Below are 110,672 nucleotides of genomic sequence, written 5' to 3' on the forward strand. Positions count from 1 at the left end.
AGGTCCAGGCCCGCGAAGCGGTCGGCACCGGGAGCAAAGGGCTGGAGGAACTGCTTCATCGGTCCGCTCTCACGGCCGGAGGCCAGCACGTTGAGGGCGAAGGAATCGCCGACGTGCAGCAGGGCTTCCACGGCCCGGTCCTTGGCGACGGCCACGGTCAGGCCCGGCGGGGTAAAGCTCGCCTGGCTGACCCAGCTGGCGACCATGGCGCCGCTGAGTTGGCTTTCGCCACTGCCCTTGCGGGTGGTGAGCACGCAGAGGGACCCGATGACCCGACCAAGGGCGAGGACGGCGGGGTTGCTGCGGCTTTCGCTGAGGCCGCCGCTACTGGCGCTGCGGCGTTGGGCCTTGCGTTGGGCCGTGATCAAGCTGCGGCCGAGGCCGGTTCCGGTTTCCTCGAGGGTTTTGATCGTGGAGGCATCGGGGCTGAACTTCACCCGGATTGGCTCAAAGGCGAACGTGAAGCCGCCGTCCCGCAGCTTGCTCTCCAACAGATCAATCGCCTCACCGCTCCAGCCGAAGCTGCCGAAGACGCCAACGGGTTTGGAGCGGTCCCCTTCGGCGAGCACCGTGCCCAGGGCCGAGACGATCGGCGTTGGGGCATGGCCCCCCAGGGTGGGGGAGCCGATGAGCAGCGCATCGCAACTGCGGATCGTCTCCAGCAGTTTTTCGGCGGGGGTGAATTCGCAGTTGACGCTCTCGACCCGCACGCCGGTGCGGGAGACCCCTTGGGCGAGGGCGTCGGCGATGGCGGCGGTGTTGCCGTAGGCGCTGGCGAAGAGCAGGGCCACCGAGAGGCTGGAGCGTTCCTGGGATTCACCCCAGCGGCGGTAGTCCACCAGCAGGCTGCGCCAGCTCTCGGCAATGGCCGGGCCATGGCCGGGGGCGATGCAGCGGATGGAGAGCTCATCGAGGCGGTTGAGTACTGCTTCCACCTGGCGGGCCATCGGCGCCATCAGGCAGTCATAGAAGTACCGCCGGTCTTCCTCGGTGCTGCTGCGGTTCGCTTCCGCCCAGTCCTGGCTGCAGAGGTGGGCCGAGAAGAACTTGCCGCTCATCAGCAGGCCGGTGGTCTCCTCGAAGGCCATCAGGGCACCGGGCCAGCGCGGGGTTGGCGCGGAGAGCAGGTTGATCGTGTAGCCGTCGGGGCGCTCGATGCTGTCTTCGCCCCGCACCACGGTCAGGGGCGGGAGCGGCGGTAGGGCCGGGGGTTCCGCTTCGCCGGCGGGTGTGGGTTTGCGCTGGGCCCAGAGGTCCTGGAGCAGCTTGGCGCCGGGGTTGGAGGCGATCAGCCTCAGCTTGTCCCAGCGCCGGGCCAGCTCATGCAGCAGGGCAATTCGGTTGGGGTTGACGTGGCTGACGACCACCTGCAGCTCGGTGCTGCTGGGCACGAGGGCCGCAAGCTGCTCGAGGTAGGGCTCCGCGAAGGAGGCGCCGGGGGGGTGGACCAAGAGCGCGGCGGCGCTGCCGATCTGCTCGCCCTCTCCATTCCTGGGCAGGAACAGAAAGCTGTTGGCCGTCGTGCCGCGCTCCAGGCCGTATTCGACCTCAAAGCGCAGGCGCTTGGGGCTGAGGCACCGCAGGCAGACCAGTCCCGGTTCAACCGGCAGCTGGATGACCTGCCGTTCTGCAGTGGCGCTGGCCATCAGTAATGGTTCCCCACTTTGCGGTGGTGGACGGCGGTGCGGGCCTCGGTGTCCGAGACATTCCCCTGCTCCACCTCGCCGTAGATGATCCAGTGGTCGGGGCCCTCCATCCGCTGGCTGACGCGGCAGCCGAGGAAGGCCAGGGCATCGCCGAGGACTGGGCCGCCATTGGCGACGCCCTCGAGGGTGCTGACGCCGGCGAAGCGATCCGCCCCCGGCGGGAAGCGCTTGAGGAAGTGCCGCATCAGGTCCTGGTAGTTGTCCTCCCGCAGGATGTTGAGCACGAAGCGATCGCCCACCTGCAGCAGGGCTTCGATGGCCCGGTCCTTGGCGACGGCCACGGTGATGCCGGGGGGATCAAAACTGGCCTGGCTGACCCAGCTGGCGACCATCGCGGAGGCGCGCTCCTCCTGACGGGCGGTCACCACGTAGAGGCCTCCGGAGAGACGACCGAGGGCTTTGTCGAGATCGCCATCGAGGGACTTCATGGCCGCGATGGTCTTGGCTCGGGTGAGGAGTTGACCGAGGTCGGTGCCGGCTTCTTCGCAGCGCTGGTAGTCGTTGCCATCGGGAACCTGGCGCACCCGCAGGGGCTCGAAGGCCTCCTTCTGGCCCATGCTGCGCAGCTGCGTGGCGACCGCGTCAATCGGCTCGTCGTTGCCGCCGTAGGCGTCGTAGCTGCCGATCCACTGTTTGGGTTTCAGGGCCGCCAGCAGGGTGCCGATGGAGGCCTGGAGTTCGGGGTCAGGATTGGCGGGCCAGGTTGGGACGACGACGGCGCTCGCTTCACCAATCAAGGCGCTGAGTTCCTGGGCGTCGGTGGCTCGCAGGTCCACGAGTTGCACCTGGGCTTCGGCTTTACCGATGCCCCTGGCAATGGCCTGGCTGAGGCGGTCGCAGAAGCCGTATTGGCTGAGGTAGCAAACGGCGGCATAGGCCTCCCCTTTGCTGCGGTCGCTGCTCCAGTCCTTGTAGTCCCCCATCCAGAGGTTGAGGTGGTGGCGTAGCAGCGGACCGTGGCCGGTGGCGATCGTGTTGATGGTGCCCTCGAGGCCATCCATGCGCTTCATCGCCTGGAGGACACTGCGGGCGTTGGGGCCCATCAGGCAGTCGTAATAGAAGCGGAAGTCCGGAGCCAGGGCGCCGGGGTCCAGATCGAAGGTGTCCTCGGAGCAGTAGTGCATCCCGAAGGCATCGCAGGTGTAGAGGATCCCGGTGCCGTGGTCGAAGGAAAAGATGGTGTCCGGCCAGTGCAGGTTGGGGGCACTGAGGAACTCAAAGTGGTGTTGGATCCCGCTCTCGGGGTTGGTGCCCAGGTCGAGTTCATCGCCGCTTTTGACCGCGCGGCTCTTGAAGGGTCGATGCACCTGGTTTTCCAGGAATTGAATCGCGACCTTGGAGCCCACGACTTCAATGTCGGGGTTGAGGTCGATGACGTGACCCACCAGGCCGGAGTGGTCCGGTTCGGTGTGGCTGACGATCAGGACGTCGATCGCTTTGGGATCGATCTGCTCCTTGAGCAGGTCCAGCCAGGTCCCTTCGAACTTGAGGTGGCTGGTGTCGATTAAGGCGGTGCGCTCGCCCCGCACCAGAAAGCTGTTGTAGGTCGTGCCGTTGCGCAGGCCGAACTCAATGTCGAAGCGGCTGCGGTCCCAGTCCAGGGAGCGGATCGTGGTGGTGTCGCTGGCGATGGCCTCGCACTGCAGGCTCAGCCGGGGCGTGCTGGCAACGACAGCCATGGGATCACCAGGGGGGTGGGTGAACTCTACGGAGCTTCTCCAGGGAGCTGGCTAATGACCTTTGGCATGGCCAGAAAAAAGCCCTGGCGTTTGGCCAGGGCTCGGTCCCGTCTCTCTCTGGTTGGTGTGATCGTTCTGGTCGCTTAGCCCTCCACCTTCACGGAAACGGTGGTCATGGTTTGGGCCTTGGGGGCGGTGACCAGCAGCAGCCCGTCGCGGTAGTGGGCCTCGAGGCCCTCCCGGTCGATGCCGGAGGGGAAGCGGAAGCTGCGGCTCCAGGTGCCGTAGCGGAATTCGCTCAGGAGCGGCGCTTGGGCGTCGGCGGCCTCCTCGGGGGCGAGGCGCTCGGCGCTGATGACGAGGGTGCGATCGGTGGCTTTGACATCGATCGAGTCACGCTTCACGCCCGGCAGTTCCAAGGTGATGGCGAAGCCAGCCTCGGTTTCACGCACTTCAGCGGCGGGGACGCGCTCAGCGGTGTGCAGCTGCTGCTCGAGTTGTTCGAACAGATCAAAGGGTGATTGGCGCAGGGTCAGCATGGCTGTTCCTCCAAGACTTGACTGGGCGGGGTGTTGCCCGCAACGCCAATGTGGCCCCGCTGAATGAGAACTAAGAGAGCGAGAACCGACCCTCTCAGTACGGCCCTCACCCCTCGGGTTCGGTTGCTACGCCTGGGTTGTCGTGGGAGCCGAACCGCTGTTCAGAGCCACCACCAATCGCTGAAGGCCGCCGCCTGGCCGCAGGGGCGTCCATCGGGGTCACTCAGGCACCAGAGCCGGGCGTTGTGGATTTGAAAGCGCCGGCCCGTGCTGCTGATGCGGATGCCGCTGTAGCCCTCGATCGCCTGTTGCTGCAACGCTTGCTGCAGCGCCAGGGAGCGGCTTTGGCGCTCTTGGGCTTCGGCGGTCAGGCGCGAGGGCATGCCGACCATGGCGCCCCAGGGGCGCTCCCAGAGTTGAAGGGCCGCGGCGTTGGCGTAGGTCAGGCAGGGGTCGCTGCTGCCGTCATGGGCCAGCACGACGAGATCCGCCGAGAAGAGTTCTTGGGCCGATGGGGCCAGGGTTCGGCCAAAGGCCTGGGTGTGGGAGCGGAGGATCCGCTCGGCCAAATGCCGCTTCCCGGGGGTGAGCCAAGGGGCGGGTGCTTGCTCGAGTTGTTGCCGCCTCAGGCGGTGGCGCCGATCCCTCAGAGGCACCTCAGTCGTCCTGGTTGCTGCCGGCGGCCATCGCGGTGGCCATCGCAGTGGAACCGAAGCTGGCCCCCTGGGCCTTCAGGTGTTCGACGAATTGCTTGCCGGCCTCGGGGAAGCGGCCGTCTTCTGCCAAGGGGATCGCGCCGGCTTCATCCAAACCGGTGTCCCCCTCCATGGCTGGGGTGATCACCACCAGGCCCGGATCCAGGGCTGCTCCGTAGCGCCACCAGCGTTTGGGCTCGCGGATCGAGATCGGTGCTGGGTTGGCTTGAGGGGTGACCGCCGGCTCTGCATCGGGGTTGGCCTTGGCCTCTTTGGCTTTCTTGGCGAGCAGGGCCCTGCGCTTCACGGCCAGGTCGCTGAGCAGCTGGGCGCGGGTGCGGCCCCGCAGCTGGAAGAGGACGAAGGGGTCTTCGCTGAAGCGCTCCCCCATCAAGTAGTAGACGGCGCTGACGTGCTTGCAGGGGTTGACCTTGTCCGGGCAGGTGCATTCGCTGCGCACCTCCTGCAACTTGAAGGGGAAGAGGCGCTTGCCACTGGCCGCGAAGGCGCGCTCGATGTCCTGCGGCATCACCCCCGCCAGGAGTTGGGCGGACCAACGGGCTTTTTGGCCGAGGGCCTCGAGGACGTAGTTCCAGTCCTCGTCGTTGAGGACATCCAGCCAGAGCTTCACCTTGTAAGGGTCTTCGCCGCTGCCCTGCACCCGGGCGTGAACGCGGCGGCCTTCAAAGCGGATCGAGAGGACATTGCCTTCGCGGGCGTAGGCCCAGGCCCGCTCCAAGCGCTTCTTGAAGCGATAGCCGTTGATCAGCTCCATCCACTGCTCAACCCACCAGGGCTGCTGGCTCAAGCCCTCATCGCCGAGCTGGGTGGTGATGCCGTTGGAGGAAAGGGTCATGGGATTAGTCCTCGCTGAGGGTGACGAGTTCTTTGAGTTGGCTCACATCCATGCCGCCGAGCCAATCCTCACCGGAGCCCACGATGTCTTCGGCGAGTTTCGACTTCTCTTTGATCATGCGGTCGATGCGCTCTTCGACGGAGCCGCTGGTGATGAACTTGTGGACCATCACCCGGTTCTGCTGGCCGATGCGGTAGGCCCGGTCGGTGGCCTGGTTTTCCACCGCGGGGTTCCACCAGCGGTCGATGTGGAAGACGTGACTGGCGCGGGTCAGGTTCAGGCCAACGCCGCCGGCCTTGAGGGACAGCAGGAAGAGTTGCGGGCCGCGGGGGTCGTCTTGGAAGCGGTCGACCATGGCCTGACGCTCGGTCTTGCTGGTGCTGCCGTAGAGGAAGGGCACCTCTTGGCGCCACTTGTGCTCGAGGTGGGCCTTGAGGAGGTGGCCCCATTCGGCGAACTGGGTGAAGAGCAGGGCCCGATCGCCGGCCTCCACCACTTCCTCGAGGATCTCCTCGAGCCGCTGCACCTTGGCGCTCCGGGCGGCGAACTCCTTGAAGAAGCTGGCATCCGCGTCCGCGGGGTCCTGCTTGAGGGCGAGGGCCGGGTGGTTGCAGATCTGCTTGAGCTTTGTGAGCAGGGCCAGCACCTGACCGTGTTTCTGGCCCAGGGACGCCCGGGCGATCGCATCGAGGCTCTCGTCTACGGTCTTGGAGTAAAGCTTTTTCTGCTCGGGGGCCAGACCCACCCATTCGCTCAGTTCCACCTTTTCGGGCAGGTCGGAAATGATCGACTTGTCGGTCTTCAGGCGGCGGAGGATGAAGGGGCCCACGCGGCCCTTCAGGTCCCGTAGGGATGACATGTCGCCGTAGCGCTCGATCGGCATCCGGTAGCGCTGGCGGAAGAACGGCTCATCGCCGAGCACCTTGGGATTGAGGAAATCCATCAGGGCCCAGAGCTCGCTCACCCGGTTCTCCACCGGGGTGCCGGTCAGGGCAATGCGGAAGCGGGGACCCTTGCCGGGGCGTCCCATGTCTCGGGCCGCCATGGACTGCTTGGCGGTGTGGTTTTTGATCGCCTGGGCTTCATCGATTACGACCCCCTGCCAGTCGACCTTGTCCAGCAGCTCGCTGTCCCGTTGCAGCAGGCCATAGGTGGTCAGGACCAGATCCACGCCCTTCAGTGCTTTTTTGAGGGCTTCCGCGCTGGAGGGGCGGCGGGGGCCGTAGTGCTCGTTGACCGTCAGGTCCGGGGTAAAGGCCGCGGCTTCCCGCTTCCAGTTCGTCAGCACCGAGGTGGGGGCCACGAGCAGCACGGGGCGCTTGAGCTCCTCTTCGGCCTTGAGGTGTTGGAGGAAGGCCAAGAGCTGAATCGTTTTGCCCAGACCCATGTCGTCGGCCAGGCAGGCGCCCTGATCGAAGCGGTGCAGGAAGGCCAGCCAGCCCAGGCCGCGCTCCTGGTAGGGCCTCAGTTGCCCGGCAAAGCCAGGGGGCGCCGGCAGGGGATCGGGGGCCTTCTGTTGGTGGTACTGCTCGAGGACCGCCTGCAGGCGGGGCCCGGCGGTGAAGGCGTGAACCGGCAGCCGCGCCAGGGTCTCGCCCTCGTTGCCCGTGATGCGCAGGGCGTCATCGAGGCTGAAGGGCGGCTCCGAGGAGCAGAACTTCTCGGCGTTCTTGAGGTCCAGCGGCCGCAATTCGATCCAGGCGCCTTTGTGTTGCACCAGGGGGCTGCGCTTGGCCGAGAGCTTCTCGAGGTCCTTCAGGTTCAGCGTGACCCCGCCGATCATGAATTCCCAGCGCCAATCCAGGCTTTCGCCGAGTGTGAAGCCGCGGGATTTCTCGGGCAGCTCGGCCGTGATCGCCAAGCCCAGGCGGCTGGCCAGGCCCCCGGAGAGGCTGGCCGGGAGGACCACACCGACACCCACATCCCGCAGACGGGCCGCGGCGGTGCGCACCAGAACAAAGGCCTCCGCGGGGGTGAGCTGCATCGCCTCGGGAGTCGCGGCATCGAGGCCCCGCTCCAGCGGCTCAAAGGCCAAGAGGGCCCGGCCTAGGCCCTCCAGCAGCAGCGCCCCGGGCTGCTCCAGTTGCAGTTCACCGAGGGCCAGGGTGCTGTCGCCCGCGGCCCAGACCAGGCCGGCCGGCAACCGCAGGGTCGGGTCAGCCTCCGCTTGAAGGCCGAATTTCAGCTCCCAGAGTTCCTCCCCTTCTGGCGGGGTGAAGAGCTCGAGGCAGGCCCGGGCAGGGGCGACCTTGCCGGCGACGGTCTCGCGCCAGTGGTTGCTGGCGCCGCAGAGACGCTCCTGTTCTTCCTCGTCGAGTTTGAGCTTGCCGTCGCGGCTGGCGAGGCCCTCTTCCCAGGCCGCCAGCAGGGGGTCTAGGCCTGCTGCGCCCGGCTGGAAGGCTTCCCGCAGCTGCCCGTCCACCAGCTTGTCGACGATGCTCGCCACCAGGAGCCGATTGGAGCGGGGACGGCCGCAGGCCAACTGGGGATCGGGGCTGGAGGCGGCCACCACCTGGGGCATCTGGGAGGCCAGCTCCTCCAGCCGGCGGCGGTCGTCTTCCCGGTTGAGTAGCGGGCGCCAGCTGGCTTTGCCGTCCGCGCTCTCCGGCAGCCAGCGGCCCCGGGCGATCAGGCTGAGGCACCAGCGCTGGACGTGGCACCACCAGAGCAGGTCATCCCCCAGGCCCGCCTCATAGGCGCCTGAGAGGGGCAATTGATTGAGCCATTCGGCAGCGGGGCCGGGTTTGAGGAACCAACCCTCCACCTGCCAGGGCCACCAGCTCAGGTCCTTGGGGAGGGGTTCCCCGGATTGCAGCGGTAGGCCACTCCAGCGGCTGCTGTCTGTGCTCTTGGTGCCGCGGCTTTGCTGCTGGCGGCTAGGCAGGGTCAGGGTGACGGTGGCCTGACGCAGGTCCTCGGACCAGAAGTTGTTGTCGTCGAGCCAGGTCGCCAGATCGTCCAGATCCAGGCTCAGGGGGTGGAAGGGGGCCTCTTCCTGTGGGCTGACGGGTTCAGCCACACGCCAGGTATCCGCCCAGATCAAGAGGCCGGCGGTGGGCGCCTTGCCTTTGGCGAAGCTCCCCGCCGGGACGACGGGCAGCCAGGTGGCATGCAGCAGGCTCATGGAGGCGGGGCCTGGGGTTCAGGGGCGCCGCTGGATCGGTTCAACCCGGGTCACGACAAGTCGCGATAGGGCCATCGATCCGTGCAACACCAGCGCGGCGCCGATCAGCGGCAACCAAGCACGAATGAACCCCATCATCACAGTTGGCGCGACCTCAGCCAAGGTCTGGGGCCAAGGTTCCTGGAGCGGCCAGGGCAAAAGCGCCGGTAGGCCGAGGCTGTGGATGCCGCAGACCGCTCCGACGAGGCCCGCCTGCAGGTGGCTGTCGTTGGGGTCCACCCGCTGCAGGTGGAAGGCCAGGAGGCCATAGAAAAAGCCGCAGCCGCCAGCCCTCAGGGCCGATTCCAAGCCGAGTGGCAGCCCCAAGATCAAGGCGCTGAAGCCAGCCCCCAGGGCCCAGGCGATCGAGCGCAGCCGCAGTTCGGCCCGGCTGGGCTCAGCGGTGGCGGGGGAGGCGGCGCTCATGCTGCGCGATCATGCCGGGTTCAGGCTCGTTTTGCTTCGCCATGGCCGCCGCTCCCCGCACTGGTGCTGAGATTCGTGCGGCCTTCCTCGACTTCTACGAGCAGCGGGGCCACAAGCCGATGGCCAGCGCCTCCCTGGTGCCGGAGGACCCGACGGTTCTGCTGACCATTGCCGGGATGCTGCCGTTTAAGCCGGTGTTTCTCGGTCAGCAGCCCCGGCCTTCGGCCCGCGCGACCAGCAGCCAGAAGTGCATTCGCACCAACGACATCGAAAACGTGGGGCGCACGGCGCGACACCACACGTTCTTCGAGATGCTCGGGAACTTCTCCTTTGGCGACTACTTCAAGGAGCAGGCCATCCAGTGGGCCTGGGAGCTGAGCACCACGGTGTTTGGTATTAGCCCCAAGAACTTGGTGGTCAGCGTCTTCCGCGAGGACGACGAAGCCGAGCAGATCTGGCGCGACGTGGTGGGGGTGAACCCCAAGCGGATCATCCGGATGGATGAGGCCGACAACTTCTGGGCCTCGGGTCCCACCGGCCCTTGCGGCCCATGCTCGGAGATCTATTACGACTTCGAGCCCGAACTGGGCGATGAGGGCATCGACCTCGAGGACGACAGCCGCTTCATCGAGTTTTACAACTTGGTGTTCATGCAGTACAACCGCGACGCTGAGGGCAGCCTCACGCCGCTGGAGAACCGCAACATCGACACCGGGATGGGCCTCGAGCGTATGGCCCAAATCCTGCAAAAGGTTCCGAACAACTACGAGACCGACCTCATTTATCCGCTGATCGAGACCGCAGCCGGTCTGGCCGGGGTCGACTACAAGCAGCTCGACGCCAAGGGCCAGACCTCGCTGAAGGTGATCGGGGACCACAGCCGCGCGGTGACCCAGTTGATCTGTGATGGCGTCACCGCCAGCAACCTCGGCCGCGGTTACATCTTGCGCCGCCTGCTCCGTCGCGTGGTCCGCCACGGACGTCTCCTGGGCATCGACAAGCCCTTCCTGACGGCGATGGGTGAGGCGTCGATTGCCCTGATGCAGGCGGCCTATCCCCAGCTGCTCGAGCGCCAGGAGGTGATCCTGAGCGAGCTGAAGCGCGAAGAGGCGCGCTTCCTGGAAACCCTGGAGCGGGGCGAGAAGCTGCTGGCGGATGTGCTCGCGGCCAAGCCCAAGCAGATCTCAGGCGAGCAGGCCTTTGAGCTCTACGACACCTACGGCTTCCCCCTGGAGTTGACCCAGGAGATCGCCGAGGAGCATGGCCTCGCGGTCGACCTGGATGGCTTTGAACAGGCCATGGAGGCCCAGCGCCAACGGGCGAAGGCCGCGGCGGTGAGCATCGATCTGACCCTGCAGGACGCCATCGATCAGATGGCGGCCGACCTGGAGGCCACCCGCTTCCAGGGCTATGAGCTGCTGGACCACAGCAGCAGCGTTCAGGCGCTGGTGGTCAATGGTGAACCGGCGGAACGGGCCGAGGCTGGTGACAATGTTCAGCTGGTCCTCGACACCACGCCCTTCTACGGCGAAGGCGGTGGTCAGGTCGGCGACCGCGGGGTGTTGAGCGGAGACGGCTTGATCGTCGCGATTGAGGCCGTGAGCCGGAACCGCAGCGTCTTTGTCCACAGCGGCCGGGTGGAGCGCGGCAGCGTGAGCGTCGGCGATGTCGTCCACGGCCAGGTGGATCGGGCCTGCCGCCGGCGTGCCCAGGCGAACCACACGGCAACCCACCTCTTGCAGTCGGCCCTCAAGCAGGTTGTCGACCCCGGGATCGGTCAGGCCGGCTCCCTGGTTGATTTCGATCGCCTGCGTTTTGACTTCCATTGCCCCCGGGCGATCACGGCCGAGGAGCTCGAGCAGATCGAGATCCTGATCAACGGTTGGATCGCCGAGGCCCACAGCCTCGAGGTGCAGGAGATGGCGATCGAGAAGGCCAAGGCCGCCGGCGCCGTGGCGATGTTCGGTGAGAAATACGCCGACGTGGTTCGGGTCGTCGATGTTCCAGGCGTGTCGATGGAGCTCTGTGGCGGCACCCACGTCAGCAACACCGCTGAGATCGGCCTGTTCAAGATCGTCAGCGAAAGCGGCGTGGCCGCGGGCATCCGCCGCATTGAGGCGGTGGCGGGTGCGGCGGTGCTCGCCTACCTGAATGAGCGCGACGCGGTGGTGAAGCAGCTCGGCGAGCGCTTCAAGGCCCAACCGGCAGAGATCGTTGAGCGGGTCGTCAGCCTGCAGAGCGAGCTGAAGGCGAGCCAGAAGGCGCTGGCCGCTGCGCGCGAGGAACTGGCCTTGGCGAAATCCGCGGCCCTGGCGAGCCAGGCCGAAGCGGTCGGCGAGTGCCAGGTGCTGATCAGCCGCCTGGATGGCGTGGAAGGTGGTGGCCTGCAGAGCGCCGCCCAGGGGCTTGTGGATCAACTCGGCGATGGAGCCGCCGTGGTCCTCGGTGGCCTGCCGGATCCATCGGATCTGGGCAAGGTGATCCTGGTGGCCGCCTTCGGCAAAGGTGTGATCGCCAAGGGCCAGCAGGCTGGCAAGTTCATTGGCGCCGTGGCCAAGGCCTGCGGTGGCGGTGGTGGCGGGCGGCCGAACCTGGCGCAGGCCGGTGGTCGCGATGGTGCAGCCCTGGATGCCGCGCTGGAGCAGGCCAAAGGTGAGCTGACCGCGGCCCTGGCCTGATCCAGACAGCTCCGGAACCGTTCTCCTGGCGTTGCCAGGGGAGCGGCAGCAGGGGAATCCTGCAGGCAAGACCTGCCGCAGGAGAGTCCCGATGGCGAGCTCCTTTGAAATTCATGCCCGGCACCACTGGAGCTTCCAGTTGGTGCTGATGGGCAGCCGACTGCAACTGGAGGGTTGCCGCGATGGGGAGGAGCCCCTGCGCTGTTCCACCTGGCTGGAGCCCCAAGACACCCCCCTGGATGTGGCCCATGAGCTGATGGCCCACCCCAGCTGCGCTGTCTGAGCGATTAGCTCTGCAGGTAAGTCGTTTGCCTGAGGCTGGTCTCCAGGTGATCCATTAGGCGCTGGGTTTCTTGGATCTTGAGGCTTCCTTTTTGGATGGCAGCCTCACTCGTCACCCGCAGTCGCTCCAGCAGGACCTCCGGGTCGTGTTCCATCGCTTCGAGGACTTCGGCGTTGGTGTCTCCCCGCACGACATGGTCCACCTGGTAGCCGCCGCCTGGTGAAAGGCGGATGTGGACCGCGTTGGTGGCGCCAAACAGGTTGTGGAGGTTGCCCATCACCTCCTGATAGGCCCCGCCCAGGAATAGGCCGATCAAGTAAGGCTCACCCGGCTTCAGGCCGTGGAGCTCCAGCAGCGGTTTGCTTTGGCCCTGGGCGATGAACCGCGCCAGCTTTCCATCGGAGTCGCAGGTCAGGTCCGCGAAGTGCCCGAGCTGCTCGGGCTGTTCGTTCAGCCGGTGAATCGGCAGCAGCGGGAAGAGTTGCTCAATCGCCCAGCTGTCGGGGGCGGAGCGAAAGACCGACAAATTGGCGTAGAACGTCGCGGCTAGTTCGGCCTTGAGGTTGCTCAGTTCCTCGGGGATCGCCTCATTGCTCGGCAGTTTTTGGGCAATGGCCTGGGCGCACGCCCAGGTGAGCTGTTCGGCCACGGAGCGTTCCGGAAGGCTGAGGTAGCCCAGGCGGAAGGTGTTCAGCGCGTCGTCTTTGAATTTGAGCGCGTCGTTCCAGGTCTCCTGCAGCTTCGAGAGGTCGCGATCGCCCTGCCCATCGACGGCTTCAATCTCCGCGAGGGTTTGGCGCAGGTTGCGGACTGTGAGTGCTTCCTCGCCATCGGCGGCGGGGTAGTCACTGGGCACGGTGCTTTGGCCAAGCACGTTGAACACCAGCACTGAAAAGTGGCTGGCGATGGCGCGGCCGCTTTCGCTGACCAGGGTGGGAACGGGAACAGCGTGGGGCTCGCAGCATTCCCGGACAGTCGCGACGACGTCGTTGGCGTAGTTCTGTAGCGAATAGTTCGTTGAGGCCGATGTGGCCGTTCGGCTGCCGTCGTAGTCGACCCCGAGCCCACCACCCACATCCAGGAATCCCATCGGGGCGCCGAGCTTGGTCAGTTCGACGTAGATCTGCCCGGCTTCCTGCAGGGCGTCCTTGAGAACGGCAATGTCATTGATCTGACTGCCCACATGGAAGTGGAGCAGCTTCAGGTCGTTGAGCAGGTTGGCCTTCTTCAGGGCCTCGACCGTGGCGAGGAGTTCGGGGATGGCCAACCCAAATTTCGCCTTGGCGCCGACGGAGCTGCCCCAGCGTCCGGTGCTGCGGCTGGAGAGCTTGGCTCGGATGCCAATAAAGGGTGCGGCGCCCAGATCTTGGCTCGCCTGGATGATCCGTTCGACTTCGTCGGCTTGCTCGATCACGACCACCGGTTGGCGGCCGAGGCGTCTGGCGAGGATGGCCGTCTCGATGTAGCGCTGATCCTTGTAGCCGTTGCAGATCAGCAGCGCCTCGGGGTCATCCACCAAGGAAAGGGCGATCAGCAGTTCTGCTTTGCTGCCGGCCTCTAGACCGAAGTGCCAGCGCTTGCCGCAGGCCACGAGCTCCTCGACGACATGGCGTTGCTGGTTGCACTTCACGGGGAAGACCCCCTGGTAGCGACCGGAGTAGCCGTATTGGGCGATGGCGCGCTCAAAGGCGGCGTGCAGTCGCTCGAGCCGGTCTTCGAGGATGTCGTCGAAGCGGATCAGCAGTGGGAGCCCGAGGCTGCGACCTTCCAGGCCCTGGACGAGATCCAGTAGATCCAGGCTGCCGCCCCGCTCCCCTTTGGGCTGCACGCTGATGTGGCCGCGGGCGTTGACCGAGAAATAAGGATCCCCCCAGCGGTCGATGCCGTAGAGGGCTGCGCTGTCGGCTGCGCTCCAGCTGGCGTTTTCAGCGGAGACCATCGAGCCGGCGGCGGGGCAATGCCGGAAATCTAAGGACTCGTGCCCGGGGCGCCACGTGTGCTTGCCAAGCGGTAGGGCGGCCACGGACGATGGGCCGGATCTGACGTTTTTTGTTATGGCTGCCGAGCGCACCTTTGTTGCCATCAAGCCCGATGGTGTTCAGCGCGGTTTGGTGGGCGAGATCCTCGGCCGCTTCGAGCGCAAGGGCTTCAAGCTCGTGGGCCTCAAGCAGCTCACCCCCAGCCGTGAACTGGCCGAGAGCCACTACGGCGTCCACCGCGAGCGCCCCTTCTTCGCTGGCCTGGTGGACTTCATCACCTCCGGTCCCGTCGTGGCCATGGTTTGGGAAGGCGACGGCGTGATCGCCAGCGCCCGCAAGCTGATCGGCGCCACCAAGCCCCTGGAAGCTGAGCCCGGCACCATCCGTGGCGACCTCGCCGTGAACATCGGCCGCAACGTCATTCACGGTTCCGACGCCCCCGAAACCGCTCAGTTCGAGATCGGCCTCTGGTTCCAGGCTTCTGAGCTCAGCGATTGGACCCCTTCGGATCAGGGCTGGCGCGTCGAGGGCTGATCCCTCCCCTTTCAACGAGACCGGGGAGCGCAAGCCCCCGGTTTTTTTATGCCGCGCGCTGGTCGCGTTCTGCAAAGCGTTTCCAGCTGAAAGCACCCAGCAGCTGCGCTTCATCCGGCGTTAGCTCTTCGCCAAGAAGACACTTGCGCAAGAGCTGGGCGGTGACCGCGGCTAGCAGAACCCCATTGCGGTGGTGCCCCGCCGCCAGCCAGAGGCCTGAGATCGCGCTGCCCCCCAGCAGGGGGCCTTCGTCGGGGGTGCAGGGCCTGAAGCCCCACCAGCGCTCCATCGGTGGCCAGTGTTGGGCCTCAGGGAGGAGAGCCGCGATGCCCGCCTGCAGTTGCCTTTGGCCAAAGGGGGTCAGCCCGGTGGTGAATCCGGCATCCCGTTCGCTGGTGGCTCCGACCACCAGCAGGCCGTCTTCCCGAGGGACCAGATAGGTGCCCGGGCCGAAGATCACGCGGGGTAGGGCCTCTTTGGGGCCCTGCAGCGAGAGCATCTGCCCTTTCACCGGATAGATCGGCAGCTCCGGCAGCAGCTCGGCACTCCAGGCTCCGCAGCAGAGCACGGCCTCACGGGCTTCGATGGTCTGGAGGTCGCCTTCGGCGTTGCGGACGCGGATCCCCTGGAGCATTTGGTCCTGCTGGAGCAGCTCGAGGACTTCAACGCCCTCCTGGAAGCGGACACCCAGGTCGACGCAGGAGCGCTCCAGGGCGCGCATCAGTTGGCGGCGGTTGTCGATTTGTCCGTCCTGCTGGAAGAGCAGTCCGGCCTGCCAGCCTGGTCCGATGCCTGGGATTTCACGCTCGAGGCCAGCGCGATCGAGGGCTTGCCCCCAGGGAGCCGTGGGATAGACGTCACGCTCCGTCTCCGAGGCGAAGGGCACCACGATCCCGCAGTCCCGCAGCCCGCAGGAGAGGCCGCTGTCGGCTTCGATCTGCTCGACCCAGCCGGGGATCCGCCGCAGGCTGTCCTGGCCGAGGCGCAGCAGATCACCGCTGAGCCCTTCGGCATGGGGCGCGAGCATCCCGGCGGCCACAAACCCAGCTGCTTCGCTGCGTTGGCGGCTGAGCACCTCAACGGAGCGTCCGGCCCGGGCAAGCTGATGGGCCAGGGCGAGACCCATGAGGCCGCCACCGAGGATCAGAACTCCGTTGCCCTGGGCGGCTGTCATGGCCGATCCAACCCGAACCGCCAGTGTTTCAGGTGATGCGCAGGGCTGACCAGCGGCCCTTCCATAGGATCAGGCGATTGACGGAGTTGGGACATGGCTGCTGAGGCCGCCTGGGAAGCAGTGATCGGCTTGGAGACCCATGTGCAACTGGGGACCAACAGCAAGATCTTCACCAGCGCCTCCACCACCTTTGGGGACGATCCCAACACCCATATCGATCCGGTGGTTTGCGGTCTGCCGGGCACCCTTCCGGTGCTGAATCAGAAGGTGCTGGAGTACGCCGTCAAGGCGTCCATGGCCCTCAATCTGAATGTTGCTGAGCACAGCAAATTCGATCGCAAGCAATATTTCTATCCGGACCTGCCCAAGAACTACCAAATTTCCCAGTACGACGAACCGATCGCCGAGGACGGTTGGATTGAGGTCGAAGTGGCTGAGAAAGGCAAAGAGACCTATCTCAAAAAGATTGGGATTGAGCGCCTCCACATGGAAGAGGACGCCGGCAAGTTGGTCCACGCCGGCAGTGACCGCCTCGCCGGCTCCACCCACTCCTTGGTGGACTACAACCGCGCTGGTGTAGCCCTCGCAGAGATTGTGAGCAAGCCCGATCTGCGCACCGGCCGGGAGGCGGCGGAGTACGCCTCAGAGATCCGCCGCATCATGCGCTATTTAGGCGTCAGCGACGGAAACATGCAGGAGGGTTCCCTGCGCTGTGACGTCAACATCTCCGTGCGCCGCGGGCCGGATGCGCCCTTTGGCACGAAGGTGGAGATCAAGAACATGAACTCCTTCTCGGCCATCCAGAAGGCCTGTGAGTACGAGATTCAGCGTCAGATCAAGGCCTACGAAACGGGCGAACCGATCGTTCAGGAGACCCGCCTCTGGGATGAGGGCAAGCAGCTCACCAAGAGCATGCGCAGCAAGGAGGGAGCCAGCGATTACCGCTACTTCCCCGATCCTGACCTGGGACCGATTGAAGTCAGCGCCGAGCTCCAGGAAGGTTGGCGCTCTGAGTTGCCCGAGCTGCCGGCGGCCAAGCGCCACCGCTACGCCGAAAACCTCGGCCTCTCGCAATACGACGCCCGCGTGCTGACGGACGAGCGTCCGATGGCGGAATTCTTCGAGGTGGCCGTGGCCACCGGAGCTGATCCCAAAGGTGTGTCGAACTGGATCACTGGTGACATTGCTGCCTACGTCAATGCCAACCGCCTGAGCTACTCGGAATTGGCTTTCCGCCCGGAACAGCTGGCGGAGATGGTGAAGCTGATCGATGGCGGCAAGATCAGCGGCAAAATCGCCAAGGAAATCCTTCCTGAGTTGCTGGAGAAGGGTGGTTCACCAGCCAAGATCGTCGATGAGCGGGGTCTGGGCATGATCAGCGACCCTGCCGCGATTACCGCAATTGTCGAAGAGCTTCTGGCCGCTCACCCCGCCGAAGTGGAAGCTTTCCGCGGCGGTAAGAACAAGCTTCAGGGCTTCTTTGTCGGCCAGCTCATGAAGAAGACCGGAGGCAAGGCTGATCCCAAACTCGCCAACCAGATCTTGAGTCAGAAGCTGAAGGGATAGTCCCTTCGTTTGTGGGGCATTCAGAGCATCATCTGAATGCCTTTCTTGAGATAGTGCTCCGAGCGGATTGACACCCTGTTGTCGATCAAGACATCGCTTAAAGGCCTTTTTTTGGCCAAGGGCCACTGAGCATTCATCCGTGCCTCGGCCTCGACGGCGCTCAGCCCATCGCGCTGCATGAGGCGCTCCAGTTGCTGCGCTTCGTCACAGTCCACGAGCCAGATCTCGCTGCAGAGTCCTTCGAGGCCGGCTTCGAAGAGCAGTGGAATCATCAGCACCACCGTTGGCTCCGCAACGAGCTCGGTGAGGGCTTGGTCAAAACGCCGGCGCACCAGCGGATGGACTAGCTCCTCTAGCCAGCGCTTTTCGGAGGGGTCAGAAAAGACGATCGAGCCGAGGGCCCCGCGATTGACCGTCGGCCACTCCGGCCCCGTGCCATCTGCTCGAACGGAGTCGCCGTAGCGCTGCAGCACGGCTGCGGCACCCGTGCTGCCAGGAGCGAGGACCTCGCGGGCGTAGTGGTCGGCATCCAGAACGGGGAGCCCTTCGGCTTCCAGCAGCCGGCCCACTGTGCTTTTGCCCGTGGCAATGCCGCCGGTCAGGCCGATCCGTCGTTGCGCTCCGCACCAACGTGGCGACCGGCTCATTGAGGCAGGGCTGACTGCATTTCAGAATCGCAGGAGTTCCTGTCGCCCACCAGTTGTGACGCAGTCCTGGCGATCGATTGCAGGTGGCGTGACGGCGCCTCGGGGTTTTCAAGCCGCCGGGATGACCGCCGGACTGAAGGCCTCGGGCAAGCCGGACCTCTCGCTCTTGCTGGCCCCTGAGGGTGCCGTCTGTGCGGGGACCTTCACGACCTCGCTGGTGCGGGCAGCCTGCGTGGACCTCTGCGCCGACCGACTCGAGGCCAGTGGGGGCGTCGCCCGGGCGGTGCTCACCAACTCCGGTCAGGCCAACGCCTGCACGGGTGATCGCGGCCTGATTGACAGCATCCGCGCCACCCAGGCCGTGGCTGATCGCCTTGGGCTTGCCGCTGAAGAGGTCTTGATCTGCTCCACCGGAGTCATTGGGGTGCCGATCCCGATGGAGACCTTGTTGCAGGCCATCGACCCGCTGGCGGAAGGCCTCTCGTCGGAGGGTGGCCCTGCGGCAGCTCAGGCGATCCTCACCACGGACCTGATCGACAAGCAGATCGCCCTGGAGGCTGACCTGGGTGGTCAGACCGTTCGCATCGGCGGTATGGCGAAAGGCTCGGGAATGATCCACCCGAACATGGCCACGATGCTCGGTTATCTGAGCTGTGATGCCGGTGTTCCCGCGGAGGTTTGGCAGGGGATGGTCGCCCGTGCCGTGCAGCGCTCCTTCAATGCGATCACGGTCGACGGCGACACCAGCACGAACGACACCTATCTGGCCTTTGCAGGCGGTTCCGCCCTCGACCCGGCTCACTACGCGGCCCTGGAAGAGGGGGTGACTGCCGTCTCGCAGCACCTGGCCAAGGCCATTGCCCGGGATGGCGAAGGGGCCACCTGTCTCCTGGAAGTGCAGGTCGAAGGCGCCGCCAGTGAGGCGGACGCCCTGGCCATCGCCCGCACCGTTTGTGGGTCCTCCTTGGTCAAGACCGCCGTCCACGGCCGCGATCCGAACTGGGGCCGGATCGTGGCAGCGGCAGGTCGAGCCGGTGTTCCGTTCCAGCCCGGGGCCGTCGCGCTTTGGTTGGGGGAGCATCAGCTCATGGAGGCCGGTCAACCCCTGGTCTTCGATCGTGCGGCGGCCTCGGCCTACATGCGCGATCGGGCGTCCGGCGCCTACCTCTTGGATGACCGCGTTCAGATCCGCCTTGTGGTGGGCGACGGCCCAGGTCACGGCTTTGCTTGGGGCTGTGATCTCTCGGATCAGTACGTCCGCATCAACGCCGACTACACTACGTAGCTCAGGATGCCTGTATTTGCAAGGAGTCTTAGCTGCTGCAGTCGTTGGGTAACGGTTGGGTAACAGCCTTGATTCACGTGTGGCAGAACCAAAAAAACGTCTACAGACCCGCAACTCACGCAAGCGTGAATCGTAGGTAGAAATACCTAAAAGCTGCTGGTGACGAGTTGTTGAGACTGTTCGGCGCTGTCCAGCGTGGTGCGCATCTGCAGCAATGTCAGGTACGCAGGAGAGAAAAACCCAGTTATGACGATGGGTTTCGGCTTCCGCTTTACCCAGGATTGTTTTGGACAGGCACCGTCCGTTGAAGTCTTCGTTCAGTAATTCAACTGAACCTCCTCCAGATGGGCCTGTAAGGCGCGCACGACTAGCTGTTGGGAGAGGTGGTATAGAAAGCGCGTATGCGTGCCTTCCTGGCTGCTAGAGACGGCGCAGAACGCACCGAATGCAATCAGGTTGAGCAGCACGGTGAGCCAGAAGAGTTCGACGAGGTTATGTAGGTCTTTGGAGAACTAAATCCAATCCAATCCTTAAGTAATAAATGACTCATTCAGGGGGGTACTGAAAACAGCACCCCGGCACGGGGGGGTACTGCGTACTGGTACCTATGTAATACCCCTTGAGAAAAATATTTTATTTTTTCTGGTATTTTACAGGGCTACCTTTACGTTCCTCCTTGTACTCATCCTGCCAAGTCCATGCCATCCATCCCATACGCCTAGCTTCTTCCATTCGGAACTTTTCCCCTGTCCTCTTCCACGACATAGGACCATAGACATAAGGGTTTTTATCGAGACCAAACTGTTTCCACCATGACTCTTTGTATGTCCTGGATGAAGGATTGCAAGTCCGACAACTCCGTTCTAGAGCTCGTTCTACCTTTTTATTGGTAAGCGTTCCATTCACCTTGGTTACTGCTCCACAGTTAGAACAGGTGATTAGGGTAAGTGCTTTGTTATCTACATAAATTTGATTAGCGGTTTTCATTTTTTAGATGGGTTATTCGTTAACCATCCGCACATGGCAGATGGCACGAACCCAAGACGAGTTAACGGAATCGAACCGCTATTGAGTCACCAGACACTCGTTACACATTAAGTAATGGATCACCAGACTTCACTGGTTTCCTGGAGAGTGACTTCTACAGGTAGTGGAACTAATGGAATCGAACCATTACATAGTCACCAGACATTCCATTCCTATCCACTAGGAATTTTCCGTACTTTGCCGCTCCCTGAAAGAGAGGACTTTTTTTATGCATGTGTCTCCGCTAGCAAGCGAAGACTTGATGGTTAACGATCAGTCACCCATCTGATCACCGCAGGTAACCACTCCTACGGCTAGACAACCAACTGGTAATGCTCCAGTTCTTAGATCACTTGATGGTTGTTGAATCAATACATGTATTTAATACATACATTAACCAGCTAAAGCTTGTTATGTAATTCATCAGTATCCAAGTCGTGGATCACGATGGTAGTTAATGCATGTCGAGTCATGACAATCTACTAATACCTGGTACTGATGTAATTTCATCATGTAGAGCCAGTGTCCTCGCCACAGTCAGTGTCGAGGCTGGGGTTAATTTCAGTCATACCGTCTTTCCGTCGAGTCAGCTAGAAAGACATAGCAGTATTCCAAGACGTTATGGAACTGCTCCCAAGGCTTAACCAAACCGAACCTTTCCTACTCCACACAAGTGGCATTCAGATCAGCTCATTTCTTTTTATGCTAGTTCGCCTCTAGCTCGGATTACGAATGTAGTCCTTTCATATACCGGGAGGTTCTATGCCAGAGAGCAGTTATACCAATGTAAGTCGCTAGTTAAACATGTATTTGGACTCGTAGACTGAATCAAGTGGTTGATCACCTTGCTTCAAGCGAGCGAGAGCCTCTGCATCTACTCCTAGATCATCTGCAAGTCTTGCTAGTGGATCACCATCAACGATAGAAACAAAACCCTCTCGGATTCTCTGCATTGCTCTATCCATGTCTTTGGGTAGGACAAGAACGCAGTCGTGAATGACGCTCAGTGGATGCTGCCAATCCGTGAAGGCCTCCTTCAGTAGTGCAGCGTCATAACTATGAACGACCGCAGGTATGAATGAAGAAACCTCCTTTGCCTTATTCACATCCTTGGAATTCCAGTCACCAATGACAATCTTTCCGTTGTAAGTCGTGTGCACTTCCTCCGTATGGTGGTTGTACTTCACCAAATGGATAGTGTCATTCGTTGGTGTCTTCCAAACAAGTGATTGTGAGCCTTGTTCATGTGCAGTCTTAGCCAGTTTTCGTAGCCATTCCAACGCTTGAAATGCTGCTGGGAATACCTGTTTGGTAGCACCGTGGATAAGTTCGGCAAGTTCCCACAACACAGCTTGTGTCGGCAACTCTTCCTCACGGAGATCATTTGCTTCCACTGCTTTCAGTAGTGCGTCTTCAATACTTTCCTTGAAGCGAAACTCCTTTGCTCCATAGATTGCAGTCATCACAACTGGCTTACCAACTGATCTGAACTTGAGGTACTTGATGAGGTACTGCTGACCTTTCTTGATAGCAAGAGCTTCCGCTTTCCTAAGAACCTCCATGTATGCATCTTCTGGTGGAGCGTCAGGAGTTGATGGAGCCAGAAGATTGGTGTTCTTCATCCCTACAGGATCTCGTCTCATCCCAGAGAGTATTTGCAATCCACTAGCAGTCGAATCAACCTGCAGTGGAACACGCCAGAACTTTTCTTTCCTGGTGGTGATTACGTCATACCATTCCAAGCACAGTTGCAAGAACGTCCAAGGCTCATCGGCTTTCTTCCATATCTCAACAGTATCCAGTGGCTTACTACCTACCTTCTCAATGAGTTCTTTGTTATCGATAGTCCAAAGAATCCGATCTCTCTTTGAGATCCTGGTGCCTTGGTATGCAGAACCAATCGCAGCATAGATCCAGTCCATGGCTTCCTGAGTGACATTGCAGCCATCACGGAACTTAAGTAGGGACTTTTCAAAGTCAGTAGCACCAACAGGCGCTAACCAAGACTGTTGAGAGTAGAAGCGTCCACGCCAGTCAACCCACCACGACAAATAGAAGGTCTTGTGTTTGTACTCTTCCGCCATGAGTAATGACTTTCTGGTACGTACACATTTCCGATTTTCTTCGCCGTATGCTCTATGAAGTGCTGCAGTGATAGATCTCCATTCCTTTAGTCGTTCTGGATTTTCAGTAATAAGAGGATCTTCAGTACCCTTTGCAGGTCTCTCGTATGGGTTAACCAGGAACTTGCCGATTGATTCATGTCCCTTACTTAGTTCCTGAGCAACTTCTAGAACCCTTGAATCAATCCTCCATGCAGTGTGCTGTAGCGTGTTCTGCAACCCTGCAGACTTAGCGCCAAACACTGAGTCGTGAATGCCTTTGCCACGACACATAGGCTGTCCACGGCGCAGGTGATCTAAGTGGTAACCGCCAGTTCTGTTGTATCTACCTGGCTGATCAGACTGTTCCCAATCAAGGGGAACGTCAATTAATGGGTGCGTTTCATAAGCAGTTTCAAATGCACGTTTCTCATAAGTAAGCAACATTGAGTGAAATCCCTCCGTTAGTTTGACAATCTTCTTTTCCTTCTTTCTATCTCTCACATTCTTTGTTTCGATTATTCCAGCGAAGTAAGCAACCTCAAGCAGATACTCTCCGACTCTGCACGTGAACATATGGTTCCATTCATCGAACTCCTTGCACTTGCGCTCCGATGCAAGTCGCTTGGCGGTTTGCTTCGTACGCTTACGCCTGTACTTAGGAGTCGAACCTGGCATAGAAGCACTCTTCCTAAGTCTCTCACCGATGAAGGCATCCTGTTTTGTGTACCAGGCAACCCTTACTTCCTCCTTGATAGTGACGCCTAGCGTGTGGGAAAGATCAGCCATCGTTGGGCGATTTCTATCCCTGCCATAGGAATCCTCAATCGCCTTGATAGTCAGTAGCGCAAGACTATTGGACGACAGAAGATTGATTATCTGCCTTATGTGATCACAGAGCATCCAGAGATTGGCTTTATGAGCATTAGAGTTGCGCGGTCTTGCTTCTGCTTCTGCTGTCTTGTTTTCTAGAGTTTTGCTTAGTAGCGATATGTATGTGTGAATCAGGTAGCGACCTGGCTCAGTACTGGAGAAGTAATTGAGACTTTCTGCTTTCCGCAACTCGTCAGCGAGATGCTTTTGACCCTTGGTAATTAAATGCTGTTCGTGTTCTATTTCGTTTGGGGTGACCATGATTAATGCGTATAAGTGACTCTGCAAGGCTCTGCAAGCCGCGCAAAAGGTGGCATATAGGGAAATCCAGCCGAGAGCATCCCAAAGGGTGCTTACAGGCGCTTATAGAGGCCTCTGAGAGTCTTTTAAGTCGAGTTGTTTACACGTGCTACTAGAACTTGGTGTTATCCGCGGTTCAAGTGAGCGTTTCTCTGTGTATAGGGAAGGGATTAAGGAGGTATGACGATATTTGAAGGTGTTTATCAGGCGGACTGGTAGTGCGGGTGCTTTGGGAGCACTGTCTAAGGTAAGCGAAAACACTGACAAGCTCATTCTGCTCCAGAGGGAGCACCTGCATGGGTGACGGCGGGTGACAAGAATCAGTTGCCTACGGACCACCGAATGCTCAAGATGGGTTCATGGTTCAGCGGCAAGCCCGTGCTCCAGTACATCTATAGCCGCGACCAAAACATAACGAGAGGTACTAACGAATGAAACGACTAGCCGCTGCCACCGCCTTTTGCGGACTCTCAACTCTGTCAACTCTTTTTATTCCTGCCAGCGCTCAAATCAACGACTACCAACTTCCACCAGCGAATGTATCTACATGCGTAAATCTACGCCGATATCGGAATGAAGCAGACCAATACTATGGCGTCAAAGCCTCCTGGAATGACTATAACCGCATGGTAAAGCAGCAAAAAAAGCTTGATGCAGTCTTCGAACCCTGGATTAAAAAGTGCCTAAAGTTATGCCGCTCAATCAGTCCAAGAAAGCCTGCTGGAAATTCCTGGCAGTTGTCTCCATACTCAGGAGGAAAAAATGGGTGCGGGCATAGATGGGTTCGACTTGACAGAAGACATGGAGACCGAATTTATGTAAGCTACACAAATACAGAGCAACTTGATCCAGAGTCAAGTCAATGGATAACCAAGTATGGCCCAACTGAATACATAATTAAATGCAGCACTCGCGATGTTTACCGAGCACGAAGCGGATGGGTGCCAATCCGTCCTTCATGGGCGCCAGATGGCGCAGTGCTACTTTTTTGCTAAGCAACGGCATTCAAGTACTCAGAGATACGGAACAGCAATCCTGCCAAAAGTCTCAGCATCTGGTGGACTCTTGCAGTCAGCACCAAAGTAAGGACTCAACTTCACAATTACCTCATTAGCGTTAGGCGTCATCAACCAGTCTTTGGTTGTGTTTAGTCCCTTTTTATTCAGCTCTCGCAAAACCAGCACCCGTGCTTGAGCCGATGTTAAGCGCCCTATGCGAACGAGGCAGCGCGCAGCCGCACCAATCCCCACAGCTTGAGCTCTTTGCCGCTGCAAGTTTGTAAGGGATTGCGAGAATGCCGGACCCGGCGCGATAACCGCGACTGCTAAGAGCGACGCAACAATCAGAAAATTCTTGCTCAATGAAGGACCCAATGACATCACTAGCGACGGATATATGCAGGTCGACCACCGTGTTCAGCTGGGTAGCCCCCTTGCAGCTTGAACGACGAGTCAACTGAGCCAATACTTGGGCAAAGATACTTAATTACTGGCGTGATGTTTGAAATCATAACCATCTTAAAGTTAGGCTCATAAGGGCTGGCAGAATCCACAAACCAACTCGATAACTTGGTGACCGCTTTGTAACTAGATTCTTCAGCCCCAGGAAGAGGATATTTATTCAGGTAACCGTTTCCAACATCATAAAAAGACTCTATGTCGTACGTCCCAGCAGTACAATTAGCCTGATGCCAATAAGCATAGTATTGTTGGACCACCGGATTATCAATGTACTCGAACAGAATTCGCTCTATCGTGAGAACTCTCTTGTTGCCTCCATAGGTAATTGCCGAGTCATTATCTAAGCATTGCAGTTCATGTATTCGAATTGTTTCTTTGCCTGCTCCATAGAATGGATATTCGGGGTGGTTAGCGGCGTATAACTTTGTGAACCCACGAGGGCATTCATCACCATGATTCCCCCATGCTGCGGAATGACGATCCAGGATTCCAGCCACAGCAGGAGAAGGAGAGCCTGAGGCTAATAAGGCTAGAAACAGTAATGCAGTTCTCATTTGCTTGAGATTAAAAGCGGAAGTGGCGCCAAACCTTTCCTTCGGTTCTAGGCGTGTAGTTTTTGATATCAGAGGGATAGACAAGGCTTTCGTAAGTAATCCCTAAGTATTGACTCGTGCTTTGTTCGAGAATGCAGCGGCTGACGAATTTCACCTTTGAAGGCTGCTTGAATTTACTGTCTGAAAGCCAGTTATAAGAAGGACTGCCATCCCCCATCCAGCGTTTACAGGCGCGTTGTGCTTCTAGCTGAGATCCGTATTTACTCCACGGCCACGCACCTGCTGGCAGTGGTGCAGCCGCCACAAAAACGAATGCCAGCAGTCTCAATCGCTTCATTTGCCAATAGTGGCTGCGCTGGTCGCTCAGGTCCACAGAAAAGGCGACCGGAAGGCCGCCTGATGCACTGAAAACCCAGTCCCAGCCTAGAAAGCCAGGCAATCGCGTCCTGCATCGCAGCAAAGCTTTCAGGGTGTCTGACGGCGATATCGATCGACTGCAGCGCTCGTATGCCAGTCGTGGACTCAATTCGTCCATGTGATCGCCAAGCCCAGTTGTGACAAGCGTTCTCGCTGAAGCCTGGATAAGGCGCTATCTAGTGCTGCTATCTAGCTTTTTAGGGCCACCCCTGACCACGAAAACCTCAAGCTCCCACCACAACCGGCTCGGCCGCTTATCCTTGGTACGTGCGTACTAGTAGTAGCGATGGGTGCTGAGGGTTTTATTCAGGATCCAGCTACCAAGCAGGCCAAGCGCTTCCACCGCGATGAGAAGAGCTGGTCACAAGACCCCATGGTCTTTGTGGACACAGGCGTTCCGATTCCGGGCGAGCCTCCACTCCTGAAGACCCGTGTGCATCTTCATAGGGACGTTGCGGTCACTCTCTGGAACGATCTACTCAAGGTCGGCTGGAAGCCCGTAGAGGCGCTTTGGGGAGCCGATCAGGAGGTGTAGCCGTCTGCTCAGCATCAGGTGTAAACACCCCCCCCTGGGGGCTGTGACGTCCATGTGCCTACGTAATACAGCTTAATTAAGTCAGGTTTATGGAACAGTGGAAGTGCAGTATCGATAGGCATTAAGATGCATGAATGCCGTAACTCACCAATAGATCTTTCATGCGTATAACTCTAAGACCTCTATCGATTCTCCTCCTGACTCCAATAATTGTATGCAGCGGAGGAGCTGCGGAAGCGTTTTGGGGTGCGGCAAAAGAGTGGCCGACCGATTGGAAACAATTTAAATACCCTCCTAGCGACAGAGCTAAACCTTATGCAACGATTAGGTTTACCAAAGACATTGATGAAGCTTGTCGAAGGTATGAGGTTGACAAAAGAGCCTCTGAGAGAGCATCTAAACGATATGCAGTCATTAATAGGATCGCCTTGCGAAAGGCCTTATCTGGGGAGTTTACAGAAGATGAGGCGAATGACTATAGCCATAATGAATACGAGCAGAAATGGAAGACACGCATGGTTGAAGTCGCATCAGGAGTTGAAGTCCTTCGCCAGTGGGGTGTTCCAGACTGGAAGGAGTACTCACTCCATCATTACTATGGTGTTGGCGAAAAGATGAGAGAGTATCACTATGCAGGCAAGTTTCTCAGCATGGTTGATGGCTACGGGGCATTGCCTGTAGAGAAGATTGAAGATATATGTTCGCTTTAAACAATGGCGAGTCAAAATAAAGAGAAACTCAGCCATCAGTTACTTCCTCATACTTGCATCTTTGCTGCCTATCCTCTCTCCACAAGCTCGCGCTATAGAGTGGACTCGATCTCAATGCGCAGGTCGAGTATCTTGTCTGCGATGAATCTAGATAATGATTGTGAATAGATTCATGACTGCTAGCATGGGATTGTATTAAGCGAGATGGACCTCTATGAGGCTGTCACTACTAGTACTCATGCTTTTGAGTTCAAGTGCAGCGCATGCTGGTCCTTGGACTTCAATTATTAGACGTGGCTTGATCGAAGTCCTCGGTGATAGTGACGCAAATGAAGTAATCAATGAGCAGTGTCAGCGTCAAACGATCCAGGCGAGAACGGAAAGTGCACGTAAGTTCTTGATGAAAGAGTGCAAGAAAAGCATCTCAAAGGAAGTCAAGGCGACCGCTAAAAAGAGAGATGACTATCAGAACCTTATTTACCGCCTCAAGAGAGAGAATTCTAAATCTGATTACTTGTTTGCCTTGGAGAAAACTAACTACAAACGAGCTGAAGTCTGTGCACCATTTCGAAGAAGATACCTTGCAAACCTAAGTACTTCCAATTTCCGCTATCTAGTCGGAAGTAAGTGCACCAGAACAGGCAAGACAATCTTCCTTAATGAGAGCAGCTATTCATACAAAAGCTACCTAGAATCATTCCCAGAAGCTCGATCGCATCCATTCCGCAGCGCACGCTACTCGAGCAGGTTTACAGTAAAGTACTAATCCTAGTTCACATGAAAACCGCCCTTTCGATATCATTCTTGGCTCTTTCAGCTCTTCTTCCTTTGAATGTATCTGCATCAGAAGCTAATAATTCTAAGGCTTTGAAGATTTTGAAACAGGAGGTTCCACGTCTCGGAGAACTCATTAAGCAAAATCCTGGATTCAGAATTGGTTATCTCTTTTACCCGGAATCAGGCGAGCCTTGCAAGATCACAGTAAAAGCCTTTGAGAATCACCACACCACTCATACCTCAACAATTGGCTGGTACAACGTCGATATTTGCCAAGGCACAGCGGTAGAGAAATCCCTACGAAGACCACGTATAGCCAGCTCAAATGAATCCAGCATGCCTTCAACAGCAAGTTCAAATACGTATAAGAGTCCTGTACAGCCTGACCCATCACCTCCAGTAAGAAAGACTCGATACCAATCGAAAGAAGCACTCAAGGAAAAAGGTGAGGCTCTCGTATTGGCAGCGGCTACACGATGTCTTATGTCTCAGGGACTTGCCTCACGTGAACTGGCATTAGCACATTTTCAGCGAACAATGCTAGAGAAGGACCTTATATATCTCCTGGACTGGACAAATGAACCCAAAGTGAGATCAGCCATAATTGAACTATCGCCTCACTTCGGAAGTAAATGCAGGACTGAACCCTCACGACAAGTTCTTGAGCAGATTGTGTATCCAGCCATCAAGAACTAACTTAACGCTAAGAATATGCTTCCGGCCAGCCATGAGTAGGTGTTTTCTTATTTGTGCTCTTTGATTACGTTGTCCATTTAAGGTGCTCATCTGCTTTCTTTAGTGACTTCCTTCCCTTTCCGAGAATCTCAGTTGCCTCATCAGCACGGTAATGGAAGTAATGATCTTCGATGTACTGCATGCTCGTGTCTGTATTTGCGGCGAGTACAGGTAGAGGTGTTCCTGCCTTTAAGCGCATCGTGATGTGAGTATGGCGGAACGAATACCACGTGATGTTCTTTCCAGACTTCATGTCTACCTTGCGGCAGCTGTTTGAATCGTTTTCGCTCCAGTCGGCAAGTCGTGCTTCGACGAGTGCTTCACAGAAACCATCTCTTTTGATCCGTTCACTAAACATTCTTCCATCACGTTGATTGCAAAAGATGTAATCGTCTTTTTTGCTGTGCTTGGTGACTTCTCGAATCTGCTCTAGATGAGCAGCAATAGGTGCCGAGATTCTGTAGTACCTGCCAGTCTTTGTGTTCTCAGGTGGTACTTCGATGATGATCCACGTCTTACGTTCTCCCTTCGGTATGGAAGTGTTTTCTGATATGTGTTTCCACTGCACCTTCCATAATGAACCGGGTCTTATACCCGTATCCATCATGATCCTCATTGCGTAGTAAAGAAGTTTCCGGTGGATAAGTTGGTTCGCTCCGCGTGCACCTTTGTCAGTCACTTTTTTCTTTGTGACATAGGAGGATCCTTTCTTTAAAGGCTCACCATCACTGTCTAACTTCCTCTCTAGCCCGTTGATCCAGTAGAGGCGTGAGGCTCGCTCTAGTTCTAGCCACTCACGTTCTGTAAGGTCATCTCTGCGGTGCTTCTTGTCCTTCGGCAGTTTGATGCTTGGTATCTGTGGGACGCTATCCCTAGATATATAGCCTTGAGACACGCCTACTTCCTCAAAGGCGCGCTTGAGGGTCGACATCTCTTGGAGAATGGTTGTTTGTACTGGAACCTTTTTCTTGAACTCCAGTGCTCTTTCTTTCCTCCACGTCTCGTAGTTCAAGAATGCAGTGCGTCTGAACTTATGGATGACTTTTTTGTCATCGCCGACATAATCTCGCACCCAGCGCAATTGAGTTTCAAGTAGGCGATACCTGGCGGGAGAGATGCCTTGGTGTGGAATAGAACTTATCTTTTTCTTTTCTTTGGATAGGAACTCTTTGCACATATTTCCGAATCCAAGTGAGCGTATTGCTTCACCCCTATCAGCCTTAGCCTTTAGTTCCATGTACATAGCTAACCCAAGCATCCAGGCTTGCTCTTGGGTTTCACTAATTGGCTCTGGTGCTACGCCGTTCTGATCCTTAAGCGCAAACCTATGCCTTGAACCGGCAAAACGATCGTAGAAATACAGATGCCACCTTCCACCCTTGTCTCCACGCCGATAGACGTAGGAATAGGGATCTGTAGGAATGTCCTTCCTGTCAAGGACGTTCGGCGTTTTCCGCAGTGCTGCGGCAGGCATTTGGGTAACGCTTCGGTAACGCCAGCACCATCACGACAGCGTTTTTACGCGATGACTGTTCTGGGTAACACCAGGGTAACACCAGTGCTCACTGAGTGCTAACCAGTCGTAGCAAGGGTTTTGATCATGCCACCCATCTACGTATCCATCAACGCCGATTACACGACCTAAGAGCAGGCCTACCATCAGCCACCAACGTCCCTGCTGAGATGGCCAAGGCCGGAGCACCCCAGAAGCCGGCTCCGAGTGGCCTCCCCCGGATCTGGATGGGCCCCTTGGTGGCTGGGGTCAGCTTCTCTCTGGCCTACGGGATCACCCAGCGCTTGAGCGCCATCAACCTGGGCGATGTCATTCGCCTGAGTCCTCGTTTTGAGCAGAAGCAGACCCCTGGGGTGAGCCTCAAGGACATGCGTCTGCGTTACGGCGAGCAGCCGTCGGAACTGCGGTCCGATCTCGATCCCCAGCAATTGGAGCTGTGGCGCAAGGCCCAGGAGCAAGCCGATGCGCTTGAGAAGGCCAAGGCGGAGGCCGAGGCCAAAGCCGAGCGTGAAGCCGCCGCCAAGGCCGCTCCAGCGAAGCCCGCTCAACCCGCCCAGCCAGCAACCAACCAAGCCGAAGAGCCACCGGTTGCGCCGAAGCCCCAACCCAAGCCAGCCCTCGAGGCGCCGAAGCCCCAAGTCCAGGCCCCTGCACCAAGGCCGCAGCCCGCACGACCGGCCCCGCAGCCCTCGGTTCCTCTCTTGGATTTGCCTCCCCTTCAGTAGCTCCGATCTGCCACGATTTGGGCGACTCTCGAGCGGCCGGCCATGCGTGAGCCTCAGACCCTGGTTCAGGCGGCCCTTAATCGTCTGAGCGCCCGCCTCGGCAGCGGTCTGGCGGATGCCGCCGCTGGCCTTGCGGTCTTGGCCCAAGACGCCCCCGACCGTTTGCGCCAGGAGTGGGACCTCTTTAAGGAAGAGGTGGAGCTCGAAGCCGAACGGCTCGAGCACGGCGAGCAGGAGGTGCCTGCGGCGGAGACCGGCATGGCCTCGTCTTCCCCACCGCTGGATCCCCAGCAACAGATCGATCAACTCCGCGCCCAGGTCACGCGCCTGGCCCGCCGTCTCGAGGAGCCGGCTTGATGCGCCGCCTTAGACCGGCACTGGCGAGCGCGCTTCGCTCCCTGCGGATCTGGTCTGCCGTACTTCAGCTCCTGCTCGTTCTTTGGTGGGACGCCCAGGCCTGGAGTTATCCCGGCGGTATCACCCAGGAGCGGCAAGAGCGGCGGCAGCGGCGGCGTGCCCGCTGGCTGACGGACCAGTTGCTCGCGTTGGGGTCGGCCTTCATCAAGCTGGGCCAGCTGCTTTCGGCCAGGCCGGATGTGTTGCCGGCCAGCTGGGTCGCGGAACTCTCCAGCCTTCAAGACAGCGTCCCGGCCTTCTCCTTTGACACGGCCCAGTCCCTGCTGGAGCAGGAGCTCGGTGAGCGTTGTGCCGAGATCATCGACATCGAAGAGCAGCCCCTCGGCGCCGCCAGCCTGGCCCAGGTGCATCGCGCGAGCCTCCGCAGTGGCCGGCAGGTGGTCTTCAAGATCCAACGGCCTGGCCTCGAGCGTCTCTTTCGCCTGGACCTCGAGGTCATGCAACAGGTGGCCGCGGTGCTGCAGCGCCATCCCCAGTGGGGTGTGGGACGCGATTGGGTCTCCATCGCTCAGGAATGTCGACGTGTGCTGCTGCGGGAGCTCGATTTCCGCCTGGAGGCCGAACATGCCGCACGTTTCCGTCAGCAATTTCTGGATGATCCCGGCATTCGAATCCCAGCGGTCGTCTGGGAACTCACCACCCGCCGGGTGCTCTGCCTCGACTACGTCCCCGGGATCAAGATCAACGACCGCCAGGCCCTGATTGAGGCCGGCATCGATCCCTCAGCGGTCGCCGAAAAAGGCGCAGCCAGCTACCTGCAGCAGCTGGTGCGCTTTGGCTTCTTCCATGCCGACCCCCACCCGGGAAACCTGGCCGTGGCCCGCGATGGCGCGCTCATTTACTACGACTTCGGCATGGTCGGTACCTTGTCTCAGCGGCTTCGGAGTCGTCTGGGTCGGATGGTGACCGCTGCCGCCGCTCGGGATGCGTCGAGCCTCGTGCGTGAACTCCAGGCCGCCGGCGTCATCGCCACCGACATTGATCCGGGCCCGGTGCGCCGCCTGGTGCGCGTGATGCTCGCTGAGGCTCTGACGCCGCCGTTTTCCCCCAACATCCTCGACAAACTCTCCGGCGATCTCTACGACTTGGTTTATGGGCAGTCTTTCCGTCTGCCTCCTGAGCTGATCTTCGTGATGCGGGCCCTCTCCACTTTCGAGGGGGTCGGCCGCAGCCTGGATCCCAGCTTTAGCCTCGTGGTCATCGCCCGTCCCTATCTGCTTCCGCTCATGACCGCCAGTGGCAACGGACCCAACGATCTCTTCAATCAGTTGGGGCGTCAGGCTGTCGAAGTCGGGAGCCGTGCTCTGGGATTGCCCCAGCGTCTGGAGGACAGCCTCAGCCGGATCGAGCAGGGTGACCTCCAGGTCCAGATTCGCGCCGGTGAGACCGATCGTTTGCTGCGCCGTCTGGCCCTGAGTCAGCAGAGCGCGGGGCAATCCGTGCTGCTGGGCGCCCTCACCATCGCGGCCGCGCTGCTCGCGGCCAGCGCTAAGCCGGCATTGACTGTCATCCCTGTTGTCGCCGGTGTTCCGGTGGGTCTGAGCTGGTTGAAGCTGCAGGCCCGCCTGAAGCGCGATGCCCGCATCGACAAGCTCGGCCATTCCTGAGCGATGCCCATAAAAAAATCCCGGGACCGTGGCCCCGGGATTGTTGTTGTTTCAGGGCTCAGGCTCAGGCCTTGCCGCGGGGGCCGCGGTCCTCGGCACCGGCGTAGATGGCCTGGCTGCCCAGTTCGTCTTCGATGCGCAGGAGTTGGTTGTACTTGGCGACCCGCTCGCTGCGGCTCAGGGAACCGGTCTTGATTTGGCCAGCGCGGGTGGCCACCGACAGGTCGGCAATGGTGGTGTCTTCGGTCTCACCAGAGCGGTGGGAGATCACGCTGGTGTATCCAGCGCGGCCGGCCAGGTCGATGGCCTGGAGGGTCTCGGTCAGGGTGCCGATCTGGTTGACCTTGATCAGGATCGAGTTGGCCACGCCCAGGTCGATGCCGCGCTGCAGACGGGCGCTGTTGGTCACGAACAGGTCGTCACCCACCAGCTGAACGGTCTTGCCGAGCTTCTCGGTCAGCAGGGCCCAGCCCTCCCAGTCGTCTTCCGCGACGCCGTCTTCGATCGAGGTGATCGGGAAGCGGTTCACCAGAGCGGCCAGCTGGTCGACCATCTCAGCGCTGGTGTAGTTGCCGCCATCGAAGGCATAGCGGCCGTCCTTGAAGAACTCGGTGCTGGCCACGTCCAGGGCCAGGGAGATCTGATCACCGGGGCGGTAGCCGGCTTTCTCGATCGCCTGCACCAGCAGATCGCCGGCTTCGATGTTGCCCAGGTCCGGGGCAAAGCCGCCTTCGTCACCCACGGCCGTGCTCAGACCTTTGTCCTTGAGCAGGCCCTTGAGGGTGTGGAACACCTCGGTGCCCATCCGCAGCGCTTCGCGGAAGGTGGGTGCGCCGTGGGGCACCAGCATGAATTCCTGGAAGTCCAGGCTGTTGGCTGCGTGGGCGCCGCCGTTGATCACGTTCATCAACGGCACCGGCAGCAGGTTGGCCATCGGGCCGCCCAAATAGCGGTAGAGGGGCAGGCCGACGCCGTTGGCGGCTGCGCGGGCGGTGGCCAGGCTCACGGCCAGGAGCGCGTTGGCGCCCAGGGCGCTCTTGTTGTCGCTGCCGTCGAGCTCGAGCATCGCGGCGTCAACGGTGCCCTGGTCCAGGGCACTCAGGCCGCAGAGGGCAGGGGCAATCTTTTCTTCGACGTTGCTGACGGCCTGCAGCACACCCTTGCCGCAGTAGCGGCTACCGCCGTCCCGCAGTTCGCAAGCTTCGTGGGCACCGGTGCTGGCGCCGCTGGGAACGATGGCGCGGCCACTGGCTCCGCCCTCCAGCATCACCTCGGCTTCCACGGTCGGTGTGCCACGGGAATCGAGAACCTCCCGGGCCACGATGGTGTCGATGACGAGGTCGAGGGTGTCGATCACAGCGGCCTAACGCACAACATGGGTCCTTGCAGGGATCTTATGGGTCGCCCTGCCGGGGGCCTTGGTGACCGTTGGCACCAATCCGCTGACTTTGGTCAGAATGCGGCCGTCAAGAACGGTCCAGATGCGCCTTCTCCACACCATGCTGCGGGTCGGCGACCTGGAGCGCTCGATCGCGTTCTACACCGAGATTCTTGGGATGCGGTTGCTGCGCCGCAAGGACTATCCCGGGGGGCGTTTCACCCTGGCTTTTGTGGGCTACGGGGAGGAGAGCGACAGCACCGTTCTCGAGCTCACCCACAACTGGGACACCAGCAGCTACGACATCGGTAGCGGCTATGGCCACATCGCCCTGGGGGTGGACGACATCGTGGGGGTCTGCGACCAGATCCGCGCCAAGGGGGGCAACGTGGTGCGCGAACCGGGCCCGATGAAGAACGGCACCACCGTGATTGCCTTCGTCGAGGACCCTGACGGTTACAAGGTTGAACTGATTGAGATGAGCTCACGCGCCCATGCGGCCTGATTCCTACGCCGCTGGCCCCGCCAGCCTCACGACGGTTCCTGATCGCTTCAGCGATGCCGCTTGGGACCTGCTGCTGGCCAGCCAGGAGCAGGCCAGGCGCTGGCGTCACGGCGAGATGAACGTGGAGCACCTCCTGCAGGTGCTGCTCAATGACGAGCGCTACGCCGCCTGGGTGGATCCCCTGCCGCTCGATGCCTCCCGCCTGCTCGACCAGCTGGACGATTTCTGTGCGGATCAACCCACCAGCAGCGCCAGGGATCTCTTCGTTGGCGAAGACCTGGAACTGCTCCTGGAGGAGGCCGACCGCCAGCGGGGCCAGTGGGGCTCACGCTTCATCGATGTTCCCCATCTCTTGGCGGCCCTGCTGGACGACCGCCGCATCACGGGCGCCCTCCTGCAACAGCAGGGGCTGACCCCTGAGGATCTGCGTCGCGCCGGCCCCCGGCCGGCTCTAGCCCCGAGCGCTCCACCGGCTCCGGTCGTGGAGCCCGCGGCTCCCCAGCGCCCCTCCGTCCGCAGCACCCCCCCGAGCGAACCCGCTGCCCCTGAGAACGGCCTCAAGCTGGAACAGGAGCCGACGGCCCTCGAGCAGTTCGGCCGAGATCTCACCGCGGCCGCCCGGGCGGGTGATCTCGATCCGGTGATTGGCCGCGACACCGAAATCCGGCGCCTGATGCAGGTGCTCTCCCGCCGGGGCAAGAACAACCCGGTCCTGATCGGTGAGCCCGGCGTGGGCAAGACCGCCATCGCCGAGCTGCTGGCCCAGCGGATCGTGGCCGGTGAAGTGCCGGATGCCCTCAAGGGGCAGCGTCTGGTCTCCCTGGATCTGGGGGCCCTGATCGCCGGTGCCAAGTTCCGCGGGCAATTTGAAGAGCGCCTGCGCAGCGTGCTCAAGGAGGTGCGCGAGGCCGAGGGCGCCGAAGCGGGCGGCGTGATCCTGTTCATCGATGAGCTCCACAACGTCGTGGGGCCCGAGCGCTCCAACAGCGACGCCGGCAGCATCCTCAAGCCGGCGCTGGCCAGGGGTGACCTGCGTTGCATCGGCGCCACGACCCCTGAGGAGTACAGCCGCACCGTTGAGAAGGACCCTGCGCTCAACCGGCGCTTCCAGCAGGTCCTGATCAAGGAGCCGAGCCTGGAGGAGAGCACCCTGATCCTGCGGGGGCTGAAGGAGCGCTACGAGCTCCACCACGGGGTGGCGATTACCGATGGTGCTGTCGTGGCCTCGGCCCGCCTCGCGGATCGCTACATCTCCGATCGCTGCCTGCCGGATTCCGCCATCGACCTCATCGATGAGGCCGCTGCCCAGTTGCGGATGGAGGTCACCTCCAAGCCGCGTCTGGTGGAGGAGGCCGAGAGTGACCTGCGCCGGGTGGAGTTGGCCCTGCTCTCCGCGGAGAGCGCCCCGGAAGCCGAGCGGGTGGTGTTGCAGCAACAGCGCCGCCAGGTGAGCGAGGGGCTGCAGTCCCTGCAGGAGCGCTGGTCCGCGGAGCGCGAGCAGTTGGCGGAGCTGCGTCAGCTCCTCGCCGATGACGAGGCCCTACGCCTGCAGATCGCCGAGGCCGAACGGGATGGCGATCTTGAGGAGGCGGCCCGTCTGCAATACGACCAACTTCATGGCGTGCAGCAGCGCCGCAACGAATTGGAGGAGCAACTGCAGGCGAGTCAGCAGAGCGGACAGTCCCTGCTGCGGGAACAGGTGGAAGAGGGGGATATTGCCGATGTGGTGGCCCGCTGGACCGGGATTCCGGTGCAGCGCCTGATGGCGGGTGAGCGCCAGAAGCTGCTGGAGCTCGAGCAGCGCCTGGCGGAGCGGGTGATCGGTCAAGGAGAGCCCGTGGGGGCGGTGGCCGCGGCGATCCGTCGCGCCCGCGCCGGCATGAAGGATCCCCGCCGTCCCGTGGGTTCCTTCCTCTTCCTCGGCCCCACCGGTGTGGGCAAGACCGAACTCGCGAAGGCCCTGGCGGCGTCCCTCTTCGATGAGGAAGAAGCCCTGGTGCGCCTGGACATGAGCGAGTTCATGGAGCGGAATGCCGTGGCCCGGCTGCTCGGAGCACCTCCGGGGTATGTCGGCTACGAGGAAGGTGGCCAGCTCACCGAGGCGGTGCGCCGGCGTCCCTACGCGGTTCTGCTGCTCGATGAGGTGGAGAAGGCGCACCCGGATGTCTTCAACGTTCTGCTGCAGGTGCTCGATGACGGCCGCCTGACCGATTCCCAGGGCCGCACGGTCGACTTCCGCCACACCGTGGTGGTGATGACCAGCAACCTGGCCAGCCGGGCGATCCTGGACGCCGCCCGCGGCCAGGCGGATGCGGCGGCCTTGGCAGAGCAGGTGGAGCGCGCCCTCGCCAGTCAGTTCCGGCCGGAATTCCTCAACCGGATTGATGAAGTCATCCGCTTCCAGCCCTTGGGTCCGGCCGACCTGCAGCGGATCGTGCGTCTGCAAGTGCTGGAGTTGGCCCAGTTGCTCCAGGAGCAGGGCCTGGCTCTGCAGGTGGACGAGCCGGTCGTGGCTTGGCTGGCGGAACAGGGCTACGAGCCGGAATACGGGGCCCGCCCCCTGCGCCGGCTGCTGCGGCGTCAGATCGAGAACCCCTTGGCGACGGAGTTGCTCGAGGAGCGCTTCCTGGGGGCGGCCGCCGTTCAGGTCAGCCTGGGCGAGGGCGGGCAATCGCTTTGCTTCAAACCGATCGCAGGCCCTGAGTAGGACATCCGTTAGTGTGTTTGTTTGCCGGCGCGTGGGCTCATCACGCCGCGCGGCCCGCTGAAGGCTCAGCAGGCTTCATGCTCTGCCCATGAGGCTTGGCCCTGATTTCCCCTGTGGAATCTTCATCCGTGGAATCCCAGACCGAACCACAAGTCAAGTCCGACGAGGCTGCCGCCACTGAACCGGTGAAGACCGGCTTTGTGGCGGACACCGTCGCTGAGTTGCGCAAGGTGGTTTGGCCGAGCCGTCAGCAGCTGTTTGGTGAATCAGTCGCGGTGATCTTGATGATCACCATCTCTGCCTTTGCGATCGCCGCCGTCGATCGCTTCTACGGCTGGGGAAGCTCCCAGGTGTTCCGCTGACCCGCTGAATCGTTCGCCCCTCTCTTTGCTTTGCTCGTGTCCGACGTCGAACTGACCACTGAAGAATTCGCCGCGGCGGATCTGGCTGCCGACGCTGAACCTGCGGCCGCTTCCGCTGAAGGCCGGGCTCCGATTGCCCGTTGGTACGCCGTTCAGGTGGCCTCCAGCTGCGAGAAAAAAGTCAAGGCCACCCTGGAGCAGCGGGCCGTCACCCTCGGCGTGGACAACCGCATCCTGGAGATCGAAATCCCCCAGACCCCCGCGGTCAAACTCAAGAAAGACGGCAGCCGGACGAGCACCGAAGAGAAGGTCTTCCCCGGCTACGTCCTGGTTCGGATGGTCCTCGATGAGGACACGATGATGGCGGTGCGGAGCACCCCCAACGTGATCAACTTCGTGGGTGCGGAAGATCGCCGTGCCACCGGCAAGGTGCGTGGTCACATCAAGCCCCGCCCCCTGAGCCGCCAGGAAGTCGATCGCATCTTCAAGCGGGCTGCCGAGAAGAAGCCTGTCGTGAAGGTCGATCTGACCGAGGGCGATCAGATTCTGGTGACCGCAGGCCCCTTCAAAGACTTCCAAGGCGAAGTCATCGAGGTCTCCGGCGATCGCAACAAGCTCAAAGCTCTGCTCTCGATCTTTGGTCGGGAAACACCGGTGGAACTCGAGTTCTCCCAAATCAGCAAACAAAGCTGATTCCCGTGCGGCCGTCTCCCTGCGGAGGGCGGCCTAAGGCGGTGCTTCGGTTTCCGGAGTCCGCCGCACACGCTGCCCTAGGGTCGCGGATCCGCAGATTGCTCAAGACGCCAGGACGATGGCAAAAAAAGTTGTAGCTGTGATCAAGCTGGCACTCGATGCCGGCAAAGCAAACCCCGCGCCACCGGTGGGCCCTGCCCTCGGTCAGCACGGCGTCAACATCATGGCGTTCTGCAAGGAGTACAACGCTCGGACGCAGGACAAAGCCGGATACGTGATTCCGGTGGAGATCTCGGTCTTTGAAGACCGCAGCTTCACCTTCATCACCAAGACCCCTCCCGCTTCCGTGCTGATTGTGAAGGCAGCCGGTATCGCCAAGGGTGCCGCCACCTCTTCCAAGGGTTCTGTCGGGGCCATCAGCCGCGCACAGCTCGAAGAGATCGCCAAGACCAAGCTGCCCGACCTCAACTGCACCAGCGTTGAGTCGGCCATGCGCATCATCGAAGGCACCGCCCGCAACATGGGCGTTGCTGTGAAGGACTGAGCCACGGGTTCATCCCGACGCATTCCTTCCTTTCTGTTCCTTAGCGGGGGAGAGCTCCTGAGCTCGTCTGCACCCCATTCCTGACATGCCCAAAATTTCCAAGCGCTACTCCGCCGCCTTCGGCAAGGTCGAAGAACGCGTCTACGCCCCGCAAGAGGCCGTTGAACTGGTGAAGGCCAACGCCACCGCCAAGTTCGACGAGACCGTCGAGGCCCACGCCCGTCTCGGCATCGACCCCAAGTACACCGACCAACAGCTGCGCACCACCGTGGCGCTGCCCCACGGCACCGGTCAGAGCATCCGGATCGCTGTGATTGCCCGCGGCGAAAAGGTTGCTGAAGCCAAGGCCGCCGGTGCGGACCTGGCGGGAGATGACGATCTCGTCGAAACCATCGCCAAGGGCGAGATGGAATTCGATCTGCTGATCGCCACCCCGGACATGATGCCCAAGGTGGCCAAGCTGGGTCGCGTCCTCGGTCCCCGTGGCTTGATGCCGAACCCCAAGGCCGGCACCGTCACCACCGACCTGGCCTCGGCCATCAACGAGTTCAAGGCCGGCAAACTGGAATTCCGCGCTGACCGCACCGGCATCGTCCACGTGCGTTTCGGCAAGGCCAGCTTTGACGCTGCCAAGCTGCTGGACAACCTGAAGGCCCTGCAGGAGACCATCGACCGCAACAAGCCCAGCGGTGCGAAGGGTCGCTACTGGAAGAGCCTGTACATCACCTCCACCATGGGCCCCTCCGTGGAAGTGGACGTGACCGCACTGCAGGACATCAAGCAAGAGGGCTGATCGTCCCCGTCCCTCTGCTCAAAGCCCCCGCCTCGGCGGGGGCTTTGTTGTATGTTCTTTCTCTGGCTAATGCCAGAAGGGTTACGCGCCCTACCCAAGACAGCAGGTCGAATTCCTGTTCTGCTCGCAGAACCTGAGTCCTTAAACCCTGCCGAGGTGTCCGCGACGGTTTTTCCCACCAGGGCTCCCACGGGAGTTCGGGTTGGGTGAGGCAAGCCGCAGCCCCTCGAGTGCCAATCGGTACTGGGGTTGCGTACCCGGCTTGTTCCCCTGATCCGATCCTTAACCATGGGCCGCACTCTGGAGAACAAGCAACAGATCGTCGAAGAGCTGAAGCAGCTCCTTGGCGAGGCCGAAATGGCGCTGGTCCTTGATTACAAGGGTCTGTCCATCAAGGAAATGTCTGATCTGCGGACTCGTCTGCAGGCCAGCAACGGTGTGTGCAAGGTGACCAAAAACACCTTGATGCGCCGTGCCATTGATGGCGATAGCGCTTGGTCGGAACTCGATTCCCTCCTCACCGGCACCAACGCCTTCGTGCTCGTTAAGGGTGACGTGGGCGGTGCCGTGAAGGCCGTTCAGACCTTCCAGAAGGAGACCAAGAAATCGGAGACGAAGGGAGGCCTTTTCGAAGGCAAGCTCCTGTCCCAATCCGAAATCAAGGCCATCGGGGATCTGCCCTCCAAGGAGGTGCTCATGGCGCAGATCGCAGGTGCGATCAACGCCGTGGCCACCAAGGTGGCTGTGGGCATCAACGAAGTTCCTTCCGGTCTTGCTCGGGCGCTCAAGCAGCACGCCGATGGCGAGGGCAAGGCCGACTGAGGCCTGCTCTGCTGAGCTCTCCGATCCGACTGTTTACACAGATCTGTTGCTGATTCCCAACCATGTCTGCTACTACCGACCAAATCCTCGAGCAGCTGAAGTCCCTCTCCCTGCTGGAAGCCTCTGAGCTTGTCAGCCAGATCGAAGAGGCCTTCGGTGTGTCCGCCGCCGCTTCCGCTGGCGTCGTGATGGCTGCCCCCGGCGCTGCTGCTGGCGACGGTGAAGCTGCTGAAGAGAAGACCGAGTTCGACGTCCACCTCGAGGGCTTCGACGCGGCTGCCAAGATCAAGGTCCTCAAGGCCGTCCGCGAGGCCACCGGCCTGGGTCTGGGCGAAGCCAAGGCTCTTGTCGAAGGCGCTCCCTGCAACGTCAAGGAAGGCGTGGCCAAGGCTGATGCCGAAGCCATGAAGAAGGCCATCGAAGAGGTCGGCGGCAAGGTCACCCTCAAGTGATCCCGCCGTGGGCGGCCTCGGCTGCCCACTCCTTTCTCCAGCCGGTCCCTGCGGGGGCCGGTTTTTTTATGGCAGCTGTTGGCTGGGCAATAAAAAAGCCCCGCCGAAGGCAGGGCTTTGAGCCGGAACGCTTCTGGGAGTCTGTCCTCGTTTCGACCCCGGAAGTGGTATTCCGTACTCCTCACACTCCAGAAACATACCGCCAGCGAAAAAAGTCGGCCTAGGTCAATGACCGCTGTCTCAACTGTCCCTGATCAGAATCGCTGTGCCCGTCCGTCGTAGGGGATGACCTGCAGGGCGATCGGACCGTTGCCGGGCCGGCTGCTGCCATAGGTCGCCACCGGGCGCGCCTGATTCCGCTCCGCCTGGGCGATCAGCCCATCCAGGGGCTGGGGGTTGGCGAAATAGACGTGGCTGAGGCTGCGCTCGCCGTACATCCGCCGCTCGAGTTGCCAGCCCGGCTCCAGCTTGAGGGCGACAAAGCCGCTCCGGTCCCGCAGGGGAATGGCCCCACGACCCACGACCAACTCCGTGGGGTGGCTGCCGGACATGGCGAGCAGCACCAGGGTGTTGCCTTGGCTCTCAAGCCGCAGGCGATAGCGGGGGGAGACATCGTTATCACCGACCCGCAGCGAATAGCCATTGCTGTCGAGGTAGCGGCTGCAGATCCCGCTGAAGTTGAAGCGGTTCAGGGCCGGATCGATCAAGCCATCCCGCCGCTCCTCCCAGCACTTCGGCGCGGGCTTGAGTTGCTCCAGCACGAGCAACTTCCAGCCCTGGCTGCCCACCGGTTGCCCCAGAACGGCCAGACGCTCTTGCTCGAGGGGTTGGCTTTGGAAGACCCCCGCGGCCGCTTGGCTGCTCACCAGGCCTGCGCTCAGCAGAGCGAGGCCCGCCCACGGGAGGTAGCTTCGCTGCATGGGATGTCTCCTGAGCTCCTGACGAGAGCTGTGTTGTACCGGATGTTGGGGGGCAAGCCCAGTGGTGAGTGATACGCCGAAGGTGGTGGCCGCCGCCTGCGACGGGGCCTGCAGTGGCAATCCAGGCCCCGGTGGCTGGGGCTGTCTGCTGCGTTTTGACGACGGCAGCGTCCGGGAATTCGGCGGGGCCGACGCCAACACGACGAACAACCGCATGGAGCTCCGGGCGGCCCTGACCCTGCTGGAACAGTTGGCGGTGCTGCCCCGTCACCCCGATCTGAGCATCCGCACGGACTCCAAGTACCTGATCGACGGCTTCAGCAAGTGGATCAACGGCTGGAAGCGCAAGGGTTGGAAGACAGCCTCGGGCAGTCCCGTCCTGAACCGCGATCTCTGGGAGGCCCTCGATGCCGCCCGGATTCAGGGCTTGCCCTTGACCTACGTGAAGGGCCACAGCGGTGATCCGGATAACGATCGCTGCGACGTGATCGCGGTGGCCTTCTCGAAAGGCCAGTCCATCAGCCTGGCCGCCGGTGAAGTCGTGGCCGCTCCCCCTGCGCCCGATCTGGCCCCCCCGGCCCTGCAGCAGTTGCTGACCCGCCTGGAACTGGCGGATCGCCTGGCTGCTGGCGCGTACGGCCTGAGCCTGATGGAGCTGGCCCAGTTGGTGGAGAAGCCCCTGAAGACCCTGGAGGGGCGTGAGGGGCCGTGGCGCTGGCGCGACTGGCAGGTCCTGCCGCTGGAGGACGGACGCTGGCGTCTGAGCCGTGACGCGTCAGGATCAGGGGAGCCCCATGGCGAGGAGCGAGGAGATGGCTGAGGTCGGCACTGGATCGCTCTATCAGCGTTTTGTGGGCCCCCTGCTCAGCCGTGATGACGGGGCGGATGCCGAGCAGCTGAGCCAGCTCACCCTGCAGGCCCTTGGTCAGGCGTCGCTGCGCCGCAACTGGCCCTTGGTGAGCAGCTCCCTGGCGGGACTCGGGGCGGAGCTGCAGCGCAAAGACTTGAGGCTCGAGCAGACCCTGTTCGGCTGCCGCTTCCTGAATCCCGTCGGCCTGGCGGCCGGCTTTGACAAGAACGCCGTCGCGGCGGGCATCTGGCACCTCTTTGGCTTTGGCTTTGCTGAGCTGGGGACGATCACCTGGCACGCTCAGCCCGGCAATCCCCGGCCCCGCTTGTTCCGCTTGGCCGACGAGCGGGCTGCCCTGAACCGGATGGGGTTCAACAACCAAGGTGCCCAGGCCGCCCGCCGCACCCTCGAACGCCAGGCCCTGCCCGCGGCTGGTCAGCGCCCCGCGGTCCTGGGGATCAACCTGGGTAAGTCCAAAGTTACCTCCCTGGACCTGGCTCCAGACGACTACGCCTCCTCCCTGGAGCTTCTGGCTCCCCTGGCGGATTACGCGGTCATCAATGTCAGCTCCCCCAATACCCCGGGTCTGCGGGAGCTCCAGGACGAAGTGCAGTTGCGGCGACTCGTGGAGCGGCTGCGGCGTCTGCCGGCCTGCCCGCCCTTGCTGGTGAAGATTGCGCCGGACCTGGAGGACGACGCGATCGATGCCATTGCCCGCCTGGCCTATGAGGAGGGCCTGGCCGGTGTCATCGCGGTCAACACCAGCCTGAATCGTCTCGGTCTGGAGGGGCGTCGCCTGGCCCCGACCGGGAAGACCCTGGCGGAGGAAGCGGGGGGCTTGAGTGGTGCGCCCCTGCGGCAGCGGGCCCTGGAGGTGATGCGTCGCCTGCGGGTGACCGCGGGGCCAAGCCTCCCCTTGATCGGGGTGGGTGGCATCGATTCCCCGGAGTCCGCCTGGGAGCGGATCACCGCGGGCGCCTCCCTGGTGCAGGTCTACACCGGCTGGATCTACGGCGGACCGGCCTTGGTCCCCGAGATCCTGGAGGGCCTGAGCGCGCAGCTCGATCGCCACGGCTTCCGCAACATCAGCGAAGCCGTCGGCTCTGGGGTGCCCTGGAGCTGAAAGCTCGATAGCTTGCGGCTAGAGCAAGCGGTAGGCGAGTGGTGCTCGCAGGAGTTCAAGAGCGCCTCGGTCCCTTGCAAGCGTGGCTGTTCCCCCAGCGCGTCTACCTCGAGCTGCAGGATCAGGCGATCACCGCGATGGTCCTCGATGGCCGGCGGCTGACCTGGCTGGATCAGTTGACCCTGCCGCCGGGGCTCTGCGTTGGCGGGCGTCCCCAGAACGGCTCGGCCCTGGCTGATCGGTTAGGCGATTGGCTGGTGAAGCAGGGCTATGCCGGAGCCCGCATCTGGGCGGTGCTGCCGGGGGCGGCCAGTGAACTGCGCCTGCTGAAGGGCAGTGCCCCTGGCCCGCTGATGCCCAAGGCGCTGGAAGCGCTGCGGTTGCCCTGGCCGGCGGAAACGGCCGTCGATCTGCTCCGCGTGCCACTGCCCACCTGCCCAGGCAGCAGCGTCTCGGTGGCGGTGGAGGCGGCCCTGCTGGAGGACTGGATCGACGTCTTTGCCGATGGGGGTTGGGGCTGGATGCCCTGGAGGCGGCTCCGGTGTGCGCCCTGCGTGGCGTCGGGCTGCAGAGCGGTTGGCTGTTGGGACTGGAGCCCGAGCAGAGCTGGTTGCTGCGGCTGGAGCAGGGGGCGCCGACCTGGCAGTGGCGCTTGCCGCCTCCGGCTGAGCCCGGCGCGTTGCAGGCCGAGCTCGATCAATGCCTGAGTTACTGGCACAGCCGTGCTCCGAGGCCGAGCTCGATCGCGGTGGTGGCTGCGGCCGCGCTGCCCGCCTCCTGCGTCGAGGCCCTGCGGGGTGAGCTCGAGTGGATGGATCCGTTGGCGGCCGGTGCCCTGGAGAACGGCCTGGCGGATCCACCGGCGTTGTCCTTGGGGCTGCTCTGGGGGCTGGCGGCGGCGGAGGTGCAGCCATGAGCGCACGCCTGGGGCCCCTTGATCTGCTGCAGGAGCGCCGGCGGGCCAGCGGTGCGCTGGAGCCCGGCGGGCCGCTGGTCCCGGCGCGGGGTTTGTTGGTGCGGGGCGCGGCCCTGGGCGCGGGCGTCTTCGCCTTGATGCTCCTCCTGCTCGCGGCGGTCAGCTGGCGGCAGCAGCAGGTGGGCGCCGCCTTGGCGCAACTTTCCGGTGTGAAAGTCCAGGTGCAGGCCCTGGAGACCCGGGTCGGTCGGGTGCGGCGGGCCAAGGCCCAGCTGCAACGCAGCAGCGAGGGGTTGGCGAAGGGCTTGGTGGGGGTGTCCTCGGGGTCGGCTCTGGTGACACAGCTGTCGGCGGTGACACCGGCGGGCGTGCAGCTCACGAAGGTCCGCTCCCAGGGCACCGGTTTGGTGCTGAAGGGGGTCGCGGTTGATCCCCAGGCCTTTCGACGGGTGAATGGGCTGAGCCTGCTGCTCTCAACACTGCTTCGATCGGTCGCCCTTACGCCAACGAATCGTTTGTGACCGTTGGTGCCCAGGAGATCGTCAGTTACACCGTCCAGGCCGGACAGAACGGCGCGCCGAACAGCTGTCAGCCCGAATTTGGAACCGCAGGTCTGACTTTTGGTGCGCGCGTGTCCCGCATCGACGACAACGGTTTCGTCACCTTCTCGATGTCACCGGAAATCTCAGCGGTGATCGCAACGGACCAGCTCATTGCAGGCTGCGGCACGGTGAACACCCTGACGACCCGTCGCCTTGATACCGGTGAGGTGCGGGTGCGCGATGGCCAGACTTTGATCCTGACGGGCGTGATTTCCGATTCCGACCAGGCCGTGGTGCGCAAGTGGCCCGTCCTTGGCGACATCCCGTTCGTCGGTCAGTTCTTCCGGAATTCCATCAACAAACGGGAGAAACGCGAGCTGGTGATCCTTGTTTCGCCGCGCATCATTCGCGACGACAACGGCGGCACCTTCGGCTACGGCTACCAAGCAGCGACGCCGGAAGCCCGTCAGTTGGTTTCGCCCTACTAAATCGAACCCGGCAGAGCAGCCTTGGCGGCGATCGGCGCCACCATCTTGAAGGCGGCCATCAGTCCACCGAGCAGGGCGCTGCCCATGCCGTTGCCGGACTTCGCTTTCTTGCTCGGTTTCAGCAGGGTGACGGCAGCCTCTTCCAGGGATTTGGCTTGTTGGAGCGCTCCAAGCTCGCTGTAGAGCCGGCCTGCGTAGCGCAGGTCCTGGGCCGCCAGGCTGAACTGCCCCTGTTCGGCGCGGCTGACCCCTCGGGCCATCCAGCTGACGGCGGCGTTGGGGAGCCGTTCAATCGCGCGGCTGAAGAACTGCTCGGCCTCCGGGAAGCGGCCGGCTTCCGCCGCCTGCACACCCGCGTTGTGGAGGGCGGCATAGCTGTGGACGGAGGCATTCACGCCGCGGGCGCCCTGCCAATGGCTGCCCTCGAGGGCGCCGGGGTCGAGTTGGGCGCCCGAGAGGTCGCTGTTGCGCAGATCGGTGCCCTCCAGTTGCGATCCCCGCAGATCGGCTCCCCGCAGGGAGGCGCCCGCCAGGCTGGTGAAGCGCAGGTTGCTCTCGCGTAGGTCGGCCCCATCGAGCCGCGCGCCGCTCAGGTTGGCCCGCTCCATTTGGGCTCCCTGCAGCTGGGCATCGCGCAGATCGGCATGGACCAGATCGGCGTCCTGCAGCATGCAGCGCTCACAGGCCCGCTGATCCAGGGTTCGCATCAGGGCTTGATCGTCGGCGGCCCATGCGGTACCAGTCTCCAGCAGCACAACCAAGCTCGCGAGTGAGGGGCGCAGGCGAGCCATGGGCTTATGCGGCCGAACTGGCGCCGTTCTAACGGTCTTGGCTCCCCCCGTCGATCAGGCTGGTGGCATGGAAGCCCACGGCGGCAATTTGGAGGCCACGGCTCGGCGCTTGGGGTGCCGGCCCGATCAGATCCTCGATGCCAGTGCCTCCCTGGCCCCCTTTGCCCTGCCGCGGGCAGCCCGCCGTGCCCTGCGTCAGGTGGACCTGCGGGCCTACCCCGACCGCAGCCAGTGGCGCCTTCGCCAGCAGATCGCCCTGCTGCATCAGCTCGCTCCCGAGGCGGTTCTCCCCGGCAATGGAGCGGCCGAACTCTTCACGTGGGCGGCCCGTGATGCGGCGAGCAGCGGTGTCTCCCTCCTGCCCCAGCCCGGTTTCGCCGACTACGGGCGCAGCCTCCAGTGCTGGGGCGGACAGCAGCGTTCTTGGTCTCTTCCTCTGGAGTGGGACCAGGCCTTTCCGCAGCCGTTCCCCGCTGCCTCAGCGGCTGAGGTGTTCTGGATCACCAATCCCCACAACCCCACCGGGCAGCTCTGGAGCAGGGAGTCCCTGGAGCCGCTCTTGGCGCGCCATCGCCTGGTCATCTGCGACGAGGCCTTCTTGTCCTTGGTGCCGGGCGGGGAGCAGCAGTCCCTGATTCCCCTGGTGGCGGAGCACTCCAACCTGGTGGTGATCCGCAGCCTGACCAAGCTGTACGGAATTGCCGGAGTCCGTTTGGGCTATGCCGTCGCCCAGCCCGAGCGGCTGCAGCGTTGGGCCCAGTGGCGCGATCCTTGGCCGATCAATGCCTGGGCTGGGGCCCTGGCCGATGCCTTGCTGCGGGATCCGCGCGATTACGCGCGCTGGTGCGCTCGCGTGCAGCGCTGGGTCGTTGAGGAGGGTGGGTGGTTGCAGCGGCGCCTGCGGGATTTGCCGGGCATTCGCCCCTACCCCTCGGCGGTGAATTACCTCCTGCTGCGCGCCGAGCAGGGCTCGTTGCAACCGTTGCGGGAGGCGTTGGAGCAGCGTCATCGCATCCTGGTGCGTGATTGCCGCTCCTTCGCGGGACTGGGGGAGTCCTGGCTGCGGATCGGCCTTCAGGACCGTGCCGGCAACAGGCGGCTGCTGCGGGCCCTAGGCGCTGAGCTCCTGCAGTAACTCCGCAATCAGTCCTTCCGCATCGCGGACCGCCAGGCGCTCCATCCCGCGCCGCAGGTGCAGCAGCGGATCAATCCCTGGGTCACAGCCCCGCAGGCGCGGACCCAGCAGGCGCCAGACCGTTTGCGCCAGGGCGGGATGTTCGGGGGGGTGCTGCCAGACGATCACCGCCGCACCGACGGCAGCGGCGGCACCGGCGTTGGCGTCTTGGTGTTTGTCCGCCGCTTGGGGGTAGGGGACCAAGATCGATGGGCTCCCGCAGACCGCCAATTCGCTCAAGCTGCCGGCTCCGGCCCGGCTGATCACCAGATCGGCGTGTTGCAGCAAGCCGGCCACCTCATCGCTGAAGGGGCGCTCGGCGTAGAGGGGATGCTGGAGCGTCCCGCTCTCGGGGTCGTTGCTGCCGCTGAGGTGCACGACCCGGCAGCCCGACTCGAGCAACCGGGGCAGTAGCGGCCGCACCATGCGGTTGAGTCCCACGGCCCCTTGGCTGCCGCCCATCACCAGCAGCAGCGGGCCGGATCCCTGAGGCACCCAGCTGGGGAGGGCTGCGGGTTGCAGGAACGCGCGCCGCACCGGGGTGCCCGTGACCCGCGGGCGGCACCCTTGCAGGCGCTCCGCCGCTTGCGGCAGTCCGACGGCGACTTGGCTGCAGAGCCGTCCAAACAGCCGCGTCACTTTCCCGGGGACGCCATTGGATTCATGCAGCACCACCGGCACCCCACACCAGCGTGCCGCGAGGATTGCCGGTGCAGCGATGTAACCGCCGGTGCTGAAGACCAGGCGGATCCGCTCTCGGCGGATCAGGCGCCGGACCGCAACGGTGGCGCCCAGCAGGCGCAACAGGTTGTAGAGCTTGCGCAGACCCCGACCCTGGAGGCCACCGGCTTCGACGGTGTGCAGGCGGATGCTGCTCGGCACCAGCTCGGTCTCCAGCCGATCGGGGACCCCCAGCCATTGGACTTCCCAATCCGAGGGCAGCGCCTGGGCGACGGCGAGGGCTGGAAAGAGATGCCCGCCGGTGCCGCTGGCAGCGATCAACAGGCGTGACATGGGCATCGCTGATGAGCGCGCCTAACTTAAGGGCTCCTCCCCGTTGAGCTCCCGTGCAGTTGCGCTCTCTTCTGACTGCCGCCATTGCTCTGACCGGGTTGGCCCTGGGTGCCCCCCTGAGGGCGGCCCCGAGTCTTCAGGCGCTGCAGGACGCCCTCAACAACGGCTCCTCCTCGGAGATCACCGCCTTGATGGAGGCCGGCAATGGCCTCGATCCCGAGCTGGTCTTGCAGCGCCGCAATTTCCTGCGGGCCCAGTTCCCCGATGCCAGTTGGCAGGTCAGCCCGGGTGTCTCCCTGAAGGACGGACGGTCCACCACCCTGGTGACCGTTGCGGGTAGCCGTAACCAGGGTCCCTACAAATTCCGCTTTGAATCCACCCAGAAACTGGTGCTCGGCAGCAGTGGCGAGCGCTTCAACAGCCAGGACGTGATCGAATCCAATTCGATCCTGCGCAGCGGTGATCCCAACCTGAGGGTCAGCCTGCTGATCCCCGACGCCGTGTTGACCGGGCAGCGCTACGACCTCGACGTGATCTTTGACGACCCCCTCAACGGGGCCGTCGTAGCCGGTGCGATCAAGCCCGTCACCGTCAGTGAGTTGTTGCGTCTGCAGGCCCCCGACCTGCAGCTGGAAGCCCTTGGTGGTGGCGGCCTGTTCAAGACCGTGCAGGCGCCTTTTCAGCCCGGAAGTCAGACCTGGGCGGTGCTTCTTGTGCACCCCAAAGGAATCGTCGCGGCCTCGAAGCAGGTGCGGGTGGTGGCGAAGCGCTCCGACCTCACCCTTTGAACCAGCGGGCCAGCGACGAGACATCCAGCTCGCCGCAGCCCTGATCGATCAGGTCGTCCTCGATGGCGGCCACCTGTTCGCAGACCGGAAGCGCTAACTGGGCCTCGGCCGCGGCGTTGAGGGCGATGGCGAGGTCCTTGCGGTGCAAGGCCAACTTGAACCCCAACGGATAGGAGTCGTTGATCATCTGTTGGCTCCTGTTCTCCAGGGCCCAGGAGCCAGCGGCGCCACCCTTCAGGGCTTCCACCAGGGGTTCAGGGGGCAGACCAAGGCGATCGGCGAGGGCCAAGGCTTCAGCGACGGCGGCATAGCTCCCGGCCACCAGCACCTGATTGACGGCTTTGGCCTGTTGCCCCGCGCCAACGGGACCGAAGTGGTGCAGGCTGCCGCCGATCACCTCCAGGACGGGCCGGGCCCGTGTGAGGGAGGCATGGTCAGCCCCGATTAAGACCCGCAGGGTTCCCGCCTGGGCCCCTTCAGTTCCACCGGTGACGGGGGCATCGACGTAGCTCACCCCTTGGCTCGCCAGCTCTTGGGCGAGCCGTTGGCTGGTGCTCGGGCTGATGGTGGAACAGTCGATCACCAAGGCCCCCGGCCGCAGGCCGGCTCGGGCGAGCGCCACCACCTCATCGACCGCTTGGTCATCACTCAGGCAGAGCAGCAGCAGCGGCGAGGCTGAGGCCGCCTCCGCCACGCTCGCTGCCCGATGGGCCCCGGCTTCGGCCAGGGCTGCCGCGGGCTCGGGACTGCGGTTGAAGACGGTGACTCTCCAGCCGGCCTGCAGCAGGTTGCGGGCCATGGGGGCCCCGAGCGCCCCCAGGCCAATGCAGCTCACGGCGCCTGCCTGATCACTGGCCATGGGCGGGTTTCGAGAGGGTGTTGAGTTCTTGGCGATCCAGGCTGCCATCGCCATTGCGGTCGATGACGTCGAAGTGTTTGCGCAGCCAGGGGTAGCCCTGGGCTTCCTGACGATCGATTCGGCCATCGCCGTTTTGATCGGCCTTGCGCAAGACCCGCTCGGCGCGCGGCGGCGGTTGCTGGCGGCTGGGTTTGAGATCGGCGGGGGCGAGGTAGCCCCGCCGATGCTGGTCGAGGCGCTCGAAGTGGCGCTCGAGGTAGGGCTGCCCTTGGACCTCTTGGCGATCGAGCCGTCGGTTGCCGTCTCGGTCCAGTTGTTCGAAGAGCTGCTGCAGGCGCCGTTCGTAGGCCTTGATTTCCTGCGGCGTCTGGGCCTGCACGGCCAGGGGGCAGGCCATCAGCAGGCCGGCGCCAGCGGCAAGCAGGAAACGGGAGCGGTGGCGCCTCATGGCATCAGGCTATGGAGTCCCCCCTGCGGCGATCGGCCTGGTGGATCGGCAAGGTGTGACCAGATCTGTCTAGCGCGATTTCCGTGGCTCGATCTCCATACAGTCGGGAATGACGTTGCGCCTGCAGACCCATGGCCGTGCCTGCACGGAGCACTCCCCAACGCATCTGGGTCGTGGATGACGATCCCGAGCAGCGGCGTTTGGTCGGCACCTACCTGACCGACCAGGGCTACGACGTGCGCTGCCTGAGCAGCGGCGAACAACTGATGGCTCGGCTCGAGAGCCAACGGCCCGATTTGGTTGTCCTCGACGTGATGCTCCCCGGGGAGGACGGATTGACGCTGTTGCGCCGGCTGCGGGACGGCGGCGATGACCTGCCGGTGGTGATGCTGACGGCCAAAGGCGATGGCATTGATCGGATCATTGGCCTGGAGCAGGGAGCCGATGACTACCTCGGTAAACCCTTCCTGCCGCGGGAGCTGACGGCGCGGATTGAGGCGGTCCTGCGGCGCCGGGTGGCGCTGCCCGCCGGAACGCCCCTGGCGGAGGGCCAGCTAGTGGAGTTCGGCGAGAACCGGCTGGATCTGGCCAACCGCCGCCTGGAGCGCAATGCCCAACCGGTCGTGATCACCAGCGGTGAGTTCAGCCTGTTGGCGGCCTTTGTGCAGCACCCCCATCGCCCCCTTTCCCGCGAACGCCTGATCGAGCTCGCCCGCGGACCGGAATCGGAGACCGACAGCCGCAGCATGGATGTGCAGATCTCGCGGGTCCGCAAGTTGGTGGAGCCCGATCCCACCCGGCCCCGCTACCTGCAGACGGTCTGGGGGTACGGCTACGTCTTTGTGCCCGATGGCCAAGCACGCACCCGTTAAGTACGTCCTGGCGGGGGCGGGCATTTCCGCCCTGGGGCTGGTCGTGTTGCAGTCCCTGCTGGCCCAGCGCCTGGAGCGCGCGCAGATTGCCCAGATGGGGCCGGAGGTGGCCTTCAACCTGCGGCTCGGGGAATTGGCACTGGATCGCCTGCCCCCCCAGGCGCTGGCCCGGCTGAGTGGGTTGCCCTTGCGGGTGGGCCCCTTCCCTCCCGTGAGCCGCGATGGACGCCTGCAACGCCAGGCGTTGCTGCTGCAGCAGGAGTTGTGCCAGCGGGTGCGGCCCTGTCCGCCGGTTCTTCCGGCCGCCAGCGAGACACCGGGGCTCTGGGTTGAGTTGCTGTCGCCCCTCGAGCCGATCTGGCTGTTCACTCCCGTGGGCCCCGCCCAGCGTTGGCCACCCGATCCCCTCCTGCTGGGGCTTTCGCTGTTGACCGGAAGCATCTCCGCCTCCTTCCTGTTCCTCTGGCGTGAGGTGCAAACGCCCCTGCAGCAGCTGGAGCAGGCGCTGGGGTCGGTGGGGCGATCGGGTTTGCAACCAGCCCTGCCCGAGCGCGGCGCGCGGGTCGTTCGCTCCTTGACGGGGCGTTTCAACGCCATGGTCGAGCGCCTGGCCAGCAATGACCGGGAGCGGGCAACGATGCTGGCGGGCATCGCCCACGACCTCAAGAGTCCCTTGACCCGTCTGCGCTTGCGCCTGGCGGATCAGCAGGCGGCGGAAGCGGACCTGGATGCGCTGGAGCGCATCACCAGTCAGTTCCTCTTGTTTGCGGGAGGGGGCGATGCGGAACCGGCGGTGCAGTTGCCCCTGGATCAGTGGTTGGCGGAGTTGACCGCTCCCCTGGAGGCGGAGCAGGTGCAGCTCGATCTCACTCCCTTGGAGGCGAGCGTGCAGCCGGTGGCCTTGGGCCGAGCGGTGGGCAACTTGATCGAGAACGCCCTCAGTCACGGTCAGGCTCCGCTGCGGTTGGTGTTGCGTCCTGCGGAGGCGGATGGCTTCCGCATCGAGGTCTGGGATCAAGGTCCGGGAATTCCGGCGGATCAGTGGCCTCAGGCCCTGATGCCCTTCCAACGCTTGGACCGGGCGCGGGGTGGCAGCGGCCACTGCGGTTTGGGTCTGGCGATTGCTGCCCGGGTCGCGGCGAGCCATGGCGGCGGCCTGAGCCGGGTGCAGAGCGAGCAGGGATTTGCGGTGGTGCTGACGGCCCACTCCCTCGCGGCGGCCTAGCTCAGTTGGATTTGGTCACAGCTGGCGGCGGTTTGGGTCACAGCTGCGTTGTTGATCCCGCGCAGCCTGTGGGGGCACGTTGATGCACCGCTATGTCGTCTTCTGTTTCCTCTGCTGTGCGCCCCTTCCAGCCGCTGTCACGCGCGCTGCAGTTGGGCCTGGTGCTTTGCCTGAGCACCAGCGTCCCCGCCTGGGCGGGATCACGGCCATCCATGGGGGAGGGGAGGTCCGCCTTCGCTGAGCTGGAAGCGGAGGCCCTCTCCAAGCTCAGCCGTGAGCAGCGCCATCGTTATTTCGATGACCTGCGGGCGCTGCAGCGCCGCCGCTTTGATCAACGCCAGGCGGATCTCTCCCGTTTGGAGGGCTGCCTGAATCGAACGGCCAAGGCGAAGGCGTCGAGTTGCTTTGAGCGGCAGCACCGCCATGACCGTGCCCGCTGGAGGAAGGAACTCCAGGCGTTACGCCAGCGCTACAAGTTGCCGGTTCCCCCGAGCCATCACCAGCGCCCCTCCTGAGGGACAAAAAAAGGGGCCCCTTGGGGCCCCTGTCGCTGAATCGTCAGTGGAGATCAGGCTTCGTCGAGGGCAGCCACGCCGGGGAGGACCTTGCCTTCGAGCAGCTCCAGGCTGGCGCCACCACCGGTGGAGATGTGGGACATCTTGTCGGCCAGGCCGGCCTTCTCAACGGCGGCCACGGAGTCACCACCGCCGATGATCGTGCAGCAGCCCTTGCCGCTCAGGTCGGCCAGGGTGGTGGCAATGGCGTTGGTGCCAGCGGCGAAGGCGTCGAACTCGAACACGCCCATGGGGCCGTTCCAGATGACGGTCTTGCAGTCAGCCAGGGCGTCCTGGAACACCTTCACGGAGTCGGGGCCGATGTCCAGACCCATCCAGCCGTCGGGGATGGCATCCACCTTGGCGATCTGGCTGTTGGCGTCGGGGGCGAAGTTGTCGGCCAGCACCACATCGGTGGGCAGCAGGAACTGAACGCCCTTGGCAGCGGCCTTGGCTTCCAGCTCCTTGGCCAGCTCGAGCTTGTCCTCTTCCACCAGGCTCTTGCCGACGGAGAGGCCGCGGGCTTTGTAGAAGGTGAAGATCATTCCGCCGCCGACAAGGATCTTGTCGCACTTGTCGAGCAGGGCCTCGAGCACGCCGATCTTGGAGCTCACCTTGGAGCCGCCGACGATGGCGGCCAGGGGACGCTTGGGCTCGTCGATGGCGCCTTGGAGGTACTGGAGCTCCTTCTCCATCAGGTAGCCGGCCACGCTGGGGCTCAAGTACTGGGTCACGCCCTCAGTGGAGGCGTGGGCACGGTGGGCGGCGCCGAAGGCGTCGTTCACGTACACGTCAGCCAGGCTGGCCAGCTTCTTGGCGAAGTCGCCTTCGTTCTTCTCTTCTTCAGCGAAGAAGCGGACGTTCTCGAGCAGCACGACGTCGCCGTCGGCCATGGCGGCCACCTTGGCTTCAGCGTCGGCACCGATGCAGCTGTCGGTTTTCACCACGCCCTTGCCCAGCAGTTCGCCCAGGCGTGCAGCGACGGGGGTGAGGCGCATGGACTCGTTCACCTGACCCTTGGGACGGCCGAAGTGGGCCGAGAGGATCACCTTGGCGCCCTTGCCGACCAGATCATTGATGGTGGGGAGGGCAGCGCGGATGCGGGTGTCATCGGTGATGGCGCCGGCATCGTTCAGGGGCACGTTGAAGTCGACCCGAACCAGCACGCGCTTGCTGCGCAGCTCGTCAGCGGAAATGCTGGCCAGGGAGCGCTTCGCCATGGGTGAGACAAGGAGTAGAGGTCGGGCGAATTTAGCGGGCCAGTCAAGGGTTTCCTTGTTTGGCAGGCCTCTCGGCTGATTGCTGGCTCTCTGGGCTGTGGGCGCTAGACAGAGGGAGCACCGGCCAATCGGCCATGTTCGAGATCGTTCTCTTCCCCATCGACCGCAGCCGGCAGGCCGCTGAAACCGCCTCCTTCGCCTTGAAGTTGGCCCAGCAGCACGACAGCCGTTTGGTGGTGCTTTCGGTGGTGGAGCCCGGTCAGGACGATCCCGCCGCCGTCGCGGCCTTGTTGGAGCAGGCCCGCGGTCGCTTTCAGGAGCAGGGGGTGAGCTGCGAGGTGCTGGAGCGTGAGGGCAAGCCGGCCTTCGTGATCTGTGATGTGGCCGATGAGATCAATGCCGACGTGATCGTGATGGGGACCCGGGGGCTGAGCCTCGAAGCGGAGGACGCCCCGAGTACGGCCTCCCGTGTGATTCAGTTGGCCCCTTGCCCCGTGATGGTGGTGCCGTGAGTGAGCTGCTGAGTAGCGCAGCACCGTCGATCCAGTGGTACCCAGGCCACATCGCGAAGGCGGAGCGTTCGCTCACCGACAACCTGGCCAAGGTGGATTTGGTGATTGAGGTGCGCGATGCCCGCATCCCCACCGCCACCGGCCATCCCCGGCTTCAGCGTTGGATCCAAGGCAAGCAGCACCTGTTGGTCTTGAACCGCCGGGACATGATCCCGACCCAGGCGCGGGAAGCCTGGGATGCCTGGTTTCGCAGCCAGGGTCAAACCCCCTGGTGGAGTGATGCCAAGGCCGGCACCGGCGTGAAGCAACTGCAGCAGGCCGCCATTCGGGCGGGGGATTCCCTGAACGAGCGGCGCCGCAACCGGGGCATGCGTCCCCGGCCGGTCCGGGCCTTGATGCTCGGCTTTCCCAACGTGGGCAAGTCCGCCCTGATCAACCGTTTGGTCCGCCAGAAGGTCGTGGACAGCGCCCGCCGTGCGGGCGTGACCCGCAGCCTGCGCTGGGTCCGCCTCGGCCAAGACCTCGACCTGCTGGATGCCCCTGGGGTGCTCCCCCCGCGGCTCGATGACCAGCTCGCTGCCCTGCGGCTCGCGCTGTGCGACGACATCGGCCAGGCGGCCTACGACGGCGAGGCGGCGGCTATGGCCTTTGTGCACATGCTCTCCGCCCTGGAAGCTAAGGAGCAATCCGGCGTTAAGCCGGGTCTGCTGGAGGGGCGCTACGGGATTCCCGTCGACCCGTTGCCGGGGGAGGGCGCGCCTCAGCCGGATGTTCACGCTTGGTTGACGGGGGCGGCGGAGCGGCACACCAGTGGCGACACCGCTCGGATGGCCCAACGGTTCCTCGATGACTTCCGGCGGGGCATGCTCGGACCGATTGCCTTGGAGTTGCCGTGAGTGCGTTTGGGGAAGGTGAAGGGGAGCTGCTGACGCTCACTTACCCCAAGCCCCTGCCGATGCGCCTGGATCGTTGGCTGGTGGCCCAGCGCCCGGAGCAGAGCCGGGCCCGGATTCAGAAGTTCATCGACGCCGGCTATGTCCGCGTCAACGGGGTGACGGGACGGGCCAAAACCCCCCTGCGTCAGAACGACACGGTGGAGCTCTGGATGCCGCCGCCGGAGCCGCTTCCCTACCTGATTCCCCAGGACATTCCCTTGGATGTCCTCTATGAGGACGGGGACCTGATCGTGCTGAACAAGCCCGCCGGCCTCACGGTGCATCCGGCCCCTGGTAACAAGGACGGCACGCTGGTCAACGGTCTCCTGCACCACTGCCCCGATCTGCCCGGCATCGGCGGTGAGATGCGTCCGGGGATCGTGCATCGCCTCGACAAGGACACCACCGGCTGCATCGTCGTGGCCAAAAGCCAGGAGGCGTTGGTGAAGCTGCAGGTGCAGATCCAGAAGCGCATTGCCTCCCGGGAATATCTGGCGGTGGTCCATGGCGCACCAGCCGGAGACAACGGAACGATCGTGGGGGCCATCGGCCGCCATCCCGCCGACCGCAAGAAGTACGCGGTGGTGCACGACGGCTCAGGGCGCCATGCCTGCACCCACTGGACCCTGCTGGAGCGCTTGGGTGACTACGCCTTGATGCGCTTCAAGCTCGACACTGGTCGCACCCACCAGATCCGCGTCCACTGCGCCCACATCGGCCACCCGATCGTTGGTGATCCCGTCTACTCACGCTGCCGCAAGTTGCCCATGGCCCTGCCGGGTCAGGCGCTGCATGCCTTCCAGCTCGGTCTGGATCACCCGATCCGCAAGGACCGGATGCTGTTTGAGGCGCCCCTGCCGGAGGTGATGGAGAAACTGCTCAAGCTCCTGCGGCGGCGGGCAGGCGTGGACACGCCTCCACCAGCGTCCGAGTGATCGCGGCCTGAGGCTGGCTGAGCAGCTGATCGCCCGGGCCCTCTTCGACGATCTGGCCGCCATCGAGCACCACGACCCGCTGACAGAAGCCGCTGGCCACGGAGAGGTCGTGGGTGACAAAGATCAGCCCCAAGCCGAGCCGGTCCTGGAGGGAGCGCAGCAGTTGCAGCACTTCCGCTTGCACCTCGGCATCGAGCATGCTCACGCTCTCGTCGCAGAGCAGCACCTGCGGTTCGAGCACGAGGGCCCGCGCGATCGCGACCCGTTGCTGCTGACCGCCGGAGAGTTGGCGGGGCAGCCGAGCTTCGAAGGCTTCCGGCGGCTGCAGCCCGACCGCCTCGAGCCACTGGCGGGCTTGCTCCCGGGCGGCACTCGGGCTGGCGAGCCCATGGATCAAGAGCGGATCGGCAATCGCTTCCCCAACGGTCATCGCGGGGTTTAAGCAGGCCAGGGGGTCCTGGAACACCATCTGAATGCGGCGCCGGGCTTGGCGCAGGGCTTCGCCCCGCAGGCGCATCAGATCGACCCCCTTGAGCTTCACGCTGCCGCCCCGCACCGGAGTCAGGCCCATCAGGGCGCGGCAGAGGGTGCTTTTGCCGCAACCGGAGGCCCCCACCACGCCGATTGTTTCCCCATGGCGCAGCTGCAGGCTGACCCCATCGACGGCCCGGTACCAACGGGCCTGCCATGGCAACCCCGGCAGGGGATGCCAGCAGCGCAGTTCCTCCAGCTCCAGTAGAGGGGCGGCATTGGAGGGGGCGGGTGTCAGGCCCCCCTCCCGGGCTCGCGCAGCGCCCACCAAGCGCTGGGCCAGGGGGGATTGGGGGCGGGTGAGCAGCGTGGTCGCCGCTGCCTGCTCCACCAGGCGGCCCTGGTCGAGGACGGCGATGTGATCGCACCAGCGCCCGGCCATCGCTAGGTCATGGCTGATCAGCAAGAGGGCACTGCCGGCTTCTTGGCAGAGATCGCAGAGCTCCTGCATGACTTGCCCGGCCACGGCCACATCGAGGCTGGTGGTGGGTTCATCGGCAATCACCAGGGCCGGACGCAGGGCCATGGCCAGGGCAATGGCGAGCCGCTGCCGCATCCCGCCGCTGAATTCATGGGGGTAGCTGCCGTAGCGCTCGTCTGAAATCCCGACCCGCTGCAGCAGGGATTGGGCCCTTTCCCGGATTTGGGCCTGCTGCCAGGCCGGACGGTGCTCGCTGAGGGTGTCGGCAAGGTGTTCGCCGATGGTCATCAGCGGGTTGAGCCGGGTCATCGGGTCCTGAAAGACCAGGCCCACCGCCTCGCCCCGCAGCCGCCGCAGCTCCGAGCGCCGCAGGCCCCTCGGATCACGTCCGTTCAGCCGCAGGCTCCCTTGGCAGCGACTGCCTTGGGGCAGCAGTTGCAACACGGCTCGCGCGACGGTGCTTTTGCCGCAACCGCTGGGCCCCACCAGGGCCAGCCGCTCGCCGGCGTGCAGCCGCAGGTTGAGGCCATCCAGGGTGTTGCTCGTGCTCCCCGGGTAGCGGACACGCAGGCCTTGCAGCTCCAGGACCGCAGCGGGATGGGCTGGGGCGGCCATGGCCAGGGCGCTGCACTCACCCCAGGCTGGCAGGTGTGGCAAGGGCAAACCCTCACCTGTGGTCGGTTTGTGAGGGCCCCTGCATACGATGGGGCAAATCGCAGGGCGCAATGCTCCAGGCGGTCCCCGGTACGGCAGACGGATCCGCCTCCAAAGGGGCGGCCGCTGCTGACTGCCCGGCCCCCGGCGCCGCACTCGGCAGACGCGTCATCAACAGCCCCGCGGACTACGGCATTGAGCTGCCGGCGTGGCTGCACACCTGCATCGAGCACGTTCCCCCCGGTGCAGGGGAAAGTTGCCCCACCGACACCGAAGCGCTGCTGGCCGCCGCCTTCGATTTCGCCTTTCAACTCCACGACGGCCAGGTGCGGGCCAGCGGTGAGCCCTACATCTGCCATCCGGTCGCCGTCGCTGATTTGTTGCGGGACATCGGCGCCAGTGCCGGGGTGATCGCCGCTGGCTTCCTCCATGACGTGGTGGAGGACACCGAGGTCACGCCCGAGGAGATCGAGCAGCACTTCGGCCCCGAGGTGCGGGGCTTGGTGGAGGGGGTCACCAAGTTGGGTGGCATTCACTTCACCAACAAGACCGAGGCCCAGGCCGAAAACCTGCGCCGCATGTTCCTGGCCATGGCCAGTGACATCCGCGTGGTGCTCGTGAAGCTGGCGGATCGCCTCCACAACATGCGCACCTTGGGGGCGCTGAAGCCCGAGAAGCAGCAGCGCATCGCCCGGGAAACCCGTGAGATCTATGGCCCCTTGGCGAACCGTCTGGGCATCGGTCGCTTCAAGTGGGAGTTGGAGGACCTGGCCTTCAAGATCCTGGAGCCCGAGGCCTTCCGGGATGTCCAGCAGCAGGTCTCCAGCAAGCGCAGTGACCGGGAGCAGCGCCTCGGCGTGACCGCCGACATCCTCAGCGGCAAGTTGTCCTCGGTGGGGTTGGGGGAGTGCGAGGTCAGCGGACGGCCGAAACACCTCTATGGCATCTGGAACAAGATGCAGAGCCAGCGCAAGGCCTTCCACGAGATCTACGACGTGGCGGCGTTGCGGATCATTTGCCCCAACGTCGAGAGCTGCTATCGCGCCCTGGCGGTGGTGCATGACACCTTCCGCCCGATCCCCGGCCGCTTTAAGGACTACATCGGCCTGCCCAAGCCCAATGGCTACCAGTCGTTGCACACGGCGGTGATTGGTCGCCATCGTCCGATCGAGGTGCAGATCCGCACGGACGAGATGCATCGGGTTGCCGAGTTCGGCATCGCCGCCCACTGGAAATACAAGGAGGGGGGCTCCCCTGCCGCCACGGGATCCGATGCCGAGCGCTTCAACTGGCTGCGGCAGCTGGTGGATTGGCAAAAGGACGGCGTCGGCGAGGACAGTGGCGACTTCCTGCGCTCGATCAAGGAGGACCTCTTCGATGAAGAGGTGTTTGTCTTCACCCCCGGTGGGGACGTGGTGGGCCTCCGCAATGGTTCAACCCCGGTGGACTTCGCCTATCGGATCCACTCGGAGGTGGGCAACCACTGCCAGGGCGCCCGCATCAACGACCGCCTGTGCCCCTTGGCAACGCCGCTGCAAAACGGCGACTTCGTTCAGATCCTGACCTCGAAGACGGCGCACCCCAGCCTGGACTGGCTCAACTTTGTGGCTACGCCGACGGCGCGTAACCGCATCCGCCAGTGGTACAAGAAGAGCCATCGGGAGGAGAACATCCAGCGCGGCACCGACATGCTCGAGCGCGAGCTGGGCCGTGACGGTTTCGATGCTCTTCTCAATGGTGAGGCGATGGCAAAGGTGGCTCGCCGTTGCAACCTCGTTGGCACCGAAGACCTGCTGGCGGCGATCGGCTTTGGCGGCGTTACCCTCCACCAGGTCCTGAACCGCCTGCGGGAAGAGCTGCGTCTGGCCACCGAGTCCGAGGCTCCGGCCATCAGCGATGAGGAGCTGGCCCGCAACCTCTCCCAGCAGAGTGAGCAAGCCTCAGGGCCTTCGACTCCACTCACGGGTCACGGTGATGCCAGCCCGATCCTGGGTCTGGAGGGCCTCGAATACCGGCTGGGCGGATGCTGCAGTGCCCTGCCCGGCGAAGCGATTGTCGGCACGGTTGCCCTTGGCAACCACGGCATCACGATTCACCGGCAGGACTGCTCCAACCTCGGTTCCGTGCCGGCCGAGCGCCGCTTGCCGGTGCAGTGGAATCCCCAGCTCAGCGCCTCCCAGCGCCGCCGTTATCCCGTTCAGCTGCGGATCGAGGTGCTGGATCGGGTGGGAGTCCTCAAGGACATCCTCACCCGCCTCTCCGATCACCGCATCAACGTCAGCGATGCCCGGGTGCGCACCAACCCCGGTCGCCCTGCGCGCATTGATCTGAAGGTCGAGCTGGAGAGCGCCGATCAGTTGCGCAACACCATGGATCAGATCCGCTCGATGGCGGATGTGCTGGACATTGCGCGGGCGGGTATCGGCTAGCTCCTGCTGCGTTTGGGTCTACACACCAACGCCCCGGCTGGTCAGCTGGGCTACAGCTTCTGCTGGCCAGGTTCTGTAGCAAGAACGGACTAGACCAATTCGTTGCCATGACCTCTGAACAGGCTGCGCAGCTCATTGATGACGCTCTGGACCTGGTGCAGGAGCGCCTGGAGAGCCTCGATCAAGGCCAACCCCTGGCCCATCAGGCCCTGATGGAGGAGTTCCGCGAGTGGCGCCATCCCCCCGGCGGCCACATCGACTTGATGGTTTGCCCAGGTTTCAGCACGAGCTGAGGCAGCGAAACGAGACACTGGAGGCATGTCCTCCGACACGATCGCTGCTGTCGCCACCGCCGTCGCCGCCGGTGAGGGCAGCGTGTCGATCGTGCGCATCTCCGGGCCCGAGGCCGAAGCCATTGGAGCGCGTTTGTTTGAGGCGCCCGGCCAGCAGGTCTGGGAGAGCCACCGCGTGCTCTACGGCCATGTGCGCGATCCCGGCAGCGGCGAGCGGGTGGATGAAGCGCTGCTGCTCTTGATGCGCGCGCCCCGCAGCTTCACCCGCGAGACCGTCGTTGAGCTGCACTGCCACGGCGGGCTGATCTCGGTGCAGTGGGTGCTGGAGTTGGTGCTGGCCGCCGGTGCCCGGCGCGCCTTGCCCGGTGAATTCAGCCAACGGGCTTTTCTCAACGGCCGGCTGGACCTCACCCGCGCCGAGGCCATCAGTGAGTTGGTGACGGCCCGCAGCCGACGAGCCGCCCAGCTGGCGATGGCGGGTCTCGATGGTGGTCTCGAGCGGCAAATCAGCGCCCTGCGCCTGCGCCTGCTCGATCAGCTGGCGGAGCTCGAGGCGCGGGTGGATTTCGAAGACGACCTGCCGCCCTTGGATGGCGAGGCGGTGGCCGCTGAATTGCAGGCAGTGCGCACCGCGCTGTTGGAGCTGGTGGCTGACGGTGAGCGCGGTCAGCTCCTGCGGGAGGGCCTCAAGGTGGCGATCGTGGGTCGCCCCAATGTCGGCAAGAGCAGCCTGCTCAACCTGCTCAGTCGCAGCGAACGCGCCATCGTCACCGACCTGCCTGGCACCACCCGCGATCTGGTGGAGAGCGAGTTGGTGCTCAAGGGTGTCCCCCTGACCCTGCTGGATACCGCCGGGATCCGCGATACCGAGGACCGCGTCGAGCAGATCGGCATCGAACGCAGTCGCGGCGCCCTGCAGGCCGCGGACGTGGTGCTGCTCTTGTTTGACCTGGTCCAGGGTTGGTTGGCCGAGGACCAGGCCTTGCTGGAGTCCCTCCCGCCAGGCATCCCCCATCTGGTGGTGGCCAACAAGGCGGACCAGGCGGCAGCGCAGGCGCCCGCCCACGCCGATGTCTGCATCAGTGCCCTGACCGGCGCTGGCCATGGGGAGTTGGTGGATCGCCTGCTGCAGCGCTGCGGCCACGGCGGTGAGCAGGGACTGCAGGTGGCTCTGAATCAACGGCAGCTGGATCTGGCGGTCTCCGCGGCGGCGAGCTTGCAGCGCACCCTCGAGGCCGGCGGACAGCAGTTGCCCTGGGATTTTTGGACGATTGATCTGCGGGCGGCGGTGCGCTCCCTCGGGGAGATCACTGGTGCGGAGGTCACCGAGGCGGTGCTCGATCGGATCTTCTCCCGCTTCTGCATCGGCAAATAGGGCCAGGAGCTCGGGCAAGCTGCCCATGCGTCTTTGCATTCAGATGAGCGCCGCCTCGCTTCCCCTGACGCCAGTCCTTCGGCAGCAGCTGCGCGATTGGTTGCAGGAGGACCTGGGTCGCGGCGACCTCAGCGCCCCCGCCTTGGCCTCTGGCCGTTGCCGGGCCCACTGGATCAGCAAGGCCCCTGGGGTGTTCTGCGGTGGCCCCCTGTTGGACGTTGTCTTTCGCGAGCTGGATCCGACCGCCAGCGTGGAGCTGTTGGTGGCGGATGGGGACGTGGTCAGCCCAGGGCAACGCCTGGTGAACCTGGAGGCTGAGGCGCCGGCCTTGGTGGCGGCCGAGCGCACTGCCCTGAACCTGGCGATGCGCCTCTCGGGGATTGCCACGGCCACGGCCCGCCTGGTGGCCGAATTGGACGGCAGCGGGGTCCGCTTGGCGGACACCCGCAAGACCACCCCGGGGCTGCGGGTGCTGGAGAAGTACGCCGTGCGCTGCGGCGGTGGCGTGAACCATCGCCTCGGCTTGGACGATGCGGCGATGCTCAAGGAAAACCACCTGGCCTGGGCCGGTGGGGTGGCCGCGGCGATCGCCGCTGTCCGCGCAGCGGCCCCCTGGCCGGCTCGCGTGATCGTGGAAGCCGAGACCGCCGCAGAGGCCCAGGCGGCGGTTGAGGCGGGAGCCGATGGGGTCTTACTCGATGAGTTCAGCCCGGAGGAGCTGCGGGAGCTGGTCCCCCGCTTGCGGGCCCTGAGTCCCCGGCCGGTGGTGCTCGAGGCCTCCGGCGTGCAGCCGGATCAGCTGCGTGCCTATGGGGCGACGGGGATTGATCTGATTTCCACGAGCGCCCCGGTGACCCGCAGCAGCTGGCTGGACCTCAGCATGCGCTTCTCCGGCTGAGCCATTCCCGCGGAGAGGGATGATCTGAAGATCTCCCCCGCATCTCCATGCTCCGCATCGCCCACTCCCTGGAGAACCAGCTTCGGGATGCGATGCAACGTGCCTTCCCCGAGGCCGCGGCGGCCGGGCAGGCCTTTGATCCCCAGCTCGCCCCGGCCAGTAAGCCGGAATTCGGGGATTTCCAGGCCAATGGCGCCTTGCCCCTGGCCAAGCCCTTGGGCCAGCCCCCCCGCAAGATCGCTGAGGCGGTGGTGGAGCAGCTCAAGGCCGATGCGGCCTTCATGGCCCTCTGCCTGGAGCCGCAGATTGCGGGCCCCGGTTTCATCAACATCACGCTCCAGCCCGAGCGTTTGGCGGCGGAGGTGCAGGAGCGCCTTGGGGATGCTCGCCTCGGCGTTCCGGCCGTGGAGCAGGCCGCGCCGGTGGTGGTGGACTTCTCCAGCCCGAACATCGCCAAGGAGATGCACGTGGGGCACTTGCGCTCCACGATCATTGGCGACTCCCTGGCCCGCGTTCTGGAGTTCCGCGGCCATCCGGTCCTACGGCTGAACCACGTGGGGGATTGGGGCACCCAGTTCGGGATGCTGATCACCCACCTCAAGCAGGTGGCTCCGGAAGCGCTGGAGACCGCCGATGCGGTCGATCTGGGGGATCTGGTGGCCTTCTACCGCGAGGCCAAAAAACGCTTCGATGAGGACGAGGCCTTCCAGACCACCTCACGGGAGGAGGTGGTGAAGCTCCAAGGCGGTGACTCGGTCTCCCTGAAAGCCTGGGGGCTGCTCTGTGACCAGAGCCGCCGCGAGTTCCAGAAGATCTACGACCGCCTCGACATTCGCCTGAGCGAACGGGGTGAATCCTTCTACAACCCCTATCTGGAAGGGGTCGTCCGCGACCTGGAGGCCATGGGTCTGCTCGTGGTGGATGACGGGGCGCGCTGCGTCTTTCTCGAGGGGGTGAGCGGCAAGGACGGCAAGCCCTTGCCGGTGATCGTCCAGAAGAGCGACGGCGGCTTCAACTACGCCACCACCGACTTGGCGGCCATTCGTTATCGCTTTGGCTCAGCCCCCGACGGCGATGGCGCTCGCCGGGTGGTGTACGTGACCGATGCCGGCCAGGCGAACCACTTCGCGGGGGTCTTCCAGGTGGCCCGCCGGGCCGGTTGGCTGCCCGAGGGTGCGCGCTTGGAGCACGTGCCCTTTGGTCTGGTCCAAGGGGAAGACGGCAAGAAGTTGAAAACCCGCGCCGGGGACACGGTGCGCCTGCGGGATCTCTTGGATGAGGCCGTGGAGCGCTCCGATGCAGACCTGCGTCGTCGCCTCGAGGAGGAGGGCCGCAGCGAGGACGAGGCCTTCATCGAGCACGTCGCCACCACGGTTGGTCTGGCGGCCGTGAAGTACGCGGACCTCAGCCAGAACCGCATCACCAACTACCAGTTCAGCTTTGACCGGATGCTGGCCCTGCAGGGCAACACGGCTCCCTACTTGCTCTACGCGGTGGTGCGCATTGCGGGCATCGCCCGCAAAGGCGGCGACCTGGATGCGGCCGGGACGGGGGCGCTCCAGTTCAGTGAGCCCCAGGAATGGGCCCTGGTGCGGGAGTTGCTCAAGTTCGATGCCGTGGTCGCCGAGGTCGAGGAGGAGCTGCTCCCCAATCGTCTCTGCACCTATTTGTTTGAGCTCTCCCAGGTGTTCAACCGCTTCTACGACCAGGTGCCCGTGCTCAAGGCTGAGCCAGACGCACTGCCCTCCCGTCTCGCCCTTTGCCGTCTCACCGCCGACACCCTCAAACTGGGGTTGGGTCTGTTGGGCATCCCAACGCTGGATCGGATGTGATGGAGCAAGCGTGGCCACCGGCTCGCCCTGAAGTGGAGAGCCTCCATGCCTATAGCGCTCCCCTGGAGGGACGCCGGCCGTTGCTGCGCCTCGACTTCAACGAGAGCACCGTCGGCCCCAGCCCCCGCGTTGTCGAAGCGCTGCGGGCCATACCCGCTGATCAGATCGGCATTTACCCCGAGTACGACGGGCTGCGGGAAGCGGTCATCGCCAACCTGGGACTGCCGCTGCAGCCCGAGCAAGTCGGCCTGTTCAACGGTGTCGATGCGGCGATCCACGCCGTCTTTCACGCCTATGGCGACCGTGGGGAGACGTTGCTCACCACATCGCCGACCTTCGGCTACTACACGCCCTGCGCTCAGATGCAGGGAATGACGATCGAGGCGGTTCCCTATCTGGGGGAGGCCTTTGACTTTCCGCAGGAGACGATTCGCGAGCGCCTGCAGGTCCTCAAGCCCCGACTGCTCCTGATCTGCAATCCGAATAACCCCACCGGAACCCGCCTCGCACCGGAGGTCATCCGCGAGCTTGCGGCCGCAGCACCATCGACGTTGGTGGTCGTGGATGAGCTCTACGAGGCCTTCACCGGCGACAGCGTTCTCCCCAGGGCCGACTTCGCAGCCACGCCGAATCTGCTGGTGCTGCGCTCGCTGGCCAAAACCGCCGGTTTGGCGGGGTTACGCATCGGTTTTGCCTTGGGGCACGCCGCCGTGGTCGATCGCGTCAGCCGGGTCACGGGGCCCTACGACATCAACAGTTTTGCGGTGACCGCGGCCTTCGCAGCCCTGAAGGATCAGGCCTACGTCGATGCCTACGTCCAGCAGGTTCTCCAGGCCAGAACCTGGATGGCGGAGATGCTCCAGGCCGCAGGCGTTCGCCACCACATCGATGGCGGGAACTATCTGCTGGTCTGGCCCAAATCTGATCCGGCGCTGATCGATCAGGGGCTCCGTCAGGCCGGGATTTTGGTGCGGGCCATGACCGGAAAGCCATTGATTGATGGCTCACTGCGGGTCAGCCTGGGCACCACGGCGCAGATGCAGCAGTTCTGGGCGGCCTATGCAGCCCTCGAGGGGCTCCCGGCCTAGCGCATCACATCGATTTGGGTGCCTTCGCCGAGCTGGCCCGGCAGGCTCAGCACCCGGCCGACCCGTTTGACGCTGGTGCCCTTCATCGCCTCGAGGAAGGGTTCAACGCTGCTTTGGTCGCAGTTCGCCGGGGTCTTGCCGCTCACGTACTGAACCGGGATGACCCGCTTGGGTGCCAGCTCGCGCACCACCGCCGCGGCTTCCGCGCCGTCGTAAACCTTTGCGCCACCGCCGACACCGACGATCAGCACATCGGGCTTGCCCAGCAGCACCCGGTCCTCCGGGCTCAGCTTGGCGGCCGTGCCCCCCAGGTGGGCAAAGGTCAGGCCCCCCTGGCTCCAGCGCCAGAGGGTGGCTTGTCCGAACTGACGTCCGCCGAAGCGGTCATGGGGTGCCGAGATGCCTTCGATCTTGAGGCCGGCCAAGCGGTAGGAGCCGGGTTGGCTCAGAAACTTGCCGCTGGCCACAGGGGCTCCTTCATCCAGCAGCAGGCTGCTGGCCAGGATGACGTTGGCGTTGACTTTGGGTTCCGCCAGTCCCGCTGCGCAGGCCACCGCCTTGAACGGGTTGATCAGCACCTTGGCTCCACCGCCCTGGATCAGCAGGGCGCTGTGGCCGTAGCTGGTGATCGTCACACCGGTGCCGGCGCTGGCCGCCAAAGGAAGAGCGACGGCTGCGGCAGCCAGGGTGCGGATCAGCAGGGCCATGGAGCAGCTGGAGTTGGGCCGAACGTTAGCCGGCTGCCGCTTGGGCCAGGAAATTCCCCAGCAGCTGATGGCCGCTCTGGGTGAGCACGCTTTCCGGGTGGAATTGCACCCCCTGCAGGTGGGGGAACTCCCGGTGGCGCAGGCCCATGATCGTGCCGTCCTCGAGCCAGGCCGTGATCTCCAAGCAGTCCGGCAGGGACTCGCGCTCGGCGATCAGGCTGTGATAGCGGGTGGCCGTCAGTGGGTTGGGTAGGCCGGCGAAGACGCCGGCTCCCTCGTGGAGTACCGGCGAGGTCTTGCCGTGCATCAGTTCCTTGGCCCGGATCACCTTGCCGCCATAGACCTGGGCGATGGATTGATGGCCGAGGCAAACCCCCAGGGTGGGGACAGTCGGGCTCAGTTCCCGCAGGACTTCGAGGCAGACGCCGGATTGATCCGGATCGCCAGGACCCGGTGAAATCAAGATCGCGTCCGGATTCAGCGCCCGGATCTCGTCCAGGGTGAGGGCGTCATTGCGCTCCACCCGCAGGTCCTCGGTGATCGGGTGGTCGGCCGCCAGTTCACCCAGGTACTGCACCAGGTTGAAGGTGAAGCTGTCGTAGTTGTCGAGAACGAGAAGCATCAGCCCTGCAGCCAGGGCACCATTCAAACGCCCAGACGGACCAAGAGGGCGGGGAGGATCAGGAGCGCCGCAATCACCAAGGAACTGAGGGCGGCCACCAAGACCGCTGCGGCAGCGCAATCCTTCGCGATGCGTGCAAGGGGGTGGAACTGCCGTCCGATCGCAAGATCCACCACGGCTTCGGTGGCGGTATTGATCAGCTCCAGCACCAGGACCGCGGCCACGGTCAGCACCAGGACGGCCAGTTGCGGCAAGGGCAGTTGCAGCCAGAGGCCCAGGCCAAAGACGCAGACCCCAGTCACCACATGGATGCGGAAGTTGCGCTGGCTGCGGAAGCCGTAGATCAGACCCTGGGCCGCATAGCGAAAGCTCGCGGGCAGATCGCTGGCCACCTGCCAGGCCCCGAGTCTCCTCACCTTGCTGCCTGACTCAGCCGCTTGCTGGAGGCTGGGTCTGGCGTTCGGGGTGGAGTCCTGGGGTTGGAGCATCGGCAAAGGCGCCGGGCGCAGGCCTTTGGCCGCACCCTACCGCTGCTGGGTTTCGTCGAGAAGCTGCTGCTGCCTCTGCAGCATCGCTTCGAGGCTGGCGTCGTCGGGGTGATCCCACCCCAGCAGGTGGAGCAAGCCATGGGTGGCCAGGAACAGCAGCTCATCCCGCAGGCTGTGCTGGTGCTCCGGGGCCTGGCGGGCGGCGGTTTCGATCGAGATCACGATGTCGCCCAACTCCAGGGCATCGAGCAGTCCGTACTCAACGTCGAAGTCCGGCATCGGAATGGCGGGGGCATCGTCGAGGCCGTCGTCTTGGGCGGCGAAGGCCAGCACGTCCGTCGGCCCGGCCTTGTCGCGCCAATCGTTGTTGAGGGCCGCGATCTCCTCATCGCAGACCAGGCTCAGGCCCAGGCTGTAGGCCGGTGCCTGCAGGGACTCAGGCAGTTCGGCGCTGAGTTGGGCTAACCAGCCGCTGATCAGCCCATGCCACGGCTCAATGCCGCCGATCGGATCACAGAGGTCAGCGGCGGCCTGGACCAGGCTCTCCGGGAGATCCTCCGCGGCCTCAAAGGCCAAGTCCAGATCCGGTTCAGCCGTCATCGCCTCAGGCTCCAGGCAGTTGGGGTTTACCCAGCCAGGCCACTAGGACGATGAAGCCGAGGAAGCCCAGGGCGGTCAAGCCGAAATGGAACAGGCTCAGCTTCCCCTTGCGCACCATGTTGCGCATCGCCAGTTTCGTGAAACTGGGGTTCTCGCCCGAGGGTGGTGGTGAGGGGTCAGTCATCGCTGCTGGCTCCGGCCACTTCGACGCCGGCATGCAGCAGGCTCTGGATGAAGGGATCGAGATCCCCATCCATCACCCCTTGCACGTCGGTGGTTTCGTGCTGGGTGCGCAGGTCTTTCACCATTTGGTACGGGTGGAAGACGTAGTTGCGGATTTGGTTGCCCCAGGCGGCTTCCACGATGTCGCCGCGGATGTCGGCGATCTCAGCGGCCCGCTGCTCTTGGGCGATCACCAGCAGCTTGGCCATCAGCAGGGCCATCGCTTTTTCCTTGTTCTGGAGCTGGGAGCGCTCCTGGGTGCAGCGCACAAAGAGGCCGGTCGGAATGTGGAGGATCCGCACCGCGGTCTCCACCTTGTTCACGTTCTGACCGCCGGCGCCGCCGGAGCGGGAGGTGGTGATCTCCAGGTCCTTTTCGGGGATATCCAGCTTCACCTCCTCCTCGATCTTCGGCATCACCTCAACGCCCGCGAAGCTGGTTTGGCGCTTGTCGTTGGCGTTGAACGGGGAGATGCGCACCAGGCGGTGGGTGCCCTTCTCGTTGCGCAGATAGCCGTAGGCGTAGCGGCCCTCGATTTCGATCGTGCAGCTCTTGATGCCGGCCTCTTCCCCGTCGCTGAGTTCGTCGACGGTCACCTTCATGCCGTGGTCTTCGGCCCAGCGGGTGTACATCCGCATCAGCATCAGCGCCCAGTCCTGGGCGTCGGTGCCGCCGGCACCGGCATTGATGCTGATGACAGCCCCTTCCTTGTCGTAGGGGCCGCTGAGCAGGCGCTCGAGTTCCCAGCGGTCCAGGTCGGCCCGCAGTTTCTTCAGGGCCGCATCCGATTCGCTGAGCAGCTCCTCGTCGGGTTCCAGGCCGTAGATCTCGACGGTGGCTTCGGCGTCGGCCACGGCGCCCTCCCATTGGGCGAGCTGCTCGAGCTGAGCCTTTACTTCGTCCAGTTGGCGCATCTTGGCTTGCGCCTGTTTCTGGTCATCCCAGAAGTCGGGCTGGGAGGCCAGTTGCTCCAGGTCCTGCTGCCGTGCGTTCAGTGCAGCGACGTCAAAGACAGTCCTGGGCATTGCCCAGGCGGTCAGTGAGCTCGGAGAGATCGCGCTTGAAGTCGGTGAGGTCGAGCACCGGGCAGGAAGGAACTTGGTTTGACCGTATCAGTGCAGCTCGAGCGCAGGGCGGCTTCCCGTCCAAGCCCCCCAAATCTCGCTTCTAGGATTTCCTCACGCTTGAGAAGTGGCGCGATGCCGACGGTTGAGATCTACACCTGGCGCGCCTGTCCGTTTTGCATCCGCGCCAAGGCCCTCCTGGACCGCAAAGGGGTGGCCTACACCGAATACGCCATCGATGGCGATCAGGCCGCTCGCCAGGCGATGTCTGAAAAGGCGGGTGGGCGTACCAGTGTTCCCCAGACCTTTATTGACGGTCAGCACGTGGGCGGTTGCGATGACCTCTACGCCTTGGAGCGCAGTGGTCAGCTCGATGCCCTGCTGGGAGCCTGAGCTTGAGCGCGCTCACTAGCGGTCTGCCCGCGCAGTTGTTCGTGATCGATCCGATCGCGCGGCTGCGTCCCACCAAGGACTCCAGCGTTGCCCTGATGCAGGCGGCCCAGCGGGCTGGTCATCAGGTCTGGGTCTGCATGCCGGCTCACCTCTCCGTTCAAGGTCAGAGCGCCTTGGTGCTGGCCCAGCCGATCCGTTTGGCGGAGATCCGCCCGACGGCCAGCGGCTGGGATCTGCCGGAGCGTTGGTTCGAAGCCGATGAACCCCGCTGGCTTCCCCTGAGCAGCTTCCCGCTGGTCTGGATGCGGAAGGATCCGCCGGTGGATGAGGCCTACCTCTATGCCACCCATCTGCTCGAACTGGCTGAGCGCCAGGGGGTGCGGGTGCTGAATCGCCCCGCGTCCCTACGGGCCTGGAACGAAAAGCTGGGTGCCCTGCGCTGGAGCCATCTGATGGCCCCCAGTCTGGTCAGTGCGGATGTCGAGCAACTGGCGGCCTTCGCCGCCGAGCACGGTGACGTCGTTCTGAAACCCCTGGGCGGTCGGGCCGGCCAGGGTGTCGTGCGTAGCCATGGGGAAGCCCCCGGGTTGAAGGCTCTGCTGGAGCTGGTGACGGGCCAGCAGGCCCTGCCGGTGATGGTGCAAGCGTTTTTGCCGGCGGTGACCGCGGGCGATAAGCGCATCCTGTTGGTGGACGGGGAACCCCTTGGAGCGGTGAACCGGATGCCGGCAGCCGGGGAGTTCCGCAGCAACTTGGCGGTCGGTGGCTCACCCCAGGCCACCGAATTGACGGACCGGGAGCGTCAGATCTGTGCCGAGTTGACCTCGGCCTTGCGCGCCGAAGGGTTGTTCTTTGTGGGCATCGATGTCATCGATGGACGCCTGAGTGAGATCAATGTCACCAGCCCCACCGGGGTCCGTGAGGTGGAGCGTCTCAGCGGCACCCCCTTGGCCGATCAGGCCATGGAGCGTCTGCTAGCCGGGTAGGGCCGCCCCACAGTTGTCGCAGAACTGCGCTTCAGCCCTGTGGCGTTTGGCGTTGCAGCGCCCGCAGCTTCGGTGGACGAGGGTCGGCTGTAGCCGCTGCATTTGCTGGAATTTGGCGCCGACCATCCCCGTTGGCACGGCAATGATGCTGTAGCCCAGCAGCATCACCAGCGAGGCCACCAGGCGACCGAGGGGGGTGACCGGAGCGACATCGCCATAGCCCACCGTCGTGATCGTCACCACGGCCCAATAGATCCCAATCGGGATGCTGCTGAAGCCGCTTTCAGGACCCTCGATCACGTACATCAAGGTGCCAATCAGCACCACGAGCGCCACGATCGTCAGCAGGAAGACCGTGATCTTGCGGCGGCTCTGCACCAAGGCTTGGCGCAGTTGATCGGCTTCGTTGAGATAAGACCCCAACTTCAGGATCCGGAACACCCGCAGCAACCGCAGGACGCGGATGATCAGGAACGATTGGCCGAGGGGAATCCCAAGGGTCAGCAGCGGAGGAATGCTGGAGAGCAGATCCACCAAGCCAAAGAAGCTGCGGGCGTAGCGCAGGGGCGCGCGGCTGCAGAGCAGGCGCAGCAGGTACTCCAGGCTGAAGAGGGTGGAGAAGCCCCACTCGGCGCCGCTGAACCAGGGACCAAAGCGCTGTCCCAGGCGGGCATCGCTCTCCAGCGCCACCAGCAGGACGCTCAGGCTGATGGCCATCAGCAGGCCGAGGTCGAAGGCTTTGCCGGCGGGGGTGTCCGATTCGAAGATCACCCGCTCGAGCCGGGTCTTGCCGAGCCATTGGCGCAGGCCGAGGGCGGCCAGCAGGCAGAGGGCCAACAGGACGGTGCCCACCCCCAGGCCTGCCCCGGGCTGCATCACCGCAGGCTCTCGCTGTGGGGCAAATCGAGTTGCTGTTGGAGCACCCCGAGCTTCAGGGCGACTTCCGCCAATTCCCGTTCCACGGCGGATCCACGCACGAGGCCCGCGCCCGCGGTGAGCTCGAGGCTGCGTCCCTGGAGGGTGCCGCTGCGGATGGCGACGCGCAGTTCCGTATCCCCTTCACTGTCGATCCAGCCGATGGGGGCGGCGTAGTAGCCCCGCTCAAAGGGCTCCAGGCTGCGCAGAGCGGTCATGGCCTCGCGGCAGGGGAGGCCGGCCACCGCTGGGGTGGGATGCAGGGCGGCCGCCAGGGAGAGCGGTTGCTGATCCCCCAGCGCGGCGCTGATGGGGGTATGCAGGTGCACCAGTTGCCCGTGCCGGGCGAGCCGGGGGTGACGGGGGCGCCGGGTTTCTAGGCCCGCTCCGCGCAGCACATCCGTGATCGCTTCCACCACCAGCTCGTGTTCGCGGCGGTCCTTGTCGGAGCGGGTGAGCAGGTCAGCGGTTGGACCGACCGGCGCGGTGCCGGCCAGGGCATCGCTGCGCAGTTGGCCCTGCCGCACCGTCAGGAGACGCTCCGGGGAGGCTCCAAGCAGGGCCGGGCCTCCGGCCTGCTGCCAGAGGAAACGGCAGCTGCCCGGTTGGCGCCGCCGCAGTTGGGCGAGCAGCTGCAGGGGGTCGAGGGGTTGATCCAGCAGCAGTTGCTGCCGCACCGCCAGCACCAATTTGCGCAGGCGGCCTTCTTCGACGAGTTCCACGCCGCGCTGCACCACCGAGCGGTAGCCCTCCTGCCAGGAGGAGCGGCTGGCGATGGCTGGTCCGGGGGCATCGCCCTGATCCGCGCTGGGGTCGGAGGGCAGTGCGCCGAGGCGTTCGGCCTGCTCCCAGAGTTCTTCGGCAACGCTGCGGGCGCTGATGTCGCCTCCGAGGTTGCGCTGGAGACGCAGCCAGCAGTGCCTGCCCTGTTTGCTGAGTTGCCAGCGGGGCAGGACCGCCTGGACCCCCGGAACCCCTTCCCCCTCTTGGAGCGGGCTGTCGAAGAAGGAGAAGGCCAGCAGCACCCGTGGCCGTGCCAGGGGCGGGCACTGTTGTGGTGCGGCGAGGCGATTGAGGCTGATGGCGCTGAAGCGCTGGGCCAGCTGAAAGCGCCGGGGGCCGCTTAGTTCAAGGCTGTTGCAGCGTCCGCTCGCGGCCAGGCAAAGCCCTGGGGCGCTGTCCCAGAGGAAGCGGAACCGTTCCCCCTCCTCCAGCTGGCTGAGCAGGGCCATTGGATCCCGGTTCGGAATCGCCATGGCGAGGCTGAGCACGCCCTCTCCGCCGAGCTGGCGCTCGCCGGCCTGGGCGGCGGTCAGCAGATCGCTGAAGCGGGTTGTGACGCTGGTGGGGGCCTGCAACCGAAACGGGCCGATGCGGCTGCTCAAATGTATGGGCCTTCCCGCACCTCGAGTTGCCTCAGCCCGCTGACGAGCCTCAGGTCGTCGCAAGCCTTCATGCCCCTGCCGCTGAGCGCAGGCGCCTCTGGAAGGCTGCGCTCAAGTGGCCGATGTATGCCGTGGCCGTGATGCCCGTGCTGCTGGCCGCCGGTTGGCGCGTGCAACAGGAGCTCCCGGTGCGGCTCGATCAGCTGCTCCTCTTTCTGCTCGCGGCCGTGCTGCTGCTGGCTTGGGAAAACCTGGCCAATGACGTCTTTGATGCCGACACCGGCGTTGACGCTACTGGTAAGCCCCATTCCCTGGTGAACCTTACCGGCCGGCGGGATCGGGTCTCGCTTCTCGCCAATGGCGCGCTGCTGCTGGGCTTGCTCTTGATGGCTCTGGTGGCCGTGCGCAGCCACGGCGCGGTCCTGGCCCTGGTGCTGGCCTGTTGTGGGCTGGGCTACGTCTATCAAGGTCCGCCCTTTCGCCTGGGATATCGAGGGTTGGGGGAGCCGCTCTGCTGGTTGGCCTTTGGTCCCCTGGCGACGGCTGCGGGCTTGATGGCCCTCGCCCCCGCGGGGGCGGCCGCGGTGCCCTGGCGTGCCGCCCTGGAGCTGGGGAGTGGCCCCGCCCTGGCGACGACCTTGGTGCTGTTCTGCTCCCACTTCCATCAAGTGGAGGAGGACGCCGCCCACGGCAAACGCTCGCCGGTCGTCCGGTTGGGAACGGGCCGGGCCGCGGCCTTGGTGCCCTGGTTTGTGGCGGGTTGTCTCGCCTTTGAGTGGGCCCCGGTGCTCGTCAACCACTGGCCCTTGACCGCCTTGCTGGGCGCGGCCGGTTTGCCTGCGGCCCAGGCCTTGATTCGCCTGCTGCGCGAGCACCACCGCGAACCCGAGCGCATCGCCGGCAGCAAATTCTTGGCCCTGCGCTTCCAGGCCCTGAACGGTTTGGGCCTCGCCCTCGGTTTGGCCCTTGGGCCCTTGCTGGGCTGATGCAGCTGCACTGGCGGCCCTACACCTTCCGGCTGCCCAGTGCCCTGGTCAGTGCCCAAGGGCGCTGGCTTGACCGTCGTGGGTGGCTGCTGCGCCTGGAGGTCCCAGACGGGCGCTTGGCTTGGGGGGAAGTCCCCGATTTGCCAGCGGCTTGGCGGACCCCAGAGCCCGAGCACCCTCCACTGGCGGAGGCCCTCGCCCAGCTTCCGGAGGAGCTGGAGCGCTCCTGGCTGGAGGACCAGTTGCCCGCGCTGCCGGGTGCCTTGGCCTGTGGCTTCGGCATGGCCTTGGCGGACCTCGATGGCCTGGCCTGGCTGGAGGCACCGGCGTCCGCGGAGCTGTTGCCGGCGGGGAAGGCGGTGCTGCCGGCGTTGGAGACCCTGCGGAAGCAGGCCGGCGACCAGCCCCGCTGCGTGAAGTGGAAAGTCGCGGTCGACGCGGACGGCGAGGAGCGGGCGTTGCTCGAGCGGCTGTTGCAGCAGCTCCCGCCGGACTGGGGGCTGCGCCTCGATGCGAACGGTGGCTGGGATCGTCCGGTGGCGGAGGGTTGGGCGGATCGCCTCGCCTGCGAGCCGCGCTTGCAGTGGCTGGAGCAGCCCCTGGAGCCCAACGACCTAGAGGGGCTGCAGGGCCTGGCGCAGCGGCTGCCCGTCGCCCTCGATGAATCCCTGCGGCAGTGCCCGGAGTGCGTTGATGCGGACTGGCCCGGCTGGCGGGTGCATCGGCCCTTGGCGGAGGCGGACCCGCGTCCGCTGCTGGAGCAGCTGCAGCGGGGCGTACCTCGCTTGATGGTCAGTACGGCCTTTGAGACGGGGATCGGCCGCCGCTTTGTCCACCACCTGGCCGGCCTGCAGGCCCTGGGCCCCACACCGGTGGCACCGGGCTTTGCGCCGGCCTGGCAGCCGGAGGGCCCACTGTTCAGCGCGGATCCGCAGGCGGTCTGGGAGGCGGCAGCGCCATGAGTGGGATCGCGGTGCTGCTGGACCAGGGGGATCGCGCCGCCTTGGCCGAGCAGCTGCGGCAGCACTGGTTGGAAGGCCGGAACACCGCCGTGGTCACCCCCCAGGAGAGGGCGCAGCTGGAGCCTCTGCTGGCGGCGCCGCTGCCGCAAGGCGTTGGGCCGGCCCTGGTTCTGGGGACCGGCGGCAGCACCGGCGGTCGCCAGTGGTGCCTGCAGCCGCTGGCCCATCTGCAGCGCGCGGCCCTGGCCACGGCCGAATGGCTGGAGGGCATCGGCATCGATGCAGGCGCTTGTGAGCTGCTGAACCCCCTGCCGTTGCACCACATCAGCGGTCTGATGCCCCTGGTCCGCGCTGAGCACTGGCGGGTGCCGCTGCGCTGTCTGCCGCCGCAGTGGCTGCGGGAACCGGCCCTGCTGGCGCAGCAGTGCCCCTTAGATCCCGCGCGGCCGGCCTTGCTCTCGCTGGTGCCGACGCAACTGCAGCGGCTCCTGGAGGATTCCAGCGGATTGGCTTGGCTGCGGGGCTGCGCCCTGATCTGGGTGGGGGGTGCGGCCTTGCCTCAGCCCCTGGCGGAGGTCTGCCGGCGGGAGGGCTTGCCCCTGGCCCCTTGCTACGGGAGTACCGAAACCGGCGCGATGGTGGCGGCCCTGGCGCCCCAGGCGTTTTTGGCGGGAGAGAGCGGGTGTGGTCAGCCCCTGTCCCATGCCGAGCTGCGGCTGGAGCCCAGCAGTGGCGCCTTGCAGATCCGCAGCGGCAGTTTGGCGGCGGCCTTGTGGTCGGGGGACGCCTGGCAACCGCTGCCGCTGCAGCAGGGCTGGTGGAGCAGTGGCGATCTGGCGCGCTTGGAGGCCCATGGTCTTCAGCTGCGGGGTCGCCGCGATGGGGCGATCCAAAGCGGCGCGGAAACGGTCTTCCCCGAGCAGGTGGAAGAGGCGCTGCTTCGGCTGATCCGGGAGGCAGGGCTCACGATCGAGGCGGTGCTACTGCTGCCCGAGGAGGACTCCCTCTGGGGGGCACGGTTGTCGGCCTTGGTGCGGCCGGCCGAGCCCCAGGATTGGCCCGCCCTGGAGCGGAGCCTGCGGCAGTTGGCTGAGCACTTGCCGCCGGCGCAGCGACCCCGCCAATGGCTGCTGTGTGAGGGCTTGGAGCGCAACGCGATGGGCAAGTGGGATCGCCAGCGCTGGCGCCAATGGCTTGAGTCCCGTCCGTGACAGATCGCGCCTGAGTTGCTAGAAGCGGCCTATGGCGGGAGGACCCATGACCGAGAGCAGCCTCACCGAAGCCAGCAATAAAAAGCTCGCAGCTGGGTTGCTCGCGATCTTTTTGGGTTCCTTCGGTGTGCACAAATTTGTGCTCGGTTACAACACCGCGGGCTTGATCATGTTGCTCGTCACGGTCCTGACCTGTGGTGTCGCGGGTTTCGTGATGGGGGTGATTGGAATCATCGAAGGCATCATCTATCTCACGAAATCTCCGGAGGAATTCGACTCGATTTATCTGCAGAACAGCAAAGAGTGGTTCTGAGGCGCTGCTGTGAAGTCAGCCCATCTCTGGATCTTGCCGCTCTCCGCTTTTTTGAGTGTGGGCCTGTTCGCGACAATCCCGGCTGAGGGATTTCATCCCTTCGCTCTTCTCGCCAGCCTGTTGCCGCTGCAATTGGCGGCCCTGTTTTGGTGCCTTGGGGTGGTCTCTAAAGGGGCTGAATCCCGCCTTGCAGGGCAGAGGCTTCCAACCAACGATTGATTCCCTGCGGTAATTCGCAGCGCTGTCGTCCGTCAGCCCGGATGGCGACATGGCGGGTGAGCCCCTCCGCGACCAGTTGGTCTTCGCTGCTGAAGCTGTAGCGCACTTCAAAGCAGCTGGGATCGAGCCGCGTCGGTTTGACCTGGATCGTCAGGGGTGAGCCGCAGATCAGCGGGCGGCGGAAATCAGCGCTGCAGTGAACGATCGGCAGTCCCACCTCGGGGGTGCAGCCGGGGGTCGGAAAAATCTCGGCGGCATTGAGGCCAAAGCGCTCGAGGCTTTCTTCGTAGGCCTCATGGCACCAGCGCAGGAGCTGTTGGAAATGCAGGACGCCAGCGGCATCGGTTTCGCCGAAACGCACGCTGCGGCAAAGCATCAACCAGCTGTTCGGATTCATTGCGCGCTGCAGTCAAACCCGCTGTGGGGTCTTCACCATTGGTTCAGTTTGAGGGATGGCATGGCGTCGCCGCTGGCCACGGAATCACCCACCATCAATCGCGCCTGGGAGGCGTTTGTGCTTCATGTGCCCGCGATCCTGTTGGCCTGGATCGCGGCCATGGGGATCAGCGTGATCGGCACGTTGGTCTACTTCGTGATCAGCCTTGTGCTGACCACCCTGAGTGGTGCGGACCCCAACGGCGGTGGCACGGTTCTGGCGATCACCCTGGGGCAGCTCGGTCAATTGCCCTTCACCGTCCTCTCCAGTTTGGTGGGGGTGCTGCTGGCGGCGATTCCGGCGCTCTATTACGAACGGGGGGAGGTGATCACCGTTCAAGCCGCATTTGCGGCGTTGTTGCAGAGGCCTTGGCGCTACCTCTGGGCTGGTGTCTTCTTCAGCGCGCTGGTCCTGGTTGGTTTTCTATTTTGTGTTCTGCCTGGGGTCTTAATCGTGTTTCTTACCCCGCTCTATGTAAATCGAATCTTCAATACCAACTTGACTGTGACTGAGGCCTTCTCGGCGTCGGTTCAGGCGTTGTTTCGCTCACCCCAGGGCATGCCCTATTTGGGGTTGGAGCTCTTAACGACCCTGCTGGTTCTGGTGGTGTCGATTTGCACCTGTGGTTTCGGTGCGCTGTTGGCTTTGCCAGTCAGTTCCTTCTATTTGCAGAACGCCGCCTACAACAAGGGGCTGATTAGCTGAGCTGCGCCAGTGGGAACTGCAGCAGGCCTGGGCCGGGCCAACCACCCAAGCTCACGCCCAGGCGCAGGAACCAATAGCTCATGAGGGCGATGACACCAGCGCCGAGGGGCCATGCCGGAATCCCCGTCGGCAGCAGGCGGCGTTGGCGGATCGAGACGATGGACCAGGTCACGAGGGCCGCCGCCACCACCGGGCCAAAAGCATGGAGCTGCAGTCCCCCATCCAGGTCGCCTGTCAAGCAGGCGGCGGTGGCGCGGGTCAGATAGCAAGTCGGGCAGGGAATGCCTGTGAGCGCCCGCAGCGGACAGCTCCAGCCGGGCAGGCCTGGGTGCAGGCCCTTAAGCCAAAGCCCTCCGAGGAGACCAGTCGGCAGCAGGCAACCGCTGCGTTGAACCCGTTGAAGAAACCGGTTAGCGGTCAACCGAGCCCATGATCACGTCGATCGAGCCCAGGATCGCCATGATGTCGGCCACCTTCGCTCCCTTGAGGATGTGAGGAAGGATCTGCAGGTTGGTGAAGTCGGCCGCGCGGATCTTGAAGCGCCAGGGGGTCACGTCGTTGTTGCCCTGCAGGAACACCCCGATTTCACCCTTGCCTGATTCCAGGCGGGTGTAGAGCTCGCCGTTCGGGATCTTGAAGGTCGGCGCCACTTTTTTGGCGACGATCTGATAGTCGAAGCCGGCAAATTCGCTGCCCTTGCCTTCGGCCATGCGCCGCGCCTCGAGGTTCTCGGTCGGGCCGCCGGGGATCATCTGGCAGGCCTGGCGCAGGATCTTCAGGGACTGGCGCATCTCCTCGATGCGGACGCGGTAGCGGGCGTAGCAATCGCCCTCCTTCTCCCAGGCCACATCCCAGTCGAAGTCGTCGTAGCACTCGTAGTGGTCGACCTTGCGCAGGTCCCAGGGCACCCCGGAGGCCCGCAGCATGGGGCCAGAGAGGCTCCAGTTGATCGCCTGTTCGCGCGTGATCGTTCCAAGGCCCTCAATCCGCTTGCGGAAGATCGGGTTGTTGGTGATCAGCTTTTCGTATTCGTCGATCTTCGGCCCGAACCAATCGCAGAAGTCCAGGCACTTGTCCAGCCAGCCGTAGGGCAGGTCCGCGGCGACACCGCCGATGCGGAAGTAGTTGTTGTTGATCAGGCGCTGCCCGGTGGCGGCTTCCCAGAGGTCGTAGATCATCTCCCGCTCGCGGAAGATGTAGAAGAACGGCGTCTGGGCACCCACGTCCGCCAGGAAGGGGCCAAGCCAGAGCAGGTGGTTGGCGATGCGGTTGAGCTCGAGCATCAACACGCGGATGTAGCTGGCGCGCTTGGGCACCGGCACATCGGCCAGACGCTCTGGGGCGTTGACCACGATCGCTTCGTAGAACATGCCGGCCGCGTAATCCATGCGGCTGACGTAGGGCACGAACATCACGTTCGTGCGGTTCTCGGCGATCTTCTCCATGCCGCGGTGGAGGTAGCCGATGACCGGCTCGCAATCCACCACGTCCTCACCGTCCAGGGTGACCACAAGCCGCAACACCCCGTGCATCGAGGGGTGGTGGGGCCCGAAGTTCACCACCATCGGCTCCGTGCGCGTTTCCAGCTGCGTCATGGGGCCGAGGAAAAGGGCTCGCTGGCGGGATCTTAGGAAGGAAGGGCCCGTTGCTTACACGTCCGCTGGTTCAGGCCTTTGATCACGTGCCTGTGCTGGCGGCGCAGGTGATGGCCAGTTTCGCTGCGCTGGAACCCCTTTTGCAGGAGCGGGGCGGTGGTCTGCTGATCGATTGCACCCTCGGTGGCGGCGGCCACAGCGCCCTGCTGCTCGAGGCCCACCCCAGCCTGCGCCTGGTGGGGTTGGATCAGGACCCCACGGCCCGGCAGGCGGCGGCGGAGCGCCTGGCCCCCTTTGCGGATCGGGTCACGATCGTCGCCACCAACTTCGCGGACTACCAGCCCCAGGAGCCGGCCCTGGCGGTCATGGCTGATCTCGGGGTGAGTAGTCCCCAGTTGGATGTGGCGGCGCGGGGCTTCAGCTTTCGCCAGGACGGACCGCTGGACATGCGGATGAATCCCGAGGCCGGGGAGACCGCCGCGGAGCTGATCGAGCGCCTCGAGGAATCCGAGCTGGCGGATCTGATCTATGCCTATGGCGAGGAGCGGCTCTCCCGACGCATCGCCCGCAAGATCAAGCAGCACCTCGCGGAGCAGGGACCGTTTGCCGGTACCGACGCCCTGGCCTATCTGGTGGCCGGTTGCTACGCCCCGAAGGCGCGCCGCGGGCGGATTCACCCGGCGACCCGCACCTTTCAGGCCCTGCGGATTGCCGTGAATGATGAACTGGGGGTTTTGGATCGCCTCCTGCAGCAGGCCCCCGATTGGCTGTTGCCCGGCGGGTTGATGGGGGTGATCAGTTTTCACTCCCTCGAGGATCGCCGCGTCAAAACCGCCTTCAGCAGTGATGAGCGGCTGCAGCGGGTCACCCGAAAACCAGAAACGGCTGCAGAGGAGGAGCAGAGCTCCAACCCTCGCAGCCGTTCCGCCAAATGGCGTGTCGCGGGAAAGCGCGCTCTGACTTGATCAGTTGTTGCTCATGATCCCGGTGTGGTCCTGGCTGCCGAACAGCTGGCGGTAGGCCGCGGTGCTCACGCAGATCAGGACCGGAGCCAGCACCAGCAGACCGCCGGCGTTGAACAGGTAAGCGACGCCAGCGACGACGCTCTCGACGATCACGAACCAGAGCACGGTCCACCAGCTGGGGTTCACGCCGTCGATGCCGGCCTGCAGGGTCTCCACGGGACGCTTGGTGCCGTAGAGGGACATCGGCACAAGGAACTGCTGGGTGACGACCAGCCAGATCTTGAAGATCGCGAAGGCGATCACCGGGATCCAGAAGAGGACGGTGTTGACCTTGCCGAGACCAAAGCCAATGCCCCAGGCCACGGCGCCGACGACGGCCAGCACGATGACCAGCAGGAGGCTGGAGCCGAAGAGGCGGCCGCTGGCATCGCTATCCCAGCGGGTGAAGCTGCTGAAGCTGGGCTTGTGGCCTTCGAGGCTGGTCCAGGCACCGCGGGTCAGGCCCACGGCGGCCCAGAGGGCCACGATGATGTAGCCGATGATCCCGACCACCAGGCCGATCTTGGTGGCGACGGGGTGCAGCAGGGCCGGTGCGCCGAGGGCCAGGTGGAGCAGGCCGCTGGTGATCAGACCGATGAAGGGGGCCATGATCACGAGCACCAGCACCTGGAAGAGCACAAAGGGCCAGGGGGCGCGGCAGAAGGCCTGCCAGCCGTCCTCAATCGCTCGCAGGATCGAGAGCTTGTTGGTACCTGGGGTGGGCAATCCCATCGAAAAAGCAGGTGTTTGGCCGGAAAGTAGCGACCACGACAGCGCCTGCCCACCAAGTCTTGAAGTTTCGAAGCGCTAGGGCCGTCGCAGGGTCTTGAGCGTGTCCTCTAGGACGTCTCCGGCGCGCTCCACGTCGGCGCGGGTGCTGGGGCGTCCCAGGCTGAAGCGCACCGAAGCGGCCGCCTCAAGGCGACTCCGGCCCAGGGCTTGCAGCACATGGGAGGGTTCGCCGGCGGCGCAGGCGGAGCCGCTGCTGACCGCCAGGTCGCGCCTGAGGGCTTGATGCAGGGCGGTTCCCTCGACGCCCTGGATGGTGATGTTGAGGTTGTGGGGTAGGCACTGCGTGGCGCTGCCATTGCGCTCGATTCCCCCCAGGCCTTGGCAGCGCTCCCAGAGCGCATCCCGCAATTGGGCGAGCCGTGGCCCGCGGCTGTCCCGATCCGCCTCGCCCAGCTCCACGGCTTTTGCCAGGCCGACGATCAAGGGCACCGGCAGGGTGCCCGCCCGCAGTCCCCGCTCTTGACTGCCCCCGTGTTGCTGGGGGGCGAGCTCGACCCCGGGGCGGATCGCGAGGGCGCCGATGCCTTTGGGGCCATAGAGCTTGTGTCCGCTGAGGCTCAGCAGATCGAGGCCGGACGGCAGGGGCACATGCCCGGCCGCCTGGGCCCCATCGCAGTGGACGAGAACCTGCCGTTCGTGGCAGAGCTGAACGATGGCCTCCATCGGTTGGAGGACGCCGATCTCGTTGTTGGCGGCCATGACGCTCACCAGCAGCGTCTCTGCGCTCAGGGCCTCCTCCAGTTGGTTGAGGTCGATCCGGCCATCGGCCTGGGGCGCGAGGCAGACCAGCTCGAAGCCATGCCCCGCCAGGTAGCGCATCGGATCGAGGACGGCCCGGTGTTCGGTGGCCAGGCAGATCAGGCGCCGGCGGGATCCGCCCCGCCGCAGCTCCGCCTCTGCGACCCCTTTGATCGCCAGGTTGTTGGCTTCGCTGGCACCGCTGCAGAAGATCAGCGCCTCGGGACCGAAGCCCAGGCTGGCGGCGATGCTGCTTCTGGCGTGCTGCACGACGGCGGCCGCGGTCAAGCCCGGGCGATGCAGCCGGCTGGCGGGGTTGGCGAAGTCCTCGGTCCACCAGGGCGCCATCGCCTGCACCACCGCCGGATCGCAGGGGGTGGTGGATTGGTAATCGAGATAGGTGACGCCGGAGGCCATCGCCGCCCATGCTGGCAACCATGCTGCCGTTCTCGGGCGCCATGGGCCGTCGCATTGCATTCCTGTCGTTGCTGCTGGGCTCCGCCGCCCTGGGTTTGGGCGCCCGGGCTCAGGAGGTGCGTGATGGTGTCTTCTTCAAGCCCTCCGAGCAGCGCCCCGCCGATCTGGTGGTGCTGCGGGAATGGGGAACGATCGAGGGCGTGCACCTGATCGGGGTGCACGGGTTGAAGCCGGATCCCAACGACGCCACGGCCCGAACGATCGTCGTCTGGGTGGAATCGCCGACGGGGGTGGAGCTGGCCGTCGACAACCTGCGCTGCAGTGCCAGCGCGCCGATGCGCCTGACCAAGCGCGGCAATGCGCTCCTGATTAAAGAGCTCAACCCCGGCGGCCAGGTGACCGATGCGAATCGCCTGGATCACAAGATTTGGTGGGCGGCCTGTTTCCCGGAGCAGGCCGGCAAGGATCCCGCGACCCTTCAGGCCTTGGCCCGCCAGTTGGGCTACTCCGGTCAGCTGATCGAGCAGCAGCAGGTTTTGCCTGGAAACCCTCGATAGATTGCGGGGATGAGCCTCGAACCTGAAACCCAGCCAGACGTCACGCCAGCGTCACCCGCCCGCTTGCTTCTGGTGGATGACGAACCGGGGTTGCGTACCGCCGTGCAGGCCTACCTGGAGGACGAGGGGTTCCAGGTCACGACGGCCGTCGATGGCGAAGACGGCTGGGCGAAGGCCCAGGAGTTGCTGCCCGACGTCGTGATCAGCGACGTGATGATGCCCCGCCTCGATGGCTATGGCCTGCTGCGAAAGCTCCGCGAGGACGAGCGCCTGGGCGGGACCCCGGTCATCTTCCTGACGGCGAAGGGGATGACGGCCGATCGCATCGAGGGCTTTCAGGCCGGCTGCGACGACTACATCCCGAAGCCGTTTGACCCCGACGAACTGGTGGCGCGGGTCCACAACGTGGTGAAGCGCCAGGAGCGGCTGCTGACCGAGGCCGCCCGCTTTGCCGATGCGGACATCGGCCAGATGGCCAAGCAGATCACCGAGATCCGCTCCCTGCTGGCCACCGGTGGCAGCAAGCAACCGGCGGCGGCCGTGAAGCACGAGTTCACCCCCCGGGAAGCCTCGGTGCTGCAGCTGGTGGCGGAGGGAATGATGAACAAGGAGATCGCCCGGCGCCTGGAGACCTCCATCCGCAACGTCGAGAAGTACGTGAGTCGGCTGTTCACCAAGACCGGGACCGCGAGCCGCACGGAACTGGTGCGTTACGCCCTGGAAAACGGCCTGGTTGAGTAAGGACTGGCTGCCGGCGGCCCTGAACGGCGGCCACCGCTACCGGGACCGGGTTCAGGCGGCTGCGGCCAGCGTGGTGGGCTACTACGCCGAGCGTTATGCCCATTCCGATCCGTCGGTCTGGATGGAGCGCTTGGCCGCCGGTGAGATCTGGTGCAACGGCGAACAGCTCCGGGCCGATGGGGCGCTGTTCGCCGGGGATCAACTGATCTGGCATCGGCCCCCCTGGGAGGAGGCCGCCGTGCCGGTGCTGAGCCAGCGCGCGGTCGTCTTCGATGACGGCGACCTGCTGGTGCTGAACAAACCCAGCGGCCTGCCGGTGCTGCCCGCCGGAGGATTCCTGGAGCACACGCTGCTCAGCCAGCTGCGGCCCTGGGCGCCGGAGGCCCGGCCCGTGCATCGCCTGGGTCGCTTCACCTCCGGGCTGTTGGTCTGCGCGCGGCGGCGCGCAACCCGCGCCAACTTGAGTGCGCGCCTGCGGGAGAGCACCGCAGAGGCCAGCGTCAGCCGCGGCTGCCGGAAGGTCTACCGGGCGTTGACCGCAGCGTTGCCGGCAGCTTGGGGGCTGGGGGAGACCCGCCCGATTACGACCCCGATTGGGCGGCGGCCCCATCCGCTGCTGGGGGAGCTGTGGTGTGTGGCCTTGGCGGACGACGACGGTGCCCTGCCATCCCGCAGCGCGCTCACCCTGCTGGAGCGCCGGCCGGAGGGCTGCTTGGTGGAGGTGGAGATCGCCACGGGACGCCCCCATCAGATCCGGATCCACACCGCAGCGATCGGATCGCCACTGCTGGGCGATCCCCTCTATCTGCCGGGGGGAGCGGCGCGCCCTGAGGTGCTCCCCGGAGCGGGCGGTTACCAGCTGCATGCCCACCGCCTGCGCCTCGAGCCGGAGGGTTTGCAGCTGGAGGCGCCCCTGCCCTCAGGCCTTCTCGAAGGCCAGCAGCCGTGAGAAGTAGAAGGGGGCCTTGTTCAGGCTGCGGCGCTTGAGCACGAAGCCCGCCGCTTCAGCGGCCTGGACGATGCCCTTCTCGCGCAGGGTGTAGGCGCGGGTGGTCTTGCTGGGGCCGGGGAAGAGCTGGCCGATTTTTTTGAGGACGGCCAGCACTGGGGTGTAGGGCGCAAAGCTGACGATCAGGTGCTTCTCGGCCATGGAGGCGAGGTGGCGCACCATCTCCTCGGCCGGTTCCTGGGGGTAGTGGATGAAGACATCCAGGCAGACCACGGTGTCGTAGCGACCGCTGAGGCTCTCGAGGTCGGAGGCCAAGTAGCTGACCTGCCCGGGGGCGATGCCGGCCTCGTTGGCCCGGCGCTCCGCCTCCTGGACCATGGCCTCGGAGAGGTCAGAGGCGGCGATGGAGCCGGCCCCGAGCTGGGCCAGGGGCAGCGTCAAGCTGCCGACCCCGCAGCCGGCATCACAGAAGCTGCGGCCGCCCAGGTTCCCCTGCTCCTGAAGCCAGGCCAGCACGTTGTCGACGGTCTTTTGGTGGCCGATGCGGATGTTCCGCTGCACCTTGTTGACGTCACTGGATTCGCTGTAGATGCGGTTCCAGCGATCGAACCCGGTGGTTTCGAAATAGCCCTTCACCTCTTGCTTCTCGGCCTGCTTGTCCGCGGCCTTGGCGTTGAGGAGCTGATCGGCGGGCATTCGGCGCAGGAGGGAGATGGGGCGGATCCTATTCAGGCGGCCCGGCTCCAGCGCAGGTCAGCACTGGGTCCCGTCCAACGCAGGGTTTCGCCGAGGGGCAGCCCCTGGAGTTGCTGCGGCACCCGGGTCGCCCCACCCAGCAGGCGCCGGGGCAGGACGGTGGCCGCGGCGATGGCGCGATCCGGATCGCCGCTCCAGCGGGCTAACCGTTTGACCCCCTCGAGCAGTGGCAGGGTGACCCCGGCCAGGGTGCCGTCCTCGAGCCGGCAACTCCCCTGCTCGACGATCAGCGTGCGTTCATCCCAGCGGTGCAGCCCGTCCGCCAGGCCGTAGGGGGCCAGGGCATCACTGACAAGCACGACTTGCTCGGGCGCCAGCCGCTGCAGCAGGACCGCCATGGTCGGATCCACGTGGACCCCATCGGCGATCAAGCCGAGCGCGATATCGCCGCGCCGGGCCGCCGCTCCGATCGGACCGGGACTGCGGTGCTGGAGTCCCGCCATCGCGTTGAAGCTGTGGGTCAACATCCCCACCCCTTGCTCGAAGGCGCGGCTGGCCTGCTCTGCACTGGCCTCGCTGTGCCCCAGGCTGACCAGGATCCCCCGATCGCGCAGGGCGGCGATGACCGCCTCGGCCCCCGTCAGCTCCGGCGCCAGGGTCACCAGGGCGATCTCCGCTTCGTGGCCGCCGATGCGGGCTTCGAGGGCCTCCAGGCTCGGCGTAGCCAGGTGTTCGGAGGGGTGGGCTCCCCGTTTGCCATGGGCGAGGAAGGGCCCCTCCAGATGGGCCCCGAGCAGGCGGCAGCGGCCGCTGCGGTGTTGCAGGCGTGCCTGCTGCAGCACCGCCAGGGCTTGGCGCAGCGGGGCGACCGCGCAGGTCACGAGGGTCGGGCTGATCGCTTCAACCCCGTCGCGCCAGAGCAGCTCGAGTAGCTCCAGCAGTCTGGGGAGATCGCTGGGCTGCAGTTCGGGGAAGGCCAATCCCAGCCCGCCGTTGATCTGCCAGTCGATCCCGGCGGGACTCAGCCAGTCCCCCTGCCAGTGCTCACCGGCGGCGGCTCTGCCCGGGGGCATGGGCTGGATGCTGGCGATCCGCTCCTGGGCCAGGCCGATGCGCCAGAGCCCTGGCTCTCCAGGCAGGCGAACGTGGCTCAGCCAGCGCATTCGATGCGAGAACGGAACCATGTCATCCTCGCTGCGAAAGCCGAAACGTGCCGATGTCTGACGCTGCGCTGGTGGCTGTGGTGATGGGGAGCGACTCCGACCTGCCCACCATGCAGCCCGCCGTTGAGATGCTCCAGCGGCTGGGGGTGGAGGCGGAGGTCCGGGTGCTCTCGGCCCACCGCACACCCCTGGAGATGGTGGAGTTCGCCCAAGCCGCCGCCGGCCGCGGCTTCAAGGTGATCATCGCGGGGGCCGGCGGCGCCGCCCACCTGCCGGGGATGGTTGCCTCCTTGACGGTGTTGCCCGTGATCGGCGTGCCGGTCCAGACCCGGGCCCTCTCCGGCGTGGATTCCCTGCACTCGATCGTGCAGATGCCGGCCGGGATCCCGGTGGCCACGGTGGCCATCGGCAATGGCGCCAACGCCGGCCTGCTGGCGGCCCAGATCCTGGCCACGGCCGATTCCGCCCTCGCGACCCGCTTGGCGGAGTACCGCCAGTCCCTTCACGATCAGGTGGCGGCTAAGGACGCCCGCTTGCTGGAGCTGGGCAGTGCCGCTTACTTGGCACAAATGTGATTGGTTGAGGCGGTGTTGGGGTGACCCATGCTTGAGCGTTTGGTTCTGCCGCCCTGGTTGCGCCTGAGCCTGGCGCTGCCGCTCTTGGCCTTGAACCTATGGGTGCTTCGGCAGTTGCTGTTGCCCCTCGCCCCCTTCCCGGCGCTCTTCGTCGGGGCGGCGTTGATCGCCTTTTTGCTCGACCTGCCTACCCGTTGGTTGGCCCGCCGCGGGCTGCCCCGGGGCTTGGCGGTGCTCTTGGTGGTGGGGTTGTCCTTGACCCTCTTGGTCTTGGCGGCCCTCTGGTTGGTGCCGCGGTTGATCGAGCAGCTCGGGGAGCTGATCAACTCCCTGCCCTCGTGGTTGGTGGAGGCCGAGGCCCTGCTGGATCGCCTGGAGATCTGGGCCGCCGATCGCGGCCTGCCCACGGAATTCACCGACTTGAGCAGCACCCTCTTCGCCCGGGCGAGCCAGCTCGCGAGTCAACTCAGCCAACGGGCTCTGGGGATCCTGGGGGCCACGGTGGGGCTCACGGTCAACATCGTGATCGTGGCCGTCCTGGCCCTCTTCCTGTTGCTGGGGGGCGACCCGATCGTGGCGGGCCTGGCCCGCTGGTTGCCTGATGGCACCCGGGAGTTGGTCACCGGCACATTGAACCGCACCTTCCGCGGCTACTTCGCCGGCCAGGTCCTCTTGGCCTTGATCCTCAGCGCCCTGCAGATCGTGGTCTTCACCCTGCTGGGGATTCCCTATGGGGTGCTGTTTGCGGTGGCGATTGGCTTCACCACCCTGGTGCCCTACGCCAGTGCCCTGACCATCGTTCTGGTGAGCGTTCTGCTCGCCTTGGATGATCCCCGCACCGGCATTGAGGTTCTGGCGGCGGCCATCAGCGTCGGCCAGGTGGTGGACCAGGTAATCCAGCCCCGCTTGATGGGCAGCATCGTTGGCCTGCAGCCCGCTTGGCTGCTGGTCGCGTTGCCCATCGGCGCCCGTGTGGGCAGCCTGATGGGCTTCGGCGATTTGCTCGGCTTGCTGCTGGCGGTTCCGGTCGCCAGCTGCCTGAAAACCTTTCTGGATGCCTGGGGGCAGCAGCCTGCCCCCGAGGCGATCACTGAGGAATCACGCCCGCTTCGCGCAGGTGGTTGATCACCACGTCGACGCAGGCCTCCAGGCTTTGGCTGCCGGTGTCCACCCGCAGTTCGGGGTTCTCCGGCGCTTCGTAGGGGCTTGAGATGCCGGTGAATTCCTTGATCTCCCCGGCGCGGGCTTTGGCGTAGAGGCCTTTGGTGTCCCGCTCTTCGCAGACGCTCAGGTCGGCGGCGCAGTGGATCTCCACAAAGTCACCGCCCTCCACCAGGGCCCGGGCCCGGTCACGGTCGGCCTTGAAGGGGGAGACGAAGGCGGTCAGCACGACCACGCCGGCATCCAGGAACAACTTGCTTACTTCACCGATCCGCCGGATGTTCTCCTCGCGGTCCGCATCGGAGAAGCCCAGGTCCTTGCAGAGCCCGTGGCGGATGTTGTCGCCATCTAGCACGTAGCAGGCCAGGCCGCGCTCGAAGAGGGCCTGGTTGACCGCGTTGGCGAGGGTGCTCTTGCCGGAGCCACTCAGGCCGGTGAACCAGAGGATGGCGCTGCGATGACCCCGCTGCTCAGCGCGGGCCGCGCGATCCACCGAGGCGTGGTGCCAGGCGATGTTGGTGGAGGCGCCCTTATTGGTGAGCTCTCCGTAGGTGGGGGATGCGGTCATGGCGGGCCTGGGGAGCGACGTCGGGCCATTCTCCCCGCTGGCTGGTCCAACCCTCAGCCGCCGGCTTGCTTGGGCCGATACCCCGCCTTCTCCAGGGCGGCGAGGGCGGCGGCCACCTGGTCCCCCTGCAGTTCGATCACCCCGTCCTTGACGGTCCCGCCGGTGCCGGCCGCCGCCTTTAGCTGTTTCAGCAGCGCCTTGAGGTCGCTCTCTGCCGCCTCCAGACCGGTGATGGCCGTCACCATCTTTCCGCCCTTGCCCGCCTTGGTGCGCTGCACCCGCACCCGCTGCTGGGCCTTGGGGGTCGAGGCCGCAGGGGCGCCGCTGGCCCGCTCCAGGCTTTCAGGCCGTGTGAACTCTTGCCAGCCACCCTTCGGCATCGCTTTGGATGTGTCTTGGTTCCAGTTCAGCGCAACGGAGGCCAACCATGGATTTGCCGGCCGTTCAGATCGAGGTCTGGCGCCTGGGTCTGCAGGGACAGCCTCCCCGGGAGGTCTGTCGCCCCCAGCCCATCAGCGGCTCGTTGGCGAGTTCCGTCAGCGGCAGCGACCTCTGCCGTCAGGAGGCCCAGCACATCCGGATCGATCAACCCGCGGGTTGGCCAGTCCTCCCCCCACCGCCAGTTCCTACCCTGGACTGAATCCGCGCGCTCCTGGTGACCAGCACCGTTCCTTCGATGACGTCGGCCCAGGGCGCCCCCGACCCGGCGGAACTGGCCCTGGAGTCCAGGCCCAACAGCATGGGTCGCTACGGCCAGTTCGGTGGTCAGTACGTCCCCGAAACCCTTATTCCCGCCCTGGCGGAACTGGAGCAGGCCGCGGCGGAGGCCTGGAAGGATCCTGCCTTCACCGACCGGCTCAACCATCTGCTGCGCACCTACGTTGGCCGGCCCAACCCCCTCTATGAAGCGGAGCGGCTCAGCGAGCACTACCGCCGCCCCGAGGGCGGTCCGCGCATTTGGCTGAAGCGTGAGGACCTGAACCACACCGGCGCCCACAAGATCAATAACGCCCTCGGGCAGGCCCTCCTGGCCCTGCGGATGGGCAAGAAGCGGATCATTGCGGAAACCGGTGCCGGTCAGCACGGTGTGGCCACGGCCACGGTCTGTGCCCGCTTCGGCCTCGAGTGTGTCGTCTACATGGGCGCCGAGGACATGCGCCGTCAGGCCCTGAACGTCTTCCGGATGCGCCTGCTCGGGGCCACGGTTCAGCCCGTGACGGCGGGCACGGCCACTCTGAAGGACGCCACCAGTGAGGCGATCCGCGATTGGGTGACCAATGTGGAGACCACCCACTACATCCTCGGTTCCGTCGCTGGCCCCCATCCCTTCCCGATGTTGGTGCGTGACTTCCACGCTGTGATCGGCGAGGAAACCAAGCGCCAGTGCCATGAGGCCTTCGGCCGCAACCCCGATGTGTTGGTGGCCTGTGTGGGCGGTGGCTCCAACGCCATGGGGCTGTTCCATCCCTTTGTCCCCGACACCAACGTCCGCTTGATCGGTGTCGAAGCCGCCGGCGACGGTGTCCCGACGGGCCGCCACGCCGCGACCATCACCGAAGGCCGTCTGGGTGTGCTCCACGGCGCCATGAGCCTGCTGCTGCAGGACAGCGAAGGGCAGGTGCAAGAGGCCCACTCGATCAGCGCGGGCCTGGACTATCCCGGCGTGGGCCCCGAGCACAGCTACCTCAAGACCATCGGCCGGGCCGAGTACGGCGCCGTGACGGATGCAGAGGCCTTGGACGCCCTGCAGCTGCTCTGTCAGCTCGAGGGCATCATTCCCGCGCTGGAGACCGCCCACGCTTTCGCCTGGCTCGACAAGCTCTGCCCGACCTTGGCCCCTGGCACCGAGGTGGTCCTCAACCTCTCCGGCCGCGGCGACAAGGACGTCAACACCGTGGCCGATCGCTTCGGCAGCGCCCTCAGCTGAGCAGGCGGTCGAGATACCCCGCGACGCCTTCTACCGCTGAACGCGCGGTGGAATAGGCCATCCGCATCGGACCGATCAGGGCCACCTGGCCGCTCGCTCCGGTGCGGCTGCCATAGCTGGCCTGCACCACGGCGCAGTGCTGCAGGGCGGGATGGGGATGCTCTGAGCCAATCCAGACCCCACCGTGACCGCTGGCGGCTTCGCTTTGCAGGACCTGCTGAGGCTCCAGCTCCACGAGCTGCAGCAGCGGTTTCAGGCTCGAGCTGCTTTGGAACTCGGGTTGTCCGAGCAGCCCGGCCACCCCGAGGCTCACCGCCCCTTCGCCGCCACCGCCCCGGGCCAGGCTGTGGCTGCTCAGGCCCTGACGGAGGAGTTCGCCGCTGCTGCCCAGTTGGCTCGGCAGGGCCTTCCAGTTCAGGCGGCCGGCGCCCCCTTGGAGTTGATCGCTGGCCCAGCGCTCCAGGGCCGGCACCTGGGCCCCGAGTTCCTCGGGCATCCGCAGGTTCAAGCAGCTGGCCGCCGCCCCCTTTTCCACGAGCAGCACCAGCAGCCGGTCGTTGCTCGGCACCAGGCGGAGCGTCTCGAGGCTTCCCCCGAGTTCCTGGGGCCGCGTGATCAGGCTCATCAAGCCCGTGAGGTCCGCGAGGCGGCGGGCGAGTTGCAGCAGCAGGTCATCCAGGGCCGCCCACTGGAGACTCAGTCCCGTGAGTTCGCGGCTGAGTTGGCTGGCGGCGGCCCCGGGGGCGGGCAGCAGGCAGTCGACGTAGTGGCGATAGCCCAGTTGGCTCGGGACGCGGCCGGCGGAGGTGTGCGGTTGGGTGAGCAGTCCGCGCTGCTCCAGGGCGCCCATCGCCGAGCGCACCGTGGCCGGGCTGGCCTTCAGGCCAAAGCGCCGCACCAGGGTTTGGCTGCCGACGGGCTCCGTGGTGTCGACGTAGTGCTGCACCGTCGCCTGAAGCACCTCCTGTTGCCGGCGGGGCAGGGGCTGCAAAACGGTGCATCAGAGCCGCTGGGCGGATGCTACGGGGCCTAAACGCTGGCGCGTGCTGAATGCAGGAAAAAGCGGCGGTAGTCCGGGTCCTGATCCAGCAAATCCAGGAAGCGATCGCGGTCCAGCCGCAGCAGCAGGCCATCCCCCCGTGCCCGCACCGTGACGGCCCGTGGTTGGTCCTCGATCAGGCCGGCATCGCCGAAGAAGTCCCCCTCTTCCACCAGCCCTTGCTTGATCGGAATCCCGCCCCAGAGGTCGTCTTGCAGCACCTCCAAGGTGCCGGCCACCACGACGTAAAAGGCATCCGGCGCGTCCCCTTCGCGGAAGACCTCCTCGCCGTGGCGGATGCGGTCGCTGACAAATTCCGCGGCCAGCCAGTGCAACAGCTTTGGATCCACCCCATGGAAGAGGGGGATCGTGGCCAGGCGCTCGGGCGTGATCCGCACCCGTTGCGACAGGTTGAAGCCGCTCATCTGGCGGTGCCAGAAGGAGGCATAGAGCCCGCCTGCGGCCAAGAGGTCGTTGTGGTGCCCGAGCTCCACCACCTGGCCGCGATCGATCACGGCGATCTGATCCATGGCCGCCGCCGCCCGCAGCCGGTGCAGGACGGAGACCACCGTGCGGCCCGCGCTGAGCCGGCGCAGGGTGGCGTTGATGGCCTCTTCGGTGCTGGGGTCGAGGGCGCTGGTGGCCTCATCCAGCAGGAGCAGCCTCGGGTTGCGCACGATTGCCCGGGCGATGGCGATCCGTTGCTTTTGGCCGCCGGAGAGGCGACCGCCGCCGGAGCCCACCGGGGTATGTAAGCCCTCCGGCAGGGTCTGGATGAGGTCCCCCAGCTCGGCGGCTAAGGCCGCCTCCAGCACCTCCTGATCGCTGGCCTCGAGGCGGCCCAGTCGGATGTTGTCGGCGATGGAGAGATCAAAAAGCACCGTCTCCTGGGGCACCAAGGCCACCTGCTCAAGCCATTGGCCGCGGTCGGTCTCGCTGAGGGGAATCCCATCGACCCGCAGGCAGCCGCGTTGCGGTTCGATCTGCCGCAGCAGCAGCCGCAGCACCGTGCTTTTCCCCCCTCCGCTGGGACCCACCAGGGCCAGGGAGCTGTTGGCGGGGATGGTCAGGTTGAACTGGCTGAGCCCGCCGCCACCGGGGTAGCGGAACTGCACCTGCTCGATGACCAGCTGCTGCCGCAGGTCCGGTGGGCGGGGCTCAATCCCCCGGGCCACCGCCGGCCGTTGCTCGGAGCGCCGCGCCGCCGGCAACTCGTGCTCCAGCAGGTTCAGGGCGGTCGTGGCGGCCTGCAGCGGCAGCAGGGAGGCCCCCAGTTGCCACATGCCACTGACCATGGCGGTGGCGATCCCGAGGGCCGAGACCAGTTGCCCGACCGTGAGCTGTTGCTCCAGCACCAGCCAGGTGCCGAGGGCGAACACGCTGACCAGGGTGAGCATCGCGGAGGCGGTCAGGGCGGCCTGCTGGAGGCCCGACACCGCCCCGACCCGTTGGGCCCAGCGCATCAACTCCCGGTTGCGTCGATTGAATTCCGAGCGGGTGGGACTGCGCAGGCCAAAGAGATCCACGAGCTCCCGGCTGCGCAGGCGCTCGCTGGCGTAACTGAGCAGCAGGCCGGCCTGCTCGACCCGTGCCTCTTCCCGCCGGGCCAGGGCCGGGGTGAAGGCCACCTGACTGACAAGCAGCAGCGGGGTGAGCACGATCGCCACCAAGGCGAGCCGCCAGTCGCTGGTGAAGAGCAGCAGAACCCCCAACAACAGCTGGGCCACGGTCCAGGTGAACAGCGGCAGCTGGGTGACCACCACGTTCTCGAGGGTGGGAATCTGCAGGGCCAGTAGGCCCTGCTCACTGCCTTCGCTGCTGCCGTCGCTCGGGTTGGGTTGCTCCAGGAGATGCCCGAACAGCCGCTGGCGAAAGCTTGTTCCCAGTTGGCTTCCCAGGGCTGCAAACAAACGGATGGAGAGGCCATTGCAGGCCACCGCCACCAGCAGCCAGGCGCACGGCAGCAGGACGAGCAACGCCACCGGCGGGCCCCCGCTGGCTTTGCCAATGACCTGGTCGATGACCAGCTGCAGCAGTACCGGGATCCCGACCATCAGCAGCGGGTCCGGGAGGACCGTGAGGATGGCCAGGACCGCCTTCAGCCGCTGGTTGCCGAAGTAGCGCCACAGTCGGAGGGGCAGCAGCAGCGGAAACATCGGCCGGCTCAACCAGCCAACCGATAGCAAGCAGCTGCGGTTTTGACCGCTTAGTAGCGGGGCACGCTGGGGTCGGCGGAGACACTCCAGGCATCGATGCCCCCCTGCAGGTTCAGGACCTGCTCGTAGCCCTGGGCCTCCATCAGCCAGCAGGCAAATTGCCAGCTGCGAATGCCGGCATGGCAGAGCACGACCACCGGTACGTCTCGGTTGATCAGGCTTGAGATCTGCTCAATCCAGGTCTCCGATTGGCTCAAGGGGAGATGGGTGACGGGCTGATGGAGCCGCGCGAGGTCCAGCTCCATGGCTTCCCGCACATCCACCAGTTGCAGCGTTTCTTCGGCGTCCAGACGGCGCTTCAGTTCGCTGGCGCTAATGCTTGTGGGAGTTGCCATCGCTGAACCCTACCGACGGCAACGGGGGTGCCAAAGATCGCCTTGATGCATAAAGATGAGGCCAATCCTGTAAGCAACGCATGAAGGCCCGCCCCTTCTTGGCGGCACTGCTGGCGGTGGCGTTGGCGATGCTGAGCTTCGGCTTGGCGGGCTGGTGGCTGCTGTTGCAGCGCAGTCCCCTCGCGTTGCAACACCAGGCCCTCTCCATGCCGCTGGCGGCCCGCTTCGTCCCTCGGACCGCGCCCCTCAGCCTGCACTGGCTCGTCGGTCCGGATCAGCCTGCTGCCTACGCCCGGGCCGTCGCCCCGCCGCGGCAGCGCCGCCAGGCCGCCGCCGCCGCCGATCGCCTGCGCGATGGGGCGTTTGCCGCCGCAGGCCTGGACTATTCCTCCGAACTCTCCCCTTGGCTTGGGGATGAAAGCAGCTTCGCTCTACTGACCCCACCCGGTCGCGAGGAGGCCCCTGGCTGGGTCTTGGCCCTGCGCAGCCGTGACAATGAAGGGGCCCGCCGCTTTCTGCAGCGCTTTTGGCAGACCCGCAGCCTGGCGGGCACCGATCTGCAGATCACGAGCTATCGCGGCATGGGCTTGATCAGCGGCCGGGGGGCGCTGTTGGGGCAGGACCCCCAACCCCTGGCCACGGCGCTGATCAATGACGACTTGGTCTTGATCGCCTCCGGTCGCGGCGTGCTCGAGCAGGCGCTCGATGTCTCCCAAATCGATGAACTGAATCAGGCGGCCAGCGCTCCCCTGCAAAAAGCCATCCAACGGCTGGGCGAAGGGGTGGCGCTGCTGACGGCCCGCCCCGAAGCAATGGAGCAGTGGCTGGGCCTGCCGGTCGGCGAGGACGCCGCCGCGGTGGAGTTGGTGCTCGCGCTCACCCCGCAGGGGTCTGGGCTTCAGGTCGATGGCCTGGCCCAGCTGCGGGAGGCTCTGCCCAGCCTGGGCCCGGTGAACACTGAGCTGATGCGCCAGGTGCAGGTGGCAGCCGACAGCTTGGCCCTGCTGACCAATCCGGCTCAACTGCTCGCTGATCAGGACGCCAATGGTTGGAGCACCCTGCTGGGTCCAGCCCTGAGCCAGGCGCTGCAACGGGAGAACGGCCCCCTGCCGGCCCTTGTGGCCGCGGCGGATTCCGGTCCCCTGCTTTGGGCACACCAGGCTGAAGGTTGGTTGCTCGGCACCCGCGCGGATCGTCCCGCGGCGGAGACCCTGCAGCCGGCCCTGGAGGCCGATGGTTACAGCGCGTCTCCCCTGGAGAGCCGCGGTCAGACCCTTCAGGCCTGGACCCGGCTGGAGTCGAAGCCCGTGAAGGGCAACCCCGATCAGCTTCAGGCGCAGTTGGCTGGCGCCCGGGCGAGCCAAGGGGGCGTGGCCTGGTGGGGGCAAGGCCTGGCGATCCTGAACCAACAGCACGAAGGCCGTCGTTCGCCCCAGGAACGCCTCGATCAACTGGAGCTCTTGGGCTCGCCCCAGGCTCCCTTCCAGTGGTCGATGGATGCCCAGGCGGCCCAGGGCCTCTTGAGCCACTGGAAGCCCTGGCGTCTGGTGGGGACCCTCTCGAGCTCGTCCCTGACACCGATGGTCGATGGGGCCGCGTTGAGCCTGGAGCCCGACGGCTCTGAGCAACGCAGCCTGCGGCTTCGCGCCCTCTTGCAACTGCACTCCTGACCATGGCGAGCCGCAAATGCGAGCTGCTGTTGGTGCGTCACGGCATCGCGGAAGAGCGCAGTGAGGACCTCGATGACGCCCAACGCAGCCTGACGCCGGAGGGCCGCGAGCGCACGAGCCAGCAGCTGGAGCGCCTGCTGGAGCTGGACCTGGCCTGCGACCTGGTGCTCAGCAGTCCGCTGGTACGAGCCCGCCAGACCGCCGAATTGATCGTGAGTGCCGGCTTGGCGCCTGAATTGGAGTTGGCGGCGTCCCTGGCGCCCCTGGCGGATCCCCTGCCCCTGCTCGAGCGTTGGCTCGGGCCCCTCTCCCCACGGCCCGGTTGGAAGCGTCTGGCGCTCGTGGGCCATGAACCGGACCTGAGCACCCTGGCGGCCCTTTTGATCGGCGTGCCGATGGCCCGTGCCCCCAAGGCGATTCGGCTCAAGAAAGCGGGGGCTTTGCTGTTGCAATGGCCCGCGGCACCGGGGGCGGAGTTGCAGGGTTCGGCCCGTTTGGAGATGGTTCTGCCGCCGCGCGTGTTGCTCGGTCGACGACAGTCCCGAATCCAGGGCGGGCCTTAGGTTGCCGTTGAAGCAACCCCGATCCCATGGCTGAGGAGGCAACCCCAACAGCAGCGACTCCGGCGTATCGCCCGGGTCTGGAGGGGGTGCCGGCGACGCAATCGGCGGTCTGTGACATCGACGGCCAGAAGGGTCTGCTGACCTATCGCGGCTACCGGGTCGATCAACTGGCCCAGCAGAGCACGTTCCTTGAGACCACTTATCTGCTGATTTGGGGCGAGCTTCCCGATGCGGAACAGCTGGCGGCCTTTGAGCAGGAGGTGCAGATGCACCGCCGGGTCAGCTTCCGGATCCGGGACATGATGAAGTGCTTCCCGGCCAGCGGCCATCCGATGGACGCCCTGCAGAGCAGCGCGGCCTCCCTCGGGCTCTTTTATTCCCGCCGAGCCCTCGACAACCCTGAATACATCTATTCAGCGGTGGTCCGCCTGATCGCCAAGATCCCGACGATGGTGGCGGCGTTCCAGCTGATCCGCAAAGGCCAGGATCCGATCCAGCCTCGAGATGACTTGCCCTATGCGGCCAACTTCCTCTACATGCTCACCGAGCGGGAGCCCGATCCCCTGGCGGCACGGATCTTCGATGCCTGCCTGATCCTCCACGCCGAGCACAGCCTCAACGCCAGCACCTTCAGTGCGCGGGTGACCGCCAGCACCCTGACGGATCCCTACGCGGTGGTGGCTTCGGCGGTGGGCACCCTGGCGGGGCCCCTCCATGGCGGCGCCAACGAAGACGTCTTGGCCATGCTCGAAACCATCGGCTCCGCCGATCAGGTGCGGCCTTGGTTGGATCAGGCCATTGCGGAGAAGCGCAAGATCATGGGCTTCGGCCACCGGGAATACAAGGTCAAGGACCCCCGCGCCGTGATCCTGCAGAAGTTGGCGGAGGAACTCTTCGACGAGTTCGGCCACGATCCCCTCTACGACCTGGCCCGGGAGCTCGAAGCGGTGGCCGCGGAGCGTCTGGGTCCCAAGGGGATCTATCCCAACGTCGACTTCTATTCCGGCTTGGTCTACCGGAAGCTGGGCATCCCCCAGGACCTGTTCACGCCGATCTTCGCGATCGCTCGCACCGCGGGCTGGCTGGCCCACTGGAAAGAACAGCTGGGTGCCAACCGGATCTACCGCCCCACGCAGATCTACACCGGTTCGACCGGTCGCGATTGGCAGCCCATCGAAGGCCGTTAAGGGCTGCGGCGGCCTAAGTTGCCCCAATCAAGAGACCACCCATGGTGATCGCCAATCCCGCTGTCGTGAGTGCCGGACTCGACCTCGAGGCCAGCTTCACCGACGTGTTTCAGGGCTTCGGCTTGTCGCCGGGGATGGCCCACTTGCTCTGGTTGCCGCTGCCGATGCTGGTGGTGTTGGTCGCCGCCGTGGTGGGCGTGCTGGTCAACGTCTGGTTGGAGCGGAAGATCTCGGCCGCGGTTCAGCAGCGCATCGGCCCCGAATACGCGGGTGCCTTGGGCATCCTTCAGCCCCTCGCCGATGGCCTGAAGCTCCTCTTCAAAGAGGACATCATTCCGGCCCGGGCCGACGGCCTGCTCTTCACCCTGGGCCCGGTGCTGGTGCTCGTTCCGGTGATCCTGAGCTGGCTCGTGGTGCCCTTTGGCCAGCACCTGCTCATCAGCAATGTCGGGGTGGGGATCTTCCTCTGGATCTCCCTGAGCAGCATCCAGCCCATCGGCCTGCTGATGGCCGGTTACGCCTCCAACAACAAGTACTCCCTCCTGGGTGGACTGCGCGCGGCAGCCCAGTCGATCTCCTACGAGATCCCCCTCGCCTTGGCCGTGTTGGCCGTGGTGATGATGAGCAACTCCCTCAGCACCGTTGACATCGTCAACCAGCAGACGGGCGCCGGGATTCTCAGCTGGAACATCTGGCGCCAGCCCGTGGGCTTCGTGATCTTCTGGATCTGTGCCCTGGCGGAGTGTGAGCGCCTTCCCTTCGACTTGCCTGAGGCGGAAGAGGAGCTGGTCGCTGGCTACCAGACCGAGTACGCGGGCATGAAGTTTGCCCTCTTCTATCTGGGCAGCTACATCAACCTGGTGCTCTCCGCCCTGCTGGTGGCGGTGCTCTACCTGGGTGGCTGGGGATTCCCGCTGCCGGTGGAGTGGGTCGTGAACCTGACCGGCCAACCGATCGATGCCCCCCTGGTGCAGGTGATCACGGCCACGACCGGCATCGTGATGACCGTGTTGAAGGCCTACCTGCTGGTCTTCTTCGCGATCCTGCTGCGTTGGACCGTGCCCCGGGTGCGCATCGACCAGCTGCTGGATCTCGGCTGGAAGTTCCTGTTGCCGGTCGCCCTGGTCAACCTGCTCGTGACCGCCGGCCTCAAGCTCGCGTTCCCGGCCTTCTTCGGCGGCTAATTCTCGACCGCCTACCCCCTTTGCCAGGTCGCCAGGCCATCATGGTGCCGGCGCTACCGCCCCTTCCCACCACTCCATGTTCGGGTTCCTCAAGAAAGTCGGTGACTACACCCGCGACGCGGTGGGTGCAGCCAACTACCTCACCCAGGGGCTTTCGGTCACCTTTGACCACCTGCGCCGCAGGCCGATCACGGTTCAGTACCCCTACGAAAAACTGATCCCGTCGGAGCGTTACCGCGGCCGAATCCACTACGAGTTCGACAAGTGCATCGCCTGTGAGGTGTGTGTACGCGTCTGCCCGATCAACCTGCCGGTGGTGGATTGGGTGATGAACAAGGCCACCAAGAAGAAGGAGCTCCGCAACTACTCCATCGACTTCGGGGTGTGCATCTTCTGCGGCAACTGCGTGGAGTACTGCCCGACCAACTGCCTCTCGATGACCGAGGAGTACGAGTTGGCCGCCTTTGACCGCCACAGCCTGAACTACGACAACGTCGCCTTGGGACGTCTCCCCACCAGCGTCACGAGCGATCCAGCGGTGCTCCCCCTGCGCGAGTTGGCCTATCTGCCCAAGGGCGAGATGGATCCCCATGGCGTTGATCCCAATCGCCCGCGGGCCGGCAAACTTCCCGCCGATGTCCTCGAGACTCTGCCGAAGGAGGAGAACGCCTGATGACCATCGCTTCCTCCACGCAGTTCATCTGCTTTGTAGTGCTCTCGGCCGTGGTGGCCATCGGAGCCCTGGGCGTGGTGCTGCTGCCGAGCATCGTTTACTCGGCCTTCCTGCTGGGTGGTGTCTTCCTCTCGGTCGCCGGCCTCTATCTGCTGCTGAATGCCAGCTTTGTGGCGGCAGCGCAGGTGCTCGTCTACGTCGGTGCGGTCAACGTGCTGATCCTGTTCGCGATCATGCTCGTGAACAAGAAGGAAGACCTGGCGGCCATTCCTGGGTTGGCGGTGCGTCGACTCCTCTCCGGTGCCGTCTGTGGCGGCCTGTTTGTCCTGCTGCTGCGGGTGGCTTTCACCACCCCCTGGGCCCTGCCTGGTCCGACCCCCATCGGCGAAGAGGCGACGATTCGCATCGGCGAGCACCTCTTTAGCGATTACCTGCTGCCGTTTGAGCTGGCATCGGTGCTGCTGTTGATGGCGATGATCGGTGCCATCGTCCTGGCCCGACGCGATGTCTACAGCTCCGATGTGGTCACCGGTGAGCCGGCCGACCAAGGTCTGATCGAGAAATCCCGCACGCCCCTGCTCCTGGAGAAAACCAACTGATGACCATCGAGCTGCCCACCACGGTCCCTCTCCAGGCTTATCTCGCTCTGGCGGCGATCCTGTTTTGCACGGGTGTTTGGGGACTGATCAACAGCCGCAACGCCGTGCGGGTGCTGATGAGCATTGAGCTAATGCTCAACGCCGTGAACATCAACCTGATGGCCTTCTCCAGCTACCTCGATGGTCAGCTGATTCGCGGCCAGGTCTTCGCGATTTTCGTGATCACCGTGGCGGCGGCTGAGGCCGCCGTCGGACTGGCGATTCTCCTCTCTCTGTATCGGAACCGTGAAACGGTGGATATGGAGCGTTTCAACTTGCTGCGTTGGTAGCCAGGCTGGGCGCAAGCACAGCTGGCTTATGCGCCTTGAGACCGTTTGGTTGATCCATCGAGCGGCCAGCCAGGCCGCTCTGCGCCAAGCCCGGCGCTGTGCCCAAACCCTGCGGGACCAGGGTGTGAAGGTGGCCGTGGCCATGAGTGGGGCCAACGCGAACCCCTTCCCGGGTCTGTTGGCCGATGAGGGCACCCATCCCGACTTGGCGGTGGTCTTGGGCGGCGATGGAACCGTGCTGGGGGCTGCGCGCCACTTGGCCCCCCTCGGGGTGCCGATCCTCTCCTTCAACGTCGGCGGCCACTTCGGCTTTTTGACCCAGGAGCGTAAGCTGCTGGGTCATGGCCATGAGACCGAAGGCGCCTTCGACCTCTGGCAACGGCTGCGGGATGACCGCTTTGCCTTAGAGCGGCGGATGATGCTCGAGGCCCGCACCGACAGCAGCGACACGGTCCATACGGCCCTCAATGACCTCTACTTGAGGCCGGGGATCGATGAGGTCACCCCCACCTGTGTGTTGGAGTTGGAGATCGACGGCGAGGTAGTCGATCAGTTTCGCGGTGATGGCCTGATCATGTCGACGGCCACCGGTTCCACGGGGTATTCCATGGCGGCGGGCGGGCCCATCCTTCACCCCGGTGTGGAGGCGATTGTGGTGAACCCGATCTGTCCGATGAGCCTCTCCAGCCGCCCGCTCGTGGTGCCCCCAAGGGCGCAACTGGCGGTCTGGCCGCTGGGGCCTTCTAACAGCCGAGTGCGTCTCTGGAAGGACGGGGCCTTTGCGGCCGTCCTCGAGCCAGGGGATCGCTGTGATGTGCGCCGATCCCCCAATCACGCCTTGATGGTGCTGCTCGAGCAGAGCCCCTCCTATTACCGGACCCTGACCCATAAGTTGCATTGGGCCGGCAGTCTGACGGCCGCTGAGCCCTCTCCGAACTGAACCGCTCCCATGGCCCTCGAGATTGAGCGTCGCTTCCTGGTCTCCGGCCAGCAGTGGCGCGACGTGGTGGCTTGGCAGCGGGATTTTGCCCAGGGCTACCTGCCGAACTCTTCGGAGGCGATGACCTCACGGGTTCGCCTCGCTGGCCCTGAGGAGGCCTGGCTGACCCTCAAATTCCCGGCCGGCGGCATCGCCCGCCAGGAGTTTGAGTACCCGATTCCAGCGGCGGACGCCTCAGCCCTGCTGGAGTGCTGCGAGGCCAAGTTGATCAAGCGTCGTTATGGCTTGGACTTGCCAGGTGGTGACTGGGTCCTGGATGTCTTTGAGGGGGAGAACGCCCCCTTGGTGATCGCCGAGGTGGAGCTGGAGCAGGCCGATCAAGCCGTGGCGATTCCCGCTTGGTGCTCCACCGAAATCACGGGCCTTGGTGCCTTCAGCAATGCGGCCCTGGCCAGCCATCCCTTTGGGCACTGGAGTGAGGCGGAACAGGCCCCCTGGCGAAAGGCGTTGACTGAGCTGCTTTAGGATTTGCTTAAGAATTGCTCGGATCGGGTTGCTCGGCCTCTACGACCAAGACGGTGTGCTGCGCTGCTCCGGGCTCGATCAGGCCGAGTGTCTGGCCTATGCCGAGCTCTTCGCCTTGGCGGAGGGCGCCTTCAGCATCGAACCGTTGTTTGCGGGGGCGGACCCCGGCTCTACGCCTCGTCCGCAGGCAGGTTGCAGCAATTGAACCCATCACGGCAGATCTTGCCGTGATCCATCGCCCAGTTCAGGAGTGCCACGCGGTTCTTGGCGCCCGTCTTGGTGAAGACGTTGCTCACGTGGTTGTCCACGGTGCGCTTGCTGATCATCAGGTGCTCGCCAATCTCTTGATTGGTCAGGCCTTGGGCGACCAGTTGGATGATTTCCAGTTCCCGCTCGGAGAGGTCCATGGGGGAATGGCCGAGGCTGCTTCGATCCGTCATCCAGGCCCCGAGACACCTCGTCACTGTAGGCAGCAGATCCCGTCTGGGCATGGCTGCGGTGGTTAATGATGGGCCCTGTTAAGCAAGGTTGTTTTGCGGCTACAGCAGGCGCTTGAGGCGGGCGACTTTGCCCTGACGGCAGAGGTGATGCCCCCCCGCGGTGGGGAGATCAAGCGGACCCTGGAGCACGCCGCGCTCTTGAAGGATTGGGTTCACGCCGTGAACGTGACCGATGGCAGCCGTGCGGTAATGCGCATGAGCAGCCTGGCGGTCTGCCGGCTGTTGCTCGATGCCGGGGTGGAGCCGGTCTGGCAGCAGGCCTGCCGCGACCGCAACCGCATTGGCCTGCAGGCGGATCTCCTCGGGGCCCATGCCCTCGGCATTCGCAACATCCTCTGTCTCACCGGTGATCCGGTGCGCGCCGGCGATCAACCCCAGGCCAGGCCGGTGAATGAGTTGGAGTCGGTGCGCCTGCTGCAGCAAGTCGCAGCGTTTAACCGGGGTGAGGATCCGGTGGATGGCCTGCTGCCGGACGGTCCCACGGACCTGTTCGCCGGTGCTGCTGCTGATCCGCAGAGCCCTAGCTGGAGTGGTCTAAGCAGCCGGATTAGCCGCAAGCAGAAAGCCGGGGCGCGCTTTGTCCAAACCCAGATGGTGATGGATGAGGACTGCCTGAAGCGCTTTGTCGATGAGATCACCGCGCCCCTGGGACTCCCCGTCTTGGCGGGAGTGTTTTTACTGAAGTCCGCGAAGAACGCCGCCTTCATCAACCGGGTCGTTCCTGGCGCCTGCATCCCGCAATCGATCATTGATCGCCTCGCGGCGGCAAGCAATCCCGCCGATGAAGGCATCACGATCGCCGCAGAGCAGGTCAGCCGTTACGCCAGGACCTGCCAGGGGGTGCACCTGATGGCGGTGAAGGCGGAAGAGCGCATCCCGCTGATTCTGGAGCGGGCTGGCTTCAGCCCGCGTTGCTGATCGCCAGGTCGGTGCCGAGCAGGTCGGCCATCGCCTTCTGCTGCGGCGACGGTTTGGCGTAATCCTGGCGGCGCGCGTCAGTGATCAGCCAATCCAGGGCCGCTTCCTGCAGGTCGAAGTGATCGCCGTTGCGGTCGACGCAGTAGCGACCAAACACCAGCTTCTCCACCAGGCGGACACCGGGGCCGATGCGGGAATAGTCAAAGATGATCGAGTTATCGACGGTCGCGCCTTCGCAGATGTGGCAGCTCGGGCCGATCATCGCCGGTCCGATGATCGTGGCGCCGTCTTCGATCTTCGTCATGCCGCCGACGTAGATCGGTCCCTCAACGTGGATCTTGTCCCAGTTCGCCGCCACATTGAGGCCGGCATAGATCCCGGGACGCACTTCCTTGCCGGGGATCTGAACCTGACGGACCTGGCCCTGGAGCACGCTGCGGATGGCCTGCCAGTAGTCGGGCACCTTGCCGATGTCCACCCACTCGAAATCCATCGGCAGGGCGTAGAACGGCGCGCCGTTGGCGACCAGCTGGGGAAAGAGATCCGAGCCGATATCGAAGGGAACGCCTTCGGGGACGAAATCGAGAACTTCCGGCTCAAAGATGTAGATGCCGGTGTTGATCATGTCGCTGGCGGCTTCTTCCACAGAGGGCTTCTCTTGGAAGGACTGCACACGCCCGTCGTCATCGGTTACAACGACGCCGTAGCTGCTGACCTGATCGCGGGGGACGCGCTTGGTGATCAGGCTCGCCATGGCCCCCTTGGCCTTGTGGCGTTTGACGGCTTCGCTGAGATCGAGATCGATCAGCGCATCGCCGCAGAGCACCACGAAGGTGTCATCAAAGAAATGCTGGAAGGTCTGGATTTTCTTCAGTCCGCCAGCGGATCCAACGGCGTCACCGATCAGCTCGCCGTCTTCAATTCGGCCTTCAAAGCTATAGGCAATTTCAACGCCAAAGCGTTGACCATCCCGGAAATAGTTCTCGATCTCCTCGGCCAGGTGGGAGACATTCACCATCACTTCGGTGAATCCGTGCTCCCGGAGAAGTTCCAGCAGAAACTCCATCACGGGTTTCTGAAGGATGGGGATCATCGGCTTCGGGATCGTGTGAGTAATGGGTCTCACACGGGTTCCCTTGCCCGCAGCCAGGATCATCGCCTTCATCGAGCCACCCTACGCAAAAGACTTAGGCCGCAAGGGGTTCGCGAGCCGGCCCCCGAGCTGACCCTCGCGCCGACTCGAGTTCGGCGGGCAGCGGAAGTTGCACCGATTCCCGCTCATCGAGCAGACGCTTGAGTTGCAGGGGGCCAAACAATCCGCCCTGCTGCTCCAGCTCCACTTTTCCCTGGGAACAGAGGAAGAGCAGCGCCCAAAAGACACCCACCCGATCGCGATCCAGGTCCTCTGGCGCCACCTCGGCCCAGGCTTCGACGAGGCCCTCAAAGCCTGTCCACTCCAAGGATTGAGGCCACTGCAGCAGGAATTGGCTGAGGGCCGCGGTGGTCTCGGGCAGTTTTTCCCGGTGGGCCAGGGCAGCGACCTGCTCAATCGCGGCCCGATCGCTGTAGCGGCGGCTGCGTTGGCGGTTGCGGACTTGTCCCTCTTCCTCCTCAAGGCGCTCGGCAATGTCCTCGAGCTGCCGAATCAGTTCGCCCAGGGTGACCGGCCGTTGCAGCGGCGGCGGCGCGACGGGGCGCCGCAGCAGATGGCGCTCGGGTTTGCGGGGCAGCTCCAGGCCTGGGGTCAGCAACCAACCCTGGCCTTCGGCGTCGAAATCAAAGTCAAACCCGTCCTCGAGTTCCGGCTCGGCGGGGAAGGTTTGGGCTTCGAGGACCTCGGCCTTCAGGCTGACCAGCACCGACGCGGCCAAAAAGGCCTCGCTGGTTTCGGCGAGATCCTGCTCGTAACTTCCGCCGCGTCCCTTGTTCAGCGCCGCCACCAGCTTGGGCACCTCAATCCGCTGGCGGAGTTGATCGAGAAAGCCGTCCACGACAGCGATCACATCGACGTCCCAGGGGTCTAGGTCACCCCGTTCAGCGGCGTCTTGCAACAGCCGGATCGCAAGCCTGGCGCCACCTTCGGCCACGGTTTCTTGCGGACTGAACTGAAGCTACCGGCTTTAAGCGGGTTAAGCCAGTCCCCACCCGCGATGTCAGACCATTCTTTTGATGGATTTGCGCCCTGAATCTGGCGGCGGTTGAAGTCGAACTAGGCCGCTTCTCCCTGGGCGGAGCTTTCACCCGCGGCCGGCAGCAACCCCAGCTGCGCGTCGACGGTGGCGCGGTAGCGCTGGACGTCTTCCTCCAGCTCGCGAATCCGGACCTGTTGGGCTTCGATCTCGCCGGGATCCATCTGGTTTTCCACCCGCTTGACCACGCCGGTCCACACCGCAAAGACCCAGGCGGCCGTCGCGCCGACGCCGCCCACCACAAGCAACAAGGCCGCCAGCGGCATCGTCGTGGTCACCCCGGGCAGGAAGCGCACGGTGGTTGGAGCGGTGTTCTCCAGGGTGAACATCACCGTGGCCAAACCAAAGCTGAAGATCAGCAGGAAGTTCAGCTGCTTCATGGCTGCGCGGGGCCGCTGGTCGTGCTGAATCGAGATTACGGAGATCGTGCCGGTCTGGCACGCGCAACCCCGAAGGGGCTGCGCTTCGTAATGGCCCTAGCTGAGGGCTGGGGCCTGCAGTGGGGCCTGTCGAATCAAACCGGCTCCCGCAGGGGCTGTGAGGGCCTTCATTGAGCTCTCATTTCGGGCCACCAGCTGTTCCATCGAGGCCTTGTAGCTATCGGTCATCAACCGCGGGTAGAGGCCAATGCCGATAATCGGCACCAAGAGACAGCCAATGATGTAGATCTCGCGGGGCTCGGCATCCACCAGGTTGGTGTGGTCGACCAGCTCGGCTTTTTCCTTGCCGTAGAAGATCTCCCGCAGCATCGAGAGCAGGTAGATCGGGGTCAGGACCACGCCGATCGCGGCGAGGCCGTCAATCGCCACCCGGAAGGGCAGGGTGTAGGCATCGTCGGTGGCGAAACCCACGAAGACCATCAGTTCGCTCACGAAGCCGCTCATCCCAGGCAGGGCCAAGGACGCGAGCGAGCAGACCGTCCAAAGCGCAAACATCTTGCGCATCTTCTGGCCGACCCCACCCATCTCGTCGAGCTGAAGGGTGTGGGTGCGGTCGTAGGTCGCGCCCACCAGGAAGAAGAGCGAGGCGCCAATCAGACCGTGGCTGATCATTTGCAGCATCGCGCCGCTGGATCCCAGGGCGCTGAAGCTGCCAATGCCAATCAGCACAAAGCCCATGTGGCTGATGGAGCTGTAGGCGATCTTGCGTTTGAGGTTGCGCTGGGCGAAGGAGGTCAGGGCGGCATAAATGATGTTCACCACCCCCAGCACCACCAACAGCGGGGCGAAGACGGCGTGCCCATCCGGAAGGATCTGGCAGTTGAAGCGCAGCAGCGCATAGCCGCCCATCTTCAGCAGGATGCCGGCCAACAACATGTGGACCGGGGCCGTGGCCTCGCCGTGGGCATCCGGCAGCCAGGTGTGGAGTGGAACGATCGGCAGCTTCACGCCGAAGGCGATCAGCAAGCCCGCATAGGCCAACAGCTGGAACTTCAAGGGGAAGCCCTTGGCCATCAGGTCGCTGTACTCAAAGCTCGTGTGGCCGCCGTAGAAGGCCATCGCCAAGCCCGCCAGGAGGATGAACAGCGAGCTGCCAGCGGTGTAGAGGATGAATTTGGTGGCGGCGTACTGGCGTTTTTTGCCGCCCCAAATCGCCAGCAGGAGATAGACCGGAATCAGCTCCAGCTCCCAAGCCAGGAAGAAGAGCAGCATGTCCTGGACAGCGAAGACGGCGATTTGGCCGCCATCCATGGCCAGCAACAGGAAATAGAACAGCCTCGGCTTAAAGCTCACCGGCCAGGCCGCCAGGACGGCGAGGGCTGTGATGAAGCTCGTGAGCAGGATCAGCGGCATGGAGATGCCGTCGGCGCCCACCGACCAGGCCAGCCCCAGTTCGGGGAGCCAGCTCACCCGCTCGACCAACTGCAGATTCGGGTCGCTGGGGTCGTAGCCCGTCAGGTACCCGCCCACCGTCAGTAGGAAGGTGATCAGGGCAATCCCGAGGGCGAACCAGCGGACCTGCTTCCCCTCTCCCTGGTCAGGGATGAAGGGGATGCAGAGGGCCGCTCCGATGGGGAACAGGATCGAGGCGCTGAGCCAGGGGAAGGCCGTGCTGCTCGCCTGTTCCGCCGCGACGGCCAGGGTTGAAACGAAGTCCAGGAGCACCGAAAGCGAGTCGCTTTAGGCGGAGTGTAGAAATGCTCACCACGACGCGCTCCTAGGAGTGGTCGATGTCACACAGAGCGTTGTGAGCGGCGCTTAGCCCAGGGCGCCGAAGAGCACCACCAGGGCAATCACGCCCCCAAAAACGATCAGGGCATAGAACTGGGCGCGGCCCGTTTCGAAGTACTTCAGGCCCTCGCCGCTGCCAAGGGTGACCAGGCCGGTGAGGTTGACCACGCCATCCACCACCTTCGAGTCCACCTCCAGAACGGAGCGGGCCAGCTTGCGGCTGCCTTGCACGAAGAGCTTGTCGTTGATGGCGTCCAGGTACCACTTGTTGGCCAAGAAGGCATTGACGCTGGGGAAGCGACCCGCCACCGCCGTGGCCAGGTCCAGCTTCCGAAGGGCATAGGCCAAGACCGCCACCGTGATGCCAATCACGGAGATCGCGACGGAGGCACCGGCTAGGGGCAGGAATTCACCCCAGCTGAAGTGTTCGGCCACCTCGGCGGCCTCCTGGGGGTCCAGCAGCGTGCCAAAGCGGCTGTTCCAGGGCATTCCCAAGAGGCCCACCAGGACCGAGGGCACAGCGAGGACGGCCAAGGGCATGGCCATCTGCCAGCCGGATTCATGGGGATGCTCGGCGTGGGCATGGTGCTCGTCGCCGTCGTCATCGGCGCCTTTGCCGGCGGCGGCCATCAACTGGGCCTGCATGGCCTTGTCGTTTCCGCGGAACTCCCCTTCGAAGGTCAGGAAGTACAGCCGGAACATGTAGAAGGCGGTCATGCCGGCGGTCACGAAGCCGGCTGCCCAGAGGATCGGGAAGCTGCCGAAGGCCTGGCCCAGGATTTCGTCCTTGCTCCAGAAGCCGGCCAGGGGAGGAATGCCACTGATGGCCAGGCAGCCAATGAAGAAGGTGCTGCCGGTGACCGGCATGTATTTGCGCAGTCCGCCCATCAAGCGCATGTCCTGTGCCAGGACCGCCTCGTGGCCGACCACCTCTTCCATGGCGTGGATCACGGAGCCGGAGCCCAGGAAGAGCATCGCCTTGAAGAAGGCATGGGTGACCAGGTGGAACATGCCCGCCACCGGGGCCCCGCAACCCATGGCCAGCATCATGTAGCCGAGTTGGCTGACGGTGCTGTAGGCCAGACCTTTCTTGAGGTCCATCTGGGTGAGGGCAATCGAGGCCCCCAAGAACAGGGTGATAGTTCCAATGACGGCCACGACCACCTGCACTTCAGGGAAGGGCACATAAACGGGCTGGAGGCGGGCCACCAGGAAGACGCCCGCCGCCACCATGGTTGCCGCGTGAATCAGGGCCGAGATGGGGGTTGGACCCTCCATAGCATCGGGCAGCCAGACATGGAGAGGGAACTGGGCCGACTTCGCCATCGGTCCCATGAACACCAGCAGGCAGAGCAGGATCGCGATGCCGTTGGAGACGCTCCCGGTGCTGATCGCCTCCTGGAGGCGCACACCGATCTCTTCAAAGCCGAAGCTGCCGGTGGCCCAGAACAGTCCGAGGATGCCCAGCAACAGCCCGAAGTCACCGACGCGGTTCACCACAAAGGCTTTCTGGGCGGCATTGGCGGCGCCATCGCGGTCGTACCAGAAGCCGACGAGCAGGTAGGAGCACATGCCCACCAGCTCCCAAAACACGTAGATCTGCAGCAGGTTGGGGCTGATCACCAGCCCAAGC

Annotated in this window: 114 protein-coding genes (2 of these 114 only partly in view); 65 read left to right on the forward strand and 49 right to left on the reverse strand. The window is 64.4% G+C overall.

Annotated features, from left to right (window positions below):
• The 7 genes from H0O22_RS11245 to H0O22_RS11275 all read right to left on the reverse strand — a co-directional run.
• Positions 1-1,646: the 5' portion of a diflavin flavoprotein gene (locus H0O22_RS11245; protein WP_185186731.1), read on the reverse strand. The gene continues 184 nt to the left of window position 1, outside the view; 1,646 of the gene's 1,830 nt are visible here — the first part of the coding sequence; it begins with the start codon at positions 1,644-1,646; its stop codon lies off the left edge, out of view.
• Positions 1,646-3,385 carry a diflavin flavoprotein gene (locus H0O22_RS11250; protein WP_185186732.1) on the reverse strand — a complete coding sequence of 580 codons (1,740 nt, stop codon included), beginning with the start codon at positions 3,383-3,385 and terminating at the stop codon, positions 1,646-1,648. Before H0O22_RS11250 ends, H0O22_RS11245 begins: the two co-directional genes overlap by 1 nt.
• Positions 3,386-3,528: 143 nt before the next feature.
• A complete protein-coding gene (locus H0O22_RS11255; RefSeq protein WP_185186733.1) occupies positions 3,529-3,924 on the reverse strand; it encodes an Hsp20/alpha crystallin family protein in 396 nt (131 codons plus the stop codon).
• A gap of 161 nt (positions 3,925-4,085) precedes the next feature.
• On the reverse strand, positions 4,086-4,580 hold the full coding sequence (locus H0O22_RS11260; RefSeq protein WP_255439305.1) for an MEKHLA domain-containing protein: 495 nt from the start codon (positions 4,578-4,580) through the stop codon (positions 4,086-4,088).
• 1 nt (position 4,581) lies between these two features.
• Positions 4,582-5,475: an SWIM zinc finger family protein gene (locus H0O22_RS11265; RefSeq protein WP_185186734.1), complete on the reverse strand. Its 894-nt coding sequence runs from the start codon at positions 5,473-5,475 to the stop codon at positions 4,582-4,584.
• A gap of 4 nt (positions 5,476-5,479) precedes the next feature.
• Positions 5,480-8,599: a DEAD/DEAH box helicase gene (locus H0O22_RS11270; protein ID WP_185186735.1), complete on the reverse strand. Its 3,120-nt coding sequence runs from the start codon at positions 8,597-8,599 to the stop codon at positions 5,480-5,482.
• Positions 8,600-8,617: 18 nt separating this feature from the next.
• Positions 8,618-9,064, reverse strand: coding sequence for a hypothetical protein (locus H0O22_RS11275; RefSeq protein ID WP_185186736.1), 447 nt, complete (start codon positions 9,062-9,064; stop codon positions 8,618-8,620).
• A gap of 41 nt (positions 9,065-9,105) precedes the next feature.
• On the opposite strand from H0O22_RS11275, the gene alaS reads away from it, so the two are divergent.
• Entirely contained in the window at positions 9,106-11,742 is a 2,637-nt protein-coding gene (alaS, locus tag H0O22_RS11280; protein ID WP_185186737.1) for an alanine--tRNA ligase, read from the forward strand.
• 91 nt (positions 11,743-11,833) lie between these two features.
• Positions 11,834-12,025: a hypothetical protein gene (locus H0O22_RS11285; protein WP_185186738.1), complete on the forward strand. Its 192-nt coding sequence runs from the start codon at positions 11,834-11,836 to the stop codon at positions 12,023-12,025.
• Between the two features lie 4 nt (positions 12,026-12,029).
• On the opposite strand, the gene speA is transcribed toward H0O22_RS11285, so the two are convergent.
• Positions 12,030-13,964 (reverse strand): biosynthetic arginine decarboxylase, encoded by a 1,935-nt coding sequence (gene speA / locus H0O22_RS11290; RefSeq protein ID WP_185186739.1) that lies wholly within the window; start codon positions 13,962-13,964, stop codon positions 12,030-12,032.
• A 115-nt stretch (positions 13,965-14,079) separates the two neighbouring features.
• Here speA and ndk point away from each other — a divergent pair, with 115 nt between their 5' ends.
• On the forward strand, positions 14,080-14,538 hold the full coding sequence (gene ndk / locus H0O22_RS11295; RefSeq protein WP_185186740.1) for a nucleoside-diphosphate kinase: 459 nt from the start codon (positions 14,080-14,082) through the stop codon (positions 14,536-14,538).
• 46 nt (positions 14,539-14,584) lie between these two features.
• Here ndk and H0O22_RS11300 read toward each other — a convergent pair whose 3' ends face one another.
• The gene (locus tag H0O22_RS11300) at positions 14,585-15,712 is read right to left on the reverse strand and encodes an FAD-dependent oxidoreductase (RefSeq protein WP_185186741.1); all 1,128 of its coding nucleotides are present in this window, start codon (positions 15,710-15,712) and stop codon (positions 14,585-14,587) included.
• A gap of 93 nt (positions 15,713-15,805) precedes the next feature.
• On the opposite strand from H0O22_RS11300, the gene gatB reads away from it, so the two are divergent.
• A complete protein-coding gene (gatB, locus tag H0O22_RS11305; RefSeq protein WP_185186742.1) occupies positions 15,806-17,278 on the forward strand; it encodes an Asp-tRNA(Asn)/Glu-tRNA(Gln) amidotransferase subunit GatB in 1,473 nt (490 codons plus the stop codon).
• Positions 17,279-17,298: 20 nt separating this feature from the next.
• Here the strand turns inward: gatB and coaE are convergent, their stop codons facing one another.
• The gene (coaE, locus tag H0O22_RS11310; RefSeq protein WP_185186743.1) at positions 17,299-17,925 is read right to left on the reverse strand and encodes a dephospho-CoA kinase; all 627 of its coding nucleotides are present in this window, start codon (positions 17,923-17,925) and stop codon (positions 17,299-17,301) included.
• 55 nt (positions 17,926-17,980) lie between these two features.
• Here coaE and argJ point away from each other — a divergent pair, with 55 nt between their 5' ends.
• Entirely contained in the window at positions 17,981-19,210 is a 1,230-nt protein-coding gene (gene argJ, locus H0O22_RS11315; RefSeq protein WP_255439306.1) for a bifunctional glutamate N-acetyltransferase/amino-acid acetyltransferase ArgJ, read from the forward strand.
• 317 nt (positions 19,211-19,527) lie between these two features.
• On the opposite strand, the gene H0O22_RS11320 is transcribed toward argJ, so the two are convergent.
• The 4 genes from H0O22_RS11320 to H0O22_RS11335 form a co-directional block, all read right to left on the reverse strand.
• Positions 19,528-19,677 carry a hypothetical protein gene (locus H0O22_RS11320; RefSeq protein ID WP_185186744.1) on the reverse strand — a complete coding sequence of 50 codons (150 nt, stop codon included), beginning with the start codon at positions 19,675-19,677 and terminating at the stop codon, positions 19,528-19,530.
• Positions 19,678-21,030: 1,353 nt separating this feature from the next.
• Positions 21,031-23,127, reverse strand: coding sequence for a DNA-directed RNA polymerase (locus H0O22_RS11325; RefSeq protein ID WP_185186745.1), 2,097 nt, complete (start codon positions 23,125-23,127; stop codon positions 21,031-21,033).
• A 1,765-nt stretch (positions 23,128-24,892) separates the two neighbouring features.
• The gene (locus H0O22_RS11330; protein WP_185186746.1) at positions 24,893-25,468 is read right to left on the reverse strand and encodes a hypothetical protein; all 576 of its coding nucleotides are present in this window, start codon (positions 25,466-25,468) and stop codon (positions 24,893-24,895) included.
• Positions 25,469-25,535: 67 nt separating this feature from the next.
• Positions 25,536-25,898, reverse strand: coding sequence for a hypothetical protein (locus H0O22_RS11335; RefSeq protein WP_185186747.1), 363 nt, complete (start codon positions 25,896-25,898; stop codon positions 25,536-25,538).
• A gap of 330 nt (positions 25,899-26,228) precedes the next feature.
• Here H0O22_RS11335 and H0O22_RS11340 point away from each other — a divergent pair, with 330 nt between their 5' ends.
• The 3 genes from H0O22_RS11340 (at position 26,229) to H0O22_RS11350 (ending at position 28,660) form a co-directional block, all read left to right on the forward strand.
• A complete protein-coding gene (locus tag H0O22_RS11340) occupies positions 26,229-26,477 on the forward strand; it encodes a DUF1651 domain-containing protein (RefSeq protein ID WP_185186748.1) in 249 nt (82 codons plus the stop codon).
• Between the two features lie 161 nt (positions 26,478-26,638).
• The gene (locus H0O22_RS11345; protein WP_185186749.1) at positions 26,639-27,187 is read left to right on the forward strand and encodes a hypothetical protein; all 549 of its coding nucleotides are present in this window, start codon (positions 26,639-26,641) and stop codon (positions 27,185-27,187) included.
• A 777-nt stretch (positions 27,188-27,964) separates the two neighbouring features.
• Positions 27,965-28,660 carry a hypothetical protein gene (locus H0O22_RS11350; RefSeq protein WP_185186750.1) on the forward strand — a complete coding sequence of 232 codons (696 nt, stop codon included), beginning with the start codon at positions 27,965-27,967 and terminating at the stop codon, positions 28,658-28,660.
• A 64-nt stretch (positions 28,661-28,724) separates the two neighbouring features.
• Here the strand turns inward: H0O22_RS11350 and H0O22_RS11355 are convergent, their stop codons facing one another.
• On the reverse strand, positions 28,725-30,173 hold the full coding sequence (locus H0O22_RS11355) for a site-specific integrase (RefSeq protein WP_185186751.1): 1,449 nt from the start codon (positions 30,171-30,173) through the stop codon (positions 28,725-28,727).
• A gap of 209 nt (positions 30,174-30,382) precedes the next feature.
• On the opposite strand from H0O22_RS11355, the gene H0O22_RS11360 reads away from it, so the two are divergent.
• Genes H0O22_RS11360 through H0O22_RS11370 form a run of 3 tightly spaced genes read left to right on the forward strand, consistent with a single transcriptional unit; the run spans position 30,383 to position 32,961 of the window.
• Positions 30,383-30,937, forward strand: a complete 555-nt coding sequence (locus H0O22_RS11360) for a hypothetical protein (protein WP_185186752.1) — start codon at positions 30,383-30,385, stop codon at positions 30,935-30,937.
• Positions 30,938-30,979: 42 nt separating this feature from the next.
• Entirely contained in the window at positions 30,980-31,294 is a 315-nt protein-coding gene (locus tag H0O22_RS11365; protein ID WP_185186753.1) for a hypothetical protein, read from the forward strand.
• Positions 31,294-32,961: an AarF/ABC1/UbiB kinase family protein gene (locus H0O22_RS11370; protein WP_185186754.1), complete on the forward strand. Its 1,668-nt coding sequence runs from the start codon at positions 31,294-31,296 to the stop codon at positions 32,959-32,961. Before H0O22_RS11365 ends, H0O22_RS11370 begins: the two co-directional genes overlap by 1 nt.
• Positions 32,962-33,025: 64 nt before the next feature.
• Here the strand turns inward: H0O22_RS11370 and eno are convergent, their stop codons facing one another.
• Positions 33,026-34,318, reverse strand: a complete 1,293-nt coding sequence (gene eno, locus H0O22_RS11375; RefSeq protein ID WP_185186755.1) for a phosphopyruvate hydratase — start codon at positions 34,316-34,318, stop codon at positions 33,026-33,028.
• Positions 34,319-34,442: 124 nt separating this feature from the next.
• Here eno and gloA point away from each other — a divergent pair, with 124 nt between their 5' ends.
• The 8 genes from gloA to rplL all read left to right on the forward strand — a co-directional run bounded on the left by gloA (position 34,443) and on the right by rplL (position 41,217).
• Positions 34,443-34,844: a lactoylglutathione lyase gene (gloA, locus tag H0O22_RS11380; RefSeq protein ID WP_185186756.1), complete on the forward strand. Its 402-nt coding sequence runs from the start codon at positions 34,443-34,445 to the stop codon at positions 34,842-34,844.
• A complete protein-coding gene (locus tag H0O22_RS11385) occupies positions 34,834-37,551 on the forward strand; it encodes an ATP-dependent Clp protease ATP-binding subunit (RefSeq protein ID WP_185186757.1) in 2,718 nt (905 codons plus the stop codon). The genes gloA and H0O22_RS11385 overlap by 11 nt, the downstream gene beginning before the upstream one ends.
• 113 nt (positions 37,552-37,664) lie before the next feature.
• Complete coding sequence (secE, locus tag H0O22_RS11390; RefSeq protein WP_370521447.1) at positions 37,665-37,913, forward strand: preprotein translocase subunit SecE; 249 nt, start codon at positions 37,665-37,667, stop codon at positions 37,911-37,913.
• A gap of 81 nt (positions 37,914-37,994) precedes the next feature.
• Entirely contained in the window at positions 37,995-38,606 is a 612-nt protein-coding gene (nusG, locus tag H0O22_RS11395; RefSeq protein WP_255439585.1) for a transcription termination/antitermination protein NusG, read from the forward strand.
• Positions 38,607-38,724: 118 nt separating this feature from the next.
• Complete coding sequence (gene rplK, locus H0O22_RS11400) at positions 38,725-39,150, forward strand: 50S ribosomal protein L11 (protein ID WP_010313529.1); 426 nt, start codon at positions 38,725-38,727, stop codon at positions 39,148-39,150.
• A gap of 85 nt (positions 39,151-39,235) precedes the next feature.
• Positions 39,236-39,943, forward strand: coding sequence for a 50S ribosomal protein L1 (gene rplA / locus H0O22_RS11405; RefSeq protein ID WP_185186760.1), 708 nt, complete (start codon positions 39,236-39,238; stop codon positions 39,941-39,943).
• Positions 39,944-40,231: 288 nt separating this feature from the next.
• Entirely contained in the window at positions 40,232-40,765 is a 534-nt protein-coding gene (gene rplJ, locus H0O22_RS11410) for a 50S ribosomal protein L10 (RefSeq protein WP_185186761.1), read from the forward strand.
• Positions 40,766-40,827: 62 nt separating this feature from the next.
• Complete coding sequence (rplL, locus tag H0O22_RS11415; RefSeq protein ID WP_185186762.1) at positions 40,828-41,217, forward strand: 50S ribosomal protein L7/L12; 390 nt, start codon at positions 40,828-40,830, stop codon at positions 41,215-41,217.
• A 254-nt stretch (positions 41,218-41,471) separates the two neighbouring features.
• On the opposite strand, the gene H0O22_RS11420 is transcribed toward rplL, so the two are convergent.
• The gene (locus tag H0O22_RS11420; RefSeq protein WP_185186763.1) at positions 41,472-42,137 is read right to left on the reverse strand and encodes a DUF3747 domain-containing protein; all 666 of its coding nucleotides are present in this window, start codon (positions 42,135-42,137) and stop codon (positions 41,472-41,474) included.
• 64 nt (positions 42,138-42,201) lie between these two features.
• Between H0O22_RS11420 and H0O22_RS11425 the strand changes: the two genes are divergently transcribed.
• The 6 genes from H0O22_RS11425 to H0O22_RS11450 are packed head-to-tail and all read left to right on the forward strand — an operon-like array spanning position 42,202 to position 46,056.
• The gene (locus tag H0O22_RS11425) at positions 42,202-42,957 is read left to right on the forward strand and encodes a ribonuclease H (protein WP_185186764.1); all 756 of its coding nucleotides are present in this window, start codon (positions 42,202-42,204) and stop codon (positions 42,955-42,957) included.
• Complete coding sequence (locus tag H0O22_RS11430; RefSeq protein ID WP_185186765.1) at positions 42,950-44,110, forward strand: quinone-dependent dihydroorotate dehydrogenase; 1,161 nt, start codon at positions 42,950-42,952, stop codon at positions 44,108-44,110. The genes H0O22_RS11425 and H0O22_RS11430 overlap by 8 nt, the downstream gene beginning before the upstream one ends.
• Before the next feature lie 38 nt (positions 44,111-44,148).
• Entirely contained in the window at positions 44,149-44,817 is a 669-nt protein-coding gene (locus H0O22_RS11435; RefSeq protein ID WP_185186766.1) for a hypothetical protein, read from the forward strand.
• Complete coding sequence (locus tag H0O22_RS11440; protein WP_185186767.1) at positions 44,790-45,026, forward strand: hypothetical protein; 237 nt, start codon at positions 44,790-44,792, stop codon at positions 45,024-45,026. The genes H0O22_RS11435 and H0O22_RS11440 overlap by 28 nt, the downstream gene beginning before the upstream one ends.
• Positions 45,023-45,547, forward strand: a complete 525-nt coding sequence (locus tag H0O22_RS11445; RefSeq protein ID WP_185186768.1) for a hypothetical protein — start codon at positions 45,023-45,025, stop codon at positions 45,545-45,547. Before H0O22_RS11440 ends, H0O22_RS11445 begins: the two co-directional genes overlap by 4 nt.
• Positions 45,544-46,056 (forward strand): type II secretion system protein GspD, encoded by a 513-nt coding sequence (locus tag H0O22_RS11450; RefSeq protein WP_255439308.1) that lies wholly within the window; start codon positions 45,544-45,546, stop codon positions 46,054-46,056. Before H0O22_RS11445 ends, H0O22_RS11450 begins: the two co-directional genes overlap by 4 nt.
• Here H0O22_RS11450 and H0O22_RS11455 read toward each other — a convergent pair.
• Entirely contained in the window at positions 46,053-46,847 is a 795-nt protein-coding gene (locus tag H0O22_RS11455; protein WP_185186769.1) for a pentapeptide repeat-containing protein, read from the reverse strand. The genes H0O22_RS11450 and H0O22_RS11455 overlap by 4 nt on opposite strands.
• Before the next feature lie 67 nt (positions 46,848-46,914).
• Between H0O22_RS11455 and H0O22_RS11460 the strand changes: the two genes are divergently transcribed.
• A complete protein-coding gene (locus tag H0O22_RS11460) occupies positions 46,915-47,982 on the forward strand; it encodes a histidinol-phosphate transaminase (protein WP_185188417.1) in 1,068 nt (355 codons plus the stop codon).
• Here H0O22_RS11460 and H0O22_RS11465 read toward each other — a convergent pair.
• Positions 47,959-49,035 (reverse strand): glycosyltransferase, encoded by a 1,077-nt coding sequence (locus H0O22_RS11465; protein ID WP_185186770.1) that lies wholly within the window; start codon positions 49,033-49,035, stop codon positions 47,959-47,961. The two genes, H0O22_RS11460 and H0O22_RS11465, sit on opposite strands and share 24 nt — an antisense overlap.
• Before the next feature lie 53 nt (positions 49,036-49,088).
• Here H0O22_RS11465 and H0O22_RS11470 point away from each other — a divergent pair, with 53 nt between their 5' ends.
• Positions 49,089-49,823: a hypothetical protein gene (locus tag H0O22_RS11470; RefSeq protein WP_185186771.1), complete on the forward strand. Its 735-nt coding sequence runs from the start codon at positions 49,089-49,091 to the stop codon at positions 49,821-49,823.
• On the opposite strand, the gene H0O22_RS11475 is transcribed toward H0O22_RS11470, so the two are convergent.
• Both H0O22_RS11475 and H0O22_RS11480 read right to left on the reverse strand, forming a co-directional pair.
• Positions 49,813-50,682 (reverse strand): NAD(P)-dependent oxidoreductase, encoded by an 870-nt coding sequence (locus H0O22_RS11475; protein ID WP_185186772.1) that lies wholly within the window; start codon positions 50,680-50,682, stop codon positions 49,813-49,815. The two genes, H0O22_RS11470 and H0O22_RS11475, sit on opposite strands and share 11 nt — an antisense overlap.
• Positions 50,672-51,130: an EF-hand domain-containing protein gene (locus tag H0O22_RS11480; protein ID WP_185186773.1), complete on the reverse strand. Its 459-nt coding sequence runs from the start codon at positions 51,128-51,130 to the stop codon at positions 50,672-50,674. Before H0O22_RS11480 ends, H0O22_RS11475 begins: the two co-directional genes overlap by 11 nt.
• 131 nt (positions 51,131-51,261) lie before the next feature.
• On the opposite strand from H0O22_RS11480, the gene H0O22_RS11485 reads away from it, so the two are divergent.
• The 3 genes from H0O22_RS11485 (at position 51,262) to H0O22_RS11495 (ending at position 53,742) form a co-directional block, all read left to right on the forward strand.
• On the forward strand, positions 51,262-52,002 hold the full coding sequence (locus H0O22_RS11485; protein WP_185186774.1) for a response regulator: 741 nt from the start codon (positions 51,262-51,264) through the stop codon (positions 52,000-52,002).
• The gene (locus H0O22_RS11490) at positions 51,980-53,227 is read left to right on the forward strand and encodes an ATP-binding protein (RefSeq protein WP_185186775.1); all 1,248 of its coding nucleotides are present in this window, start codon (positions 51,980-51,982) and stop codon (positions 53,225-53,227) included. Before H0O22_RS11485 ends, H0O22_RS11490 begins: the two co-directional genes overlap by 23 nt.
• Before the next feature lie 92 nt (positions 53,228-53,319).
• Positions 53,320-53,742 (forward strand): hypothetical protein, encoded by a 423-nt coding sequence (locus H0O22_RS11495; RefSeq protein WP_185186776.1) that lies wholly within the window; start codon positions 53,320-53,322, stop codon positions 53,740-53,742.
• A gap of 53 nt (positions 53,743-53,795) precedes the next feature.
• On the opposite strand, the gene pgk is transcribed toward H0O22_RS11495, so the two are convergent.
• The gene (pgk, locus tag H0O22_RS11500; RefSeq protein ID WP_185186777.1) at positions 53,796-55,001 is read right to left on the reverse strand and encodes a phosphoglycerate kinase; all 1,206 of its coding nucleotides are present in this window, start codon (positions 54,999-55,001) and stop codon (positions 53,796-53,798) included.
• A 134-nt stretch (positions 55,002-55,135) separates the two neighbouring features.
• Here pgk and H0O22_RS11505 point away from each other — a divergent pair, with 134 nt between their 5' ends.
• The 3 genes from H0O22_RS11505 to H0O22_RS11515 are packed head-to-tail and all read left to right on the forward strand — an operon-like array spanning position 55,136 to position 57,383.
• Positions 55,136-55,513: a universal stress protein gene (locus H0O22_RS11505; protein WP_185186778.1), complete on the forward strand. Its 378-nt coding sequence runs from the start codon at positions 55,136-55,138 to the stop codon at positions 55,511-55,513.
• Entirely contained in the window at positions 55,510-56,409 is a 900-nt protein-coding gene (gene ylqF, locus H0O22_RS11510) for a ribosome biogenesis GTPase YlqF (protein WP_255439310.1), read from the forward strand. Before H0O22_RS11505 ends, ylqF begins: the two co-directional genes overlap by 4 nt.
• A complete protein-coding gene (locus H0O22_RS11515) occupies positions 56,406-57,383 on the forward strand; it encodes an RluA family pseudouridine synthase (RefSeq protein ID WP_185186780.1) in 978 nt (325 codons plus the stop codon). Before ylqF ends, H0O22_RS11515 begins: the two co-directional genes overlap by 4 nt.
• On the opposite strand, the gene H0O22_RS11520 is transcribed toward H0O22_RS11515, so the two are convergent.
• Complete coding sequence (locus H0O22_RS11520) at positions 57,328-58,950, reverse strand: ABC transporter ATP-binding protein (RefSeq protein ID WP_185188418.1); 1,623 nt, start codon at positions 58,948-58,950, stop codon at positions 57,328-57,330. The two genes, H0O22_RS11515 and H0O22_RS11520, sit on opposite strands and share 56 nt — an antisense overlap.
• A gap of 110 nt (positions 58,951-59,060) precedes the next feature.
• Here H0O22_RS11520 and H0O22_RS11525 point away from each other — a divergent pair, with 110 nt between their 5' ends.
• The 6 genes from H0O22_RS11525 (at position 59,061) to H0O22_RS11550 (ending at position 66,904) form a co-directional block, all read left to right on the forward strand.
• Positions 59,061-61,418, forward strand: a complete 2,358-nt coding sequence (locus H0O22_RS11525) for a bifunctional (p)ppGpp synthetase/guanosine-3',5'-bis(diphosphate) 3'-pyrophosphohydrolase (RefSeq protein ID WP_185186781.1) — start codon at positions 59,061-59,063, stop codon at positions 61,416-61,418.
• Positions 61,419-61,525: 107 nt separating this feature from the next.
• A complete protein-coding gene (locus H0O22_RS11530; RefSeq protein ID WP_185186782.1) occupies positions 61,526-61,711 on the forward strand; it encodes a hypothetical protein in 186 nt (61 codons plus the stop codon).
• A gap of 25 nt (positions 61,712-61,736) precedes the next feature.
• Positions 61,737-63,086: a tRNA uridine-5-carboxymethylaminomethyl(34) synthesis GTPase MnmE gene (gene mnmE / locus H0O22_RS11535; RefSeq protein ID WP_185186783.1), complete on the forward strand. Its 1,350-nt coding sequence runs from the start codon at positions 61,737-61,739 to the stop codon at positions 63,084-63,086.
• Positions 63,087-63,129: 43 nt separating this feature from the next.
• Positions 63,130-63,984: a carboxylating nicotinate-nucleotide diphosphorylase gene (gene nadC, locus H0O22_RS11540; protein ID WP_185186784.1), complete on the forward strand. Its 855-nt coding sequence runs from the start codon at positions 63,130-63,132 to the stop codon at positions 63,982-63,984.
• 47 nt (positions 63,985-64,031) lie between these two features.
• Positions 64,032-65,816 carry an arginine--tRNA ligase gene (argS, locus tag H0O22_RS11545; protein ID WP_185186785.1) on the forward strand — a complete coding sequence of 595 codons (1,785 nt, stop codon included), beginning with the start codon at positions 64,032-64,034 and terminating at the stop codon, positions 65,814-65,816.
• A complete protein-coding gene (locus H0O22_RS11550; RefSeq protein WP_185186786.1) occupies positions 65,816-66,904 on the forward strand; it encodes a histidinol-phosphate transaminase in 1,089 nt (362 codons plus the stop codon). The genes argS and H0O22_RS11550 overlap by 1 nt, the downstream gene beginning before the upstream one ends.
• Here H0O22_RS11550 and H0O22_RS11555 read toward each other — a convergent pair.
• The 6 genes from H0O22_RS11555 to prfB all read right to left on the reverse strand — a co-directional run bounded on the left by H0O22_RS11555 (position 66,901) and on the right by prfB (position 70,626).
• Complete coding sequence (locus H0O22_RS11555) at positions 66,901-67,611, reverse strand: MBL fold metallo-hydrolase (RefSeq protein WP_185186787.1); 711 nt, start codon at positions 67,609-67,611, stop codon at positions 66,901-66,903. The genes H0O22_RS11550 and H0O22_RS11555 overlap by 4 nt on opposite strands.
• 25 nt (positions 67,612-67,636) lie before the next feature.
• Complete coding sequence (locus tag H0O22_RS11560) at positions 67,637-68,233, reverse strand: aminodeoxychorismate/anthranilate synthase component II (RefSeq protein ID WP_185186788.1); 597 nt, start codon at positions 68,231-68,233, stop codon at positions 67,637-67,639.
• A 23-nt stretch (positions 68,234-68,256) separates the two neighbouring features.
• The gene (locus H0O22_RS11565; protein ID WP_185186789.1) at positions 68,257-68,721 is read right to left on the reverse strand and encodes a diacylglycerol kinase family protein; all 465 of its coding nucleotides are present in this window, start codon (positions 68,719-68,721) and stop codon (positions 68,257-68,259) included.
• 36 nt (positions 68,722-68,757) lie between these two features.
• Entirely contained in the window at positions 68,758-69,321 is a 564-nt protein-coding gene (ybeY, locus tag H0O22_RS11570; protein ID WP_185186790.1) for an rRNA maturation RNase YbeY, read from the reverse strand.
• 4 nt (positions 69,322-69,325) lie between these two features.
• Positions 69,326-69,505, reverse strand: coding sequence for a DUF3285 domain-containing protein (locus tag H0O22_RS11575; RefSeq protein WP_185186791.1), 180 nt, complete (start codon positions 69,503-69,505; stop codon positions 69,326-69,328).
• A protein-coding gene (gene prfB, locus H0O22_RS11580; RefSeq protein WP_185186792.1) for a peptide chain release factor 2 occupies positions 69,498-70,626 on the reverse strand; the annotation gives its coding sequence in 2 pieces (ribosomal slippage) (positions 69,498-70,550 and positions 70,552-70,626; 1,128 coding nt in all). Before prfB ends, H0O22_RS11575 begins: the two co-directional genes overlap by 8 nt.
• A 116-nt stretch (positions 70,627-70,742) precedes the next feature.
• Here prfB and grxC point away from each other — a divergent pair.
• Together grxC and gshB are read left to right on the forward strand one after the other, a co-directional pair.
• Positions 70,743-71,000, forward strand: a complete 258-nt coding sequence (grxC, locus tag H0O22_RS11585; protein WP_185186793.1) for a glutaredoxin 3 — start codon at positions 70,743-70,745, stop codon at positions 70,998-71,000.
• 2 nt (positions 71,001-71,002) lie between these two features.
• Positions 71,003-71,986 (forward strand): glutathione synthase, encoded by a 984-nt coding sequence (gene gshB, locus H0O22_RS11590; protein WP_185186794.1) that lies wholly within the window; start codon positions 71,003-71,005, stop codon positions 71,984-71,986.
• Here gshB and H0O22_RS11595 read toward each other — a convergent pair.
• Complete coding sequence (locus tag H0O22_RS11595; protein ID WP_185186795.1) at positions 71,975-72,862, reverse strand: ion transporter; 888 nt, start codon at positions 72,860-72,862, stop codon at positions 71,975-71,977. The two genes, gshB and H0O22_RS11595, sit on opposite strands and share 12 nt — an antisense overlap.
• Positions 72,862-74,259: an isochorismate synthase MenF gene (locus tag H0O22_RS11600; protein WP_370521448.1), complete on the reverse strand. Its 1,398-nt coding sequence runs from the start codon at positions 74,257-74,259 to the stop codon at positions 72,862-72,864. The genes H0O22_RS11595 and H0O22_RS11600 overlap by 1 nt, the downstream gene beginning before the upstream one ends.
• 149 nt (positions 74,260-74,408) lie before the next feature.
• On the opposite strand from H0O22_RS11600, the gene menA reads away from it, so the two are divergent.
• The 4 genes from menA to H0O22_RS11620 are packed head-to-tail and all read left to right on the forward strand — an operon-like array spanning position 74,409 to position 77,758.
• Positions 74,409-75,272, forward strand: coding sequence for a 2-carboxy-1,4-naphthoquinone phytyltransferase (menA, locus tag H0O22_RS11605; RefSeq protein WP_255439586.1), 864 nt, complete (start codon positions 74,409-74,411; stop codon positions 75,270-75,272).
• On the forward strand, positions 75,272-76,234 hold the full coding sequence (locus H0O22_RS11610) for an o-succinylbenzoate synthase (protein WP_185186798.1): 963 nt from the start codon (positions 75,272-75,274) through the stop codon (positions 76,232-76,234). Before menA ends, H0O22_RS11610 begins: the two co-directional genes overlap by 1 nt.
• The gene (locus H0O22_RS11615) at positions 76,231-77,445 is read left to right on the forward strand and encodes an AMP-binding protein (protein WP_185186799.1); all 1,215 of its coding nucleotides are present in this window, start codon (positions 76,231-76,233) and stop codon (positions 77,443-77,445) included. The genes H0O22_RS11610 and H0O22_RS11615 overlap by 4 nt, the downstream gene beginning before the upstream one ends.
• Positions 77,446-77,491: 46 nt before the next feature.
• On the forward strand, positions 77,492-77,758 hold the full coding sequence (locus tag H0O22_RS11620) for a TM2 domain-containing protein (protein ID WP_185186800.1): 267 nt from the start codon (positions 77,492-77,494) through the stop codon (positions 77,756-77,758).
• Between the two features lie 166 nt (positions 77,759-77,924).
• Here H0O22_RS11620 and H0O22_RS11625 read toward each other — a convergent pair whose 3' ends face one another.
• The gene (locus tag H0O22_RS11625; RefSeq protein ID WP_185186801.1) at positions 77,925-78,374 is read right to left on the reverse strand and encodes a thioesterase family protein; all 450 of its coding nucleotides are present in this window, start codon (positions 78,372-78,374) and stop codon (positions 77,925-77,927) included.
• Positions 78,375-78,434: 60 nt separating this feature from the next.
• Here H0O22_RS11625 and H0O22_RS11630 point away from each other — a divergent pair, with 60 nt between their 5' ends.
• Complete coding sequence (locus H0O22_RS11630; protein WP_185186802.1) at positions 78,435-79,118, forward strand: hypothetical protein; 684 nt, start codon at positions 78,435-78,437, stop codon at positions 79,116-79,118.
• On the opposite strand, the gene H0O22_RS11635 is transcribed toward H0O22_RS11630, so the two are convergent.
• Positions 79,111-79,539 (reverse strand): DUF2752 domain-containing protein, encoded by a 429-nt coding sequence (locus tag H0O22_RS11635; protein WP_185186803.1) that lies wholly within the window; start codon positions 79,537-79,539, stop codon positions 79,111-79,113. The genes H0O22_RS11630 and H0O22_RS11635 overlap by 8 nt on opposite strands.
• Complete coding sequence (locus H0O22_RS11640; RefSeq protein ID WP_185186804.1) at positions 79,529-80,713, reverse strand: NAD(P)H-quinone oxidoreductase subunit H; 1,185 nt, start codon at positions 80,711-80,713, stop codon at positions 79,529-79,531. The genes H0O22_RS11635 and H0O22_RS11640 overlap by 11 nt, the downstream gene beginning before the upstream one ends.
• Positions 80,714-80,823: 110 nt before the next feature.
• On the opposite strand from H0O22_RS11640, the gene rsmH reads away from it, so the two are divergent.
• Positions 80,824-81,678, forward strand: coding sequence for a 16S rRNA (cytosine(1402)-N(4))-methyltransferase RsmH (gene rsmH / locus H0O22_RS11645; RefSeq protein WP_255439587.1), 855 nt, complete (start codon positions 80,824-80,826; stop codon positions 81,676-81,678).
• Here rsmH and H0O22_RS11650 read toward each other — a convergent pair whose 3' ends face one another.
• On the reverse strand, positions 81,679-82,449 hold the full coding sequence (locus H0O22_RS11650; RefSeq protein ID WP_185186805.1) for a hypothetical protein: 771 nt from the start codon (positions 82,447-82,449) through the stop codon (positions 81,679-81,681).
• Positions 82,450-82,524: 75 nt separating this feature from the next.
• Entirely contained in the window at positions 82,525-83,664 is a 1,140-nt protein-coding gene (locus tag H0O22_RS11655; RefSeq protein ID WP_185186806.1) for a cysteine desulfurase family protein, read from the reverse strand.
• Between the two features lie 8 nt (positions 83,665-83,672).
• On the opposite strand from H0O22_RS11655, the gene H0O22_RS11660 reads away from it, so the two are divergent.
• From H0O22_RS11660 to H0O22_RS11670, 3 genes are read left to right on the forward strand one after another with little or no spacing between them, the layout of a single operon-like run.
• A complete protein-coding gene (locus H0O22_RS11660; protein ID WP_185186807.1) occupies positions 83,673-84,221 on the forward strand; it encodes a hypothetical protein in 549 nt (182 codons plus the stop codon).
• Positions 84,222-84,230: 9 nt separating this feature from the next.
• Positions 84,231-84,962 (forward strand): response regulator transcription factor, encoded by a 732-nt coding sequence (locus tag H0O22_RS11665; protein WP_185186808.1) that lies wholly within the window; start codon positions 84,231-84,233, stop codon positions 84,960-84,962.
• A complete protein-coding gene (locus tag H0O22_RS11670) occupies positions 84,955-85,911 on the forward strand; it encodes an RluA family pseudouridine synthase (RefSeq protein ID WP_185186809.1) in 957 nt (318 codons plus the stop codon). The genes H0O22_RS11665 and H0O22_RS11670 overlap by 8 nt, the downstream gene beginning before the upstream one ends.
• Here the strand turns inward: H0O22_RS11670 and bchM are convergent.
• Both bchM and H0O22_RS11680 read right to left on the reverse strand, forming a co-directional pair.
• Positions 85,882-86,607 carry a magnesium protoporphyrin IX methyltransferase gene (gene bchM, locus H0O22_RS11675; protein WP_185186810.1) on the reverse strand — a complete coding sequence of 242 codons (726 nt, stop codon included), beginning with the start codon at positions 86,605-86,607 and terminating at the stop codon, positions 85,882-85,884. The genes H0O22_RS11670 and bchM overlap by 30 nt on opposite strands.
• A gap of 32 nt (positions 86,608-86,639) precedes the next feature.
• On the reverse strand, positions 86,640-87,791 hold the full coding sequence (locus tag H0O22_RS11680) for an N-acetylglucosamine-6-phosphate deacetylase (protein ID WP_255439314.1): 1,152 nt from the start codon (positions 87,789-87,791) through the stop codon (positions 86,640-86,642).
• Between the two features lie 32 nt (positions 87,792-87,823).
• Between H0O22_RS11680 and purE the strand changes: the two genes are divergently transcribed.
• Together purE and H0O22_RS11690 are read left to right on the forward strand one after the other, a co-directional pair.
• Positions 87,824-88,345: a 5-(carboxyamino)imidazole ribonucleotide mutase gene (purE, locus tag H0O22_RS11685; protein ID WP_185186811.1), complete on the forward strand. Its 522-nt coding sequence runs from the start codon at positions 87,824-87,826 to the stop codon at positions 88,343-88,345.
• Positions 88,346-88,372: 27 nt separating this feature from the next.
• Entirely contained in the window at positions 88,373-89,470 is a 1,098-nt protein-coding gene (locus H0O22_RS11690; protein WP_185186812.1) for an AI-2E family transporter, read from the forward strand.
• On the opposite strand, the gene cysC is transcribed toward H0O22_RS11690, so the two are convergent.
• Complete coding sequence (cysC, locus tag H0O22_RS11695; RefSeq protein ID WP_185186813.1) at positions 89,433-90,074, reverse strand: adenylyl-sulfate kinase; 642 nt, start codon at positions 90,072-90,074, stop codon at positions 89,433-89,435. The two genes, H0O22_RS11690 and cysC, sit on opposite strands and share 38 nt — an antisense overlap.
• Positions 90,075-90,127: 53 nt before the next feature.
• Positions 90,128-90,454, reverse strand: a complete 327-nt coding sequence (locus tag H0O22_RS11700) for a translation initiation factor (protein ID WP_185186814.1) — start codon at positions 90,452-90,454, stop codon at positions 90,128-90,130.
• A 47-nt stretch (positions 90,455-90,501) separates the two neighbouring features.
• Between H0O22_RS11700 and H0O22_RS11705 the strand changes: the two genes are divergently transcribed.
• Together H0O22_RS11705 and trpB are read left to right on the forward strand one after the other, a co-directional pair.
• Entirely contained in the window at positions 90,502-90,714 is a 213-nt protein-coding gene (locus H0O22_RS11705) for a hypothetical protein (RefSeq protein WP_185186815.1), read from the forward strand.
• A gap of 15 nt (positions 90,715-90,729) precedes the next feature.
• Positions 90,730-92,001 carry a tryptophan synthase subunit beta gene (trpB, locus tag H0O22_RS11710; protein WP_185186816.1) on the forward strand — a complete coding sequence of 424 codons (1,272 nt, stop codon included), beginning with the start codon at positions 90,730-90,732 and terminating at the stop codon, positions 91,999-92,001.
• Here trpB and H0O22_RS11715 read toward each other — a convergent pair.
• The 3 genes from H0O22_RS11715 to H0O22_RS11725 are packed head-to-tail and all read right to left on the reverse strand — an operon-like array spanning position 91,994 to position 95,591.
• A complete protein-coding gene (locus H0O22_RS11715) occupies positions 91,994-92,992 on the reverse strand; it encodes a heat-inducible transcriptional repressor HrcA (RefSeq protein WP_185186817.1) in 999 nt (332 codons plus the stop codon). The genes trpB and H0O22_RS11715 overlap by 8 nt on opposite strands.
• A 38-nt stretch (positions 92,993-93,030) precedes the next feature.
• Positions 93,031-95,196, reverse strand: coding sequence for an ABC transporter transmembrane domain-containing protein (locus H0O22_RS11720; protein ID WP_185186818.1), 2,166 nt, complete (start codon positions 95,194-95,196; stop codon positions 93,031-93,033).
• 50 nt (positions 95,197-95,246) lie between these two features.
• Positions 95,247-95,591, reverse strand: a complete 345-nt coding sequence (locus H0O22_RS11725) for a rhodanese-like domain-containing protein (RefSeq protein WP_185186819.1) — start codon at positions 95,589-95,591, stop codon at positions 95,247-95,249.
• 80 nt (positions 95,592-95,671) lie between these two features.
• On the opposite strand from H0O22_RS11725, the gene H0O22_RS11730 reads away from it, so the two are divergent.
• The 10 genes from H0O22_RS11730 to H0O22_RS11775 all read left to right on the forward strand — a co-directional run bounded on the left by H0O22_RS11730 (position 95,672) and on the right by H0O22_RS11775 (position 103,466).
• Positions 95,672-97,261: a DUF3352 domain-containing protein gene (locus H0O22_RS11730; RefSeq protein WP_185186820.1), complete on the forward strand. Its 1,590-nt coding sequence runs from the start codon at positions 95,672-95,674 to the stop codon at positions 97,259-97,261.
• 2 nt (positions 97,262-97,263) lie between these two features.
• Complete coding sequence (sixA, locus tag H0O22_RS11735; protein ID WP_185186821.1) at positions 97,264-97,824, forward strand: phosphohistidine phosphatase SixA; 561 nt, start codon at positions 97,264-97,266, stop codon at positions 97,822-97,824.
• 26 nt (positions 97,825-97,850) lie between these two features.
• Complete coding sequence (locus H0O22_RS11740) at positions 97,851-99,011, forward strand: citrate synthase (RefSeq protein WP_185186822.1); 1,161 nt, start codon at positions 97,851-97,853, stop codon at positions 99,009-99,011.
• 65 nt (positions 99,012-99,076) lie between these two features.
• A complete protein-coding gene (gene nuoH / locus H0O22_RS11745; protein WP_185188421.1) occupies positions 99,077-100,195 on the forward strand; it encodes an NADH-quinone oxidoreductase subunit NuoH in 1,119 nt (372 codons plus the stop codon).
• A 76-nt stretch (positions 100,196-100,271) separates the two neighbouring features.
• Positions 100,272-100,868: an NAD(P)H-quinone oxidoreductase subunit I gene (ndhI, locus tag H0O22_RS11750; RefSeq protein ID WP_185186823.1), complete on the forward strand. Its 597-nt coding sequence runs from the start codon at positions 100,272-100,274 to the stop codon at positions 100,866-100,868.
• Positions 100,868-101,467: an NADH-quinone oxidoreductase subunit J gene (locus H0O22_RS11755; RefSeq protein WP_185186824.1), complete on the forward strand. Its 600-nt coding sequence runs from the start codon at positions 100,868-100,870 to the stop codon at positions 101,465-101,467. Before ndhI ends, H0O22_RS11755 begins: the two co-directional genes overlap by 1 nt.
• Positions 101,467-101,796, forward strand: coding sequence for an NADH-quinone oxidoreductase subunit NuoK (gene nuoK / locus H0O22_RS11760; protein WP_185186825.1), 330 nt, complete (start codon positions 101,467-101,469; stop codon positions 101,794-101,796). The genes H0O22_RS11755 and nuoK overlap by 1 nt, the downstream gene beginning before the upstream one ends.
• Positions 101,797-101,824: 28 nt before the next feature.
• Positions 101,825-102,736, forward strand: a complete 912-nt coding sequence (locus H0O22_RS11765; protein WP_185186826.1) for an NAD(+) kinase — start codon at positions 101,825-101,827, stop codon at positions 102,734-102,736.
• 9 nt (positions 102,737-102,745) lie between these two features.
• Positions 102,746-103,261: a CYTH domain-containing protein gene (locus H0O22_RS11770; protein ID WP_185186827.1), complete on the forward strand. Its 516-nt coding sequence runs from the start codon at positions 102,746-102,748 to the stop codon at positions 103,259-103,261.
• 28 nt (positions 103,262-103,289) lie between these two features.
• Positions 103,290-103,466, forward strand: coding sequence for a hypothetical protein (locus tag H0O22_RS11775; protein ID WP_185186828.1), 177 nt, complete (start codon positions 103,290-103,292; stop codon positions 103,464-103,466).
• On the opposite strand, the gene H0O22_RS11780 is transcribed toward H0O22_RS11775, so the two are convergent.
• Positions 103,432-103,701 (reverse strand): response regulator transcription factor, encoded by a 270-nt coding sequence (locus tag H0O22_RS11780; protein ID WP_185186829.1) that lies wholly within the window; start codon positions 103,699-103,701, stop codon positions 103,432-103,434. The two genes, H0O22_RS11775 and H0O22_RS11780, sit on opposite strands and share 35 nt — an antisense overlap.
• A 93-nt stretch (positions 103,702-103,794) precedes the next feature.
• Here H0O22_RS11780 and H0O22_RS11785 point away from each other — a divergent pair, with 93 nt between their 5' ends.
• Positions 103,795-104,679 (forward strand): methylenetetrahydrofolate reductase, encoded by an 885-nt coding sequence (locus H0O22_RS11785; RefSeq protein ID WP_185186830.1) that lies wholly within the window; start codon positions 103,795-103,797, stop codon positions 104,677-104,679.
• Here the strand turns inward: H0O22_RS11785 and H0O22_RS11790 are convergent.
• From H0O22_RS11790 to H0O22_RS11810, 5 genes are all read right to left on the reverse strand, one after another.
• Complete coding sequence (locus H0O22_RS11790) at positions 104,663-105,844, reverse strand: NDP-sugar synthase (protein ID WP_185186831.1); 1,182 nt, start codon at positions 105,842-105,844, stop codon at positions 104,663-104,665. The genes H0O22_RS11785 and H0O22_RS11790 overlap by 17 nt on opposite strands.
• Positions 105,845-105,866: 22 nt before the next feature.
• On the reverse strand, positions 105,867-106,766 hold the full coding sequence (locus tag H0O22_RS11795; protein ID WP_185186832.1) for a segregation/condensation protein A: 900 nt from the start codon (positions 106,764-106,766) through the stop codon (positions 105,867-105,869).
• A gap of 122 nt (positions 106,767-106,888) precedes the next feature.
• Complete coding sequence (locus tag H0O22_RS11800) at positions 106,889-107,248, reverse strand: LapA family protein (RefSeq protein ID WP_185186833.1); 360 nt, start codon at positions 107,246-107,248, stop codon at positions 106,889-106,891.
• A 96-nt stretch (positions 107,249-107,344) separates the two neighbouring features.
• The gene (locus H0O22_RS11805) at positions 107,345-108,949 is read right to left on the reverse strand and encodes an NAD(P)H-quinone oxidoreductase subunit 4 (RefSeq protein ID WP_185188422.1); all 1,605 of its coding nucleotides are present in this window, start codon (positions 108,947-108,949) and stop codon (positions 107,345-107,347) included.
• Positions 108,950-109,066: 117 nt separating this feature from the next.
• Positions 109,067-110,672 carry the 3' portion of an NAD(P)H-quinone oxidoreductase subunit 5 gene (locus H0O22_RS11810; RefSeq protein WP_185186834.1) on the reverse strand. 404 nt of this gene lie beyond the right edge of the window, so the window shows 1,606 of its 2,010 coding nt (coding positions 405-2,010); its start codon lies off the right edge, out of view; the stop codon is at positions 109,067-109,069.

Source organism: Synechococcus sp. LTW-R (assembly GCF_014217875.1).
Taxonomy (GTDB): domain Bacteria; phylum Cyanobacteriota; class Cyanobacteriia; order PCC-6307; family Cyanobiaceae; genus Vulcanococcus.

Coding starts and splice junctions, on each gene's coding strand:
- H0O22_RS11520 (WP_185188418.1), bottom strand. CDS start 58,950: ATGGCCGCCCCAGCCCATCCCGCTGCGGTCCTGGAGCTGCAAGGCCTG.
- grxC (WP_185186793.1), top strand. CDS start 70,743: ATGCCGACGGTTGAGATCTACACCTGGCGCGCCTGTCCGTTTTGCATC.
- H0O22_RS11730 (WP_185186820.1), top strand. CDS start 95,672: ATGAAGGCCCGCCCCTTCTTGGCGGCACTGCTGGCGGTGGCGTTGGCG.
- H0O22_RS11270 (WP_185186735.1), bottom strand. CDS start 8,599: ATGAGCCTGCTGCATGCCACCTGGCTGCCCGTCGTCCCGGCGGGGAGC.
- ndk (WP_185186740.1), top strand. CDS start 14,080: ATGGCTGCCGAGCGCACCTTTGTTGCCATCAAGCCCGATGGTGTTCAG.
- bchM (WP_185186810.1), bottom strand. CDS start 86,607: ATGCCCGCCGATCAGCTCCTCAACGCCAAGGCCGCGGACAAGCAGGCC.
- sixA (WP_185186821.1), top strand. CDS start 97,264: ATGGCGAGCCGCAAATGCGAGCTGCTGTTGGTGCGTCACGGCATCGCG.
- H0O22_RS11495 (WP_185186776.1), top strand. CDS start 53,320: ATGTCGTCTTCTGTTTCCTCTGCTGTGCGCCCCTTCCAGCCGCTGTCA.
- mnmE (WP_185186783.1), top strand. CDS start 61,737: ATGTCCTCCGACACGATCGCTGCTGTCGCCACCGCCGTCGCCGCCGGT.
- H0O22_RS11480 (WP_185186773.1), bottom strand. CDS start 51,130: ATGAGGCGCCACCGCTCCCGTTTCCTGCTTGCCGCTGGCGCCGGCCTG.
- H0O22_RS11640 (WP_185186804.1), bottom strand. CDS start 80,713: ATGACGCAGCTGGAAACGCGCACGGAGCCGATGGTGGTGAACTTCGGG.
- H0O22_RS11550 (WP_185186786.1), top strand. CDS start 65,816: ATGGAGCAAGCGTGGCCACCGGCTCGCCCTGAAGTGGAGAGCCTCCAT.
- argS (WP_185186785.1), top strand. CDS start 64,032: ATGCTCCGCATCGCCCACTCCCTGGAGAACCAGCTTCGGGATGCGATG.
- H0O22_RS11770 (WP_185186827.1), top strand. CDS start 102,746: ATGGCCCTCGAGATTGAGCGTCGCTTCCTGGTCTCCGGCCAGCAGTGG.
- H0O22_RS11780 (WP_185186829.1), bottom strand. CDS start 103,701: ATGACGGATCGAAGCAGCCTCGGCCATTCCCCCATGGACCTCTCCGAG.
- H0O22_RS11565 (WP_185186789.1), bottom strand. CDS start 68,721: ATGCTCCAACCCCAGGACTCCACCCCGAACGCCAGACCCAGCCTCCAG.
- H0O22_RS11525 (WP_185186781.1), top strand. CDS start 59,061: ATGCTCCAGGCGGTCCCCGGTACGGCAGACGGATCCGCCTCCAAAGGG.
- H0O22_RS11800 (WP_185186833.1), bottom strand. CDS start 107,248: ATGAAGCAGCTGAACTTCCTGCTGATCTTCAGCTTTGGTTTGGCCACG.
- H0O22_RS11680 (WP_255439314.1), bottom strand. CDS start 87,791: ATGGTTCCGTTCTCGCATCGAATGCGCTGGCTGAGCCACGTTCGCCTG.
- H0O22_RS11790 (WP_185186831.1), bottom strand. CDS start 105,844: ATGAAGGCGATGATCCTGGCTGCGGGCAAGGGAACCCGTGTGAGACCC.
- H0O22_RS11620 (WP_185186800.1), top strand. CDS start 77,492: ATGACCGAGAGCAGCCTCACCGAAGCCAGCAATAAAAAGCTCGCAGCT.
- H0O22_RS11475 (WP_185186772.1), bottom strand. CDS start 50,682: ATGGCCAGTGATCAGGCAGGCGCCGTGAGCTGCATTGGCCTGGGGGCG.
- H0O22_RS11665 (WP_185186808.1), top strand. CDS start 84,231: ATGAGCCTCGAACCTGAAACCCAGCCAGACGTCACGCCAGCGTCACCC.
- H0O22_RS11720 (WP_185186818.1), bottom strand. CDS start 95,196: ATGTTTCCGCTGCTGCTGCCCCTCCGACTGTGGCGCTACTTCGGCAAC.
- H0O22_RS11655 (WP_185186806.1), bottom strand. CDS start 83,664: ATGGCCTCCGGCGTCACCTATCTCGATTACCAATCCACCACCCCCTGC.
- alaS (WP_185186737.1), top strand. CDS start 9,106: ATGGCCGCCGCTCCCCGCACTGGTGCTGAGATTCGTGCGGCCTTCCTC.
- H0O22_RS11385 (WP_185186757.1), top strand. CDS start 34,834: ATGCGGCCTGATTCCTACGCCGCTGGCCCCGCCAGCCTCACGACGGTT.
- rplK (WP_010313529.1), top strand. CDS start 38,725: ATGGCAAAAAAAGTTGTAGCTGTGATCAAGCTGGCACTCGATGCCGGC.
- H0O22_RS11755 (WP_185186824.1), top strand. CDS start 100,868: ATGACCATCGCTTCCTCCACGCAGTTCATCTGCTTTGTAGTGCTCTCG.
- H0O22_RS11365 (WP_185186753.1), top strand. CDS start 30,980: ATGCGTGAGCCTCAGACCCTGGTTCAGGCGGCCCTTAATCGTCTGAGC.
- H0O22_RS11265 (WP_185186734.1), bottom strand. CDS start 5,475: ATGACCCTTTCCTCCAACGGCATCACCACCCAGCTCGGCGATGAGGGC.
- speA (WP_185186739.1), bottom strand. CDS start 13,964: ATGGTCTCCGCTGAAAACGCCAGCTGGAGCGCAGCCGACAGCGCAGCC.
- pgk (WP_185186777.1), bottom strand. CDS start 55,001: ATGGCGAAGCGCTCCCTGGCCAGCATTTCCGCTGACGAGCTGCGCAGC.
- H0O22_RS11275 (WP_185186736.1), bottom strand. CDS start 9,064: ATGAGCGCCGCCTCCCCCGCCACCGCTGAGCCCAGCCGGGCCGAACTG.
- H0O22_RS11690 (WP_185186812.1), top strand. CDS start 88,373: ATGCTTGAGCGTTTGGTTCTGCCGCCCTGGTTGCGCCTGAGCCTGGCG.
- rsmH (WP_255439587.1), top strand. CDS start 80,824: ATGGCCAGTTTCGCTGCGCTGGAACCCCTTTTGCAGGAGCGGGGCGGT.
- H0O22_RS11650 (WP_185186805.1), bottom strand. CDS start 82,449: ATGGGATTGCCCACCCCAGGTACCAACAAGCTCTCGATCCTGCGAGCG.
- H0O22_RS11370 (WP_185186754.1), top strand. CDS start 31,294: ATGCGCCGCCTTAGACCGGCACTGGCGAGCGCGCTTCGCTCCCTGCGG.
- H0O22_RS11765 (WP_185186826.1), top strand. CDS start 101,825: ATGCGCCTTGAGACCGTTTGGTTGATCCATCGAGCGGCCAGCCAGGCC.
- rplA (WP_185186760.1), top strand. CDS start 39,236: ATGCCCAAAATTTCCAAGCGCTACTCCGCCGCCTTCGGCAAGGTCGAA.
- H0O22_RS11740 (WP_185186822.1), top strand. CDS start 97,851: ATGGCTGAGGAGGCAACCCCAACAGCAGCGACTCCGGCGTATCGCCCG.
- H0O22_RS11340 (WP_185186748.1), top strand. CDS start 26,229: ATGGGTGCTGAGGGTTTTATTCAGGATCCAGCTACCAAGCAGGCCAAG.
- H0O22_RS11420 (WP_185186763.1), bottom strand. CDS start 42,137: ATGCAGCGAAGCTACCTCCCGTGGGCGGGCCTCGCTCTGCTGAGCGCA.
- H0O22_RS11615 (WP_185186799.1), top strand. CDS start 76,231: ATGAGTGGGATCGCGGTGCTGCTGGACCAGGGGGATCGCGCCGCCTTG.
- H0O22_RS11255 (WP_185186733.1), bottom strand. CDS start 3,924: ATGCTGACCCTGCGCCAATCACCCTTTGATCTGTTCGAACAACTCGAG.
- H0O22_RS11610 (WP_185186798.1), top strand. CDS start 75,272: ATGCAGCTGCACTGGCGGCCCTACACCTTCCGGCTGCCCAGTGCCCTG.
- purE (WP_185186811.1), top strand. CDS start 87,824: ATGTCTGACGCTGCGCTGGTGGCTGTGGTGATGGGGAGCGACTCCGAC.
- ndhI (WP_185186823.1), top strand. CDS start 100,272: ATGTTCGGGTTCCTCAAGAAAGTCGGTGACTACACCCGCGACGCGGTG.
- nadC (WP_185186784.1), top strand. CDS start 63,130: ATGAGCGCCGCCTCGCTTCCCCTGACGCCAGTCCTTCGGCAGCAGCTG.
- gloA (WP_185186756.1), top strand. CDS start 34,443: ATGCGCCTTCTCCACACCATGCTGCGGGTCGGCGACCTGGAGCGCTCG.
- rplL (WP_185186762.1), top strand. CDS start 40,828: ATGTCTGCTACTACCGACCAAATCCTCGAGCAGCTGAAGTCCCTCTCC.
- H0O22_RS11560 (WP_185186788.1), bottom strand. CDS start 68,233: ATGCTTCTCGTTCTCGACAACTACGACAGCTTCACCTTCAACCTGGTG.
- menA (WP_255439586.1), top strand. CDS start 74,409: ATGTATGCCGTGGCCGTGATGCCCGTGCTGCTGGCCGCCGGTTGGCGC.
- nuoK (WP_185186825.1), top strand. CDS start 101,467: ATGACCATCGAGCTGCCCACCACGGTCCCTCTCCAGGCTTATCTCGCT.
- H0O22_RS11285 (WP_185186738.1), top strand. CDS start 11,834: ATGGCGAGCTCCTTTGAAATTCATGCCCGGCACCACTGGAGCTTCCAG.
- H0O22_RS11355 (WP_185186751.1), bottom strand. CDS start 30,173: ATGCCTGCCGCAGCACTGCGGAAAACGCCGAACGTCCTTGACAGGAAG.
- H0O22_RS11530 (WP_185186782.1), top strand. CDS start 61,526: ATGACCTCTGAACAGGCTGCGCAGCTCATTGATGACGCTCTGGACCTG.
- H0O22_RS11485 (WP_185186774.1), top strand. CDS start 51,262: ATGGCCGTGCCTGCACGGAGCACTCCCCAACGCATCTGGGTCGTGGAT.
- H0O22_RS11700 (WP_185186814.1), bottom strand. CDS start 90,454: ATGCCGAAGGGTGGCTGGCAAGAGTTCACACGGCCTGAAAGCCTGGAG.
- H0O22_RS11430 (WP_185186765.1), top strand. CDS start 42,950: ATGGCTGAGGTCGGCACTGGATCGCTCTATCAGCGTTTTGTGGGCCCC.
- gatB (WP_185186742.1), top strand. CDS start 15,806: ATGGCTGCTGAGGCCGCCTGGGAAGCAGTGATCGGCTTGGAGACCCAT.
- H0O22_RS11555 (WP_185186787.1), bottom strand. CDS start 67,611: ATGGCCCTGCTGATCCGCACCCTGGCTGCCGCAGCCGTCGCTCTTCCT.
- H0O22_RS11300 (WP_185186741.1), bottom strand. CDS start 15,712: ATGACAGCCGCCCAGGGCAACGGAGTTCTGATCCTCGGTGGCGGCCTC.
- H0O22_RS11630 (WP_185186802.1), top strand. CDS start 78,435: ATGGCGTCGCCGCTGGCCACGGAATCACCCACCATCAATCGCGCCTGG.
- H0O22_RS11350 (WP_185186750.1), top strand. CDS start 27,965: ATGAAAACCGCCCTTTCGATATCATTCTTGGCTCTTTCAGCTCTTCTT.
- H0O22_RS11445 (WP_185186768.1), top strand. CDS start 45,023: ATGAGCGCACGCCTGGGGCCCCTTGATCTGCTGCAGGAGCGCCGGCGG.
- H0O22_RS11490 (WP_185186775.1), top strand. CDS start 51,980: ATGGCCAAGCACGCACCCGTTAAGTACGTCCTGGCGGGGGCGGGCATT.
- H0O22_RS11625 (WP_185186801.1), bottom strand. CDS start 78,374: ATGAATCCGAACAGCTGGTTGATGCTTTGCCGCAGCGTGCGTTTCGGC.
- H0O22_RS11465 (WP_185186770.1), bottom strand. CDS start 49,035: ATGTCACGCCTGTTGATCGCTGCCAGCGGCACCGGCGGGCATCTCTTT.
- cysC (WP_185186813.1), bottom strand. CDS start 90,074: ATGACCGCATCCCCCACCTACGGAGAGCTCACCAATAAGGGCGCCTCC.
- H0O22_RS11575 (WP_185186791.1), bottom strand. CDS start 69,505: ATGACTGACCCCTCACCACCACCCTCGGGCGAGAACCCCAGTTTCACG.
- H0O22_RS11705 (WP_185186815.1), top strand. CDS start 90,502: ATGGATTTGCCGGCCGTTCAGATCGAGGTCTGGCGCCTGGGTCTGCAG.
- H0O22_RS11250 (WP_185186732.1), bottom strand. CDS start 3,385: ATGGCTGTCGTTGCCAGCACGCCCCGGCTGAGCCTGCAGTGCGAGGCC.
- H0O22_RS11725 (WP_185186819.1), bottom strand. CDS start 95,591: ATGGCAACTCCCACAAGCATTAGCGCCAGCGAACTGAAGCGCCGTCTG.
- rplJ (WP_185186761.1), top strand. CDS start 40,232: ATGGGCCGCACTCTGGAGAACAAGCAACAGATCGTCGAAGAGCTGAAG.
- coaE (WP_185186743.1), bottom strand. CDS start 17,925: ATGAGCCGGTCGCCACGTTGGTGCGGAGCGCAACGACGGATCGGCCTG.
- ybeY (WP_185186790.1), bottom strand. CDS start 69,321: ATGACGGCTGAACCGGATCTGGACTTGGCCTTTGAGGCCGCGGAGGAT.
- H0O22_RS11455 (WP_185186769.1), bottom strand. CDS start 46,847: ATGGCTCGCCTGCGCCCCTCACTCGCGAGCTTGGTTGTGCTGCTGGAG.
- H0O22_RS11345 (WP_185186749.1), top strand. CDS start 26,639: ATGCGTATAACTCTAAGACCTCTATCGATTCTCCTCCTGACTCCAATA.
- H0O22_RS11660 (WP_185186807.1), top strand. CDS start 83,673: ATGCTGGCAACCATGCTGCCGTTCTCGGGCGCCATGGGCCGTCGCATT.
- H0O22_RS11460 (WP_185188417.1), top strand. CDS start 46,915: ATGGAAGCCCACGGCGGCAATTTGGAGGCCACGGCTCGGCGCTTGGGG.
- H0O22_RS11325 (WP_185186745.1), bottom strand. CDS start 23,127: ATGGCTGATCTTTCCCACACGCTAGGCGTCACTATCAAGGAGGAAGTA.
- H0O22_RS11360 (WP_185186752.1), top strand. CDS start 30,383: ATGGCCAAGGCCGGAGCACCCCAGAAGCCGGCTCCGAGTGGCCTCCCC.
- H0O22_RS11505 (WP_185186778.1), top strand. CDS start 55,136: ATGTTCGAGATCGTTCTCTTCCCCATCGACCGCAGCCGGCAGGCCGCT.
- H0O22_RS11595 (WP_185186795.1), bottom strand. CDS start 72,862: ATGCAGCCCGGGGCAGGCCTGGGGGTGGGCACCGTCCTGTTGGCCCTC.